At 69.5% G+C, this 113,861-nt stretch carries 104 protein-coding genes, 2 tRNA genes and 1 pseudogene (1 of these 107 running past the window's edge); 62 read left to right on the forward strand and 45 right to left on the reverse strand.

Annotation, left to right across the window (positions count from 1 at the left end; translation table 11 throughout):
• Positions 1-1,064 precede the first annotated feature (1,064 nt).
• From P7A99_RS17675 to P7A99_RS17695, 5 genes are all read left to right on the forward strand, one after another.
• A complete protein-coding gene (locus P7A99_RS17675; protein WP_116568347.1) occupies positions 1,065-1,388 on the forward strand; it encodes an ArsR/SmtB family transcription factor in 324 nt (107 codons plus the stop codon).
• Positions 1,385-1,804, forward strand: coding sequence for an SRPBCC family protein (locus tag P7A99_RS17680; RefSeq protein WP_277795084.1), 420 nt, complete (start codon positions 1,385-1,387; stop codon positions 1,802-1,804). The genes P7A99_RS17675 and P7A99_RS17680 overlap by 4 nt, the downstream gene beginning before the upstream one ends.
• Positions 1,805-1,972: 168 nt before the next feature.
• On the forward strand, positions 1,973-2,179 hold the full coding sequence (locus P7A99_RS17685) for a hypothetical protein (RefSeq protein WP_277795085.1): 207 nt from the start codon (positions 1,973-1,975) through the stop codon (positions 2,177-2,179).
• A 3-nt stretch (positions 2,180-2,182) separates the two neighbouring features.
• A complete protein-coding gene (locus P7A99_RS17690; RefSeq protein WP_277795086.1) occupies positions 2,183-2,605 on the forward strand; it encodes a DUF1801 domain-containing protein in 423 nt (140 codons plus the stop codon).
• 12 nt (positions 2,606-2,617) lie between these two features.
• On the forward strand, positions 2,618-3,028 hold the full coding sequence (locus P7A99_RS17695) for a DUF1801 domain-containing protein (protein ID WP_277795087.1): 411 nt from the start codon (positions 2,618-2,620) through the stop codon (positions 3,026-3,028).
• 392 nt (positions 3,029-3,420) lie between these two features.
• On the opposite strand, the gene P7A99_RS17700 is transcribed toward P7A99_RS17695, so the two are convergent.
• Positions 3,421-6,567 carry a TonB-dependent receptor gene (locus P7A99_RS17700; protein ID WP_277795088.1) on the reverse strand — a complete coding sequence of 1,049 codons (3,147 nt, stop codon included), beginning with the start codon at positions 6,565-6,567 and terminating at the stop codon, positions 3,421-3,423.
• 1,362 nt (positions 6,568-7,929) lie between these two features.
• Positions 7,930-8,079 carry a hypothetical protein gene (locus P7A99_RS17705; RefSeq protein WP_277795089.1) on the reverse strand — a complete coding sequence of 50 codons (150 nt, stop codon included), beginning with the start codon at positions 8,077-8,079 and terminating at the stop codon, positions 7,930-7,932.
• A gap of 146 nt (positions 8,080-8,225) precedes the next feature.
• On the opposite strand from P7A99_RS17705, the gene P7A99_RS17710 reads away from it, so the two are divergent.
• Complete coding sequence (locus P7A99_RS17710) at positions 8,226-8,999, forward strand: methyltransferase domain-containing protein (protein WP_277795090.1); 774 nt, start codon at positions 8,226-8,228, stop codon at positions 8,997-8,999.
• 232 nt (positions 9,000-9,231) lie between these two features.
• Here the strand turns inward: P7A99_RS17710 and P7A99_RS17715 are convergent, their stop codons facing one another.
• Complete coding sequence (locus P7A99_RS17715; protein WP_277795181.1) at positions 9,232-10,965, reverse strand: patatin-like phospholipase family protein; 1,734 nt, start codon at positions 10,963-10,965, stop codon at positions 9,232-9,234.
• 113 nt (positions 10,966-11,078) lie between these two features.
• Between P7A99_RS17715 and P7A99_RS17720 the strand changes: the two genes are divergently transcribed.
• From P7A99_RS17720 to map, 17 genes are all read left to right on the forward strand, one after another.
• Positions 11,079-12,671, forward strand: coding sequence for a carboxyl transferase domain-containing protein (locus tag P7A99_RS17720; protein ID WP_277795091.1), 1,593 nt, complete (start codon positions 11,079-11,081; stop codon positions 12,669-12,671).
• A 63-nt stretch (positions 12,672-12,734) separates the two neighbouring features.
• Positions 12,735-13,571: an enoyl-CoA hydratase-related protein gene (locus tag P7A99_RS17725; RefSeq protein WP_277795092.1), complete on the forward strand. Its 837-nt coding sequence runs from the start codon at positions 12,735-12,737 to the stop codon at positions 13,569-13,571.
• 225 nt (positions 13,572-13,796) lie between these two features.
• Positions 13,797-15,083 (forward strand): histidinol dehydrogenase, encoded by a 1,287-nt coding sequence (hisD, locus tag P7A99_RS17730; RefSeq protein ID WP_277795093.1) that lies wholly within the window; start codon positions 13,797-13,799, stop codon positions 15,081-15,083.
• A gap of 20 nt (positions 15,084-15,103) precedes the next feature.
• Positions 15,104-15,577, forward strand: coding sequence for a UPF0262 family protein (locus tag P7A99_RS17735; protein ID WP_277795094.1), 474 nt, complete (start codon positions 15,104-15,106; stop codon positions 15,575-15,577).
• Positions 15,577-16,038, forward strand: coding sequence for a low molecular weight phosphatase family protein (locus P7A99_RS17740; protein WP_101719481.1), 462 nt, complete (start codon positions 15,577-15,579; stop codon positions 16,036-16,038). The genes P7A99_RS17735 and P7A99_RS17740 overlap by 1 nt, the downstream gene beginning before the upstream one ends.
• Positions 16,039-16,136: 98 nt before the next feature.
• A complete protein-coding gene (gene infA / locus P7A99_RS17745) occupies positions 16,137-16,355 on the forward strand; it encodes a translation initiation factor IF-1 (protein WP_004617696.1) in 219 nt (72 codons plus the stop codon).
• Between the two features lie 13 nt (positions 16,356-16,368).
• Positions 16,369-16,968: a Maf family nucleotide pyrophosphatase gene (locus P7A99_RS17750; protein ID WP_277795095.1), complete on the forward strand. Its 600-nt coding sequence runs from the start codon at positions 16,369-16,371 to the stop codon at positions 16,966-16,968.
• Complete coding sequence (locus P7A99_RS17755) at positions 16,965-18,005, forward strand: ribonuclease E/G (RefSeq protein WP_277795096.1); 1,041 nt, start codon at positions 16,965-16,967, stop codon at positions 18,003-18,005. The genes P7A99_RS17750 and P7A99_RS17755 overlap by 4 nt, the downstream gene beginning before the upstream one ends.
• On the forward strand, positions 18,002-18,172 hold the full coding sequence (gene yacG / locus P7A99_RS17760) for a DNA gyrase inhibitor YacG (protein ID WP_277795097.1): 171 nt from the start codon (positions 18,002-18,004) through the stop codon (positions 18,170-18,172). Before P7A99_RS17755 ends, yacG begins: the two co-directional genes overlap by 4 nt.
• A 101-nt stretch (positions 18,173-18,273) precedes the next feature.
• Positions 18,274-18,349, forward strand: a tRNA-Phe gene (locus tag P7A99_RS17765).
• A gap of 655 nt (positions 18,350-19,004) precedes the next feature.
• The gene (locus tag P7A99_RS17770) at positions 19,005-19,919 is read left to right on the forward strand and encodes a MotA/TolQ/ExbB proton channel family protein (RefSeq protein ID WP_116489922.1); all 915 of its coding nucleotides are present in this window, start codon (positions 19,005-19,007) and stop codon (positions 19,917-19,919) included.
• Positions 19,920-19,924: 5 nt separating this feature from the next.
• Entirely contained in the window at positions 19,925-20,359 is a 435-nt protein-coding gene (locus P7A99_RS17775) for a biopolymer transporter ExbD (RefSeq protein WP_058347885.1), read from the forward strand.
• 10 nt (positions 20,360-20,369) lie between these two features.
• Positions 20,370-21,110, forward strand: a complete 741-nt coding sequence (locus P7A99_RS17780) for an energy transducer TonB (protein WP_101719485.1) — start codon at positions 20,370-20,372, stop codon at positions 21,108-21,110.
• Between the two features lie 190 nt (positions 21,111-21,300).
• Positions 21,301-21,377, forward strand: a tRNA-His gene (locus P7A99_RS17785).
• 293 nt (positions 21,378-21,670) lie between these two features.
• Entirely contained in the window at positions 21,671-21,910 is a 240-nt protein-coding gene (locus P7A99_RS17790; protein ID WP_277795098.1) for a hypothetical protein, read from the forward strand.
• Between the two features lie 153 nt (positions 21,911-22,063).
• Positions 22,064-22,276 carry a ParD-like family protein gene (locus tag P7A99_RS17795; protein WP_277795099.1) on the forward strand — a complete coding sequence of 71 codons (213 nt, stop codon included), beginning with the start codon at positions 22,064-22,066 and terminating at the stop codon, positions 22,274-22,276.
• Entirely contained in the window at positions 22,273-23,040 is a 768-nt protein-coding gene (map, locus tag P7A99_RS17800) for a type I methionyl aminopeptidase (RefSeq protein WP_277795100.1), read from the forward strand. The genes P7A99_RS17795 and map overlap by 4 nt, the downstream gene beginning before the upstream one ends.
• A 27-nt stretch (positions 23,041-23,067) precedes the next feature.
• On the opposite strand, the gene P7A99_RS17805 is transcribed toward map, so the two are convergent.
• The 3 genes from P7A99_RS17805 to P7A99_RS17815 are packed head-to-tail and all read right to left on the reverse strand — an operon-like array spanning position 23,068 to position 27,283.
• Positions 23,068-24,450 carry an efflux transporter outer membrane subunit gene (locus P7A99_RS17805; protein ID WP_277795101.1) on the reverse strand — a complete coding sequence of 461 codons (1,383 nt, stop codon included), beginning with the start codon at positions 24,448-24,450 and terminating at the stop codon, positions 23,068-23,070.
• A complete protein-coding gene (locus P7A99_RS17810) occupies positions 24,450-25,610 on the reverse strand; it encodes an HlyD family secretion protein (RefSeq protein WP_277795102.1) in 1,161 nt (386 codons plus the stop codon). Before P7A99_RS17810 ends, P7A99_RS17805 begins: the two co-directional genes overlap by 1 nt.
• On the reverse strand, positions 25,607-27,283 hold the full coding sequence (locus P7A99_RS17815) for an MFS transporter (RefSeq protein ID WP_277795103.1): 1,677 nt from the start codon (positions 27,281-27,283) through the stop codon (positions 25,607-25,609). The genes P7A99_RS17810 and P7A99_RS17815 overlap by 4 nt, the downstream gene beginning before the upstream one ends.
• 191 nt (positions 27,284-27,474) lie before the next feature.
• On the opposite strand from P7A99_RS17815, the gene P7A99_RS17820 reads away from it, so the two are divergent.
• The 3 genes from P7A99_RS17820 to P7A99_RS17830 all read left to right on the forward strand — a co-directional run bounded on the left by P7A99_RS17820 (position 27,475) and on the right by P7A99_RS17830 (position 29,616).
• Positions 27,475-28,143 (forward strand): TetR/AcrR family transcriptional regulator, encoded by a 669-nt coding sequence (locus tag P7A99_RS17820; RefSeq protein WP_116568394.1) that lies wholly within the window; start codon positions 27,475-27,477, stop codon positions 28,141-28,143.
• 378 nt (positions 28,144-28,521) lie between these two features.
• On the forward strand, positions 28,522-29,400 hold the full coding sequence (locus tag P7A99_RS17825; protein ID WP_277795104.1) for a transglutaminase family protein: 879 nt from the start codon (positions 28,522-28,524) through the stop codon (positions 29,398-29,400).
• A gap of 63 nt (positions 29,401-29,463) precedes the next feature.
• Positions 29,464-29,616 carry a hypothetical protein gene (locus tag P7A99_RS17830; protein ID WP_277795105.1) on the forward strand — a complete coding sequence of 51 codons (153 nt, stop codon included), beginning with the start codon at positions 29,464-29,466 and terminating at the stop codon, positions 29,614-29,616.
• Between the two features lie 201 nt (positions 29,617-29,817).
• Here P7A99_RS17830 and P7A99_RS17835 read toward each other — a convergent pair whose 3' ends face one another.
• Complete coding sequence (locus P7A99_RS17835; RefSeq protein ID WP_277795106.1) at positions 29,818-30,330, reverse strand: GNAT family N-acetyltransferase; 513 nt, start codon at positions 30,328-30,330, stop codon at positions 29,818-29,820.
• Positions 30,331-30,541: 211 nt separating this feature from the next.
• Here P7A99_RS17835 and zwf point away from each other — a divergent pair, with 211 nt between their 5' ends.
• From zwf to pyk, 11 genes are all read left to right on the forward strand, one after another.
• Positions 30,542-32,008 (forward strand): glucose-6-phosphate dehydrogenase, encoded by a 1,467-nt coding sequence (gene zwf / locus P7A99_RS17840; RefSeq protein WP_277795107.1) that lies wholly within the window; start codon positions 30,542-30,544, stop codon positions 32,006-32,008.
• A gap of 15 nt (positions 32,009-32,023) precedes the next feature.
• On the forward strand, positions 32,024-32,710 hold the full coding sequence (pgl, locus tag P7A99_RS17845; RefSeq protein WP_277795108.1) for a 6-phosphogluconolactonase: 687 nt from the start codon (positions 32,024-32,026) through the stop codon (positions 32,708-32,710).
• 5 nt (positions 32,711-32,715) lie between these two features.
• Positions 32,716-34,527, forward strand: a complete 1,812-nt coding sequence (gene edd, locus P7A99_RS17850) for a phosphogluconate dehydratase (RefSeq protein WP_277795109.1) — start codon at positions 32,716-32,718, stop codon at positions 34,525-34,527.
• Positions 34,528-34,542: 15 nt separating this feature from the next.
• Positions 34,543-35,532 (forward strand): glucokinase, encoded by a 990-nt coding sequence (gene glk, locus P7A99_RS17855; RefSeq protein ID WP_277795110.1) that lies wholly within the window; start codon positions 34,543-34,545, stop codon positions 35,530-35,532.
• Between the two features lie 21 nt (positions 35,533-35,553).
• Positions 35,554-36,042 carry a hypothetical protein gene (locus tag P7A99_RS17860; protein WP_277795111.1) on the forward strand — a complete coding sequence of 163 codons (489 nt, stop codon included), beginning with the start codon at positions 35,554-35,556 and terminating at the stop codon, positions 36,040-36,042.
• 85 nt (positions 36,043-36,127) lie between these two features.
• Positions 36,128-37,147: a LacI family DNA-binding transcriptional regulator gene (locus tag P7A99_RS17865; RefSeq protein WP_277795112.1), complete on the forward strand. Its 1,020-nt coding sequence runs from the start codon at positions 36,128-36,130 to the stop codon at positions 37,145-37,147.
• A 246-nt stretch (positions 37,148-37,393) separates the two neighbouring features.
• A complete protein-coding gene (locus P7A99_RS17870) occupies positions 37,394-37,549 on the forward strand; it encodes a hypothetical protein (protein ID WP_277795113.1) in 156 nt (51 codons plus the stop codon).
• 341 nt (positions 37,550-37,890) lie between these two features.
• Positions 37,891-40,818 (forward strand): TonB-dependent receptor, encoded by a 2,928-nt coding sequence (locus P7A99_RS17875; RefSeq protein ID WP_277795114.1) that lies wholly within the window; start codon positions 37,891-37,893, stop codon positions 40,816-40,818.
• Positions 40,819-40,914: 96 nt separating this feature from the next.
• Positions 40,915-42,420: a tryptophan halogenase family protein gene (locus P7A99_RS17880; protein WP_277795115.1), complete on the forward strand. Its 1,506-nt coding sequence runs from the start codon at positions 40,915-40,917 to the stop codon at positions 42,418-42,420.
• A gap of 385 nt (positions 42,421-42,805) precedes the next feature.
• Positions 42,806-45,289, forward strand: a complete 2,484-nt coding sequence (locus P7A99_RS17885; RefSeq protein WP_277795116.1) for a glycoside hydrolase family 3 protein — start codon at positions 42,806-42,808, stop codon at positions 45,287-45,289.
• A 28-nt stretch (positions 45,290-45,317) separates the two neighbouring features.
• Positions 45,318-46,748 (forward strand): pyruvate kinase, encoded by a 1,431-nt coding sequence (gene pyk / locus P7A99_RS17890; RefSeq protein ID WP_277795117.1) that lies wholly within the window; start codon positions 45,318-45,320, stop codon positions 46,746-46,748.
• Between the two features lie 172 nt (positions 46,749-46,920).
• Here the strand turns inward: pyk and P7A99_RS17895 are convergent, their stop codons facing one another.
• From P7A99_RS17895 to P7A99_RS17915, 5 genes are all read right to left on the reverse strand, one after another.
• The gene (locus P7A99_RS17895) at positions 46,921-47,619 is read right to left on the reverse strand and encodes a Crp/Fnr family transcriptional regulator (protein WP_277795118.1); all 699 of its coding nucleotides are present in this window, start codon (positions 47,617-47,619) and stop codon (positions 46,921-46,923) included.
• 319 nt (positions 47,620-47,938) lie between these two features.
• Positions 47,939-48,442 carry a pyridoxamine 5'-phosphate oxidase family protein gene (locus P7A99_RS17900; RefSeq protein ID WP_277795119.1) on the reverse strand — a complete coding sequence of 168 codons (504 nt, stop codon included), beginning with the start codon at positions 48,440-48,442 and terminating at the stop codon, positions 47,939-47,941.
• An 83-nt stretch (positions 48,443-48,525) separates the two neighbouring features.
• Entirely contained in the window at positions 48,526-49,659 is a 1,134-nt protein-coding gene (locus tag P7A99_RS17905) for an acyl-CoA dehydrogenase family protein (protein WP_277795120.1), read from the reverse strand.
• A gap of 1 nt (position 49,660) precedes the next feature.
• Positions 49,661-50,272: a 2-hydroxychromene-2-carboxylate isomerase gene (locus tag P7A99_RS17910; protein ID WP_277795121.1), complete on the reverse strand. Its 612-nt coding sequence runs from the start codon at positions 50,270-50,272 to the stop codon at positions 49,661-49,663.
• Positions 50,273-50,302: 30 nt separating this feature from the next.
• Positions 50,303-51,511: an acyl-CoA dehydrogenase family protein gene (locus tag P7A99_RS17915; RefSeq protein ID WP_277795122.1), complete on the reverse strand. Its 1,209-nt coding sequence runs from the start codon at positions 51,509-51,511 to the stop codon at positions 50,303-50,305.
• Between the two features lie 190 nt (positions 51,512-51,701).
• Between P7A99_RS17915 and P7A99_RS17920 the strand changes: the two genes are divergently transcribed.
• Positions 51,702-53,360, forward strand: a complete 1,659-nt coding sequence (locus P7A99_RS17920) for a bifunctional lysylphosphatidylglycerol flippase/synthetase MprF (RefSeq protein ID WP_277795123.1) — start codon at positions 51,702-51,704, stop codon at positions 53,358-53,360.
• Here the strand turns inward: P7A99_RS17920 and P7A99_RS17925 are convergent.
• Positions 53,335-53,547 carry a hypothetical protein gene (locus P7A99_RS17925; protein ID WP_277795124.1) on the reverse strand — a complete coding sequence of 71 codons (213 nt, stop codon included), beginning with the start codon at positions 53,545-53,547 and terminating at the stop codon, positions 53,335-53,337. The genes P7A99_RS17920 and P7A99_RS17925 overlap by 26 nt on opposite strands.
• A gap of 202 nt (positions 53,548-53,749) precedes the next feature.
• On the opposite strand from P7A99_RS17925, the gene P7A99_RS17930 reads away from it, so the two are divergent.
• Positions 53,750-56,758 carry an SEL1-like repeat protein gene (locus P7A99_RS17930; RefSeq protein ID WP_277795125.1) on the forward strand — a complete coding sequence of 1,003 codons (3,009 nt, stop codon included), beginning with the start codon at positions 53,750-53,752 and terminating at the stop codon, positions 56,756-56,758.
• Positions 56,759-57,000: 242 nt separating this feature from the next.
• Entirely contained in the window at positions 57,001-57,459 is a 459-nt protein-coding gene (locus P7A99_RS17935; protein ID WP_277795126.1) for a DUF3429 domain-containing protein, read from the forward strand.
• Here P7A99_RS17935 and P7A99_RS17940 read toward each other — a convergent pair.
• The 3 genes from P7A99_RS17940 to P7A99_RS17950 form a co-directional block, all read right to left on the reverse strand.
• A complete protein-coding gene (locus P7A99_RS17940; protein ID WP_277795127.1) occupies positions 57,456-57,797 on the reverse strand; it encodes a hypothetical protein in 342 nt (113 codons plus the stop codon). The genes P7A99_RS17935 and P7A99_RS17940 overlap by 4 nt on opposite strands.
• A gap of 76 nt (positions 57,798-57,873) precedes the next feature.
• Positions 57,874-58,581 (reverse strand): ligase-associated DNA damage response endonuclease PdeM, encoded by a 708-nt coding sequence (gene pdeM / locus P7A99_RS17945; protein ID WP_277795128.1) that lies wholly within the window; start codon positions 58,579-58,581, stop codon positions 57,874-57,876.
• Between the two features lie 10 nt (positions 58,582-58,591).
• Entirely contained in the window at positions 58,592-61,159 is a 2,568-nt protein-coding gene (locus P7A99_RS17950; RefSeq protein WP_277795129.1) for a ligase-associated DNA damage response DEXH box helicase, read from the reverse strand.
• 130 nt (positions 61,160-61,289) lie between these two features.
• On the opposite strand from P7A99_RS17950, the gene P7A99_RS17955 reads away from it, so the two are divergent.
• The 7 genes and pseudogenes from P7A99_RS17955 (at position 61,290) to P7A99_RS17980 (ending at position 68,612) form a co-directional block, all read left to right on the forward strand.
• The gene (locus P7A99_RS17955; protein WP_277795130.1) at positions 61,290-62,969 is read left to right on the forward strand and encodes a M20/M25/M40 family metallo-hydrolase; all 1,680 of its coding nucleotides are present in this window, start codon (positions 61,290-61,292) and stop codon (positions 62,967-62,969) included.
• Positions 62,956-63,179 (forward strand): annotated as a pseudogene (locus P7A99_RS25250) (hypothetical protein). The gene P7A99_RS17955 and the pseudogene P7A99_RS25250 overlap by 14 nt, the downstream one beginning before the upstream one ends.
• Before the next feature lie 9 nt (positions 63,180-63,188).
• Positions 63,189-66,002: an ATP-dependent DNA helicase gene (locus P7A99_RS17960; RefSeq protein ID WP_277795131.1), complete on the forward strand. Its 2,814-nt coding sequence runs from the start codon at positions 63,189-63,191 to the stop codon at positions 66,000-66,002.
• A gap of 47 nt (positions 66,003-66,049) precedes the next feature.
• Complete coding sequence (locus P7A99_RS17965; RefSeq protein WP_277795132.1) at positions 66,050-66,511, forward strand: hypothetical protein; 462 nt, start codon at positions 66,050-66,052, stop codon at positions 66,509-66,511.
• Between the two features lie 116 nt (positions 66,512-66,627).
• The gene (locus P7A99_RS17970) at positions 66,628-66,903 is read left to right on the forward strand and encodes a helix-turn-helix domain-containing protein (RefSeq protein ID WP_277795133.1); all 276 of its coding nucleotides are present in this window, start codon (positions 66,628-66,630) and stop codon (positions 66,901-66,903) included.
• Positions 66,904-66,973: 70 nt separating this feature from the next.
• The gene (locus P7A99_RS17975; RefSeq protein ID WP_277795134.1) at positions 66,974-67,492 is read left to right on the forward strand and encodes a MarR family winged helix-turn-helix transcriptional regulator; all 519 of its coding nucleotides are present in this window, start codon (positions 66,974-66,976) and stop codon (positions 67,490-67,492) included.
• 28 nt (positions 67,493-67,520) lie between these two features.
• Positions 67,521-68,612, forward strand: a complete 1,092-nt coding sequence (locus tag P7A99_RS17980) for a dipeptidase (protein ID WP_277795135.1) — start codon at positions 67,521-67,523, stop codon at positions 68,610-68,612.
• Here the strand turns inward: P7A99_RS17980 and P7A99_RS17985 are convergent.
• Positions 68,609-69,466 carry a dienelactone hydrolase family protein gene (locus P7A99_RS17985; protein ID WP_277795136.1) on the reverse strand — a complete coding sequence of 286 codons (858 nt, stop codon included), beginning with the start codon at positions 69,464-69,466 and terminating at the stop codon, positions 68,609-68,611. The genes P7A99_RS17980 and P7A99_RS17985 overlap by 4 nt on opposite strands.
• Before the next feature lie 113 nt (positions 69,467-69,579).
• On the opposite strand from P7A99_RS17985, the gene P7A99_RS17990 reads away from it, so the two are divergent.
• On the forward strand, positions 69,580-69,864 hold the full coding sequence (locus P7A99_RS17990; RefSeq protein ID WP_277795137.1) for a hypothetical protein: 285 nt from the start codon (positions 69,580-69,582) through the stop codon (positions 69,862-69,864).
• 6 nt (positions 69,865-69,870) lie between these two features.
• Here the strand turns inward: P7A99_RS17990 and P7A99_RS17995 are convergent, their stop codons facing one another.
• From P7A99_RS17995 to P7A99_RS18020, 6 genes are all read right to left on the reverse strand, one after another.
• Positions 69,871-70,389, reverse strand: coding sequence for a VanZ family protein (locus P7A99_RS17995; RefSeq protein ID WP_277795138.1), 519 nt, complete (start codon positions 70,387-70,389; stop codon positions 69,871-69,873).
• An 81-nt stretch (positions 70,390-70,470) separates the two neighbouring features.
• Positions 70,471-72,219 carry a M1 family metallopeptidase gene (locus P7A99_RS18000; RefSeq protein WP_277795139.1) on the reverse strand — a complete coding sequence of 583 codons (1,749 nt, stop codon included), beginning with the start codon at positions 72,217-72,219 and terminating at the stop codon, positions 70,471-70,473.
• An 80-nt stretch (positions 72,220-72,299) separates the two neighbouring features.
• Complete coding sequence (locus P7A99_RS18005) at positions 72,300-72,872, reverse strand: demethoxyubiquinone hydroxylase family protein (RefSeq protein WP_277795140.1); 573 nt, start codon at positions 72,870-72,872, stop codon at positions 72,300-72,302.
• A 2-nt stretch (positions 72,873-72,874) separates the two neighbouring features.
• Positions 72,875-73,432 (reverse strand): disulfide bond formation protein B, encoded by a 558-nt coding sequence (locus P7A99_RS18010; protein WP_277795141.1) that lies wholly within the window; start codon positions 73,430-73,432, stop codon positions 72,875-72,877.
• The gene (locus tag P7A99_RS18015; protein ID WP_116568453.1) at positions 73,429-74,034 is read right to left on the reverse strand and encodes a YqaA family protein; all 606 of its coding nucleotides are present in this window, start codon (positions 74,032-74,034) and stop codon (positions 73,429-73,431) included. The genes P7A99_RS18010 and P7A99_RS18015 overlap by 4 nt, the downstream gene beginning before the upstream one ends.
• A gap of 237 nt (positions 74,035-74,271) precedes the next feature.
• A complete protein-coding gene (locus tag P7A99_RS18020) occupies positions 74,272-76,506 on the reverse strand; it encodes a TonB-dependent hemoglobin/transferrin/lactoferrin family receptor (RefSeq protein WP_277795142.1) in 2,235 nt (744 codons plus the stop codon).
• 165 nt (positions 76,507-76,671) lie between these two features.
• On the opposite strand from P7A99_RS18020, the gene P7A99_RS18025 reads away from it, so the two are divergent.
• The 4 genes from P7A99_RS18025 to P7A99_RS18040 all read left to right on the forward strand — a co-directional run bounded on the left by P7A99_RS18025 (position 76,672) and on the right by P7A99_RS18040 (position 81,170).
• Positions 76,672-77,454, forward strand: coding sequence for a DUF4198 domain-containing protein (locus P7A99_RS18025; protein WP_277795143.1), 783 nt, complete (start codon positions 76,672-76,674; stop codon positions 77,452-77,454).
• 8 nt (positions 77,455-77,462) lie between these two features.
• Positions 77,463-77,924 carry an EF-hand domain-containing protein gene (locus tag P7A99_RS18030; protein WP_277795144.1) on the forward strand — a complete coding sequence of 154 codons (462 nt, stop codon included), beginning with the start codon at positions 77,463-77,465 and terminating at the stop codon, positions 77,922-77,924.
• A 158-nt stretch (positions 77,925-78,082) separates the two neighbouring features.
• Positions 78,083-79,792 carry a methionine--tRNA ligase gene (gene metG / locus P7A99_RS18035; protein ID WP_277795145.1) on the forward strand — a complete coding sequence of 570 codons (1,710 nt, stop codon included), beginning with the start codon at positions 78,083-78,085 and terminating at the stop codon, positions 79,790-79,792.
• Between the two features lie 211 nt (positions 79,793-80,003).
• A complete protein-coding gene (locus P7A99_RS18040; RefSeq protein ID WP_277795146.1) occupies positions 80,004-81,170 on the forward strand; it encodes an MFS transporter in 1,167 nt (388 codons plus the stop codon).
• Between the two features lie 133 nt (positions 81,171-81,303).
• Here P7A99_RS18040 and cysN read toward each other — a convergent pair whose 3' ends face one another.
• Both cysN and cysD read right to left on the reverse strand, forming a co-directional pair.
• Positions 81,304-83,211, reverse strand: a complete 1,908-nt coding sequence (gene cysN, locus P7A99_RS18045) for a sulfate adenylyltransferase subunit CysN (RefSeq protein WP_277795147.1) — start codon at positions 83,209-83,211, stop codon at positions 81,304-81,306.
• A complete protein-coding gene (gene cysD, locus P7A99_RS18050) occupies positions 83,211-84,182 on the reverse strand; it encodes a sulfate adenylyltransferase subunit CysD (protein WP_431307687.1) in 972 nt (323 codons plus the stop codon). The genes cysN and cysD overlap by 1 nt, the downstream gene beginning before the upstream one ends.
• A 234-nt stretch (positions 84,183-84,416) precedes the next feature.
• On the opposite strand from cysD, the gene P7A99_RS18055 reads away from it, so the two are divergent.
• From P7A99_RS18055 to P7A99_RS18070, 4 genes are all read left to right on the forward strand, one after another.
• The gene (locus P7A99_RS18055; protein WP_277795149.1) at positions 84,417-84,614 is read left to right on the forward strand and encodes a hypothetical protein; all 198 of its coding nucleotides are present in this window, start codon (positions 84,417-84,419) and stop codon (positions 84,612-84,614) included.
• 198 nt (positions 84,615-84,812) lie between these two features.
• A complete protein-coding gene (locus P7A99_RS18060) occupies positions 84,813-87,848 on the forward strand; it encodes a polar localization protein TipN (protein ID WP_277795150.1) in 3,036 nt (1,011 codons plus the stop codon).
• A 7-nt stretch (positions 87,849-87,855) separates the two neighbouring features.
• Positions 87,856-88,416, forward strand: a complete 561-nt coding sequence (locus P7A99_RS18065; RefSeq protein WP_277795182.1) for a sugar transferase — start codon at positions 87,856-87,858, stop codon at positions 88,414-88,416.
• 58 nt (positions 88,417-88,474) lie between these two features.
• Entirely contained in the window at positions 88,475-88,843 is a 369-nt protein-coding gene (locus tag P7A99_RS18070; protein ID WP_277795151.1) for a PRC-barrel domain-containing protein, read from the forward strand.
• Between the two features lie 115 nt (positions 88,844-88,958).
• Here P7A99_RS18070 and P7A99_RS18075 read toward each other — a convergent pair whose 3' ends face one another.
• Positions 88,959-90,407: a mannitol dehydrogenase family protein gene (locus P7A99_RS18075; RefSeq protein WP_277795152.1), complete on the reverse strand. Its 1,449-nt coding sequence runs from the start codon at positions 90,405-90,407 to the stop codon at positions 88,959-88,961.
• A 199-nt stretch (positions 90,408-90,606) separates the two neighbouring features.
• Here P7A99_RS18075 and P7A99_RS18080 point away from each other — a divergent pair, with 199 nt between their 5' ends.
• Entirely contained in the window at positions 90,607-90,957 is a 351-nt protein-coding gene (locus P7A99_RS18080; protein ID WP_277795153.1) for a hypothetical protein, read from the forward strand.
• A 33-nt stretch (positions 90,958-90,990) separates the two neighbouring features.
• On the forward strand, positions 90,991-92,592 hold the full coding sequence (locus tag P7A99_RS18085) for an FAD-binding oxidoreductase (RefSeq protein ID WP_277795154.1): 1,602 nt from the start codon (positions 90,991-90,993) through the stop codon (positions 92,590-92,592).
• Positions 92,593-92,604: 12 nt separating this feature from the next.
• Here P7A99_RS18085 and nadC read toward each other — a convergent pair whose 3' ends face one another.
• The 5 genes from nadC to P7A99_RS18110 all read right to left on the reverse strand — a co-directional run bounded on the left by nadC (position 92,605) and on the right by P7A99_RS18110 (position 99,439).
• Complete coding sequence (gene nadC / locus P7A99_RS18090; RefSeq protein WP_277795183.1) at positions 92,605-93,447, reverse strand: carboxylating nicotinate-nucleotide diphosphorylase; 843 nt, start codon at positions 93,445-93,447, stop codon at positions 92,605-92,607.
• A gap of 14 nt (positions 93,448-93,461) precedes the next feature.
• Positions 93,462-94,055 carry a Uma2 family endonuclease gene (locus P7A99_RS18095; RefSeq protein ID WP_277795155.1) on the reverse strand — a complete coding sequence of 198 codons (594 nt, stop codon included), beginning with the start codon at positions 94,053-94,055 and terminating at the stop codon, positions 93,462-93,464.
• Positions 94,056-94,084: 29 nt separating this feature from the next.
• A complete protein-coding gene (locus P7A99_RS18100) occupies positions 94,085-95,617 on the reverse strand; it encodes an L-aspartate oxidase (protein WP_277795156.1) in 1,533 nt (510 codons plus the stop codon).
• Positions 95,618-95,752: 135 nt separating this feature from the next.
• Positions 95,753-96,838, reverse strand: a complete 1,086-nt coding sequence (nadA, locus tag P7A99_RS18105; protein WP_277795157.1) for a quinolinate synthase NadA — start codon at positions 96,836-96,838, stop codon at positions 95,753-95,755.
• 207 nt (positions 96,839-97,045) lie between these two features.
• A complete protein-coding gene (locus tag P7A99_RS18110; protein ID WP_277795158.1) occupies positions 97,046-99,439 on the reverse strand; it encodes a PAS domain-containing protein in 2,394 nt (797 codons plus the stop codon).
• 78 nt (positions 99,440-99,517) lie between these two features.
• On the opposite strand from P7A99_RS18110, the gene P7A99_RS18115 reads away from it, so the two are divergent.
• Both P7A99_RS18115 and P7A99_RS18120 read left to right on the forward strand, forming a co-directional pair.
• Positions 99,518-99,994, forward strand: a complete 477-nt coding sequence (locus P7A99_RS18115) for a Dps family protein (protein ID WP_116488582.1) — start codon at positions 99,518-99,520, stop codon at positions 99,992-99,994.
• A gap of 14 nt (positions 99,995-100,008) precedes the next feature.
• On the forward strand, positions 100,009-101,232 hold the full coding sequence (locus P7A99_RS18120; RefSeq protein ID WP_277795159.1) for a cell wall hydrolase: 1,224 nt from the start codon (positions 100,009-100,011) through the stop codon (positions 101,230-101,232).
• 280 nt (positions 101,233-101,512) lie between these two features.
• Here P7A99_RS18120 and trxB read toward each other — a convergent pair whose 3' ends face one another.
• The gene (gene trxB, locus P7A99_RS18125) at positions 101,513-102,520 is read right to left on the reverse strand and encodes a thioredoxin-disulfide reductase (protein ID WP_277795160.1); all 1,008 of its coding nucleotides are present in this window, start codon (positions 102,518-102,520) and stop codon (positions 101,513-101,515) included.
• A 64-nt stretch (positions 102,521-102,584) separates the two neighbouring features.
• Between trxB and P7A99_RS18130 the strand changes: the two genes are divergently transcribed.
• Positions 102,585-102,872 carry a hypothetical protein gene (locus P7A99_RS18130; RefSeq protein WP_277795161.1) on the forward strand — a complete coding sequence of 96 codons (288 nt, stop codon included), beginning with the start codon at positions 102,585-102,587 and terminating at the stop codon, positions 102,870-102,872.
• A 56-nt stretch (positions 102,873-102,928) separates the two neighbouring features.
• The gene (gene pseI, locus P7A99_RS18135) at positions 102,929-103,987 is read left to right on the forward strand and encodes a pseudaminic acid synthase (protein ID WP_277795162.1); all 1,059 of its coding nucleotides are present in this window, start codon (positions 102,929-102,931) and stop codon (positions 103,985-103,987) included.
• On the opposite strand, the gene P7A99_RS18140 is transcribed toward pseI, so the two are convergent.
• The 13 genes from P7A99_RS18140 to P7A99_RS18200 all read right to left on the reverse strand — a co-directional run.
• A complete protein-coding gene (locus P7A99_RS18140; protein ID WP_277795163.1) occupies positions 103,984-104,691 on the reverse strand; it encodes a WbqC family protein in 708 nt (235 codons plus the stop codon). The genes pseI and P7A99_RS18140 overlap by 4 nt on opposite strands.
• The gene (locus P7A99_RS18145) at positions 104,688-105,944 is read right to left on the reverse strand and encodes a flagellin modification protein FlmF (protein ID WP_277795164.1); all 1,257 of its coding nucleotides are present in this window, start codon (positions 105,942-105,944) and stop codon (positions 104,688-104,690) included. Before P7A99_RS18145 ends, P7A99_RS18140 begins: the two co-directional genes overlap by 4 nt.
• Positions 105,941-106,588: a class I SAM-dependent methyltransferase gene (locus P7A99_RS18150; RefSeq protein ID WP_277795165.1), complete on the reverse strand. Its 648-nt coding sequence runs from the start codon at positions 106,586-106,588 to the stop codon at positions 105,941-105,943. The genes P7A99_RS18145 and P7A99_RS18150 overlap by 4 nt, the downstream gene beginning before the upstream one ends.
• A 141-nt stretch (positions 106,589-106,729) precedes the next feature.
• Positions 106,730-107,446, reverse strand: a complete 717-nt coding sequence (locus tag P7A99_RS18155) for a cytidylyltransferase domain-containing protein (protein WP_277795166.1) — start codon at positions 107,444-107,446, stop codon at positions 106,730-106,732.
• 9 nt (positions 107,447-107,455) lie between these two features.
• Positions 107,456-108,457, reverse strand: coding sequence for a mitochondrial fission ELM1 family protein (locus P7A99_RS18160; protein ID WP_277795167.1), 1,002 nt, complete (start codon positions 108,455-108,457; stop codon positions 107,456-107,458).
• Positions 108,458-108,554: 97 nt separating this feature from the next.
• Positions 108,555-109,028: a transcription elongation factor GreA gene (greA, locus tag P7A99_RS18165; protein ID WP_058349843.1), complete on the reverse strand. Its 474-nt coding sequence runs from the start codon at positions 109,026-109,028 to the stop codon at positions 108,555-108,557.
• A gap of 153 nt (positions 109,029-109,181) precedes the next feature.
• Positions 109,182-110,795 (reverse strand): methyl-accepting chemotaxis protein, encoded by a 1,614-nt coding sequence (locus P7A99_RS18170; protein WP_277795168.1) that lies wholly within the window; start codon positions 110,793-110,795, stop codon positions 109,182-109,184.
• Positions 110,792-111,091 carry a hypothetical protein gene (locus tag P7A99_RS18175; protein ID WP_277795169.1) on the reverse strand — a complete coding sequence of 100 codons (300 nt, stop codon included), beginning with the start codon at positions 111,089-111,091 and terminating at the stop codon, positions 110,792-110,794. The genes P7A99_RS18170 and P7A99_RS18175 overlap by 4 nt, the downstream gene beginning before the upstream one ends.
• A 202-nt stretch (positions 111,092-111,293) precedes the next feature.
• Entirely contained in the window at positions 111,294-111,959 is a 666-nt protein-coding gene (locus P7A99_RS18180) for a glutathione S-transferase family protein (protein ID WP_277795170.1), read from the reverse strand.
• A 62-nt stretch (positions 111,960-112,021) separates the two neighbouring features.
• Entirely contained in the window at positions 112,022-113,113 is a 1,092-nt protein-coding gene (locus P7A99_RS18185; protein WP_277795171.1) for an HPP family protein, read from the reverse strand.
• Entirely contained in the window at positions 113,110-113,391 is a 282-nt protein-coding gene (locus P7A99_RS18190; RefSeq protein WP_277795172.1) for a DUF1294 domain-containing protein, read from the reverse strand. Before P7A99_RS18190 ends, P7A99_RS18185 begins: the two co-directional genes overlap by 4 nt.
• A complete protein-coding gene (locus tag P7A99_RS18195) occupies positions 113,388-113,837 on the reverse strand; it encodes a hypothetical protein (RefSeq protein ID WP_277795173.1) in 450 nt (149 codons plus the stop codon). The genes P7A99_RS18190 and P7A99_RS18195 overlap by 4 nt, the downstream gene beginning before the upstream one ends.
• A gap of 2 nt (positions 113,838-113,839) precedes the next feature.
• Positions 113,840-113,861 carry the 3' end of a DUF2269 family protein gene (locus tag P7A99_RS18200; protein ID WP_277795174.1) on the reverse strand. 449 nt of this gene lie beyond the right edge of the window, so 22 of the gene's 471 nt are visible here — the last part of the coding sequence; its start codon lies off the right edge, out of view; its stop codon occupies positions 113,840-113,842.

Raw genomic sequence — 113,861 nt, forward strand, 5'->3', positions numbered from 1 at the left:
TCTACCCGCGCCCGCGGCGGTGGCCTCACCGCCCCCGCCGCCCCGGTTCGGGGGGGGGGGGGCCCCCCGCGGGGGGGGGGGGGCCGAGACTGGGCGCCGCGCCGGCGGTCGCCCCCTCCGTCACGCTGCGTATCCGCAGCGCGCCACCTCCCCCGTTTCTCGGGTGAGGAGAGAGACCCGACGGGGATAGAGCAGCGTGGATCCCCGGCGTATCGCCGACAGAATTCAACGATCTCAACCCCTTGAAACTTTCTCAGCCTCGCCGATCAGACGCGCTGAAACCCGCCGTACACTCAAACAGTCCCGTCGCGGGGAGAGGGCGCAAGGATCCGGCCCGAAGCGGCGACGTGGATGCGATCGAGCGGGGCTGAGGGAGCGGCGTGAGCCGGGCCCGAAGGCTTAAATGAGGATGGGGGACGTAAATCCATCCATCGGGAGCTTGCCCAAATAGGCTCCCGCCCGTCCAAGGGTTCGCGCCGCCATGCACGCCTGGCCGCCAAGAAACGGGGCGCATTGCATGGGGAAGGGGCACAGGGCTGAAGACGCCCGCGCGCCCCGGCCTGAGGAACAACGATCGCGCGGGGCGTTTAAGCTTCGTCGAAACGGTACTTAGAACTCACACATCCGGGCGAAGCCCGGACGCCCCGCGCCCTCTCCATCAACTTCCGTGGTTTCCACGAGAGGCTGAGAAGCCACGCCCGCCCCCAAGGAACCTCCCCCTCTGGGGGAGGCGGCCGAAGGCCGGTGGGGGGGGGGCCGTTTTCAGCTGTCGAGGCGCTGGCCGATCACCCACCAACTCCCCACCGATCGCTGACGCGATCGCCTCCCCCACAGGGGGAGGTCCGCCGACCAAGACCCTCCCCCTGAGGGGGGGGAGGTGGCCCGGAGGGCCGGAGGGGGAAGTATCTGATGAGCCAGCGGCGGCCGCAGACGCCGCAATCCCTTCCCCCTCAGTCGGCTTCGCCGACAGCTCCCCCTTCAGGGGGAGCATCTGCTCCCCATTGACTCACTCATAACTCACCGGTTATAGAAATCACATAACCCACGAGTTATCGATTTCACCCATGGAAACCCAGACCGACCTTCTGTTTCGCGCCCTGGCCGACCCGACCCGTCGGGCCCTGTTCGAGCGGCTGTGTCGCGAGGGCGAGCAGACGGTGGGGGCGCTCACCGCCACGGCGGGGGTGTCGCAGCCGGCGGTGTCCAAGCACCTGGCGGCGCTGAAGGCGGCCGGGCTGGTCGCCGACCGGCACGAGGGCCGGCAGACCCACTACAGCCCGCGCACGGCGGCTCTCGGGCCGCTGGCGGACTGGACGAAAGAGATGGCGCGGTTCTGGGAGGGGCGGTTCGACGCCCTCGAGGATCTGCTGAGCAGGATGGACCAATGACCGATACGCGCACCGCCGTCGTCGAGCGGGAATTCTCGCATCCCCCGGAAAAGCTGTGGCGGGCCCTGACCCAGCCGCACCTGATCGAGGAATGGCTGATGAAGAACGATTTTGCTCCCCAGGTCGGCCACCGCTTCCAGCTGAAGGGCGAGTGGGGCGGGACGCTGGACTGCGAGGTGCTGACGCTCGAGCCGGGCCGGGTGCTGGCCTATCGCTGGGACTTCGAGCACGAGGATCCGGCCTATGGCCTGAAAAGCATCGTCACCCTGACGCTGACGCCCACCGCCGGCGGTACGCACCTGCGCATGGAGCAGGCGGGCTTCCGCCCCGACCAGAAGCAGGCCTATGGCGGCGCCCACGCCGGCTGGAAGACCTTCTTCGACAAGCTGGACGGGCTGCTGGCGAAGGAAGGGTAGGGGGGACGTTTCAAGATCCGTACTTCCCCGCGAAGGCGGGGACCCAAGCTGACTTTCATGGGGAGGCGCGGCCGTGCGCCAGATCCCGGCTCGGCTTGGATCCCCGCGTTCGCGGGGAAGCTCGGTGGAAAGTTGGGGGAGACCCCCTAGAAACAAAGGGAGAAAACCATGAGCGGCTTCATCCGCCAGAGCCATCGCTGGCTTTCCATCGCCTTCACCCTGGGTGTGCTGACCTACATCGTCGTGATGAGTATGCTCGGCCAGCCGGCGGCCTGGGTGGGCCTGCTGGCCCTGATCCCGTTGATCCTGCTGCTGGTCTCGGGACTTTATCTGTTCGCGCTGCCCTATGTGCTGCGCTTGCGGAGGAAGGGCTGAGCCATGACGGACGACACGGCGCCGGTGAAGCTGCTATCGGGCGGCAATCCGCAGATCCCCAAGGGCGACGGCGACGGGCCGGTCCAGGCCTATATCGCCGCCATGCCGGGCTGGAAGCGCCAGGTCGGCGAGCGGATCGACGCCGTGGTCGCCCGCGAGGTTCCCGGCGTGCGCAAGGCGGTGAGGTGGAACTCGCCGTTCTACGGCGCGCCTGACGGCGAGGGCTGGTTCCTCAGCCTGCACTGCATGACGAAGTACGTGAAGGTCGCCTTCTTCAAGGGCGCGGCCCTGGAGCCGCCGCCGCCGGGGCCGTCCAAGCAGGCGAACGTACGCTATCTCGATATCTACGAAGATAGGGGCTGGGACGAGGCCCGTTTCGCCGACTGGGTGCGCCAGGCCGCGGCCCTGCCCGGCGAGAAACTGTGAGGGAGTGAACGGATGAAGGCGGGAGCGACGGGCGAGGCCCTGAGCGGCGTGGAAGCCGGCAAGCTGATCGACGAGCGCATCGCCTCGCTGGGCGACTGGCGCGGAGAGACCCTGGCCAGGGTCCGGGCCCTGATCCACGAGGCCGACCCCGACGTGCTGGAGGAGTGGAAGTGGCGCGGCACGCCGGTGTGGTCGCACGCCGGCATCGTCTGCACCGGCGAGACCTACAAGGCCTACGTCAAGCTGACCTTCGCCAAGGGGGCGTCGCTGCCCGATCCGGCGGGGCTGTTCAATTCCAGCCTGGAGGGAAACACCCGCCGGGCCATCGATATCCCGCAAGGCGCGACGATCGACGAGGCGGCGCTGAAGGCGCTGTTCCGGGCGGGCGTGGAGCTGAACCTGAGCAAGAAGGGGAAGCGCTGAAACCCTCTCTCTTGGAGAGAGGGAGGGGCCCGCCGCGAAGCGGTGGGAGGGTGAGAGGTTTCAAAGTTGGCCGGTTTCACCTTCACCTCACGGCCGTCATCCCGGGCGGAGCGAAGCGCAGACCCGGGACCCAGGGGCCGGCGCAATGCGTGGGGCGTCCACCGAGTGTTCGAGCCAAGCTTCGAGCCCGGTCCCCTGGGTCCCGGATAAGCCCTGCGGGCTTTCCGGGATGACGATCTTTGGGGGTCCTTGCTGCTAATAGCGTACCCACTCACCCTCCCACGCCTGCGGCGCGGGCCCCTCCCTCTCTCCATGAGAGAGGGACTAAAACACCAAAGAAAAAGCCGCCCCGGTCGCCCGGGACGGCTTTCTCGTTTCGCTCTCGCGACGCCTTAGAACTTGTAGGTGGCGCCCATGAAGAAGCGGCGGCCCGAGTAGCCGGTGTTGATCAGGCGGATGTCGCCGGCCCAGCTGGTTTCGTCTTCCTTCGTGAGGTTCTTGCCCTCGGCGAAGAACGACAGGCCCTCGACGGGCGTGCGCCAGGTGATCTTGCCGTCCAGGTAGCCGGTCGGGTCGCGGAAGATCGGGTTGCCCGACTGGTCCGCGGCGGTGACCAGGTATTCCGAACGGTAGTTGTAGGCCAGGCGGGCGTTGATCGGGCCCTTATCGTACCAGAGCGTGGCGTTGTAGCTGTGCTCCGACAGACCCGGATAGGGCAAGGACGAGCCGTCCAGCGAGCTGAACACGCCGACGTCCTTGGCCTTCTGGTAGGTGTAGTTCAGGTCAACGCCGAAGCCCGACAGCAGGCCCGGCAGCCAGGTGAAGGCGGTCTTGGCGGTCAGCTCCAGGCCCGAGATCTTGGCGCCGTCGCCGTTGATGTAGGTGTTGTAGTAGTACAGCACGCCGTCGCCGAAGATGTCCTGCTGGCCCAGGTTGGTGCGCTGCGACAGGTAGAACGACTTGATGTCCTTGTAGAAGAAGCCGGCCGACAGCTGGGTGTCGGTGTTGGGGTACCACTCGAACGACAGGTCGTACTGGTCGGCGCGATACGGCTTCAGGGCCGGGTTGCCGGCCGAGCAGCTGTCGGGACCATCCTCGGACGTACCATCGTTGGTGTAGTTGATGGTGCAGGTGACGTTCGGGATGATGAAGTTGCCCAGCGGGCGGGCCATCAGCTGGGCGTAACCGGCGCGCGCGCTCAGGCGGTTGTCGATCAGCCAGGTCTGGATGTTGAAGCTGGGCAGCCAGATCGTGTAGTCGCGCTTGAACGTGACCTGGTTGTTGGACACCGTGTTGGTCGAGGCGACGCCGTTGACCAGGCGGGTTTCGTTGCGGGTCACCTGACCGGTCGACGACGTCTCGGTGTAGACGCGGCGCAGGCCGAAGTTGCCCAGCACCTCACGGCCGCCGAGGTCGAAACCGTAGTCCAGTCGCAGGTACTGGGCGTTGGTCTTCTCGTCGATGCTGTAGGGGATCTGGTCGTAGGTCTTACCGTCGTTGCCGACGCCCTGATACAGGTTGTTCAGGTTGAAGTGGCTGGTGTCCAGGTACTGGGAGATGCCGGCGAAGGTCGGATACTTCCAGGTCGAGGGCAGGCCGTTGCCGGCATAGTAGAAGTTCGACGGCAGGTCGGTCATCGCCGCGGCGAAGACCTGGTTGGAGAAGGCGCGCGACCAGTTCTCGGTCGAGTTCCAGTAGCTGGTCTGGTAGGCGTTGCCGAGCACCGGGTTGGTCTGGTCGGCGGCCTGGCCGTTGACCACGGTGGCGGTCGAGTTGACCGAGTTGGCGTAGATGACGATGTCGTCCAGCGCGCTGGTCGGGTTGGCGCCGCCGTCGATGACGCGACCGCCGTAGCCGTAGCCCGAGATCGACGCGTTGGAGTAGCGGCCGCCGAACTTGATCGACTTGATGATCGGCAGTTCGGTCCGGTACTCGAAGTCGATCTTGTACTGGTCTTCGGCGTTGGCCGACTGCGAGGGGCGGTACTGGATCTGATACTGGTTCACCGCCGCGGCGTCCGACGGGCTGAAGCCCGGGGCGAAGGTGAAGATCGGCGCCGAGGTGCCGTCGGCCAGGGTGACCTTCAGGCCCGGCGTGTTGAACGACACCGAGGCGTTGTTGGTCTCGCTGACGGTCTCGGTCGAGGCGTTCGAACCGACGAAGTCGATCTTCCAGCGCTCGTTTTGGTAGTTGAAGCCGTAGGTGACGTACTCGGAGTCCGTCTCGTAGGTGAAGTCGCGCGACGAGATGCTGAAGGCGTTGTTGCCGCCGCGGTTGGCGGTGCCCAGGCAGTCGCCGATGACGAATTCGGTGACGTTGTGGTTGGCGTCGACCTTCACGCCCGGGACGTTCTGGGCGGTGGCCGGCGTCACGCGGGCGCAGCCGGGACCGTAGTTGAGGGCGTCGAGCGCCGTCAGGCCGGTGCCGTAGTTGATGTCGTTCATCACGTCTTCGCGCTTGTTGCGCTGATAGGTGACGTACGCCGTCAGATTGTCGGTGAACTTGTACTGGGCGGTCAGCTCGGCCGAGGAGCGCTTGGAGTCGCGGTCCCAGACGCGGTAGCGCGGCACGCGCGGGCTATAGTCGTACCACTGGCTTTCGCAGGCGGTGCGGGCCTGCGAGGTCGACAGCACCGACGAGTCCGGGGTGACGACGCTGGCGCAGCTGGCTTCGGTGTTGAAGCCGCGCAGGTAGTCGTTGACCGTCTGGTTGTAGGCCGGATTGTAGTACTCGACGGTCTTTTCGGCGGTGTTGTCGAAGTCGGCCAGGCGGGCCCACGAGTTGCCGTCGTAGTAGTCGCCGCGGGTGATGACGCGGTCGTAGGTCAGGTTGCCCATAAGGCCCAGGCGGCCTTCGAACAGCTGGGTGGCGCCGAACAGGTTGCCGCGCGGCTTCCAGCCGCCCTGGGTGTCGAGCTTCTGGCCCGAGGCGGTCATCGAGAAGGTCGGCTTCTTGAAGTCCAGCGGCTTGTTGGTGGTCACCGAGACCGTGCCGCCGACGCCGCCTTCGGTCATGTCGGAGGTGAAGCCCTTGAACACGTCGATCGACTTGACCAGTTCGGAGGGCAGCTCGCGGAAGTCGTTCGAGCGGCCGCCGCCGCCGTAGACGCTGAGGTTGCCGGCGGTCGACAGGGCGCCCACGCCGTTGATCTCGACGCGGTTCAGGTCGGGCTCGACGCCGCGGATCGACACCGCGTTGCCTTCGCCGAAGTCACGCGCCAGCTGCACGCCGGTGATGCGGCCCAGGGCCTCGCCGACGTTCTTGTCGGGGAACTGGCCGATGTCTTCGGCGACGATCGAGTCCGAGACGGTGTTCGCGCGCTTCTTGCGGCCCATGGCCGACTGGAGGCTGGCGCGGGTGCCGACGACGATGACTTCCTCGACGGCGGTCTCGGTGGAGACGCCGGCGTCCTGGGCGGGGGCAGGGGCGGGGGCCGTCTGGGCGAGGGCCGAGCCGCCGCCGATCAGCAGCAGGATGGCCGCCATGCCCGAAGTACGCATCAGCCCGTTGTCGCGCCGGGCCTTGGTGTTGACCTTCATAGTATTCCTCCAAGTCGTGGACGGCGAAACCGTCCGGGCCAGCGGCGTCTCTCGAGGCGGCCGACCCAATGTCGTGAGATGAGAAAACCTGAGCGGCGGGGCGTCCGACGAAGACCGGCAGTCGAATCGGAAGTCCCTGGGCCCGGGCCGTTGCGATGCGCGAGGATCAAGGACGGAACTGGCCCGGCGGCGCTGTGCGCTCTGAAGGGCAAGTCCTGACGGCGGGCCTGGGGTAAGGAGCGGACGCCTCTACGGACGGCGGCGAAACGCTGCGCGGTCCGTATCTCGATCTTCTGCGATCGTGCGCGTGATGCGGCCACGCGACACTGGTCTAGGCGGTCTGCGTCCGCCGCGGACCTTTGGTCTCTGCGTACGGTGCGTATCCATCCATTTCCAAACGGAAGCGCGGAGTCAACGGTCGGGAGACAAAATTACGCCCGTGAGGCCCGCAGCCTCATTCATGTGACAATTAAAGCACTTTGTTCCCACATAATGGAATGCTTTTGCAACAATCGGGATTAGTGCTTGATTTTGGCGCTCATCCTGCCCAGTGTGGCGACATTCGGCGCGTCCGCGCGCCCGGCCGGCGACAAGATCGGGATCGAGAGGAAGCGACAGGAGATGGCCCAATGGCCCTTCCCAAGCTCCGACCGACCCGCCGAAACCGCCAGCCGTCTGGGGTAGTCAGCAGGGAGGGACAGTCATCCCGCCGGTCGCTTCGGCGGCGCGCCCGGAGCCATCGGAAGGCGGCTCAGGCGCGACGAAGAAACCGGTGTCTATAGCGGTCTTAAGTTACCAGGAATTGGTCGCGTTTCTCGGCGTTGTGTGTGCGTGCCGTGGTCTACGCTTCCGGAAGGCGGGTTTCGCAAGGGGTTGCGGGACGCGCTTGAAGCACTGACCGTCCCGTCCTGCAGAGGGCGGGGCGAATTCCGTATTCTGGGGGGCTCGGCCGGGCGTCAATGCGCCTGGCGAGTCTGATCGCCGCGGGTCTCGTTCCCGCGTGCAGGGCGCGTCGCCGCGCCGAGATTTTCTATTCACAGAACGTCGTTCAAAACGAAAGAAGCCCCGGACGAGGTCCGAGGCTTCCGATCCGTTCACGGCCAGCGCTCGGGCGCGCGGCCGAAGGACGGCATTTGTCCGCAAAGGGCGCTGGAGGTCAGATTTGACCCATGGTCTTCACGGAGCGTTCCAGCGCGTTCGCGATCGACAAATGAGACACTGGATCACCTCCTTTCGGCTGCGCGTCACAACCTGACGCACAACTAAGGTTGGGTGCGGGCGGCGCCTTGGCAAGAGGGGGCAGCCCCGGTTCGCGCAAAGGGGGGACCGTGCGCGATCCGGGGCCGCGCTCCTGGTGACTGGCTAGAGGGCGCGCCAGGCCAGGAGGATCATCGTCCAGAGACCAAGGTTGAGGGCCAGGACCGCCACGCGGGGGCCGTTCACGCGCGCGGCCAGGGCCACGGCGCGCGAGCGCTGGGCGTGGGGGGCGGCGGTAGCGGCGGTACGGGTCACGGCGATGGCTCCTCGGGATGACTGGGCGGCGCGGCTCGCGTCGCTCTTACCCACTTAAGATAGGAAGCCGGTCGATGGTTTCATATGCGACAAAACCGACGCGGGCCCCCATGGTCGTGCGCGAATTGTCGCAGAGAGTCGCCGCCATGCCTGCCTGGGATCCGGACGTCTATTCCCGCTATCGCGCCTATCGCGACCGGCCGGCGCTGGACCTGATGCTGAAGATCCCGCGCGACCTGGATCCGAAGGAGATCTGGGACCTGGGCTGCGGTCCGGGCGAGCACGCCGCCCTGCTGGCCGCGCGGCATCCGGACGCCGTGGTCCATGGCCTGGATTCGAGCCCGCAGATGCTGGACCGCGCCAGGGGGCAGGGGGCGGATGTCGACTGGGTGCTGGGCGACATCGACGCCTGGCGGCCGCAGGTCGCGCCGGACCTGATTTTCACCAACGCCGCGCTGCAATGGCTCGACGGGCACGAGACGCTGTTCCCGCGCCTGCTGGAAAGCCTGGCGCCCGGCGGGGTGCTGGCCTGCCAGATTCCGCAGGTCGAGGACGCCGGCTGGCGGCGCAGCCTGCGCGAGGTCGCCGGGCAGGGGTCGTGGGCCGGCAAGCTGGCGGCGCTGGACGGCGTGCGCCAGGGCCACGATCCGCGCGCCTATCACGACTGGCTCTCGCCCCTGGCGTCCGACCTGGATGTCTGGGTGACGACCTATGTCCACGCCCTGGAGGGCGAGGACCCGATCGTCGACTGGACCTCCGGCACGAGCCTGCGGCCCTATCTGGAGCGGCTGGATCCCGGCGAGGAGACAGCGGCGTTCCTGGCGGCGTGGCGGGCGCGACTGGCGGTGGATTATCCCCGGCGGGCCGACGGGATCACGCTGCTGCCGTTCACGCGGCTGTTCGTGGTGGCGCGGAGGTAGGGGTGCTGACCCTCTCTCTTTGAGAGAGGGAGGGGCCCATGGCGCAGCCATGGGAGGGTGAGAGGTTACACTCTCTCCGAATGGAGCGCGGCTGGTTGGGTGTTTTGCAGTAGTCGCGGGATTTCGCCCGTAGTTGAAGGGATCGAGATTTTCCGGCTGACGGTGAAACCTCTCACCCTCCCACCGCTTCGCGGCGGGCCCCTCCCTCTCTCGAAGAGAGAGGGATCAATAACTACCCCATCTCCGCCAGGCTACTTCTGCGTCGAAGCTGCGTCACTGGAACCTCCAGGCTGTCCAAAGCCAGGGCGGCGGCTTCGAAGCCTGCGGCCACGGCTGGTTCAAAGGCCCTCCAGTCGCGGATGTCGACGCCTTCGAGCCTTGGCGTGATCAGTACGTCGCTGGCTTCGCGGCTGGCGGCGAGGTCGCGGCCGGTGGAGACCGTGGCCGCGCGCATCAGCAGGGCGACGATCGGCGGGCCCTTGCGCCATTCGCCCGAGATCAGCCAGCGCCAGAACGAGGGCGGGGTGACGATGTCGTCGGCTGTGATGCTGCGGCCGCGGGTGACGTCGACGCCGATGATCGGCCCCAGCTGGAAGGCGCGCATGACGTCGGCGGGGAAGTTTTTCATCACCGCCCCGTCGACCAGCACCATCTCGCCATCGGCCACGGGCGGCAGCACGCCGGGCAGCGAGATCGAGGCCCGCAGCGCCTGGTGCAGCGGTCCGGTGCGGTGCAGGTGATAGGCCCCCGAGGTCAGGTTCGACGACACGCAGAAGAACGGCAGCCACAGGTCGGCGATGTCGATGTCGCCGAAGTGCTCGTGCAGGCGCTCCTTGACCTTCTCGCCCCGGGTCATGGCGATCAGGGGAAAGGCGATGTCGTCGAGCGGGCTGGACTCCACGAAGGCCTTGCGGATGCGGGTCTCCATCTCGCCGTCGTCCCAGCCCATGGCCAGGCCCGCCGCGACGATGGCGCCCATCGAGGCGCCGCCGACGAAGTCGATCGGCACGCCGCGCTCGCGCAGGGCCTGCACGGCGCCGACATGGGCGTAGGCCCGCGCGCCACCGCCGGAGAGAACGAGGCCCACCGATTGGCCGGTGAGCACCCTGGCCAGGCGCTCGACGTCGGCCAGGCCGTTTTCGCGCAGGTGGAACAGGCGGGCGGCGTCGGTGGCCTCCAGCCAGGCCTGCGAGCCCTGCGGCCGCCTGGCGCCGGGCGGCTGGATCAGGATCAGGTCGATCAGTCGCTGGGCCTGCAGCGGGCGCGAGGCGTAGGTCGGCAGTTCCCCCGGCGGGGCGCGATCGCCGCGCCCGACCCGGAACAATCGGTCGACCTGGCGGCCGACCACGTGCTTCCAGGCCGTCTCGCCCGTCTCGGCGACATACAGCACGAAGTCGTGGGTGCGCTCGACGCGGCTGAACCACTCGGTGGGGGCCAGCAGGTTCTCGCCGCCCTCGACGGTGACGGCGTAGCCCAGCGAGGCGATGCAGCGGGCGATGCGCTCGACGATCGGGCGGATCGGCGGGCCGTCGCTGGCGGCGATGAAGCCGTAGACCGAAGGATCGCCGATCGAGGCGTGGGCGCCGGCCTGGCGGGCGCGACGGATCATCAGGCGCGACAGCTCGATCATCACGTCGGGGTCCTGCTCCACCGCCTCGAAAAAGGCCGTGCGGGGCAGGGCCAGGACCTCGGAATCGCGCAGGGCCACCATGTGGGCCGAGTGCGGGGCGCCGGCGATCATCGCCATCTCGCCGGCCGGCTCGCCTGGACGGATCACGCCCAGGAACTGCGGCTCCTGGCCTTCTTCGCGCCTGAAGGCTCCTAGGCGGCCGGTGCGCAGGAAGTAGAGGTGGTCGGAGGCCTCGCCGGGCGCATAGAGTAGGGAGCCGCCGGGCAGGGAGAACCAGGCGGCGTCGCCCTCGCGCCCTTCGCGCGCGAACAGCCGGGCCAGGGCCGTGTCGGCCATGAAGTAGGGTAGGGTGACCACGGGACGGACGCTAAACGGAACCGGCGAGCTTTGCCAATGAGGGTGAAATATCGCCGCTTTCGAATGGAAACGGAAAAGGCTATGCCTCGCTTATGCCGAAGCTGAACACGCTTATTGACAAGAACAGCGCTTCGTTCGCGAAAAACGCTGCCCACAACACGGCCCTGGTGGAGGAACTGCGCGAAAGGGTCGCGACCGCGGCCCTGGGCGGCTCGGAGAGCGCCCGCAGCAAGCACGCCGCCCGTGGCAAGCTGCTGCCCCGCGAACGGGTGGAGCGCCTGCTCGATCCGGGCTCGCCGTTCCTGGAGATCGGCCAGCTGGCCGCCTTCGACCTGTACAAGGGCGAGGCGCCCGGCGCGGGGATCATCGCCGGCATCGGCCGGGTGTCGGGCCGCGAGGTGATGATCGTGGCCAACGACGCCACGGTGAAGGGCGGCGCCTATTTCCCGATGACGGTGAAGAAGCACCTGCGCGCCCAGGAGATCGCCGAGCAGAACCGCCTGCCGTGCGTCTATCTGGTCGACAGCGGCGGCGCGAACCTACCCCACCAGGCCGAGGTGTTCCCCGACCGCGACCACTTCGGCCGCATCTTCTTCAACCAGGCGCGAATGAGCGCCCGGGGCATCGCCCAGATCGCCTGCGTCATGGGCTCGTGCACGGCCGGCGGCGCCTATGTGCCGGCGATGAGCGACGAGACCGTCATCGTGCGCGAGCAGGGCACCATCTTCCTGGCCGGCCCGCCGCTGGTGAAGGCCGCGACCGGCGAGGTCATCTCGGCCGAGGAACTGGGCGGCGCCGACACCCACGGCCGCCGCTCGGGCGTCGTGGACCACGTGGCCGACGACGACGAGCACGCGCTGGAGATCGTCCGCTCGATCGTCGCCAACCTGAACGCCGAGAAACGGCACGAGGCGGTGATCGCCGACGCCGAGCCGCCGCTCTACGATCCCGAAGACATCTACGGCGTCGTGCCGACCGACGTGCGCGCGCCCTACGACGTGCGCGAGGTGATCGCCCGCATCGTCGACGGCTCCAAGTTCGACGAGTTCAAGGCGCTGTACGGCACGACCCTGGTCTGCGGCTTCGCCCGCATCTGGGGCCAGCCGGTGGCGATCCTGGCCAACAACGGCGTGCTGTTCTCGGAAAGCGCGCTGAAGGGCGCGCACTTCATCGAGCTGGCCTGCAAGCGCAAGATCCCGCTGGTGTTCCTGCAGAACATCTCGGGCTTCATGGTCGGCGGCAAGTACGAGGCCGGCGGCATCGCCAAGGACGGCGCCAAGCTGGTGACGGCCGTGGCCAGCGCGGAGGTGCCGAAGTTCACGGTGCTGATCGGCGGCAGCTTCGGGGCCGGCAACTACGGCATGTGCGGCCGGGCCTACAGCCCGCGCTTCCTCTTCACCTGGCCCAATTCGCGGATCTCGGTGATGGGCGGCGAGCAGGCCGCCAGCGTGCTGGCCACCGTCCACCGCGACGCCGCCACCTGGACCGACGAAGAGGCCGAGGCCTTCAAGGCCCCGATCCGCCAGCGCTACGAGGACGAGGGCAATCCGTACCACGCCACCTCGCGGCTGTGGGACGACGGGATCATTGATCCGGCTCAAACCCGAGACGTGCTGGGCCTGGCCATATCGGCCAGCCTGAACGCGCCGATTCCGGAGACGACCTTCGGCGTCTTCAGGATGTGACCGTGCAAGCGGAACCTCTGCTTTGGGCGTACCATTAGACTTCCGATTAGAAGGAGCGTGCTCATGACCAACCCCATCGCCGACCCGATCGTCGAGGTGCCGGACACCGACGCCATGAGCCCGCTGGTCCACATGGACTCCACGCCCGAAGGGGCGGTGACGGTGTGGATCAACCGGCCTGAGAAGAAGAACGCCTTCGACGGCGAGACCATCGCCGCTCTGGCTCAGGCGTTCGAGACCCTGCACGGGGCCGAGGGCGTGCGGATCGTGTTCCTGCGCGGCGTGGGCGGCACGTTCTGCGCCGGCGCGGATCTGGAATGGATGGCCGCCGCGGCCGAGTGGGACGAGGACGACAACCGCGCCGACGCCCTGGAGCTGGCGCGGATGCTTAAGGCCCTGCACGACATTCCGGCCCTGACCGTGGCCCTGGTCGAGGGCGCGGCCTTCGGCGGCGGCGCCGGCCTGGTGGCCGCCTGCGACCACGCGCTGGCCACGGCGGATGCGAAGTTCGCCTTCTCGGAGGTGAAGCTGGGCCTGACCCCGGCCACCATCAGCCCGTACGTGATCGCCGCCCTGGGTCCGCGCACCTCCAAGCTTTTGTTCGCCACCGGCCGGGTGTTCGACGCCGACGCGGCCTGGAGCTACGGCCTGGTCGACGAGGTGTTCGACGACGTCGAGGGCCTGGTCGCGGCGCAGGACGCTCTGATCGAGGAAGTGGTCGTCTGCGCCCCGGGCGCGATCGGCGACGCCAAGGCGCTGGTCAACGACTTCGCCTTCGAGAAGATCGATCGCGGCCTGATCGACGACAGCGCCCGCCGCATCGCCCGCCGCCGGGTCTCTGACGAGGGTCAGGAAGGCGTGCGAGCGTTCCTGGCCAAGCGCAAGCCGGGCTGGATCTGAAGCTTTCTTGATCCCTCTCCCCTTGCGGGAGAGGGTGGCCTCGCGGAGCGAGGTCGGGTGAGGGGTCGATGATCGGCGCCGCTGCGGCGGCGGTGCGACTGGTCGCGGCGACTGGTTTTGAGAGACCCCTCATCCGTCGCCTTTCGGCGACACCTTCTCCCGCAAGGGGAGAAGGGGACGTCAAATGTCCCTTGCCCCCGCCGTAAAAACGCGCATCTAGGCGCCATGCGCCGGTTTGACTTTTCCAGCCCCGACTTCGCCCAGGCCTTCAAGGCCTTCCTCGACGAGCGCCGCGGTTCGCCCGCCGACGTCGACGCCGCGGCCGCCGATGTGCTGGAGGCCGTGCGACACGGCGGTCTCGACGCCGTGCTCGACTACACCCGCCGCTTCGACAAGGTTGAGCTGACGCCCGACACCGTGCGCGTCACCGCCGAAGAGATCGAGGCGGGCGCCGCCGAGTGCTCGCAGGATGTTCGCGAGGCCATCGCCTTCGCCGCCAAACGCATCCGCGCCTATCACAGCCGCCAGCGTCCGGCCGACCAGGCCTGGACCGACGAGGCCGGCGTCGAGCTGGGCTGGCGCTGGACGCCGCTGGAGGCCGTGGGCGTCTACGTGCCCGGCGGCCGCGCGGCCTATCCCTCGACCGTGCTGATGAACGCCGTGCCGGCCCAGGTGGCGGGCGTCGACCGCATCGCCATGGTCACCCCGCCCGGCAAGCTGCAGCCGGCGGTGCTGGCGGCGGCCAAGGAAGCCGGCGTCACCGAGATCTGGCGCGTGGGCGGGGCCCAGGCCGTGGCCGCCCTGGCCTATGGGGCCGGCCCCATCCTGTCGGTCGACAAGATCGTCGGTCCCGGCAACGCCTATGTCACCGCCGCCAAGCGCCGCCTGTACGGCGTGGTCGGCATCGACGCCCTGGCCGGTCCGTCGGAGATCGTCGTGGTCGCCGACGCCCAGAACAATCCCGACTGGATCGCCGCCGACCTGCTCAGCCAGGCCGAGCACGACCCGGCCGCCCAGTCGATCCTGATCACCGACGATGAAGCCTTCGCCGCCGCCGTCGAGGCCGCAGTGGCCGAGCGCCTGAAGACCCTGTCGACCGGGCAGGACGCCGCCGCCTCGTGGCGCGACCACGGCGCGGTGATCATCGCCCCGCTGGACGAGAGCCCGGCCCTGGTGGACGCCATCGCCCCCGAGCACGTCGAGTTCGCCATGGAGAACCCGGAGGCCCTGTCGGACCGGGTGCGCCACGCCGGCGCGATCTTCCTGGGCCGCCTGACGCCGGAAGCCATCGGCGACTACGTGGCCGGCTCCAACCACGTGCTGCCCACCAGCCGCGCGGCGCGCTTCCAGTCGGGCCTGTCGATCTACGACTTCATCAAGCGCACCTCGATCGTGAAGTGCGACGCGGCCTCGTTCGGCATCCTGGGTCCGCACACCGCGGCGCTGGCGGAGGCCGAAGGCCTGCCGGCCCACGCCTTGTCGGCATCCATTCGGTTGCCTTCGAAGGGCTGACAGGCAAATCTCGCCGTACGATGTCAGACGCGCCCAAGCACTTCCTGAAGACGATCGCCATCGACGAGGATTCGCTGGCCGCGGCCTCGCGCGACCAGGAGCAGGAGCGCCAGGTCGCGATCTTCGACCTGCTGGACGAGAACTATTTCGAGCCGGCCGAGGCGCAGGGCGGTCCCTATGACCTGAAGCTGTCGCTGATCGAGAACCGCCTGGCGCTCGACATCGCCGGCGGCGGCTACGAGAAGCGGCACCTGCTGTCGCTGTCGCCGTTCCGCGGGGTGATCCGCGACTACTTCATGATCTGCGACAGCTACTACCAGGCGATCCGCAACTCGACGCCCCAGCAGATCGAGGCCTTGGACATGGGCAGGCGCGGCCTGCACAACGAAGGCTCGGCCCTGCTGCGCGAGCGGCTGGACGGCAAGGTGAAGACCGATCTCGACACGGCCCGGCGCCTTTTCACCCTGATCTGCGCGCTGCACTGGCGGGGCTGATCGTGGTCGATCTGCCCGATGCGGTGCTGTTCACCTGCAACTACAACCGCGTGCGCTCGCCGATGGCCGAGGCGCTGTTCAAGCGCTTCTACGGCACCCGGGCCTATGTCGACTCGTGCGGCCTCAAGCCGGATCCGGCGGGGGAGGGGATCGACCCCTTCGTGGTGGCGGTGATGGACGAGATGGGCGTCGACGTGGCCGCCCATCAGCCCAAGACCTTCGACGAGCTGGAGGACGACAGCTTCGACGTCGTCGTCTCGCTGACGCCCGAGGCCCAGCACCGGGCGGTGGAGCTGTCGCGCGATCGCGCCGTCGAGATCGAGTACTGGCCCACCCACGATCCGACCCTGGTGAACGACGGTTCGCGCGACGCCATGCTGGCGGCCTATCGCGAGGTTCGCGACACGCTTTCGGCCGCGATTCGCGCACGGTTCGGGACACCATCGACGTTCGGGGGGTGAATGCGCTATAAGCCCCGCCTCGCAGCCGCGGCTCGCGTCACGACTCGTTTTCGGGTCGCGCGGGCCGCGTTGCTATTGAACCCCTGTTGAGAGGCCTGATGGCTAAGGAAGAACTGCTCGAGTTTCCCGGCACGGTCAGCGAACTGCTGCCCAACGCCACCTTCCGCGTGAAGCTCGAGAACGATCACGAGATCATCGCCCACACCGCCGGCAAGATGCGCAAGAACCGCATCCGCGTGCTGGCCGGCGACAAGGTGCTCGTTGAAATGACGCCCTACGACCTGACCAAGGGCCGTATCACCTACCGCTTCAAGTAAGCCGGGCGCGCACATGACGGTCGCCCAGCCTTCGCTGGTCCTGGCCAGTGCGAGCCCCCGGCGCTTGGACCTGTTGGCCCAGGTCGGCGTAACCCCCGACCGGGTCGATCCCGCCGACATCGACGAGTCGCCCCTGCGCGACGAGACCCCGCGCCGCCATGCCCTGCGCCTGGCGCAGGAGAAGGCGCGCGCCGTCGCCGCCCGCTCGCCGGGCGACTTCGTGCTGGCCGCCGACACCGTGGTGGCCGTCGGCCGCCGCATCCTGCCCAAGGCCGAGACCGAGGCCGATGTCCGTTATTGCCTGAAGCTGCTGACCGGCCGCGCTCACAAGGTGCTGACCGGCGTTGCGCTGATCGGTCCGGACGGGACGCTGAGCTCGCGGGTGATCGAGACGCGGGTGGTGTTCAAGCGCCTGTCCGACAGTGAATTCGAATCCTATGTCGCGAGCGGGCAGTGGCGCGGCAAGGCCGGCGGCTACGGCGTGCAGGGCGTGGCGGGCGGCTTCATCGTCGACCTTCAGGGCTCCTATCCCAGCGTGGTCGGCCTGCCGCTTTACGAGACGCTGTGCATGCTGGAAGGCAAGGGCTGGACCCGCCGCGAGGCCGCCGCATGAGCGAGCGCCGCGCATACCTCTACAGGGGCGTCGGCGAGACCGTCGGCGTCGTCACCCTGGACGGCCGGCCCGAGCGGCTGATCGTGCAGTGGCCGGGCGATGATCCGCTGGACGCCGAGGGCGTGCGCGGCGTGGCCCGGGTGAAATCCGTCGAGCGCGCCTTCGGGGCCGCCTTCGTGGCCCTGCCGGGCGGCGCCGACGTGCTACTGCCGATCAAGCCCGACATGCCCAAGCTGGTGCAGGGCGGCCTGGTCGAGATCGAGATCCGCACCGCCTCGCGCGCCGACAAGTCGGCCGTGGCCCGTTTCATCGGTGAAGGGGAGGGGGAGCCGCGCGTGCTGGCCGCCGCCCCGACGCTCGAGGAGCATCTGCGCCATTATGTGAAGGCCGGATCGCCGTCCACGGGCGAGCGCGCCCTGGAGGCGGTGGAAGCCGCCGAGGCCGATATTCTGGAGACCGTCTTCGCCCTGCCGGGCGGCGGCGACGTCGCCATCGAGACCACCCGGGCCTTGACCTCGGTCGACGTCGACCTGGGCGGCCGGGAGGGCGACGCCAAGCGCGCCGCCCGCCAGGCCAACATGGCGGCGATCGGGGTCTCGGCCCGGGTGCTGCGCCTGAAGGGGCTCGGTGGGCTGGTGGTGTTCGACCTGGTGGGGCGCGGCCATGACGGCCAGGCCCTGACCACGGCGGCCCGCAACGCTTTTGCGCCCGACAATCCCGGCGTGGCGATCGGGGCGATCAGCAAGTTCGGCGCGCTGGAGATGGCCCTGCCGCGTCGTTCGCGGCCGGTGATGGAGCGCCTGGCCGACGCCAGGGGCGCCTGGACCGCGCCCTACGCCGCGCGCCGCCTGGCGCGGGCCCTGGAGCGGGAAGGGCGGGCCGATCCTGGCGGTCGCCTGGCCGCTCGCTGCGCGCCCGCCGTGCTGGAGGCCTTCGCCGAGCTCGACGCGGGCCTGGCCGAGCGCCTGGGCCGCCGTTTCACCGTCTCGGCCGAGCCCGGCTGGAGCAACGATCGCATCGAGGTGTCTCCGGCATGAGCAGCGCCTGTCCCATCTGCGGCAAGCCCGCCCAGGACGCCACGCGTCCGTTCTGTTCCAAGCGCTGCGCGGACGTCGACCTGCAGCGCTGGCTGTCGGATCGCTACGTCGTGCCGGGCGGCCAGGACGACGAGGAAAACCCTCCATCCACAGACTTCGACAATTAGTCGAAAAGGCCGCTGGACAAGCCCAGCGGCCTCTCTTATAGACCCCCTCCTCGCCGCAGGGCGAGGCCTGAAGCGGCCTTCACCGCTTCGAAGGCCCAAGGGCCTGGGTAGCTCAGTTGGTAGAGCAGCGGATTGAAAATCCGCGTGTCGCTGGTTCGATTCCGGCCCCAGGCACCACTTTCCTCTCAAGCTGTTTGATGCCAGCCCACCATCGGTGGTCGACGCCTCCTGCCGTCGTATCGGCCGGAGAGGGGGCGTCGCCGCCTTGCCGCCCAAGCTTTTCGCTAAGTCTGCGGGACGACGGATTCTGTCCTGCGAGGACAATTGGGAGCGGTAGCAGGGATTCTGCGGCGCCTCGTTTCGAGGACATCTGACCACCTCGCGCGCACTCGGCGGAAGATCGCTGTTTTGTCGCTATGCTGCGCTGCGGCGCCAATATTCCCTTTGATAGGGAAAAACCGCTCCGAAATCCTGATTTGCCATTTGTGCAATGCAGCAAAGGGCGTCCATCGGGGGTGACTGTCGTAAATTTATGCCCAAGCGGCCCCCTTGACGGTGCGAAAAGGGGTTGCCAAAGGACCCATGCCGCAATTCTAACATTGCGGTAAGGCCTGGGCTTCGAGAGGAGCTCCGGTCACTCGCGCTTCGAAACGATCCTTCACGGCGGGCATGAGCCTTCCGCGGCGGGCGTAACGGGTCGAGCGCAGCGAAGCGGGTTCGCCCACTATCCGAGAGATCGGATGGAAAGCGGGCTTTTCAAGTTAGGGTGGAGACGCTCTCGCGCGACGACCCTCGGTCCAAACGTGCTAGACCAATCAGGAACTGGCGACAGATGCTCGACATTAAACGGAAGACCCCCCTCATCGCTCTCGTCGGCGCCATGGCGCTGATGGCGAGCGCCCCGGCCTTCGCTCAGGACGCCGCCGCTCCCGCGCCGGCCACCACCGAAGCCGCCGCTCCGGCCGCCACCCCGGCTGCTGAAACCCCGGCCCCGGCCGCTGACGCCGCTCCCGCCGAAGGCGCGGACGCCGGTGAAGCCGCCACCGAAAAGATGAAGTCGCACTCGCTGACCCCGGTCGGCATGTTCCTGGCCGCCGGCATCGTCGTTAAGGTCGTGATGATCGGCCTGATCCTGGCCTCGATCTTCTCGTGGGTGCTGCTGATCACCAAGCTCCTCGAGTTCGCCAGCCTGAACAAGCAGACCGACCAGTTCCTGGAAGCCTTCCGCGGCGCCCGTTCGATCTCGGACATCGCCCGCATCGGCTCGTCGGAAGAATTCGAAGGCAACCCGCTGGCCGACATGGCCGCCGCGGCCGCCCAAGAAGTCGAACTGTCGCGTCAAGCCGGCCTGCAAGTCGGCGGCGAACACCGCGACTCGACCCTGGCCCGCGCCACCTACGCCATCAACGCCGTGCAAGCCTCGCTCGCCAAGCGTCTGTCGGGCGGCATGGTGTTCCTCGCCTCGGTCGGTTCGGGTGGTCCGTTCATCGGTCTGTTCGGTACCGTTTACGGCATCATGACCTCGTTCATCAGCATCGCGAACACCAACACGACCAACCTCGCCGTCGTGGCCCCGGGTATCGCTGAAGCCCTGCTCGCCACCGGTATCGGTCTGTTCGCCGCTATCCCGGCCGTTATCTTCTACAACTACTTCCAAACCCGCATCTCGGCCTACGGCACCCGCTCGGAAGGCTTCGTTGCTGAACTGATGAACGCTATCTCGCGTCAGCTCGACAAGGGGGCGTAAGACCGATGGCCGCCAAACTTTCGGGCGGCGGCGGCGACAGGTTCAACGTCGAACAGAACAGCGAGATCAACGTTACGCCCTTCGTGGACGTCATGCTGGTCCTCCTGATCATCTTCATGGTGGCGGCCCCGCTGGCCTCCGTGTCGATCGAAGTGAACCTGCCGCCGGCGGTAGCGAAAGCATCGCCTAACCCGCCGAAACCGGTCTACATCTCCATCAAGTCAAACGGTCAGCTGTACATCGGCGACGATCGCACTTCGATTGACACGATGGGTGAAGACCTGACGAAGAACATCGGCAGACGCGACCCTTCGAAGGAGCGCATCTTCATCCGTGCTGACGAAAAGACGCGCTATGGCTCGTTCATGGAGGTTATGAACACCCTCCAGGACAACGGGTTCTACAGCGTGGCTCTCGTGGGCCGCGATGAGAACAGCTGAGGGGTGATGCATGGCTGAACAACAAACGCCCGAGCATCGCCACTACGATCCGCTGACTTCGGAAGGCCCGCGCCGGAAGAAGGGCATCGGCACCTTCGGCGTCGCGACGATCATCGTGATCGGCCTGCACGCGGCTCTCTTCGCTTACCTGGCGAAGCAGAAGTTCGAAGCAGTGCTGAAGGAGTACAGCGACGAAGCCGTGGATGTGGAGCTGCCTCCGCCTCCGCCGCCTCCGCCGCCGCCTCCGCCGCCGCCGCCGCCGCCGCCGACCAACGCTCCGCCTCCGCCTCCCGCGGTGGTGCAGCCGAGGCCGCCGATCGCGCCGCCGCCGGACGTGACGCCGCCGCCGCCGCTCCCGATCCCGCCCGTCAAGGAGCGGGTCGAGCAGACGGCGCCGCCGATCATCTCGTCGGCTCCGCCGGCGCCGGTGACGGCTCCGCCGGCCCGCGCTTCGGTCGTGACGCGTCCCGACTGGGCGCGTAAGCCGAACGCGGACGACATGGCCCGGTACTATCCGGACCGTGCGCAGCGGATGGAAGTCGGTGGTCGTGCGACGATCCGTTGCACGGTGAACGCCAAGGGTTCGCTCGAGAACTGCTCGGTCGTGTCGGAATCTCCGGCCGACTACGGTTTCGGCGACGCGGCCCTGAAGCTGTCGCGCCTCTTCCGCATGAAGCCGAAGACCCTCGACGGGGCTCCGGTGGACGGCGGCGAGATCACGGTGCCGATCACCTTCCAGGTCCCGCAATAGCGCCAGGCCTGGGACGATCCCAAGAAGACGCCTCGGAACTCCGGTTCCGGGGCGTTTTTCTTTGCCTGCAACGCCGGGCGAAGGCGCGGCGGCATCAAGGCCTGTTCGGGGCGTGAAAATTTCCCCGCAAGACGCCTTTTCGCCGCTTGATCCCGGGGGCGGGTCCGACTAAGAACACGCCTCTCGCGGAGCCGCCTTAGCTCAGTTGGTTAGAGCGCTAGATTGTGGATCTAGAGGTCCTCGGTTCGAGCCCGAGAGGTGGTACCACGAGACGATGAAGAGGCCCGGCGGCGACGCCGGGCCTTTTTCGTTTCGCGCCGGCTGGCGAGGCTGGCCCAGGTGGGCCGCGCCGAACGGTCGCGGCGGCGAACGGCCACATGGCCCGGCGGGTGCGCACGTGGGAGGGTCCCTGGGCGCGGCGTCCGGCGCTCTGGGACGGATCGTCGCGCACTTGCACGAACCATAGCCAAGTCGCGTGGAACGGGCGTACGGTAGGGCTCACGACACCGCCGCTTGAGCGGGCCCGCGTCGTGGCGCGGAGCGAGATCGGGGAGGGAGCAATGGCTGACGGCGCTATGGGAATCGTTCCGACCGAAGAGCAATTGGCGGCCGCCGCCCTGGACGTGGCCGGCCTGCTGGGATTCGCCGATCTGCTGCCCGCCTACGCCGCGGCGGAAGGCGGCGAGAAGCTGGACGTGCTGAGCGCGATCGTGCGCGTCATCGCCGCCGAGGCGTTGGGCGTCGAGCCGGGCGGCGACCGAATCGGCCCCGAGGCGGCGCTGCTGCTGGGCCTGGACTGAGACGTCTCCACTTCGGCTGGCGCGCTCTGGAGCCGGCCGACCTTCTTCCGATGGAGTGGCTTGTCGCAGCCGCCCGCGCCTGGCGAGGGCGCCCTTGCCGCCTCGATGCTTTGATATATAAAGCATATACGAAACGTATATGTGAGGGGGCCGGTGGGCATCGTCAACATCGAGGACGAGGTGCACGAACAGCTGCGCCGGGCCAGCAAGGCGTCCTATCGCTCGATCAACGCCCAGGCGGCGTTCTGGATCAGGATCGGCATGCTGTGCGAGCTGAACCCGGGCCTGACCTTCCAGGAACTTGTAGCGCGCGAACTGAAGGCGGCCGGCGTCGACGCCCCCGATCCGGCGGCCGTGGCCCCATGACCAAGACACCGGCCGAGATCGAATTGATGGCCCAGGCCGGGCGCCTGCTGGCCTCGGTGTTCACGCAACTGGACGGCCTGTCGCTGGCGGGCATGAGCACGCTGGAGGTCAACGACCTGGTCGAGGCGTTCATCGTCGAGCGGCTGGGCGCACGTCCGGCCAGCAAGGGTCAATACGGCTACGGCTTCGTGCTGAACAGCTCACGCAACGCCGTCGTCTGCCACGGCGTGCCTTCGGCGCAGGAGGTGCTGGCCGACGGCGACATCGTCAATTTCGACATCACGCTGGAGAAGGGCGGCTACATCGCCGACTCCAGCAAGACCTATCTGGTGGGCGAGGTCGCCGCGCCGGCCAGGCGGCTGGTGCGCACTACCTATGAGGCGATGTGGAAGGGCATCCGCGCCGTGCGGCCGGGGGCGAGGCTGGGCGACGTGGGCCACGCCATCGAGCGGCACGCCAAGCGCGGGGGCTATTCCATCGTGCGGGACTATTGCGGCCATGGCATCGGCCGCGAGATGCACGAGGCGCCCCAGGTGCTGCACTACGGCCGCCCCGGAACCGGTCTGGCGCTGCGCGAGGGCATGGTGTTCACGATCGAGCCCATGCTGAACGAGGGACGCAGGGGCGTGCAGACCGAGGACGACGGCTGGACCGTCACCACGATGGACGGCAGGCTCTCGGCCCAGTTCGAGCACACGGTGGCGGTCACCCGCGACGGCGTGCGGGTGCTGACCCTGCGGCCGGACGAGGTCCGGGCGGCGTAGGATCAGGTACGCCGCCGATTTGGATCCCTACTCCTGCGGTGACGTCGTCCAGCCGCCGCCCAGGGCCTGATAGAGGGCCACGGCGTTGAGCAGGCGAGCCTCGCGGACCTGAGAAAGAGCCAGCTCGGTGGCCAGCAGGCCGCGCTGGGCGTCCAGTTCCTCCAGATAGGCGACATAGCCGGCCTGGTAGCGCTTGCGGGCGTGGTCCAGCGTGCGGGCGGCGGCGGCGCGTTGCAGGCGGGCATGGTCCTCCTGCTCGGTCAGCCGCCCCTGGCCCTCAAGCGCGCTCTCGACCTCGTTGAAGGCGGTCAGGGCCACCTTGCGATAGGCGAAGGCGGCCTGGTCGCGGCGGGCGGCGGCGGCGTCGGAGGCCCCGCGCAGGCGTCCGCCGTCGAAGATCGGGGCCAGCACGCTGCCGCCCAGGCTCCAGGTGGTCAGGGGATCGATGTGCAGCACCTTCAGCCCGCCGGCGGCGGCCGACAATCTCACCTGCGGCAGGAAAGCGGCGCGAGCGGCCGCCAGGCTGGCGTCGGCGCCGACGAGCGTCGCCTCGGCCTGGGCGATGTCGGGGCGGCGCTCCAGCAAGGCCGAGGGCAGGGGCGCGGACGGCTGCGGCACGGCCAGGGCGTCGAGCCCGCCACGGACGATCGGCCCGGCGCCGTCCTCGCCGGCCAGGAGGGAGAGCCCCGCCTCCTGTCGACGGACGGCCAGCTCCAGGGCCGGCACGCGCTGGGCGGCGGCTTCCAGCTCGCCCTCGGCCTGACGCAGTTCCAGGTTGGAGGTCACGCCTCGCTGGGCGCGTCGTCGGGCGCGATCGGCGGCTTCCTGGCGCGAGACCAGGGTGGCGCGAGCGGTCGCCAGCTGGGCGTCCAGCGAGGTCAGCGAGACATAGGCGCGGGCGACGGCGGCGGCGACCGACAGACGCGCGGCGTCGCGGCCGTAGCGGCTGGATTGCAGGCTGGCGCGGGCGGCGGCGTCGCCGGCCCGCAGGCGGCCCCACAGGTCGACCTCGTAGGCGGCCTGAAGCTGGCTCTGGGCGGCCAGAGGTTCGGCCGGCGTGCCGAAGGCCGACAGCTCGCGCTGCTTCTGCACCCCGCCCGCCGCGTTCAGCGTCGGAAGCAGCGCGGCGCGCGACTGGGCGGCCAGACCCTCGGCCTCGCGCACCCGGGCCTCGGCGATCCCGAGGTCGGCGTTGCGCACGAGCGCGGCGGCGACGAGTTCGGAGAGGCGGGGATCGCCGAAGGCCTTCCACCAGTCGGCGGCGACGGCGTCCTGGCCGGCGGGCGACTCTGCGCGCCAGCCGGCGGGCGGGCTCACGGCGGCCTCGCCGGGCGGGGCGGTCCTAGGGCCGGGCGTGGCGCAGGCGGCCAGCAGCAGCGTCGTCAGCAGCGCGGGTAGGGGCGGGCGCATCAGCGGCGCTCCGTCTCGCGCGGCGCCTTGGCCAGGTCGACCTGGGCCTCGACCGACATGCCGGGGCGCAGGCGGGAAAGGTCGGCCTGGCCGGCGTCGAGCACGATGCGCACCGGCAGGCGCTGGGCGATCTTGGTGAAGTTGCCGGTGGCGTTCTGGGCCGGGAGGATGCTGAACTCCGAGCCGGTAGCCGGCGAGATCTGCTCGATGCGGCCGTGGAAACGCCGGTCGCCCAGGGCGTCGACCGTGACGCTGGCGGCCTGACCCGGGCGCATGCGGCCGGCCTGGCGCTCCTTGAAGTTGGCGATGATCCAGCGCTGCGGCGGCACCAGCGAGACGAGCTGGGCGCCGGCGGTGACGAACTGGCCCTGGCGCACGCCGATCTGGCCCAGCTGCCCGTCGGCGGGGGCCAGAACCAAGGTGTTGTCCATGTCGATTTCGGCGAGGCGCAAGGCGGCGCGGGCGGCGGCCACGGCGGCCTCCAGGCCCTGGCGCGAGACGCCGACCGAGCGGACGTCCTGGCGGGCGATGTCGCGGCCGGCCTGGGCGGCCACGACCTGGGCCTCCGCGGCGCGCAGGGCCGCGCGGGCCTGGTCGCGTTCACGCAAGGAAACCGAACCGTCGGTGGCGAGGTCGGCGACGCGGGCCATGTCGGCGCGGGCGCGCTCCATCTGAGCCTGGGCCGAACCGATGTCGGCGTGGCGGGCGGCGAGAGCCGCCTCGCGGGAGGCCTGGGCCTGGGTCGAGTTGGCCAGATCCGCCTCGCGGGCGGCCAGGGTGGCGCGGGCCTGATCGAGGCGCTGGCCGTAGATGCGGCGGTCGATCTCGACCAGCGGCTGGCCGGCGCGCACGGTCTGGAAGTCCTGCACCAGCACCTTGGTGACGTAGCCGCTGAGCTGAGGCGCGATAACGGTGACCTGGCCGCGCACATAGGCGTTGTCGGTGCGCTGCACCGAGCCGGCGAAGGGCGGCAGCTTCCAAAGGAACAGGATCAGCAGCACCACGGCCAGGGTGATGACCGCCGTCAGCACGATGGCGCGCACGCCCGGCGGCTTGGGCCGGGCCGGCGGCGGGGCGGCCGCGGCGGCGCGGTCTTCCGGCTGAGGGGGCGGCTGGGCCGAAGGCTTGGCGGGCGGGGGCGGGGCGGCGGCGTCGGTCATGCGGGTTCCGAGGCGGGCTTGGAAGGTGTCGGGGAGACGGCGGCTTGGCGCTTGGCGCGCACGGCCAGCAGCACGAACAGCAGGGCGGCGTAGAAGAACTGGGCGACGGCGATGATCCCGATCACCCGGAAGACGTCGTTGAAGGCCAGGATATTGGCCTGCTGCACCAGTTGCTGGGTCAGCAGGGCCACGCCGTCGGCGGCGCGGAAGGCTGGATCGCCCTGGGTGGCGGCATAGGCGCCGCCATAGGCCTGCAAGGTGGCGGCGACGGCGGGATCCGACCCGGTGAGGTGCTCGGCAAGATAGACGGCGTGGTGCTGGGCCCGCACCGTCTGCAGCGTGCCCAGCAGCGAGGCGCCGAACAGGCCGCCCAGGTTCTGGGCGACGCCGAACATGACCGAGAAGGTGATGATCGAGCCCAGGCCCCGGGTCAGCAGCTGGCCGATGCCGAACATGAAGGCCGGCCCCAGGAACATGGCGGCGGCGAAGGCCAGCAGGGCCTGGCTGAGATAGAGGTTGGCCGGCCCGGTCAGCACCGTGGCGCGGGCGTCGAGGAAGGCGCCCCCGGCGATCAACAGGATCGAGCCGAGGAACTGCGGAGCCAGGGTCTTCTGGTTCAGGGTCGTGGCGCTGACCACGACGCCGGCGATGGTGGCCAGCAGGACGACGCCATACAGCAGCCGCTGCTGCTCGGCGGCCAGGCCCAGGGCGTTCATCAGGCCGGCGGCGCCGACGCTCTGCTCGGAGAGGATCAGCCGCACCAGGGCGATGTTCAGGCAAAAGCGCAGGAAGGCGCCGGTGGCCACCCAGCGGGTGTCGATCAGCGGATGGACGCGGCCGTGCTCGACCAGCGAGGCGACGGCGATCATCACGACGGCCGCGGCGAGACACCAGCCGAGCCAAGGGGCCTCGAACCACCAGACGACGCGGCCAAGGCCCAGGACGGCGACAACCAGGCCAAGGCCGCCGCCCAGCAGGGCGAAGGTCAGGAGGTCGGTCTTCTCGAAGACGTGGATGCGCACCCCGTGCGGCAGGCGAAACAGCAGCACGGCGGCCAGGCAGGCTGCGGCCAGGCACGCCTCAAGGGCGTAGAGGCCGTGCCAATAGGCCGCATCCAGCAGGCCGGTGGAGATCACCCGGGCCAGCGGCGCGCCCAACTGCGAGACGCCGACCCCCAGCACCAGCGCCCCCATGCGGAACGAGGCGGGAAAGGCCTGCAGCATGTAGAACATGGCCAGGGCGCTGAGCGCGGCGGCGCCGACGCCGCTGATCGCCCGCAGGGCCAGGGCCATCGGATAGTTGTCGAGGAACAGGTGCGCGAAGGCCGCCACCGTGTAGAGGCTGAGGAACACCAGGGTGAACCGGCGGATGCCGAACTGCTGGCGGTACTTCACCAGCAAGAGGTTCATCGAGATGTTGGTCATGATGTAGATCGTGGTCAGCCAGGCCCCCTGCGTGGGGGTGAGGCCCAGCGAGCCCTGGATGGCCGGCAGGTTGACCGAGATCAGCGCCGTGCCCAGCGAGCCGGTGACCCCGATCAGCAGGCTGATCAGGCCGTGGATGATCCGGAAGGGCAGGGGAAAGTCCGGCGTCGAGGGCGAGCCGGGCATCATCGGCCGCTCGTGCGGCAGCCAATCCGGGGTCTGGCCGATCGTCTCGCCGTGCCGGGGCATCGCGCCTCTTGGTGCTGACGGCGTCACTGTGGGGCGCGCCGCGCCGCCGGTCAAACGCCCTCTGGTCGCAGGCTGGAGGGCGTGGCCGCGCTGCGTCTTGAACGAAATTCCTCAGACCTCGGCGCATCTTGACGCTTGCGCCAAATTCGAACGCTTGTAAGGGTTCCCTAGGGGTAAAGGGGATTGAAGTCTTGAGTTCGACCACCGAGATCGCCGCCGGCCAGGACGCTGAGGCGCAGGAAACCGAAGCCGTCACCAAGAACCTGGTGTTCACCGCGGCCGAGCGGCTGTTCGCCCTGCACGGCTTCCAGAACGTGTCGGTGCGCGACATCACCGCCGCGGCGGGCGTGAACCTGGCGTCGGTGAACTATCACTTCGGCTCCAAGGACGCCCTGCTGTTCGAGATCTTCAAGCGGCGCACGGCCGAGCTCAATCGCGAGCGGGCCCGCATGCTGCACGAGGCCAACGATCGAAACGCGGGCGCCCCGCCGGTGCGCGAGATCCTGGCCGCCCTGCTGACCCCGCCGCTGCGCTGGCTGGCCCCGGACCACGAACGCCGCATCTCGCTGCAGTTCCTGATCCGCGCCCGCAGCGAGGGCACCGACGAGATCCGCCAGGTGCTGAAGACCGACGTCTCGCATCTGCGCCGCTTCTCCGACGCCCTGCTGAAGGCTCGCCCCGACCTGTCGCCGGAGGACGTCTACTGGCGGCTGCACTTCACCCTGGGGATGCTGCACAACAACCGCTTCGCCGAGTTCGACCGCCTGAACGTGCTGTCGGAAGGCCAGACCAGCGAGGCCGACGTCGTGTCGCTGCTTGAGCGGATGCTGGCCTTCGCCGAAGCCGGCTTCGCGGCCTGAGGCTAAACCCCTCTCTCTGAGAGAGGGAGGGTGAGAGGTAACAAGCTCGCCGGACGAAGCACCTCCCACTATCGTCATCCCGGAAAGCCCGAAGGGCTTATCCGGGACCCAGGAGACTGGGCTCGGCGGATCGATCAAGCGCCCAATCGGTCGCTGACGCATAGCGGCGGCCCCTGGGTCCCGGCTCTCCGCTTCGCTGCGGCCGGGATGACGGCTTAAAGCGAGAATTGGGATCTACCGGCCAAGGGTGAAACCTCTCACCCTCCCACCGCTTCGCGGCGGGCCCCTCCCTCTCTCAAAGAGAGAGGGTTCAGCGCATCTGCACGAATCACCGGCATGTGAGGAACGTTCGCGAAAGTCGGGGGTTAGAGTGGCCCCATGGCTCGGCTCGGCATCACTCATGAGACCCGCTACGCTTACGAGCGCCCGGTGGCGTTCGGGCCGCACCGGCTGCTGATCCGGCCGCGCGACAGCCACGCCATCCGTATCGTCGAGGCCAGGCTGGCCACCTCGCTGCCCGGCCAGACGCGCTGGAGCTACGACGCCAGCGGCAACTGCGTCTGCACCTTTCAGCCGGAGGGGCAGGCCGATTTCCTGACCATCACCAGCAGCCTGGTCATCGACCGCTTTCCAGCGCCGCTGAGCGACCAGGCGATCGACGACCCGCACACGGTCTCGCCGATCGTCTACGGACGCGAGGACCGGGCGGTGCTGGACCCGTTCATCCGCCCGGCCACCGAGGACGCCGACCGGGTGATGCTGCGCTGGCTGCGCGAGCAGATGGAGCGGCCCGACGAGCCGGCGCTCGATTTCCTGCTGCGCCTGAACGCCACGATCCACGATCAGTTCGAGTATCAGGCGCGGTCGGCCGAGGGCACCCAGAGCCCGGCCCTGACGGTGGCGCGCGGGGCGGGCACCTGCCGCGACTTCGCCTGGCTGATGGTCGAGGCGCTGCGGCGGCTGGGCTACGCGGCGATGTTCGCCACGGGCTACATCTACAGCCCCTCGCACGGCGGGATCCGGGGCGCGAGCGCGACCCACGCCTGGTGCGAGGTGTTCCTGCCGGATCTGGGCTGGACCGAGTTCGACCCGACCAACGGCCTGGCCGAGTCCGAAGACCTGATCCGGGTGGCCGCCACCCGCACGCCAGCCGAGGCCCTGCCGGTCTCGGGCACGGTGATCGGCGATCCAGGGCTTTCGGAGCTCAGCGTGGTCGTCGACGTGCAGCAGTTGGATGCGCTGTGCGAGGCGGCTTGAGACGGATCAACGAGAAGCGCCGCAAAGGCGCGCAAGAGTGATGTTCAGACGGGAGGCGCCGCCATGATGACCAAGATGTTCCAGCACCAGAAGCCGATGACCAACTCCGCGTTCTCCAAGTCGGAGCCCAAGGCCCAGCACGGCCAAAAGCCCGACAAGGACTGCGTCGAGCTGAAGGACGAGAAGCGCTCGTTCGAGCCGCGTCCGGGGCATTGAGGGGCGGGGCGTGGCCTTCCGCTACGCTTCCATAGCCCCCTGGATCGCTTCCCTCGCCCTTGTGGCGAGGGTCCATGGCGGCGGTGTCTCAGACAGCGGAACCCCGCGAAAGGTCTGAGCAGGCTGAAGCATGGGTCCTCGCCACAAGGGCGAGGAAAGCGGACTTTATAGTGAGGCGGCCAGCTTGGAGCGCCCGCAACCTCACCCCCGCCGCAGGATGAACTCCAGGTCCTGGATCTCGCCCACGGGGAAGAAGTACTCGCCGGCCTTCTCGAAACCCATGCGGCCGTAGAGGCGCTGGGCGCCGTGGTTCTCGGACCAGACGCCGATCCAGAGGGGACGCGGGCCGTCTTTCTCCAGCCAGTCCAGGGCGGTGTTCAGCAGCAGAGAGCCGCGGCCGCCGCCCTGGTGGTCCTTCAGCACGTAGATTCGCTTCAGCTCGCCGTCGCCGTCTCGCACCTCGGGGTGGGGCAGGTCGCATGGACCGGCCAGGGCGTAGCCGATCGCCTGTCCGTCCAGCTCCAGGATCCAGGTCGCCTTGTCCGGATGAGCCAGGTCGGCGCGGGTGCGCTCCAGGCCGTAGGCATAGGCCAGGAAGGTCGCCAGGTCCTTGGGCGGATAGAGGTGCGCGAAGGTCTCGGTGAAGGTGCGCGCCCCGAGGGCGGACAGGGTCTCGGCGTCTTCGGCGACGGCGCGGCGCAGGGTCGTGCTCATGGGCAGGTGATGCCTCGAAAAAGACGGCCCGGACAAGCTTTGTCACGCGTTTTGGAAAAGCGATTGGTCTTATGGCGACCGGCCGACAAAGGGCCTAGGTAGGGGCCGCGCCGTAGGGCGGGTTTTGGGGGCGCGACGGGCCTGGGTCGACCGCGTGCTTGCCAAGCACGAACGAGCGTGTCATGACAACGTTGTCATAGGGTGGACGAAATTGACCAAGAAAAAAGCCGATAACGGTGAGACGGGCCGCGACGTCCTGGTGCTCCTCGGAGGCGCCGGCGACCTGGCCCTGCGGATGCTTCTGCCGTCGCTGTATTTCCTGGAAGTCGACCGGCTGCTGCCGCGCGACCTGCGCATCTTCGGCGTCGCGCGTGGCGACCTGGACGGCGCGGGCTACCGCAAGCTGGTGCGCGAGCACCTGGGCAAGCGCGCCAATGTCGAAGAAGCCGCCTGGGAGCGCCTGGCCGCCCGCCTCGACTACCTCTCGGTCGACATCACCAAGGAAGAGGGGGCCAAGGCCCTGGCCGGCAAGATCGGCGCCCACGACTCGCTGACGGTGTTCTTCGCGGTTTCGCCCAGCCTCTATCCGTCCGCCTGCCAGGCCCTGCAGGCCGCCGGCCTGACCGGTCCGTCGACGCGCCTGGTGCTGGAAAAGCCGATCGGCCGCGACCTCGAAAGCTCCAAGGCCACCAACGCCGCCGTCGGCGCCGTGGTCGACGAGAGCCAGATCTTCCGCATCGACCACTATCTGGGCAAGGAGACGGTCCAGAACCTCACCGCCCTGCGGTTCGCCAACGTGCTGTTCGAGCCGCTGTGGGACAACAAGTCGATCGACCACGTCCAGATCACCATCGCCGAGACCGAGAAGGTCGGCGACCGCTGGCCCTATTACGACGAGTACGGCGCCCTGCGCGACATGCTGCAGAACCACCTGCTGCAACTGCTGTGCCTGGTGGCCATGGAGGCCCCGTCGGGCTTCGATCCCGACGCCGTCCGCGACGAGAAGGTCAAGGTGCTGCGCTCCCTGCGGCCCTTCACCAAGGACAACGTGGCGCATGACACGGTCCGCGGCCAGTACGTGGCGGGAGTGGTCGAGGGCACCGCGCGCGCGGGCTATCTGGAAGAGGTCGGCCAGCCGTCCAAGACCGAGACCTTCGTGGCCATGAAGGTGGCCATCGACAACTGGCGCTGGGCCGGCGTGCCGTTCTTCCTGCGCACCGGCAAGAACCTGCCCGACCGCCGCACCCAGATCGTCGTGCAGTTCAAGCCCGTGCCGCACAACATCTTCGGCCAGGTGACGCAGGGCGAGATGCAGGCCAACCGCCTGGTCATCGACCTGCAGCCGGAAGAAGACATCTCGCTGAGCGTGATGACCAAGCGTCCGGGCCTGTCGGAAGAGGGCATGCGCCTGCAGTCGCTGCCGCTGTCGCTGAACATGGCCGCGCCGGGCGCCCGTCGCCGGATCGCCTACGAAAAGCTGCTGCTGGACGCGTTCCGCGGCGACCGCACCCTGTTCGTCCGTCGCGACGAGGTCGAGGCCGCGTGGCGGTTCGTCGACGGCGTGGCCAAGGCCTGGGCCGATGCGGGCATCGAGCCGGCGACCTACGCCGCCGGCACCTGGGGGCCGCCCAGCGCCGCCTCGCTGATCGCGCCGCAAGGCCGCGGCTGGAAGTCGTAAAAGGGTACCCGCAACATGCCCAAGCTTGAAGTTTTCCCGACCCGCGAGGCGCTCTACGACGCGGCCGCCTCGACCATCGCCGGCGCCTTGACCACGGCCGTGGCTACGCACGGCAAGGCCGGCTTCGCCGCCACCGGCGGCACCACCCCGGCCCCGGTCTATGACCGCCTGGCGACCCTGACCGTTCCCTGGGACAAGGTCACCGTCACCCTCAGCGACGACCGGTTCGTGCCGCCGGACCACCCGGGCAGCAATGAGGGCCTGGTGCGTCGCCACCTGCTGGTGGCCGAGGCCGCCAAGGCCGGTTTCGCGCCGCTCTATTTCGACGGCGTCGACCAGCAGGCCTCGGCCGACAAGGCGCAGGAAGGCGTGGCCCAGGCCCTGCCGTTCGGCGTGGTGCTGCTGGGCGTGGGCGCCGACGGCCACTTCGCCTCGCTGTTCCCGGGCAACCCGGCCCTGGCCGTGGGCCTGGATCCGGAGACCGACCGTCTGGTCGTGGCCGCGCCGAAGGGCGAGCCGGCCCCCGACCTGCCGCGGATCAGCTTGACCTTCCAGGCGTTGATTCAGTCGTCGCTGATCGTGCTGCTGGTCACCGGCCAGGCCAAGCGCGAGCTCCTGGAAGGGCCGGTCGATCCCGACCTGCCGATCGCCAGGATCCTGAAGCAGGACCGCGCCCCGGTCCGTATCCTCTGGGCGGAGTAGTTCTGATGGCCCTCAATCCCGTCATCGCCGCGATCACCCAGCGGATCATCGAGCGCAGCCGTCCCACGCGCGAGGCCTACCTCGCCCAGATGGAAGCCGCGTCCCTGGCCCAGCCGGGCCGCGCCAAGCTGTCGTGCGCCAACTGGGCCCACGCCTTCGCCGCCTCGCCGGCGGCCGACAAGGTGCGGGCGCTGGACCCCAATGCGCCGAACCTGGGCATCGTCTCGGCCTATAACGACATGCTGTCGGCTCACCAGCCGCTGGAAGAGTATCCGGCCCTGATCAAGGCGGCCGCCCGCGAGGCCGGGGCCACGGCCCAGTTCGCCGGCGGCGTGCCGGCCATGTGCGACGGCGTCACCCAAGGCCGTCCGGGCATGGAGCTGTCGCTGTTCTCGCGCGACGTCATCGCCATGGCCACGGCCGTCGCCCTGACCCACGACGCCTTCGACGCGGCCATGTACCTGGGCGTCTGCGACAAGATCGTGCCGGGCCTGGTGATCGGCGCCCTGACCTTCAGCCACCTGCCGGCGGTGTTCGTGCCGGCCGGCCCGATGACCTCGGGCCTGCCGAACTCGGAAAAGGCCCGCATCCGCGCCCTCTATGCCGAGGGCAAGGTCGGCCGTGACGAGCTGCTGGCCGCCGAAAGCGCCAGCTATCACGGCCCGGGCACCTGCACCTTCTACGGTACGGCCAACACCAACCAGATGCTGATGGAGCTGATGGGCCTGCACCTGCCGGGCTCGGCCTTCGTGCATCCCAACACCCCGCTGCGCAGCGCTCTGGTCAAGGAAGCCGCCCGCCGCGTCGCCGCCGTCACCCACAAGGGCAACGAGTGGATCCCGGTCGGCCGCGTCATCGACGAGAAGGCCGTGGTCAACGGCGTGGTGGGCCTGATGGCCACCGGCGGCTCGACCAATCTGGCCCTGCACATCGTCGCCATGGCCCGTGCGGCCGGGATCATCCTGACCCTGGAAGACCTGGACGACATCTCCAAGGCCGTGCCGCTGCTGGCCAAGGTCTATCCGAACGGCTCGGCCGACGTGAACCACTTCCAGGCCGCCGGCGGCATGGCCTTCGTGGTGCGCGAGCTGCTGAAGGCCGGCATGGCCCACGAGGACGTGCTGACGATCGCCGGCCCCGGCCTGTCGAACTACCACCAGGAGCCCTACCTGGACGGCGATGAGCTGAAGTGGCGCGAAGGCCCGGAAGCCTCGCTGGACGAGGCCATCCTGCGCCCGGTCGAGAACCCCTTCAGCAAGGAGGGCGGCCTCAAGCTGCTGGCCGGCAACCTGGGCCGCGGCGTGATCAAGATCTCGGCCGTGAAGCCCGAGCACCACGTGATCACCGCGCCCGCCGCCGTGTTCCAGGAGCAGGAAGACTTCATCGCCGCCTTCAAGCGCGGCGAGCTCGACCGTGATGTGGTGGTGGTGGTGCGCTTCCAGGGCCCGTCGGCCAACGGCATGCCCGAACTGCACAACCTGTCGCCGTCGATCTCGGTGCTGCTGGACCGCGGCCACAAGGTGGCGCTGGTCACCGACGGCCGCATGTCGGGCGCCTCGGGCAAGACCCCGGCCGCCATCCACGTGACGCCGGAAGCCGCCAAGGGCGGCCCGCTGGCCTATGTGCAGGACGGCGACGTGATCACCATGAACGCCGACACCGGCGAACTCTTCATCCATGTGGACGAGGCGGAACTCCTCGCCCGCACGCCTGCACCAGTCCCGGCGTCCAAGCCGGGCTTCGGGCGCGAACTGTTCAGCTGGATGCGACACGGGGTCGGCGCCGCCGACGCCGGCGCGTCCGTGCTGTTTGCTTAAAGGGAACGGAAACCCATGAACGGCGCCAACGCACACGGGCTGGGTCTGGTCGGCGATATCGGCGGCACCAACGCCCGCTTCGCCCTGGTCGACTTCGACGGTCCGGATCCCCGGCTGATCGAGCCCACCGCCTACAAGGGCGAGGACTACGACACGGCCGAGGACGCTATCGAGGACTATCTGGCCAAGGTGGGGGTCAAGCACCCCGACCAGGCCGTGGTCGCGGTGGCGGGCCCGATCGAGCATGGCGCCGTTCACTTCACCAATATCGACTGGCGCCTGTCGGAAGACAGTCTGCGCCGCACGGGCGGCTTCCGTAACGCCCGGCTGATCAACGACTTCACCGCCCAGGCCCTGGCCGCGCCGCGCCTGTCGCCGAAGGACCTGCGCCAGATCGGCCCGCTGCCGACCTCGGGCGAGGGCGACCTGGCCATCATCGGCCCGGGCACCGGCTTCGGCGCCGCCGGCATGGTTCGCCGCAACGGCTGCGACACCCCGCTGACCACCGAGGGCGGCCACATCTCGTTCGCCCCGGTCGACGAGACCGAGATCGAGATCCTGCGCGGCCTGCAGGCCAAGTACGGCCGCGTGTCGGTCGAGCGGATCCTGGCCGGCCAGGGCATGGAGGACCTGCACGTCCTGCTGGCCAAGATCGAAGGCCGTCCGGTCGAGGAACTGGAAGCCAAGGCCATCACCGAAGGCGCGATCGCCGGCCGCGAATGCTGCAAGACCACGGTCGAGCGCTTCTGCGCCATCCTCGGCTCGACGGCGGGCGACCTGGCCCTGGCGCTGGGCGCGCGCGGCGGCGTGTTCATCGCCGGCGGCATCGCGCCCCGGATCATCGACCTGCTGGAGGCCAGCGCCTTCCGCGAGCGCTTCGAGGCCAAGGGCCGTCTTTCCGACTACGTGAAGGACATTCCGACCCACGTGATCCTGCACCCGCATACGGCGCTGATCGGGGCCGCAGTGGCGATGACGCCGGACGGCCAGGCGTCGATTTCGTAGCCGAACTCCCGGGAGGCGCGGATGCGACGCCGCTGGTTCGTTGCCGCGTGGATTTCCGCCATGGTCGCCGGCGGCCCGGCCTTTGCTTGCCGGGCGCCCTTGGCGATACGGCTTGAGGACGTTGCTCGGGCCGATCTGGTCGTGGTCGGCCGCGTCACGCAGTACGAGGTTGTCCGCAAGCCGTCGCTCCTGCCTGGGGAGCGGCCAGGGACCCTGTCGGATCATGCAACGTTCCTGGTCCGGACGGAGGAAGTGCTTGCCGGCCAGGCCCCGGCGCGGCTGGCGGTGAGGTGGGACAACTCGACCTTCGCAGAGCCGGACGCCTTGCCCGAGGGGCCGTTCCTTATCGCCTTGAGCCGGCCGACCGGCGCTGCCTCGAACCCCGAGGCCTACACGCTGTTTCAGGCGGCATGTTCGGATCCATTCCTGTTCGAGGCGGCCAGCGATCGCGCTCGGGCCGTCCGCGAAATCCTCGCGCGAAACCACAAGACGGACGGCGAGAAACGCTGATCCGTCAAAAAGGGGTCGCCTTGACAAGGTTGTCATGGCTTGTTGTCTCGCTTGAAGGCTGAATCAACGCCGCGCGAGGCTATTCTTGAACGCCAAGGTTACGATCCACGACGTCGCCCGCATGTCGGGCGTTTCGATCAAGACCGTGTCGCGGGTGCTGAACCGCGAGCCGAACGTCAAGGCCGACACCCGTGACCGGGTGCAGGAGGCCGTGGCGGCGCTGAACTACCGGCCCAATATCTCGGCCCGCAGCCTGGCGGGCTCGAAGGCCTATCTGATCGGGGTGTTCTTCGATAACCCCAGCCCCGCCTACGTCACCGACGTGCAGCTGGGCGCGATCGGCCGCTGCCGTACCGAGGGCTATCACCTGATCGTCGAGCCGCTCGATTCCGAGGGCGACGTCGAGGAGCAGGTGGCGCCGATGCTGGCCACCCTGCGCATGGACGGGGTGATCCTCACCCCGCCCGTCTGCGACGACGCCCGGGTGCTGGCGGTGCTCGACGCCGAGGGTGTGCCCTATGTGCGGCTGTCGCCCGACAAGGACCTCGACCGTTCGGCCTATGTACGGATGGACGACATGGCCGCCGCCTACGAGATGACCGCCCACCTGATCAAGCTGGGCCACAAGGACATCGCGTTCATCAAGGGCCACCCCGATCACGGCGCCGCCCACCTGCGCTACGACGGCTACGCCAAGGCGATGGCCGATCACGGCCTGGTCGTGCGCGAGGATCGGGTGGCCCAGGGGTGGTTCTCGTTCCGCTCGGGCTTCGAGGCGGCCGAAACCCTGCTGGCGGGCGAGGATCGGCCCACCGCCATCTTCGCCTCCAATGACGACATGGCTCTGGGCGTCATGGCCGTGGCCAACCGCCTGCGCCTGAACGTGCCCGACACCCTGTCGGTGGCCGGTTTCGACGACACGCCCGGCGCCAAGGTCGTCTGGCCGCAGCTGACCACCGTGCGCCAGCCGATCCAGGCCATGGCGGCGGCAGCCGCCGACCTGCTGCTCAGTGGCGCGCTGAAGGACGAGGAGGGCGTCGCCCCTTCGCGTCTGCTGGACTTCGAACTGGTGGTTCGCGAGAGCACCGGACCGGCGGCCGGGTAGGGGCGGACGAGCGCCTCCCTGCGTCTGTAGCGAAGAAATCTGCTCGTCTCTGGCGGCGGCGGGGTTGATTACCGCCGTCGACCCACCATGTAGAAGCAAGCGCTGATCGCCCATGGCCCTCGAGCCAGGCGTCGCCTGCGCTTCACCGCCCATTCTCGCGTGCGTTTCGAACGCCGCCCCCTGGGCTTTTCTCCCACGACCATCGTTTGGGCCTGGCATTTCGCTCGGCCCGCTATCTGGAACTACATGAAGACCAACACCCTCCGCGCGGCCGCCGTTCAACGGAAGCCCCGCACCCAACCGCAATCGCGCGCCGTGACGGCGCCGGCCCGCACCGAGTGGGCGTGGCCGGGACTCACCCGCGCCGAACTGCGGGAACACATCATCGAACAGATCGGCTGATAACGGCCCGCGCGGCCGGCGATCAGCCGGTCGCGTGCCTGGTTTCGCGAAGCCTTGCGCAGCAAGGCTTCGCGCTTTCAGCAGATAAATCACACAAATAGCGAAAGCGAATTTTGTTACGCGATTGACAGCGTTGTCCATTGACAGCGCTGTCGCCTTACTCCTAGGTTGCATCCGCCGACCCCCGAGAAGGGCCGGAGACCAAGGGAGGATGCGCAAGGCATCCCGAAAAACTGGCGAACTTACTCACGTCGACCCTGTCGGCGGAGATCGGCTCTCTGCGGCCGTAACCTAGGGGAATGCTCATGATTTCGAAGACTTATGCGACCCGGAGCGCGCTGATGGCGGCGGCGTCCGCGGTCGTCCTGCTGGGGGCGGGTCAGGCCCTGGCCCAGACCGCCGCGACGGACGCGGCGACGCCCGCCTCGACGCAGGAACCATCCTCGGTTGAGGAGGTGATCGTCACCGGCTTCCGCGCCTCGCTGCAGAGCGCGCTGTCGGCCAAGAAGAACTCGAACCTGATCATCGAGTCGGTCACCGCCGAGGACATGGGCAAGTTCCCCGACCAGAACATCGCCGAGTCGCTGCAGCGCCTGCCGGGCGTGCAGATCGACCGCGAGAACGGCCAGGGCACCCGGGTGCGCATCCGCGGCCTCGACCAGAACGTCACCGTCCTGAACAACGACATCTTCGTATCGGGCATGGAGCTGTTCCGCCTGGGCGAAGGCAAGATCAACCAGACCAACTCGCTGGAAGGCATCCCGTCCGAACTGATCGGCGGGGTCGACGTCTACAAGTCGCCCGACGCCTCGCTGCTGGAAGGCGGCCTGGGCGGCATCATCAACCTGAAGACCCGCAACGCCCGGTCCCTGCGCGACGACGTCACGATCGCCGGCGACCTGCGCGGCAACAAGGCCGGCGACACCGACTGGAACCCGACCGGTTCGCTGGTGCTGGGCTACAAGTTCAGCGACCGCTTCGCCGTGCTGGGCACGCTGTCCTACGACAAGACCGAGATCCACACCGACGTGCTGGGCGGCGAGAACCGCGGCGGCTGGGCGTTCAACGACCGGCCGGTGGTCGGGGGCGGAACCCTCGACGTGTGGTCGCCGGAGTATCGCTACGCCACCTATCGCGACCAGGAGCGCAAGCGCCTCGGCGCCTCGCTGAACCTCGACTTCGCCCTGACCGAGTCGCTGCAACTGACCGGCGACTGGTTCCACTCGGACCTGAAGATCAAGACCAGCGAAGCCTCGATCAAGTTCCCCTTCGCCAACGAGAACGCCACCTACGCGGCCGGCGCCAGCGTCGACGGCAACGGCGTGCTGCAGAGTGGGACGGTCACGGCCAACTCGGCCGAGGGCACCTCGTACCTGCAGGACTCGCAGGCCAAGACCGACAACTTCCAGGTCGCGCTGAACTGGGACAACGGCGGGCGGGTGACCGGCAGCGTGCGCGCAGCCTATTCGACGGCCGACTATGAAAGCGCCAGCGCCAACAACGACGTGCGCTACACCCAGTACACCGTGCGTAACGGCACGGCCGCGGGCCTGGTGCCCAACGCCACCGCGCCGGCGACCTTCACCTACAGCTACGCCAACGGCGACAATCCGCGCTTCACTCCGGCCAACGCCGCCCAGTTCACCACGCCGTCCAGCGTGTTCGCCAAGTCGCACTGGGTGTTCGGCGAGGACACCCAGATCGACAACACCTCGATCCGCGGCGACCTGAAGTTCCGTCCCGAGTTCGGCGAAAGCGGCGACCTGGTGATCAGCGCCGGTGTCCGCTACGCCGAGCGCAAGATCGACTCCGAGTTCTGGCAGCTGCTGGCCGACTATTCCGGCAAGGGCGAGCTGAACGGCCGGACCTACGGCCAGGACTGGACCCCCTACGGCTACTTCCAGGACGGCGCCATCGGCTTCAAGTCGTGCGGTTTGCCGGCCGGAACGCCGGGTCGCCCGAACTGCGGCCAGACCGCCACCGACGACGGCCGCTTCGGCGCCTCGCCGGCCCTGATCACGCCCTACCAGACGGCGGCCTCGAACCCCGAGCGGTTCGAGACCCTGACGGTCGGCGGCATCACGGCGCTGTTCCAGAACCGCAGCCAGATGGAAAATCCGGTCGCCTGGCTGTCGAACCTCTATTCCTCGACGCCGTTCAAGAAGTTCGCCGACCCGATCCAGTCGTTCCGGATCAAGGAAAAGACCACCACCGGCTACGGCATGGTCGACCTGGGCGGCTCCGACGACCGCTACCACGTCAATGCCGGCGTCCGCGTGGTTCGCACCGAGCTGACCATCGACTCCAGCGGCACGCCGACCACGCCCTGGTATTGGGGCACCGACAGCTGGAACGGCGTGATCGGCAATCCGGACGCCATCAAGACCACCCGCGAATATACCGACGTCCTGCCCAGCGCGAGCGCGGTGTTCGACGTCAACGACAGCGACAAGGTGCGCGTGTCGGCGGCCCGGGTCGTGTCGCGTCAGGACCTGTTCCAGCTGGGCCAGGGCTCGGCCTTCAACTTCACCCGCAGCTCGACGCCGGGTCCGAACCTCAACCGCTTCCTCTACACCAACGGCAGCGGCGGCAACCCGGACCTCGACCCGTACCGCGCCTCGCAGTTCGACATCGCCTACGAGCGCTACTTCGGGCGTAGCGGCATCGTCTCGGGGGCGTTCTTCTACAAGAGCGTCGACTCGTTCATCCAGACCGACACCGTGCCGCGCACCGTGGCCGACGGCTCGGTCGAGGGGGCGACCCTGGGCGTCTACACCGCGCCGGTGAACGGCGACGGCGGCAGCATCAAGGGCGTCGAACTGGCGGCGCAGTACGCCTTCGAGAACGGGTTCGGCTTCAACGCCAACTACACCTTCTCGGACTCCGAGACCTCGAAGTCGAACGACTATGACGACAACCTGCCGATCCCGGGCGTGGCCAAGCACGCCTTCAACCTGCAGGGCTTCTACGAGGGGCACGGCTTCGAGGCCCGCGTCTCCTACGCCTGGCGCGACAAGAGCTACCAGGGCGATTTCTCGTTCGGCTCAGGGGCTGACCGCCACAGCCTGGGCACGTGGGAGCGGGCCTATGGCCAGCTCGACGCCCAGGTCGGCTACCAGGTGACCCCGGCGATCAAGATCGTGCTGGAGGGCATCAACCTGACCGAAGAGCCGACCGGTCGCTACCTGCAGTGGGAGAACCTGCCGTTCCGCTACGCCACCGCCGATCGCCGGATCGTGCTGGGCGCGCGGTTCAAGCTGGGGATGTAAGTCCTCTCATGCCGGCGGCGGACAGACTGCGAGCCCGTCGCCGGCTCTTTTCCTGACACGTGCTCCGCCAGAGAGCGCGAACGGGGAGGAAACGCCATGGATCGCGCCATAGGCTCGATCGCCATCCTCGGCGGCGGCACCGCCGGCTGGATGGCCGCCGCCGTGCTGGCCCAGGTGCTGCGCGGCACCAAGACGACCATCACCCTGGTCGAAAGCGCCGAGATCCCCACCGTCGGCGTGGGCGAGGCGACCATCCCGCCGATCATCGACTTCCTGCGGCTGCTCGAGATCGACCAGGGCCAGTTCATGGCCGCCACCGAGGCCAGCTTCAAGCTGGGCATCCGCTTCGACGACTGGCGGGTCGTGGGCGAGCGTTACTGGCATCCGTTCGGAACCTTCGGGCCGTCGGTCGACCGCCGGCCCTTCCATCACATCTGGCACCGGCTGCGGGCGGCCGGCGATGATCCCCGCGTCGAGGCCTACAGCCTGGCCACGGCCCTGGGCGACGCCGGCCGCATGGCCTTCGCGGACGGGACGGGGCAGGGGCCCTTGGGCGGCATGCGCCACGCCCTGCATTTTGACGCCGGCCTGGTGGCGAAGTTCCTGCGAACCTATTCCGAGCAGCGCGGCGTGCGCCGGCTGGAGCGTCGCGTCGAGGGCGCGACCCTGAAGGATGACGGCTTCGTCGAGGCCCTGGTCCTGGACGGCGGCGATCGCCTGGCGGCCGACCTCTTCATCGACTGTTCGGGCTTCCGGGGCGTGCTGATCGAGGGCGCGCTGAAGACCGGCTACGAGGACTGGGGCGCCTTCCTGCCGTGCGACCGGGCGGTGGCCGGCCTGACCGTGCGCGACGCCAATCCGCCGCCCTTCACCCAGGCCGCGGCGCGGCCGGCCGGCTGGCGCTGGCGGATCCCGCTGCGCCATCGCACCGGCAACGGCTACGTCTATTCCAGCGCCCATGTCAGCGACGACGAGGCCCTGGCCGACCTGGAGCGCGAGGCCGGCAAGCTGCTGACCGAGCCACGGGTGCTGAAGTTCACCGGTGGCCGCCGCAAAGCCTTCTGGAACCGCAACGTCGTGGCGCTGGGCCTGGCCTCGGGCTTCATCGAGCCGCTGGAGTCGACCAGCATCCACTTCGTGACCAGCGGCCTGATGAAGCTGCTCGATCACTTCCCGGACAAGGATTTCGACGGCGCCAACATCGCCGACTACAACAAGGCCCTGATCGCCGAGTACGAGGCCGCGCGCGACTTCATCGTGCTGCACTACCAGCCCACCCGACGGGACGAGCTGTTCTGGCGTGAGCGGGCGGCGGCGGCCTTGCCCCATGATCTGGCCGAGCGGCTGGCGCTTTATCGCGGCACAGGGCGCATCCCGCATCGGCCCACCGAGCTCTTCACCGAGCTGTCGTGGTTCTACGTGCTGGAAGGGATGGGCGTGCGGCCCGACGCCTACGATCCGCTGGTGGACCTCTCCAATCTTTCGCAGGTTCGCGACGGCCTCGCCGGCTGGCGACGAAGCGTGGCCGAGGTCGCGCAGGCCGCGCCCTCGCACGACGCCGCGCTGGACCTGATCGCGGGACGGGCGCGTTCGGCGGCTTGAGCGTGCAGGCCGTCCGGGGAAACGAAACGATACAAAAAGAAGATAGACAGCGCTGTCAAGAAATGGTGTCTGATCGATGTGACCGCTATCGCGACGCGCCCGCAGGGGCCGCGAGCGTGGTGATCACGAAACGAAACAAGGGAAGGAAACCGCTGGGCCGGCAGGCGCGCGACCGCGCCGCGACCCTCGTTGCTCGTCGTCATTCATCCCGCTCCAGCGTCGGCGCTTCCCGCGTCGATGGGATGCCGTCTTCCGGTCGTCGGCCCCCCTCCGGCCGCGTGGACGAGGTGCTGGAGGCCCCTCCTGCAAGGGGTTGCTCCCACTGCGGCGCGGCGGGCTCGCCGCGCCGATCTTTTCAGGTTCTCTCGCTTTCAAGGGCTCCGTCATGAAGCTTCGCCGTCCGCTCCTTCGCGCCTCGTCGCTGGCCCTGACCGTGGGCCTGGCCCTGCCGGCCCTGGCCGCCGAGCCGAGCCTGATCGCGACGACCCCGCAGACCACGGCCCATCCCGAGCTGTGGCCGGCGGCCAAGAGCCCGGCCAGCATCACCGACGCCAAGACAGAGGCCTTCATCACCGACCTGATGAAGAAGATGACGATCGAGGAGAAGGTCGGGCAGACGATCCAGGGCGACATCGCCTCGATGACCCCGGCGGACCTGGCGACCTATCCGCTGGGTTCGATCCTGGCCGGCGGCAACTCGGCCCCCGACGGCAACGACCGCGCCACGCCCAAGGCCTGGACCGACCTGGTCGACGCCTATCGCAAGGAAGCCCTGGCCAAGCGTCCGGGCCGCACGCCGATCCCGCTGATGTTCGGCATCGACGCCGTGCACGGCCACAACAACATCGTCGGCGCGACCATCTTCCCGCACAATGTGGGCCTGGGCGCGATGCGCGACCCGGCCCTGATCGAGCGCATCGGCCAGGCCACCGGCGAAGAGGTGGCGGTGGTCGGCGGCGACTGGACCTTTGGTCCGACGGTGGCTGTGCCGCGCGACGACCGCTGGGGCCGCGCTTACGAGGGCTATGGCGAGGATCCCGAGATCGTCGCCAGCTATTCCGGCCCCATGACCCTGGGCCTGCAAGGCAAGCTGGAGAACGGCAAGCCGATCGCGCCGGGCCGCATCGCCGGCAGCGCCAAGCACTTCCTCGCTGACGGCGGCACCCAGGACGGCCGCGACCAGGGCAATGCGGTGATCTCCGAGCAGGAGCTGGTGGCGGTCCATGCCCAGGGCTATCCGCCCAGCATCGACGCCGGCATCCTGACCGTCATGGCCTCGTTCTCCAGCTGGAACGGCCAGAAGATCACCGGCAACAAGACCCTGATCACCGACGTCCTGAAGGGCCGCCTGGGCTTCGAGGGCTTCGTGGTCAGCGACTGGAACGCCCACGGCCAGCTCCAGGGCTGCTCGAACGTCTCGTGCCCGCAGGCGATGAACGCGGGCCTCGACATGTACATGGCCCCCGACAGCTGGAAGGGCCTCTACGAGAACACCGTCAAGCAGGTGAAGTCGGGCGAGATCCCGATGGCGCGGCTGGACGACGCCGTGCGCCGGATCCTGCGGGTCAAGGTCAAGTCGGGCCTGTTCGACCGCGTGGCGCCGCAGGTGCAGGGCAGGTTCGATCGCCTGGGTTCGGCCGATCACCGCGCCATCGCCCGCGAGGCGGTCTCCAAGTCGCTAGTGCTGCTGAAGAACGACGGCGTGCTGCCGATCAAGGCCGGGGCCAATGTGCTGGTGGCCGGCGACGCCGACGACATCGGCAAGGCCTCGGGCGGCTGGACCCTGACCTGGCAGGGCACGGGCAACAAGAACAGCGACTTCCCCAACGGCCAGTCGATCTGGGGCGGCCTGAAGGAGGCGGTGGAAGCGGCCGGCGGCAAGGCGACCCTGGCCAAGGACGGCAAGTTCGCCGGCGCCAAGCCCGACGTCGCCATCGTGGTGTTCGGCGAAGATCCTTACGCCGAGTTCCAGGGCGACGTGGCCAATCTGGCCTACCAGCCGAATGGCAAGACCGATCTGGAGCTGCTGAAGAAGCTCAAGGCGCAGGGGATCCCGGTGGTGGCGGTGTTCCTGTCGGGCCGTCCGCTGTGGGTGAACCCCGAGATCAACGCCTCGGACGCCTTCGTCGCGGCCTGGCTGCCGGGCTCGGAAGGCGGCGGCGTGGCCGACGTTCTGGTTGCCGGCAAGGACGGCAAGTCCAAGCGCGACTTCACCGGCAAGCTGTCGTTCAGCTGGCCCAAGCGCGCTGACCAGGGCCCGCTGAACCGCGGCCAGCCGGGCTATGATCCGCAGTTCGCCTATGGCTACGGCCTGTCCTACGCCAAGTCGGCCAAGGTCGCGCAGCTGTCGGAAAGCGCCGGCGACCTTGGAACCGCCGCCAGCGTCGACCGCTATTTCGTCGCCGGACGCGTGCCGGCCCCGTGGATGCTGAGCTTTTCGGGCGCAGGGGCGGTCAAGACGATCGACGCCGGCGCCCAGGAGAACGGCCGCCAGGCGACCTGGAGCGGGCAGGGCGAAGGCCTGCTGGCCGTTCAGGGCCCGCCGGTCGACCTGTCGCGCCAGACGACCGGCGACATGGCGGTGCTCGTGAGGTGGCGAGTCGACAAGGCGCCGGTTGCGCCGGTTTATCTGACTGTCGGTTGTGGCGAATCCTGCGGTGGGAGGCTAGACGTAACGTCAACGTTGTCAGGCTCGAAAATCGGCGAATGGCGTTCAGCCAAGATCAAACTTTCCTGTTTCCAGGCGGCGGGCGCCCAAATGGCGCACGTTTCGTCTCCATTCGGCCTGAGCACCTCGGGGCCGCTGACGATTTCGCTTACCGAAATCCAGTTGGCGTCCAACGAGGGCGACGCTTTCTGTCCCAAATAATCCCCCAAACTGACAAAGGAGCGGCCGCATGATCCGCGCGCGTCGTTCCCGCATCGTCGCCACCATCGGCCCGGCCTCGAGCTCGCCGGAAATGATCGTCAAGCTGGCCAACGCCGGCGCCGACGTCTTCCGTCTGAACTTCAGCCACGGGGCTCACGAGACCCACGCCGCCGTCTACGCCGCCATCCGCGCGGCGGAGGCGGTGGTCGGGCGTCCGCTGGGCATCCTGGCCGACCTGCAAGGGCCCAAGCTGCGCGTCGGCAAGTTCGCCGACGGTCCGGTTCAGCTGAAGCCCGGCCAGGCCTTCCGGTTCGATTCCGATCCGACCCCGGGCGACGAAACGCGGGTTCATCTTCCCCATCCCGAGATCCTGACCGCGATGAAGCCGGGCGCGACCCTGCTGCTCGACGACGGCAAGCTGCGGATGACCGTGACCGAAGCCGGCCCCGGCTACGCCGACACCAAGGTCGTCAACGGCGGCAAGCTGTCGGAGCGCAAGGGCGTGGCGGTGCCCGACGTCATCATCCCGATGTCGCCCCTGACGCCGAAGGACCGCGAAGACCTGGCCTTCGCGCTGCGCCTGGGCGTCGACTGGATCGCCCTGTCGTTCGTGCAGGCCCCGGAAGACATGGCCGAGCTGCGTCGCATCGTCGAAGGCCGCGCCGCCGTGCTGGCCAAGATCGAGAAGCCGCAGGCCCTGCAGACCCTGGGTCCGATCCTGGATCTCTGCGACGGCGTGATGGTGGCCCGCGGCGACCTCGGCGTCGAAATGGCGCCCGAAGAAGTGCCGGTGGCGCAGAAGGAAATCCTGCGCGCCGCCCGTGAGCGCGGCATTCCGGTGATCGTCGCCACCCAGATGCTGGAGTCGATGACCAGCTCGCCGACCCCGACGCGCGCCGAGGCCTCCGACGTGGCCAACGCCGTGTACGAGGGCGCGGACGCGGTCATGCTATCGGCCGAAAGCGCCGCCGGCGACTATCCGGAAGAAGCCGTCTCGATGATGAACCGCATCATCGAGCGCGTCGAACGCGACCCGCGCTGGCCCGAGCTGATGCAGGCCGAGCAGCCGCATGTCGACGAAGACGCCGACGTGCTGGTGGTCGCCGCCGCCGGCGCGGCCAAGTCGGGCTCGACCAAGTGCCTGGTGGCCTTCACCACCACGGGCGCCACGGCTCGCCGCCTGGCCCGCGAACGGCCGCTGCAGCCGGTGCTGGCGCTGTCGCCGCGTATCGAGGCCGTGCGCCGCATGGCCCTGGTCTGGGGCGTCGAGCCGCGGGTCAGCGCCCAGCCCGACAGCCTGGAGGTCGTCACCACCGACGCCGCCGCCCGGGCCCTGGAGCTGGATCTCGCCAAGCCCGGCGAGCGCATCCTGATCGTCGCCGGCACGCCCTTCGGCGCCCCCGGCGCGGCCAACCTGCTGCGCCTGGCGCACGCGCCGTTCCCGGTGCGCAAGCGCTGATCCTGATCCCTCTCCCCTTGCGGGAGAGGGTGGCCTCGCGGAGCGAGGTCGGGTGAGGGGTCTCTCAAAGCAAGACGCCGCGACAGCCGATCAGCTGTCGCGGCGTTTTTCGTGGGTGCGACCCCTCATCCGTCGGCTTTCGCCGACACCTTCTCCCGCAAGGGGAGAAGGATCAGGAGCCGAACGGCTCGGGCAGCAGGCGCTCGTAGCCTTTCCTCACCGCGCCGTAGCATTCGCAGGCGATGGCCTCGAGGCCCGCTCGGTCGAGGATGTCGACGACGCCGCGGCGATAGCGGATCAGGCCCTTGGCCTGCAGGGCGCCGGCCACGGCGGTGACCGTGGTGCGCTGGACGCCCAGCATGTCGGCCAGGAACTCCTGGGTCAGGCTGATGGTGTCGACGTCTATGCGGTCGCGGAATCCCAGCAGCCAGCGGCAGAAGCGGGCCTCCACCGCGTGCAGGGCGTTGCAGGCTACCGACTGGATGGCGTGGCCGAACAGCGCGTCGTTGTGGCGCTCGATCAGGTCGCGCAGCACCGCGCTGCGTTCGGCGCCTTCGCGGAGGGCCGCGGCGCTGATGCGCGAAGCCCCGCCCGGCGCCTGGACGATGGCGCGCGACAGCGACTGGCGCGGCGAGATCGCCGCCATCAATCCCAGGCCGCCTTCGCGCCCGATGGTGGCCGACTCGATGGCCGCGCCGTTCTCCATAAGGGTCATCAGCGAGATGACGCAGTCGTGCGGGAAGTAGACCGTGTCGATCTGGTCGCCAGGATCGTACAGCAGCTTCCCCTTCTCCAGGTCCTGATGGGACAGCTGGGCGGCGATGTAGCCGAAATCCTCGGGGGGCAGGGAAGCGAGCAGACGGTTCTTCAAGGGATGTAGAGGCCCTGTCATGGCGAATCGAACGCCGGCTTGCGGCAAGGGTTGCAAGCTATAGGCAGGACTGAGGTGCGGCGCTGTCAGGTAGCCGACGCAATGCAGGCGCTGTCGGGCCTAAATCGAGATGGGGCTATATTGTGGCCATATGGGCTGCAATAGCTCAGACTATCTCTGCTATGTCGGGTTCCCGACAAAGAGTGTTGATAGGGCCTGAAACTACAGAGAAATCAACGGACCGTCTGTGCGCGGCGCAAGGAAAAGGCCGCACCGCCGACGGTGCGGCCCTTGTCGGCCGTTAAGTCCGTGAACGGACTCAGGCGATGCCGATATGGGCCCGATCGCCGAGGTCGGGCTTGCTGTCGGTAAGGTTGGCCTTGGCGATTTCCCAGGCGAAGCGGATCGCGCCGCCCTTGGAGATCCACAGTTCGGCGTCGCGGGCGTCCAGGCGCAATAAGGTCAGGTGCGGGTCGTCCTTGCCGTCCGGGTACCATGCCGCGACGATCGGCGACCACCAGCGCTGGATGCGGGCGGTGTCGTGGTCGCGGCTCAGGCGGCCGCCGATGCAGGCCTGGAAGTCGCCGTCCTTGGCCTGGACCACGAACATGGCGTCGCCCCCGTTGGCCGCTACGGCCTGGGCCAGGTCGGTGTCATCGCGGGTGAAGAACCAGATCTGGCCGGTCTCGGGCTCGGCGAAGGCGGTCATCGGCTGGTAGTGCTGGTGGGACTGGACCAGGCCCAGCATGCCGAAGCGGGCGTCTTCGACCTCTTTCCAGAGGCGCTTTTCCACATCGGCCTTGTCGTGGGGATCGGTGCTCATGGCGTTCTCCTGCCTTCAGGGATGAGGGCAGGAGAACCGGTCGCGGGGAGGGCGGTTCCCAGGGTGGAGCTCCGCCCCGCTGGCTAGAACCCCATCAGCCGCGCGTAGCGGTCGCGGTGGAACGTGGCCCCGCCGAACAGGGCCTCGGCCACGCGGGCGCGCTTCATGTAGAGGCCGGAGTCGTGCTCGTCGGTCATGCCGATGCCGCCGTGCATCTGGACCATCTCGTTGGAGGCCAGGTGCAGCACCTCGCTGGCCTTGGCCTTGGCGAGGGAGGCCAGGGCGCGGGCGTCGGCGCCGGCGTCCAGGGCCTCCAGGGCGGCCTCGACGCACGAGCGGGTGGTCTCCAGATCCGTGAACCACTTGGCGGCGCGGTGCTGGAGAGCCTGGAACGTGCCGATCACCTGGCCGAACTGGGTGCGGGTCTTCAGGTAGTCGAGCGTGATCTCGAAGGCGGCGCTGGCCGTGCCCAGCATCTCGGCCGCCAGGCCCGCATAGGCGCGATCGAGCACGGGCTCGAGGATGGCCCAGCCCTTGCCGGCCTCGCCCAGCACCGCCTCGGCGCCGACCTCGACGCCGTCGAAGGCGATCTGGGCGGCGCCGCGGCTGTCGGCCAGCGACAGGTGGGTGCGGACGACGCCGGGGGCGTCGCCGGGCACGAGCAGCAGGGTGATCCCGTCAGTGTCGCCGCTCTGGCCCGAGGTGCGGGCGGCGACGATCAGCAGGTCGGCGGCCTCGCCGTCCAGCACGAAGGTCTTGGTCCCGTTCAGCGCCCAGCCGTCGCCGCTCTTGGTGGCGGTGAGGCCGATCCGCGTCGGATTGTGGTGGGCGTGCTCGTCGACCGCCAGGGTGGCGACCGCTTCGCCGGTGGCGATCCTGGGCAGCCAGGCGGCCTTCTGGGCGTCGGAACCGCCCAGTTCCAGCGCAGATGCGGCGATCAGGGCCGTGGAGAGGAGGGGAGAGGCGGCCAGGGTCTTGCCGGTCTCTTCCAGGATCAGCCCCAGGCCCAGATAGCCGAAGCCCGAGCCTTCATAGGCCTCGGGCACGACCACGCCCGCCCAGCCCATCTGGCCCATCTCGCTCCAGGCGGCGGGGTCGAAGGTCGCCTTCGAGCCCTCGTTGCGCAGCTTGCGCAGGGCCGAGACCGGGGCGCTTTCCTGCGACCAGGCCTTGGCGGCGTCGCGCAGCATCGTCTGTTCTTCGGTCAGGACGGCCATGTCAGGCGCTCTCCATGTCTTGATGGCGGACGGCCCAGTCGAGGGCCTGTTCGAGACGGTCGTTGCCCCAGAAGAGCTCGCCGTCGGCGGTGACGAAGGAAGGGGCGCCGAACAGCCCGCGCTCGCGGGCCTGGCGCACGTGATCTTTCAGCTGGTCCTTGACTGGCGCCGAGGCGGCGGCCGCCAGCACGTGCTCGGGTCCTGCGCCGACGCTGGCGATCAGCGGAGCCAGGACCTCGGGGCTGCCGATGTCGAGGTCGTCGACGAAGTTGGCCTGGTAGACGGCGCGGCTGAAGGCCGGCGTCCAGCCGTCCTCCAGTCCGCAGATCGCCACGCGCGCGGCCAGGAGGCTGTTGCGCGGAAACTGGCTGGGATGGTGCAGCGGCAGGCCTTCGCGGTCGCAGACCCGTTGCAGGTCGCGCCACATGTAGTCTCCCTTCACCGGGAAGGCGTTGAACGGGCTGTCGGTCAGGCCCTGCTGCTCGTTGAACAGCGGGCCGACGATGAACGGCCGCCAATGCACCACCACCCCGGCCTGGGCGGCCAGGTGCTCCACCCGCATGGCGGCGGGATAGGAGTAGGTGGAGGCGAACTCGTACCAGAACTCGATCATGCGGATCCTCCCAGCGTCAGCGGGAGCGTCTCACTGGTGATCCAGCAGGCCAAGCACGCGCTTGGCGACGACGTTCAGATTGACCTCGCTGGTGCCGCCTTCGATCGAATTGCCCTTGGCGCGCAGCATGGCGCGCAGGGCGGCGATCTCGTCGGGAGCGAAGGCTTCGCCTTCCCAGCCAAGGCCTTGGAGACCGAGCGCCTCGACCAAAAGCTCGGTGCGCTCCTGGTTCATCTTGGCGGCGGCGTACTTGATGATCGAGACGGCGGCGCTGGGGCCCGAGCCGGTCTTGGACTCCGCCTCGGCGCGGCGGACGGTCAGCAGGAAAGCGTGGGCGTCCATCTTGTGGGCGGCGATGCGGGCGCGCAGGTCGCCGTCGGCGATGCGGCCTTCGCTGTCGACGCCGACGTGGGTCTTGGCCGCCTCGGCCACGTCCAGGCCCGCGCCCCCGCCGAAGCCCTGGGCCGAGATGTTCTGGCGCTCATATTGGAGGAGCCGCTTGGCGATCTCCCAGCCGCCGTTGACCTTGCCGACCAGCTGCTCCTTGGGAACCTTCACATTGTCGAAGAAGGTCTCGCAGAACGGCGAGGAGCCGCTGATCAGCTTGATCGGCCGGGCCTCGACGCCGGGCGAGGTCATGTCGAACAGCACGAACGAGATGCCCTCGTGCTTCTTGCTGGTGTCGGTGCGCACCAGGCAGAAGATCCAGTCGGCCTGGTCGGCGTAGCTGGTCCACACCTTCTGGCCGTTGATCAGCCAGTGGTCGCCCTTGTCCTCGCATTTCGTCTGGAGGCTGGCGAGGTCGGAGCCGGCGCCCGGCTCGCTGTAGCCCTGGCACCAGCGGGTCTCGCCGCGCACGATCCCGGGCAGGAAGCGCTGCTTCTGCTCCTCGGTGGCGTATTCCAGCAGCACGGGGCCCAGCATCCAGACGCCGAAGCTCATCAGGGCGGGACGGGCCTTGATGCGGCGCAGCTCCTGCTCCAGCACCTTGTTCTGGGCCTTGGAGAGGCCGCCGCCGCCGTACTGGGCGGGCCACATCGGCGCGGTCCAGCCCTTGTCGGCCATGCGATCGAGCCAGAGCTTGGCGTCGGGGTTCTTCCACTGCGCCTTGGCGCCGCCCCAGGGGGCCTCCTTCTCGTCCGTCATCGGCGTGCGCATCGACGGCGGGCAGTTGGCCTCCAGCCAGGCGCGCGTCTCGGCGCGGAAGGTGTCGAGTTCGGTGGCGCCGAAGTCGGCCATGGCGGGCTCTCCCTGGATCGTATCGGGCGCTTGGCGGCCCGCTTCGGAGGGCAGACTACGCCACGGAACGCTGGGAGCAAGTCGATTCAAACAATCGTTCGCATCGCCGTGCGCGACGAGATCGTCGCGGACGCGTTATAGAAGCACCGATGACGTGTCCCGGTCCGGGATTCGCCGTTCAGGGGTCTTGATGTCCGCGCCAGAACTGAGACCCGCCGCCCTGGCGGTCGCTCCGACGCTCGCCGCCGTGCTGGCCGCCTCGGCCGGGGTGCTGCTGCTGGCCTCGGGGGCGACGCCGTCGGAACCGACGCGTTTTGCGATCCTGCTGGCGTTTGCGCCCTCGGCCCTGATCGAGATCAGCCACTTCGTCTCGTCGATCATCGGCCTCGTTTTGGTGCTGCTGGCCTTCGGCCTGCGCGCGCGTCTCGACGCGGCCTGGTGGGCCAGCCTGGTGATGCTGGCCGCCGGCGCGGTGCTGGCGATCTTCAAGGGCCTGAACTGGGAGGAGACGGCGACCCTGACCGCCTTCTTCTTGGCCATCCTGCCGTTCCATGAGGCCTTCCCTCGCAAGGCGGCCCTGTCGCGGATGGAGATCACGCCCGGCTGGCTGCTGTCGGCGGCCGCGGCCATCGGCGGGGCGGCGTTCCTGGGCTGGTGGATGTTCAACCACGTCGAATACGCCGACCGCTCGTGGATGCGGATCATGGGCGACCGCGAGGCCGCCCGCGCCATCCGCTCGTCGATCGCCGCGGCGGTGGTGCTGATGGGCATCGGCGTCTGGCGGCTGATCGCCACCCCGGCCACCCCGCCGGTCGTCGACGACACCGACCCCGACTTCGACCGCGTGCGCGCCATCCTGGCCAAGGCCCAGGCCGCCGAGCCGTCTTCGAACCTGGCTTTGCTGGGCGACAAGCGCTTCCTGTTCTCGGCTTCGGGCGAGAGCTTCCTGATGTTCGGCGTGCGCCGCCGCTCGTGGATCGCCCTGGGTCCGCCCATCGGCCGCCACGACGAGCGCATGGAGCTGTTCTGGCGCTTCCGCGAACTGGCCGACGCCCATGCCGCACGCGCGGGTTTCTACGCCCTGGGCCCTGAGGACCTGCCCGACACCGTCGACCTGGGCTTGGCCATCCAGAAGACCGGCGAGAGCGCCATCGTGCCGCTGGAAGGCTTCTCCCTGGCCGGGCGCCGCCGCGAGGTGCTGCGCCGCAACTGGCGCAAGGCGGGCGAGGGCGGGGCGGCGTTCGAGGTGCTGCCGGCCGGTTCGGCCATGACCGTGATGACTGAACTGCGGGTGATCTCGGACGCCTGGCTGGGCCACCACGCCGGCGGCGAGAAGAGCTTCTCGATGGGCGGCTTCGATCCGCGCTACGTGGCCGAGTTCCCCGTCGCCCTGGTGCGTTCCGAAGGCCGCATCGTCGCCTTCGCCACCCTGTGGACCACGGCCCACAAGGCCTCGTTCTCGATGGACCTGATGCGCTATTCCGACGAAGCGCCCAAGAACATCATGGACTATCTGTTCGTCGAGCTCCTGCAGTGGGGCAAGGCGCAGGGCTATACGGCGTTCGAATTCGGCATGGCCCCGCTGGCGGGCCTGGAAGACCGGCCCCTGGCCCCGATCATGTCGCGCGTGGGCCGTCTGCTCTACGAGCGCGGCGAGGGCATCTACAATTTCCAGGGCGTGCGCCGCTACAAGGATAAGTACGATCCCGTCTGGCAGCCGCGCTACATTGCCGCGCCTCGCCGCTGGGCCATCCCTTTCCTGCTCGCCGACATCGGCCTGCTGTCGTCCGGCGGCATGTCCGGCCTGACGAAAAGGCCGCGGCCTAATAGCGCGGGTCGCCCGTCTTAAAGCCCATCAGATTGAGCGCGTGAGCGGCCAGAAGCAGGGTCGCCACCGCCGTCGCCATCATCAGCGGGCGCCACGGCGCCATGCGCGGACCCCTTGCCGGGTTGGAAGGGCGCGCGCCCAGCCAGCCGAACAGCACGGTCAGGGCGATCGTTGTCGCGCCCGCGATCAGGGTGGAGGTCATGTCCATGGGGCGCAGATGGCCTGCGACAATCGGCCTGGCAACTGGTTAATGCGTATTAACACATGGGAACCAAATCATCTGTACATACCTTGGTAACTGTGTCTGTTAACCTGTCCACAGGAACGCTAAATCTAGCGTTTCTCGTCGCGTTTACACGCTAGGAATCGGTGACTAGCGTGGGTCCCCAGGTGCGGGGAGAGCGATTCGCATGACTGCTGCAGCGCCATGGAGCGTAAAGGGAATCGACCCGAAGGCACGGGAGGTCGCCAAGGACCTGGCCCGGCGTTCGGGCATGACCCTTGGCGAGTGGTTGAACCGGATGATCATCGAGGGTGATTCCGCCGGTTTCGACGCGCCTCCCGCCGATCCTGTTAACGATACTGGTCGTTCGAACGGCCGATCCGTTTACCTTGAAGCCGACCGCGCCGAGGCGCCGCCGCGCATCGAGGCGCCCGAGCATCCCGCCGACGAGGTGGGCCGCATGGCGTCGGCGCTCGACCGCCTGACCCAGCGCATCGAAGCCGCCGAGGCGCGCTCGGCCCAAGCCATCACCGGCATCGACCAATCGGTGCGCGGCGCGCTGCAGCGCCTGTCGCACTCCGAACGCGAGCAGATCGCGGTGGCCGCCCGCTTCGAGGGCCTGGCCGACGAGATCAAGACCGAGCAGACCCGCAACGCCGAGCGCCTGCGCCGCATCGAGAACGAAGCCGCCGGTCCGCGCTCGGCCGAAGCCCTGCGCGCGCTGGAAAGCGCCGTCGGCCGCGTGGCCAACCATCTTTACGAAGGCGAGGGCCGCACTCGCGAAACCCTGGCCGCCCTGGAAGCCAAGGTCGCGGCGCAAGCCGCCGCGCCCGCCGCCGGTCTGGTCGACGAGGTCGTCGCCCGCCTGCAAGAACGTCTGGAAGCCGCCGAGGCCCGCACCGCGCAGGCGCTGCAACAGCTGGGCGGTTCGTTCCAGGCGCTGGACACTCGCCTGTCAGCCGTCGAGGGCGAGGGCGGCAGCGCCCAGAAGCGCCTTGAGGAACTGGCCGGCGGCCTTACCGCCCGCATGGAGGCCGCTCGCGCCGAGATGGCCGCCAAGCTGCGCGAGACGGCCGACGGCCGCTTCGACCGCATGGAGCGCAAGCTGGGCGAGATGACCGCCCACATCCAGGCCGCCGAGGCGCGTTCGGCCCAGGCGATCGAGCGCATGGGCCGCGAGGTCGTGGGCCTGGCCGACGCCTTCAATCGCCGCATCCAGACTTCGGAAGCCCGCCAGGCCAACGCCATCGAGCAGGTCGGCGGCGAGGTGGCCCGCATCGCCTCGAGCGTCGAGCACAAGCTGAACCGCGCCGACAGCGTCCAGGCCCAGGCCCTGGAGAAGCTGGGCGTCGAGATCGCCCGCATCACCGAAAAGCTGGCCGAGCGCATCAGCGCCTCGGAGCGCCGCAACGCCCTGGCCATCGACGACGTCGGCGATCAGGTGGTTAGGGTTACCGACCGCCTGAACCAGCGCGCCGAGCGCAGCTCGCAGGAACTGATCGACCGTATCCGCCAGTCGGAGGAGCGCACTGCGCGCCTGCTCGACGAGGCCCGCGAGAAGATCGACACCCGCCTGGCCGACGCCCAGCGTCGCCTGGCCGAGACGCCGGCGCCCGCGCCTGCCCGCCAGGCCGCGCCGGCCCCGTCGCCGTTCGACACCGACCGCTTCTCGTTCGGCGGCGAGGCCGTGTCCGAGGACGTGTTCGACCAGCCCGCCTTCCCGCAGCCCAGCTTCACGGCGCCCGCCGCCGCAGCGCCGGCGCCCGCCGCCCCGCAACCGGCGCCGACGGTCGACACCGGCTGGTCGGCCTCGGGCGGTTTCGACGCCGATTTCCCGATCGAGGAGCCCGAAGCGCCCGGCTTCGCCGACGAAGACTTCGAAGCCGCCGACGGCTTCGCCGCGACCCCGCAGGTCGAGGCGCCGTCGTTCGAGGCCGACGCCTTCGACCCCGAGCCGGAACTGCCGATGGCGCCGCCGCGCGCCATGTCGACCCGCGAGGTCATCGAACAGGCCCGCGCCGCCGCCCGCGCCGCCGCGGCCGGCGCCGAAACCAAGGCCAAGGCGAAGACCAAGGCCGACAAGGCCGCCGCCAAGTCGCTGTTCGCCGGCCTGGGCAAGGCGTTGCAGAAGAAGGACAAGCGCGGCGCGTCCTCGACCCTCGTCACCGCCCTGCTGGTCTCGGCCGGCGCAGCGGCGCTGGGCGTCGGCACGGCCGGCATCACCCTTCTGTCCGATCGCGAAAACGGCGCGCTCAACGATCGTGTGGCCCGGGCGATTGCAGGCCGCGCCGCCGACGTCGAGATCAAGGGCCGCGAGGCCGACACCACCCCCTCGCAGCCGCGGGTTTCGATGGCGGTGCTGGCCCCGACCGCCCAGGCCGCGAACGCCCAGGCCCCGATCCCGCCCGCCGAGGCCGACACGCCTGCGCCTGCGGCCGTGGACGAAGGTTCGGCCCTGTTCGCCGAGGCGGTCGCCCGCCTGGAGGCCAAGGACCGCGCCGGCATCGCCCTGTTGCGCAAGGCCGCCAATCTCGGCCAGCCCAAGGCTCAGTTCCTGCTCGCCAAGATGGCCGAGATGGGCGAGGGCGGGGTCAAGAAGGACCTGGCTGAAGCCCGTCGCTGGTACGAACGCTCGGCCCAGGGCGGCGACCCCAGCGCCATGCACAACATCGCCCTGTTCGCCTATCGCGGCGACGGCGGCGCCAAGAACCTGACCACGGCGGCCAACTGGTTCCGCAAGGCCGCCGAGACCGGCCTGGTCGACAGCCAGTTCAACCTGGCCCAGCTGTACGAGAACGGCCGCGGCGTCTCCCAGAACCCGGCCGAGGCCTATCGCTGGTACCTGATCGCGGCTCGCGCCGGAGACGCTGACGCCCGCGCCCGCGCCACGGCCCTGCGCGGCCAGTTGACGCCGGAAAGCCAGCGCATCGCCGAGCGCTCGGCCGAGGCCTTCCGCTCGCGCCTGGCCGCCGCGCCGCGTACGACCCAGGTGGCGACCGCCGCCGCGCCGTCGGCCGGCACGGCCACCGCCCAGCGCGCACTGTCCAGCCTCGGCTACTACCAGGGCCCCAAGGACGGTGTTTCCTCGCCGGCCCTGCGCATGGCCGTCCAGGCCTATCAGCGCGACCAGAACCTGCCGGTTTCCGGCGCCCTGGACGGCGAAACCCTGAACCGTCTTTCGGCCTTCGCGCGCTGATCCGCGCCGCCGTTTCGACCCTGCGACGCCCCCGGAGCCAGCTCCGGGGGCGTTTTGCCGTCCACTTCCAGCGTGGACCTGGCCGCCGACCTCGGTAATAGTCACCGTTTCGACGCAAATCGGGCCGGGTGAAACAATCCTCGGCCCGGCTTGGACTAGGGTTTGCACGGTCGACCGGGACGCTGGCGATCGTGAACGGGGCGGGGGAAGGCCTTCGGGCCTGCCGGAGGAGTGACGAGCTGATGACGGATCACGTCGAACGCGTGCCGGTTCCGCGCGCCGTATGGGTGTTCGGCCTGTGCACCCTGGCGCCTTTCGTCATCGCCTCGGGGCTGTTCTGCTACGGCCCCCAGGGTCAGCGCGGTCCGGCGCTGGTGGCGCTTCTGGCCTATTCGACGGCGATGCTTTCGTATCTGGGCGGCGTGCGCTGCGGGCTCGAGATCGACCACGTTCGGCCGCGCTGGATGACGCTGGGCCTGTCGCTGCTGCCGCCCCTGGCGGGCGTCGCCCTGATGCTGGGGGCCGACCGGTTCGGCGCCGCCTGGCAGCTTTCGGGTTTCCTGTTCGTGTTCCTGCTGCAATGGCTGTGGGATGTCACCAGCCATGAAGGGCCGGCCTGGCGCCCGCGCCTGCGCACCCTGCTGACCACGGGCGCGGCCCTGTCGCTGGCCTTCTCGCTCGAGCAGGCGCTGGCGCTCTAGCGGGTCGCCACGGCCTTCCGCGCCAGCGGATCGTCCAGGCAGGCCCTGGCCACCTGATGGTTCAGCTTGGCCTTCTTCTTTTCCAGCCGGTGGGTCAGCGCGCCGCCGGCCGCGGCCCCCGCGAAGGGCATGACCACATTGCCGCCGACGCCGACCACGGCGCGGACGATGCGGTGTTCGTTGTACTGCTCGGCCTCTGCTCTCGCTTTGCGGCACTTGGCGCTGTCGTAACGCGGGTGGCTCTTGTCGAGCTTGGCGATGGTGTCGCGCGGCGCGGGATTGGTGGCGCAGGCCGACAGCACCAGAAGGGCGGCAAGGCTCGGGATCAGCGGGCGCATGAGGCGGGGTCTCACGGATGGATGTTTCCGGGCAAACGCCGCCGGGCGCTTCGACGATCCTAGGGCCTAGCTTGCCTCAGTCCGGCCGCAGCGACTTCGGCCCCACCGCGTGCACCCGCTTGCCGCCCAGCGCGCCGGCCAGGAGCGGGGTCGCGAAAAGGTTGGAGAAGGCCTGGTCCAGAATGTTGAGGCCGCCGGTATAGGCCCCGAAGGCCGGCAGGATCAGGCGCTGGCCGTCGGTGACGAAGCAGCGCTTGCGCACGCTGCCGCGGCCGCTGGAGACCCGCGCCGCCGGGTGCAGGTGGCCGGCCACTTCGCCGGGCTGCGGGCCGGCCTCGGGCTCATGGCGCAGGATCAGGCCGCCGATGGAAAGCTCGTCGATCACCTGGCCGGGCAGGGCGCGCGGACCGTCGGCGTCGTGGTTGCCTACCGCCCAGATCAGGTCGCGGCCGACCGACAGCGCCCGCAGGCGCATCGCGTCGTCCGGCGCCAGGCGGTCTTCGGCCGCGCCGTCGTGGAAGCTGTCCCCTAAGAAGATCAGGGTCGCCGGCGTCAGCGCCGCGACCTCGGCCTCCAGGCGCGTCAGCGTCTCGCGGGTGTCGTAGGGCGGCAGCATCTGGCCGAAGCGCGCGGCGTAGGACGAGCCTTTCTCGAAGTGCAGGTCGGCGACCACCAGGGCGCGCTCGGCCTCCAGCCACAGAGCGCCGGAGCCGCGCAGCAGCACCGTGCGCTGGGCCACCAGCACCGCCAGGCCGCCGCAGTCGCTGGATTGAAACCTCGTCAAGCCACACCCATCAGGAAAGCGCCTCCGCGATCAGGTCTTCCTCCGCCTCGGCCAGGATCATGTCGCTGGCCGCGTCGCCCGGCGCGCGTTCGCGGCCGATCTCCAGCATGATCGGCACGGCGAAGGGCGAAACCTTGTCCAGCGCCGCATGCCGGATGCGGCCCTTGATGCGGGCCAGCAGGTCGCCCAGCCGCGCCACGTCCAGCTGGCCGGTCGCCGCGTCGGCGCGGGCGCAGCGCAGCAGGAGGTGGTCGGGCTGGTGCTTGCGCAGCACGTCGTAGATCAGGTCGGTCGAGAAGGTCACCTGGCGGCCGGACTTCTCCTCGCCGGGATAGCGCCGCTCGATCAGCCCGCCGACCAGGGCGCAGGCCTTGAAGGCCCGCTTCATCAGGAAGCTCTCGTTCAGCCAGTCCTCAAGGTCGTCGCCCAGCATGTCCTGGTCGAACAGGTCGTCGAGGTCCAGCTCGTCCATCGGCTTCAGCGACCAGATGTTCAGGGCGTAGTCGTTGCAGACGAAGCCCAGCGGCCCGACGCCCAGGCGGTCGAGCCGGCGGGTCAGCAGCATGGCCAGGGTGGTGTGGGCCAGGCGGCCCTCGAACGGGTACATGACCATGTGGAACCGCTTCCCGCGCGGGAAGGTCTCCAGCAGCATCTCGTCCTCGTCGGGGATCAGCGAGCGGGCCTTCTGGTAGGCCATCCACTCCTGCACGTCGCGGGGCAGGGCGCTCCACTCGGCCTCGTCATGCATCATCTTGCGCACGCGGCCGGCCAGATAGGTCGAGAGCGGGAACTTCGAGCCGCCCCAGCTGGGCATCTTCGGGTCCTTGGCCGGGGCGGGGCTGACATAGGCGTCGGCGCCCACGAGGCTGTTGAACTGCCAGACCTGGCCGGCGAACACGAAGGTGTCGCCCGGCGTCAACTGCTCGAAATAGCCTTCCTCGGCCTCGCCGATCTTGCGGCCGCCCATGGGACGGCGCCCGCCGCCGATCCTGACATTGACCACGGCCGGCGAGACGATGGCGCCGACGTTCATGCGGTGGCGCTGGATGACCTGGGCGTTGCGGGCCTTCCAGAAGCCGTCGGCGTCTTCGACGATCCGGCGGAAACGGTCGTAGGTCTTCAGGGCGTAGCCGCCGGTCGAGACGAAATCGACGACGGTCTCGAAATCTTCCCACGACAGGTCGGCATAGGGACCGGCGGTGCGGACCTCGTCATAGAGATCGACCAGCTGGAAGGGCTCGGAGCAGGCGCAGCCCATCACGTGCTGAGCCAGCACGTCGAGGGCGCCGACACGGGCGGGCTCGCCGTCGAGGTGGTTCTCCAGGATGGCGTCGGCGGCGGCGCGGCACTCCAGCATCTCGAAGCGGCTGGCGGGCACGAACAGGGCGCGGCTGGGCTCGTCCAGCCGGTGATTGGCGCGGCCGATCCGCTGGACCATCCTGGAGGCCCCTTTGGGCGCGGCCAGTTGGATGACCAGATCGACGTCGCCCCAGTCTATGCCCATGTCCAGCGTCGAGGTGCAGACCACGGCCCTGAGATCCCCGCGCGCCATCGCCGCCTCGACCTTGCGCCGCTGCTCGGCCGACAGGCTGCCGTGGTGCAGGGCGATCGGCAGGCCCTCGTCGTTGAGCTTCCACAGCTCCTGGAATGCGAACTCGGCCTGGAAGCGCGTGTTGACGAACACCAGCGCCGTGCGGGACTGGCGGATGATGTCATAGACCTCGGCCATGGCGTGTTGGGCGGTGTGCCCGGCCCACGGCACGCGGCCGCCGGAGACGAGGACCTCCACCACGGGCTGGGCGCCGCCGGAGCCGAGGACGAGGTCGACGCCGCCGGAGCCCCTCCCCCTTGCGGGGAGGGGTTGGGGTGGGGGTGTCGGCTCGGTGGTCTGGAGGGAGGCTTCGGCAAGCTCGGTGCTGGCTTCCCCACCCCCTCCCCCCTCCCCGCAAGGGGGAGGGGAGCGCCCCAGCCACCGCCGCACCAGATCCGGATCGTCCACGGTCGCCGACAGCCCCACCCGGCGCATCCGCGGCGCGAAGGTCTGCAAGCGCGCGATATCCAGAGCCAGCAAGTCGCCGCGCTTTGACGGCCACATGGCGTGGGCCTCGTCGATGATCACGCACGACAGGTCGGCGAAATACTCCCGCGCGCCTTCCCAGGCGCAGAACAGCGCCAGCTGTTCGGGCGTGGTCAGCAGGATGTCGGGCGGGCGGATGCGCTGGCGGGCCTTGCGGCTCTCGCCGGTGTCGCCGGTGCGGCTCTCGGCGACGATGGAGAGGCCCATCTCGCGGATGGGCGTCATCAGATTGCGCTCGACGTCGACGGCCAGGGCCTTGAGCGGCGAGATATAGAGGGTGTGGATCCCGGCCGGGGTGTTGCGCGGCGCTCGCTGCGCCAGCTCGATCAGGCTGGGCAGGAAGCCCGCCAGGGTCTTGCCGCCGCCGGTAGGGGCGATCAGCAGGGCGTCGCGGCCGGCCCTGGCCTTTTCGACCATCGCCAGCTGGTGGGCGCGCGGCGCCCAGCCGCGGGCGGCGAACCACTCGGAAAAACGCGGGGGAAGCAGGTCGGCCGGAACCATCGCGGTGGCTATAGCATGTTCCTGTTCTGTTTCTGGCGGGGAATCGACAGTTCAGATCGAACAGCGTGCGAAGTTTGCTCTCGGCCGCCAAGCTTCCTAGGGTCGCCCCCGAAAGTTTTCGGAGTTCGCCATGTCCCGCCGCGCCGCCCTTCTGCTGACCGCCGCCCTGGCCTTGCCCGTCGTGGCCCATGCGCAGGACGCCAAGGTCGACAGCGGCCCGATCGATCCGGCCAAGCTGTCGGAGATCACCCGCGTGCTGGCGTCCGACGAGTTCCTGGGCCGCGCGCCCGGCGGTCCGGCTGAGCAGAAGACCACCGACTACATCGCCGGCCAGTTCAAGGCGCTTGGCCTGGAGCCCGCCGGCGACGTCGGCAGCTACACCCAGAAGGTGCCGCTGGTGCACACCCGCATCGACGGCCCGGTGGCCATGAGCTTCGCCACCGCCGGCGGCGCCCTGACCCTGGCCCAGGGCGAGCAGGCCCAGGTCATGACCCTGCTGCCGGTCGACAAGGTCGCGATCAAGGACGCCCCGCTGGTCTTCGTCGGCTATGGCGTTTCCGCGCCCGAGCGTGGCTGGGACGACTTCAAGGGTGCTGACCTCAAGGGCAAGGTCGCCGTCTTCCTGATCAGCGACCCCGACCTGGAGGCTGAGGCCGGCGAGCCCGCCTACGGCAAGTTCGGCGGCAAGGCGGCCACCTACTACGCCCGCTGGACCTACAAGTACGAGGAGGCCGTGCGGCGCGGGGCGGTCGGCGCCCTGATCGTCCACGAGACCCTCGGCGCGGGCTACGGCTGGAGCACGGTGAAGGCCTCGAACGGCGAGGGCTACGACATCGTCCGTCCCGACCCGGCCAAGGAGAAGCTGCAACTGCAAGGCTGGATCCAGCGCGACGTGGCCGTCGACCTCTTCAAGCGCTCGGGCCTCGACTTCGAAGCCCTGAAGAAGGCTGCCCGCGATCCGTCGTTCAAGCCGGTGGCGCTGAAGGGCGCGGCGTTCTCGGCGGCCTACAAGGTGGCTCATGAGCCGATGGTCAGCCACAACGTGGTCGCCAAGCTGCCGGGCACGACCCACGCCGACGAAAGCATCATGTACGCCGCCCACTGGGACGCTTACGGCGTGGGCGCGCCGGATGCGCAGGGCAAGACCATCCGTCCCGGCGCGGCCGACGATGCGATCGGCGTGGCCGGTGTGATCGAGGTGGCGCGGGCGTTCAAGCAGGGCCCGGCGCCGCAGCGCTCGATCGTCTTCGCCGCCTGGACGGGCGAGGAGCGGGGCCTGCTGGGCTCGGAATACTACGCCGTGAAGGCCGGCGATGCGGCCCTGGGCAAGATGGCCGCGAACTACACCCTCGACGTGCTGCAGACGGCCGGCCCCGCCAAGGACATCGTGCTGGTCGGCGCCGGCCAGAACGAACTGGAGCAGGGCCTGGCCAAGGCCGCGGCCGCGCAAGGCCGCACCGTGACGCCGGACGCCAAGCCCGAGCGGGCCCTCTTCTATCGCGCCGACCACTTCTCGCTGGCCAAGCGCGGGGTGCCGGTGCTGCTGGTCATGGGCCTTGGCGGCGGCGCCGACCTCCTGAACGGCGGCCGCGCGGCCGGCGACGCCTGGGTCGCCGACTACACCGCCCGCTGCTACCACCAGCCCTGCGACGCCTGGAGCGCCGACTGGGACCTGCGCGGCGCGGCCCAGGACGTGGCTCTGGTCTTTGAGGCCGGCAAGGCGATCGCCAACTCGCGCGGCTGGCCCGACTGGAACGCCGGTTCGGAGTTCAAGCCGGTGCGGGCGGCGAGCGCGGGTGCGCGGAAGTAGCGATATCTCCCACCGTCATCCCGGAAGCCGCGCAGCGGCTATCCGGGACCCAGGGGACCGGGCGCGGCGGACCGATTGAACGTCCAGGCGGTCGCCGACGCTTTGCGGCGGCCCCTGGGTCCCGGCTCTGCGCTTCGCTCCGGCCGGGATGACGAGCTTTTGGATGGGGGAAGGGAGTTCCCCGTTCGTTTCCCCGCGCCGAAGTGTTAATCCACGTCCGTGAGCGCGCTTCCCCCGAATCTCGATCTGGCCCCCGCCCTGGTGGTGCAGCCCGGCCCGCGCGCCGGGCTGGCCGACGGCTCGGGCGAGGGCAGGGAGATCCGGCCGCCGGATGCGCGCGACCTGTTCGAGCACGGTCCGGTGCTGGTGGCCCACGCGGCCATGACCGCCAAGCGCCTGAACCTGCACGCGCCGCTGCGCTATCCCGGCATCTTCGACGTGCTGGAGCTCTACGCCTTCACCCGGCCGGCGACCTTCTGCGCGCCGTCGGCGGTGGGCCTAGCCATGGCGCTGGGACTGCCGGAGCCGCGAGGTCCCGCCGCCCAGGCCCAGACCTTGCGCGAGGCCGCCGATTTCCTGCTGCGCGAGCTGGCCCTGACGCCCCGACCTTCGCGGGAAGAGGCCCTGGCCGTGGCCGAGACCCTGGCCCGGGCCGGCTGGGCCTGGGGCCCGGCGGTGGTCGGCGCGCTGCGCTCGGTTCCGGTCGGCAACCAGTTCCGCAGCTCCGGCCTCGACGTCTGGAGCCGCCTCGTCGAGTGGGAGGACCAGGCGCCGCTGGGCGAGCCGCTGTCGCGCCCGATCGATCCCGAGGTCGCTTCCGAACGCCTGAAGTCGCTGCTGACCCGCGCCGGCCTCGACGAGGTGCGCGAGGCCCAGGACACCTACGCCCGCGAGGCCTCGTTCGCCTTCCAGCCCCGTGAGCGCGAGGGCGAGCCGCGGATGATGCTGGCCGAGGCGGGCACGGGCGTCGGCAAGACCCTGGGCTATCTGGCGCCCGCCAGCGTCTGGGCCGAGGCCAACGGGCCGTCGGTGTGGATCAGCACCTATACGCGGGCCTTGCAGCGCCAGATCGAGCGCGAGAGCGCCGCCATCTATCCTGACCCACAGGTGCGGGCCCGCAAGGCGGTGGTGCGCAAGGGGCGTGAGAACTACCTGTGCCTGCTGAACCTGCAAGAGCAGGTCAACAGCGCCCAACTGGGCAATGGCGATCTGGTGGGTCTGGCCCTGGCCGCGCGCTGGGCGCGGGTCAGTCGCGACGGCGACATGACCGGCGGCGACTATCCGGCCTGGCTGCCGACCTTGTTCGCCGTGCCTCCGTCGGCCCAGGCCAGCGCCGCCAATCTGGTCGACCGCCGGGGCGAGTGCATCCACGCCGGCTGCCAGCACTATCGGGTGTGCTTCATCGAGAAGGCCGTTCGGGCCTCCAAGCGCGCCGACATCGTCATCGCTAACCACGCCCTGGTCATGACGCAGGCGGCCTTCGACGGCGCGCGCACGGCGCGGGGCCTGAAGGGCGACAACGAGACCACGGCGGTCAAGCGGGTGGTGTTCGACGAGGGCCACCACCTGTTCGACGCCGCCGACAGCGCCTTTTCGGCCGCCCTGTCGGGCGCCGAGGCCGCCGAGTTGCGTCGCTGGATCCGCGGTCCGGAAGGACGCGGGCGGCGGGGCAGGGGGCTGGAGAACCGTCTGCTCGACATTCTGGGCGACAAGGAAAGCGCCCGCCAGGCGTTGAGCGCCGTGATCCAGGCGGCCGCGGCCCTGCCGGGCGAGGGGTGGTCGGGCCGGATCGCGCCGCCGGACGGTCAGGTCAATCCGATCGGGCCGATCGAGAACTACCTCGTCGCCGTCATCGAACAGCTGCGCGCCCGCACCAGCGAGCGCGGCGGACCGGAACTGGGCCTGCAATGCGCCGCCCGCCCGGCCGTCGACCTAGTGCGCGAGCGGGCCGGCGAGGCCGCCCGGGCCCTGGCCGGGGTCGAGGCCCCGTTGCTGGCCCTGGCCCGCCAGCTTGAGGACGTGCTCGACGAGGACGCCGAGCACCTGGGACCCTCGGAACGCGCCCGCATCGAGGGGGCGCTGCGGGGCCTGGACCGCCGGGCGCGCATGACCCTGCCGGCCTGGCGCTCGATCCTGAAGGCGATCGATGAAGACGCCGAGGACGATCCCGACTTCGTCGACTGGTTCGAGGCCACCTTCCTTTACGGCCGCGTCGTCGATGCGGCCTGCCGCCGCCACTGGGTTGATCCGACCGAGCCGCTGCGCGCGGCGGTGCTCTCGCCCGCCCACGGCGTGCTGGTGACCAGCGCCACCCTGGTGGATCCGGCGCTGGAGGATCCCTTCGCCCTGGCCGAGATGCGCACGGGCGCGGCCCGCCTGCCGCAGCCGCCCAAGGTGCTGCGCCTTGTCTCGCCCTTCGACTACGAGAAGAACGCCCGGGCGTTCGTCGTCACCGACGTCAACAAGGAGGACGCGCGCCAGGTCGCTGCGGCCATGCGCGAGCTGTTCCTGGCGGCCAATGGCGGGGCGCTGGGCCTGTTCACCGCCATTCGTCGGCTGAAAGCCGTGCACGAGCGCATCGCAGCCCCCCTGGCCGACAAGGGCCTGCCGCTTTACGCCCAGCACGTCGACCCGCTGGAGGCCGGCGCCCTGGTCGACATCTTCCGGGCCGAAGAGGACGCGTGCCTGCTGGGCACCGACGCCATCCGTGACGGGGTCGACGTGCCGGGCCGCTCCTTGCGCCTGCTGGTCTTCGACCGCGTGCCCTGGCCGCGTCCGGACATCCTGCACAAGGCGCGTCGCAGCAAGTTCGGCGGCAAGGGCTATGACGACTCGATCGCCCGGGCCCGCATCAGCCAGGCCTTCGGCCGCCTGATCCGGCGGGCCGAGGATCGGGGCGTCTTCGTCATGCTGGATGCAGCAGCGCCCACGAGGCTCTTTTCAAGCCTGCCCGAAGGGGTGACCATCGAGCGACTCACGCTCGTGGAAGTCATTGAAGCGACGGCCGCATTTCTGTCCGAAGCGCGCGATTAAACGAGCCGTGAGCATCCTCCGTGGGGGGAGGATTCCAGGAGGAAGACTTGGCGTTTCGTTTGGGGGCGACGGCCCTGCTGCTTGCCGGCCTGATGGCCGGTTCTGCGTCCGCGCAGGAGTTCGTGCGCGGCGACTGCCTGAACGTGGTCCAGCCCACGCGGGCGCTGCGCTTCGAGGACGACACCCACGCCCGTTGGTACAAGCGGTTCTGGACCGGCAACTGTCAGGACCTGTCGCTGTGTTTCCCCGGTTCGCCCAACTGGAACGACATCGTCACCAAGCTGCTGGTCAAGGGCGGGTCGGCCGAGAAGCCGACCCTGCTGCCCAAGGCCTGCAAGCTGGGCCAGCTGATCGGCATGGAGTGGGCGCGTGATCGCCGCATCAAGCGGATCTCGACCCAGGACCTCAAGCGCTTCTCCGGCATCCTCGACGATGCCGGCGACCCGCTGAAGGGGGTCGAGGCGGTCGAGGTCAAGGCGCGCGCGCTGCTGGCCAAGCCCAAGGGCTGAGGTCCGGCCAAGCCGCCGCCGAACCGTCGTATTGGCGACGTCGCGCCGTCGAATTTGTGCAATCGAACGCGTATAGAGGAGCGGTCGGGGAGAAGAGCAGCGAAGGGAGCGATCCTATGGCCGCAGCGCGCCTGACCACCACCGACATCGCCATCGACGACAAGGTCGCGCCCAGCGAGGTCCGTTCGTCCCGCGCCCTCGTGCAGGCGGTGCGCTGGCGAAGCGGCCTGTCCCAGGCGGAATTCTCGCGGGCCTTCGCCATTCCCTTGCCTGTGCTGAGCGGGCTAGAGCACGGCGAGGCGCGGCCCGACGCGGCCATGCTGGCCTATCTGCGGGTCATCGACCACGCGCCCGACGTGGTGCGCGAGGCCCTGACGCGCGCGGGGCTGTAGGGCGGACACTAGGCGCTCGGGCGCGGATGGCCCAGAAGGAGGATCAGTTCCTCCGCCAGCGGATTCCGTCATGTCCGATTCCGAAGACTACAGCCGCGGCTTCGGCGGCGAGGCCCTGGCGGCTCGGCTGCGACGCGCCTCCGAGCGCATGGATCGCGATGGCGCCCGGGTCTATGCGGCTCGGGGGATCCGGTTCGAGCAGCGCTGGTACGGCGTCCTGCGCCAATTGGTGGAGCACGATCGCCCAATGGGCGTGGGCGAGATCGCCACGATCCTGCGCATCACCCACGTTTCGGTCAGCGAGGCCAGCCGTTCGATGGAGAAGGCCGGTCTGGTCGTCTCACGGGCCTCCGCCGAGGACGGGCGGCGCAGGCTGATGGAGCTGACCGAGGAGGGGCGGGCGATGGTCGCCCGTCTGGCGCCGCTCTGGGAGGCGTTCAACGCCACGGCGCGCGAGCTCGACGCCGAGGCCGGTGAGATCGTCCGGCTGCTCGACCGGCTCGACGACGCCCTCGACCGCAAGTCGATGTTCGAGCGGATCATGGCGCGAATTTCATTGGACGAGCCTGAGATCGACGCCAATATGTAGGCGCCTACATATCTGCATCGAGGGGACCATGAGCACCACGCGTCGCATCTTCCTGGGAACGGCGGCCTCGGCGCTGGCGGCCAGCGCATCCGGGGCGGCGATGGCCGCCGACCGGGGCCAAGCCGTCGCCATCAACGGCAACCTGATGCTGCCCATCGATCCGGAAAAGCCGCTGGACCCGGCGATGCGCGACATGGTCAGGGCCTCGGGCCTGGCGGCGGCCAAGCAGACCATCGGCGGGCCGGGCACGGAGACGCGGGCCGAGACCGCGCAGTCCATCGCCGACATCGACAAGGCCGTGGCGCTCAATCCCGACCTCTATCTCAAGGTCGCCTCGGTCGCCGACTTCGCCCGCGCCAAGGCCAGCGGGCGCCTTGGGATCATCTACTCGTTCGAGGCGTCGGAGATGCTGGAGGGCGACCTTGGCGCCATCGACCAGTTCCGCGCCGCCGGCGTGCTGGTCATGGGGCTGAGCTACAACCGAACCACGCCGTTCGCCTCGGGCACGATGTCGTCGCCGTCCACGGGGCTGACCGAGCTGGGGCGGCGCGCGGTGGAGCGCATGAACGCTGTGGGCGTGACGATCGACGTCAGCCACAGCGACGAGCCGTCCAGCCTGGGCGCCGTGGCGGCGTCGAAGAAGCCGATGCTGATCACCCATGCCGGGGCGAACGCGGTCCATGCCCATCCGCGCAACAAGTCCGACCGTCTGATGCGCGCCTTGGCGCAGCGCGGCGGCGTGATGGGGATCTACGAGCTGGCCTATCTGACGGCGCCGCCGGCCCAGCCCTCGCTGGAGGTCTACTTCGCCCACCTGACCCACGCCCTGAAGGTGTGCGGCGAGGATCACGTCGGCATCGGCAGCGACGCCCTGCTGTGGCCGTTCGACACCTCGCCCGAGAGCATGGCCCAGTGGAACAAGAGCCTGGAAGAGCGCAGGGCCGCCGGCGTGGCCGCGCCTGGCGAGGGGCCGCCGCCATTCGTCGTCGGCTTGAACCGGGCTGACCGCTTCGGCGTCATCGCCGAGGAACTGCGCAAGCGGGGCTATGGCGCGCGTGTTGTCGACAAGGTGCTGGGCGGCAACTTCCAGCGGGTCTTCGCCGAGACCTGGAGGACCTAGTCCTTCTTGCGCTTCTGCGAGAACAGCCAGGCGCGCCAGGCGTCATCGTGCATCATGTCGGGCGGCACCACGTGGGCCATGCCCGAATAGGAGACGAAGCGCACGTCGCCGCCGGCGTCGGCCAGGGCCCCGGCCCAGGCCAGATCGGGGGCGTAGGGGTTCTCGCGGTCCTTGTCGCCGTGGACGATCATCACCGGGGTCGGGGCGACCTTGCCGGCCAGGGCGCGCTCGGGCGGCACGCCCGAGAAGGCGGCGACGGCGGCGAACTTGCCCGGCTCCAGGGCGGCGGCGTTCATCGCCGCCGAGCCGCCCATCGAAAAGCCGACGAGGTAGATGCGGTCGGTGTCGATCGGCAGGCGGGCCGACAGGTCGTCGATCAGGGCCATGATGGCCGGCAGCCCGGCGCCGGGGCGCGAAGCCAGCAGCCGGTCGGCGCCCTTGGCGTAGTTGGCCGTGCGGGCCGGGGCCTGCGGGGCCAGGACGAAGGCCGGGAAACTCCTGACCGTTTCGGGTCGGGCCCAGCTGCGCACGAACGGGCCCATCTGAGCCTTGTTGTCGCGGCCCACCGCGCCAGAGCCGTGCAGCACCACCACCAGCGGCAGCTTCTCCGTCGTGGCCGGCGACAGCAGGCGGTAGGGCAAGCGCGCGCCGTTCGGCGCGACAAAGCTGGCGGCGGCGAAGGCGTCGAGCGTCGGCAGGTCGGACGGCGTCGGGGTCAGCGGCGTGGTCGCGTAGCTGCGCGTCTCGACCGCCAGCTTGGGCGCGGGCGCGCGATCCGGCGCGGGTCCGCGCGCGGGCGTCGAGGCGCAGGCGCCCAGCAAAAGGCAGGCGAGCAACGTAAGCGGCTTTTGCATGTGGTTTGCATAGCCTGCTTCGCGTCGCTTGTCTGGAGGCGGAGCAACCCCGGCCATGACCTGGGGGTTTATCTCCCGACGCCCTTGCGGGCGAAGCACGGGAGAAACCGGTCATGATCGGTCACAGGCATCATCAGGAAGACGGTCGCCACTTCACGCACGGCACCTCGGCCACCACGGCCGATTGCGCGGCCGAGGGCAAGCTGCGGCCGGAGGATCGCCACATCGAGGCGCCCCACGCCAAGCCGGCGGAAAGGGCGCTGGCGCACAATGAAAAGCACGATCAGCTGGCCGAGAAGGTCGAGTGCTCGGAGAGCCGTCAGGAAGCCCTGCTGGACGAAGGCCTGGAAGAAAGCTTCCCGGGCAGCGACCCGGTCAGCGTCAAGCGGATCACCTGACGGAAATCAGGCCTCGCGCGGGAACCGCGAAGCGGCGCGGGAGGCGAAGCTGCCGCGGGCGGCTTCGCTTTCCGTCGCGCCGGTGGTCGGCATGACCACGCTGCTGCGACGCCGACGGCGACGCTGGCGTTGGGCCGAGATGTCCGAGAACCGCATGGCGCCGCGCTCCCGAGCGTCGCGGCGGACGGATTCGATATGGCTGGCCAGGTAAACGACGGCGATGCCGGCGACGTCGGCGGCGAAATCGGTGAAGCTGGCGCTGCGATGGGCGAAGAGCTGGGCGATCTCGGCGCTGGCCCCCAGCAGGATCGCGGCGATGGCCAGGTCGTTGCGGCGCATCTTCGGGAAGGCGAGGAAAGCCACCGACGTCAGGCCCCCGAAGGCCAGGGCGTGGGCGGCCTTGTCGTTGAGCCCGAAGGCCTCTTCCAGACCCTGGAACGGACCCAGCATCAGGGTCATGGCCGTGGCCGCTCCCAGGAAAAGCACGGCCTTGGCGGCGGTAACGACATGGTTGGGCGTCAGCATGGGCTCGGCTCGCGGTGGAGCCTCGACTCCTAAGCCCGCATGCCTCGCAAACCGTGAAAGAACACGGTCAACGGAAGATGACTATTTCTTCGGCTTGGCCGGGGGCGCCTTGGCGGCCGCGTCCTTGGCCGTCTTCCAGGCGTGGTAGGCCTCCAGGTAAGGTTGCCGGCGCAGGATCTTGGAGCCCGGATCGACGATCACCGGCACGGTGTCGCCGACCCGCACGCGGCCCGTCCCGTCGGCCATCGGCAGGGTGACGATCTTGCCGCCGACCTTCACCTCGACCGGCATGGGGAAGCGGCCCGCGGGGGTCTTCCACGCCAGGGTCAGGTCCTCGCCCTCGCGGTTCTCGATCAGCTCCGGCAGGGCGGCGTGGCGCAGATAGGCGTCGAAGAACCAGCCGTAATCGCCGCCGGCGGCCTCGTTCACCGCCTTGATGAAGTCTTCTGTCACGGCGTAGCGTGGAGCGAAGTTGCCGGGCTTGGGGTCGGGGCGGCCATAGACCAGCACCCGTGTGGCCTTGAAGAACGCCTCGTCGCCGATCAGGGCGCGCAAGCTGTGCAGCATGTTGGCGCCCTTGTAGTAGATGTCGGTCCCCGGGCCGACCTTGGCGTCGTAGACGGCCTCTTCCTCCATCGGCTTGCCCGACACGATGGGATGCTTGTTGAAGCTCTTCACCCGCATCTCGTTGAGGCGGACCATGTATTCCATGTCGCCGTGCAGCCACTGGGAATAGAGCGGCTGCATGTAGGTGCCGAAGGCCTCGTGCAGCCACATGTCGTCCCAGTCGACATTGGTCATCTGGTTGCCGAACCACTCGTGGGCCAGTTCGTGGTTCAGCAGCCAGTCGAAGCCGTAGATCTCCTGGGCGTAGCCGGCGCCGTAGGCGTTCAGCGTCTGGTGCTCCATGCCCAGGTGCGGGGTCTCGACCGCGCCCATCTTCTCGGCGCGGAACGGGTAGGGGCCGATCATCGCCTCGTAGAAATCGAGCATCGGCTTGAACTGGCCCAGCAGGTTGCGGCCCTTGGCCTCGTTGCCCTCGATGGCCCAGAACTCGATCGGGAAGCTGTCGCCGAAGCGGCTGCGGTAGAGCGCGGTCAGGTGGACGTATGGGCCGATGTTGAGCGCCACGGCGTAGGTGTTGGGCGTCTTCATCCGCCAGTGGAAGGTGCGTCGCCCGCCCCCGGCCTCGGTGACGTCGATCAGGATCCCGCCCGACGGCGCCGACAGGCCCGCCGGGACAGTGACGCGCAGGTCGACGAGGTCGGGCTCGCCGGTCGGGTGGTCGATGCACGGCCAGAACAGGTCACAGCCCTCGCCCTGGACGGCAGTGGCGATCCAGGGGCGTCCGTCAGCGGTCTTGGTCCACACGAAGCCGCCGTCCCAGGGCGCGTGCTTTGCCTCCACGGGCGCGCCGGCGTAGCGGACGCGCACGGCGGTGGTATGGCCTGCCGGGATCGGCGCGGGCGGGGTGATCGAGAGGCGGCCGTCGGGATTGCGCCAGGCCGTCGGCGGCAGGTCGCGACCGTCCAGCGACACCGCCGACACCGGCAGCTCGCGGTCGAGGTCCAGCACGATCACGGGCAGCGCACGGTCGGCGCGCAGGGCCAGCACGGCCTCGGCGGTGATGGTCTTGCGTTGCGGGAACACCTCGATCGACAGGTCGACATGCTCGATCCGCACGCCGGCCTGGTCGGGCTTCAGCGCCCCGCCGGTGGCCAGGGTCTGGGCGGTGGGGGCGGCGCGGGGCGGCTTGCGCGCGGGCGCGGCGGCGATCAGCAGCGGCAGGGCGGCGGCGAGAGCCAGGGCTCGGGCGAACGATGCAGGCACGGCGATTCCCCGCGATGATCAGGCGTCATCGGTAGGGGAGGCGGCGGCGCTTTTAAACCCTCTCTCAGAGAGAGGGACTGCTACAGCTTCTCGCTGATCTTGATGGCCACCTTGCAGCCGGTCTGGATGACGGCGCTGAGCAGGGGGTAGGCCGCGGCCTCGTGGGCGCCTTCCTCGACGGCGAGGTCGCGGTGCATCAGCTCGTCGTCGCGGAACTTGGAAAGCTCGGCCGCCAGGGCCGGGTCGCGGTCCTTCAGCTCTTCGATCTGGCCGGCGTAGTGCTTCTCGATCACCGACTCGACCGCCTCGGTGCAGGCATGGGCGGCCTTGTCGCCGATCAGGGCGGTGCCGGCGCCCAGGGTGAAGGCGGCCAGCCGCCACAGGGGCGACATCAGGGTGGGGCGCACCTTGCGCTCGGACAGCAGCTCGTCGAAGCGCGACAGGTGGACCTGCTCGTGGCCCTCCATTTCCTTCAGCTGCTCGGCGATGCGCTCGCGGCCGCGGGCGTGCTTCATCACCGCCTGCTGGCCGCGATAGATGTGCACGGCGGCCAGCTCGCCGGCCTGGTCGACGCGCAGGATCTCGGCCAGGCGGGCGGCCTGGGCGCCGCGGCCGGGGCGGGGCGGAACGGCTTTCTGCTGGGCGGCGCTCATCGTCAGGCTTCCTTGGAGCGAAGGCCGGCGAAGGCGGACACGACGGCCAGGCCCAGCGAGACCAGAGCGTTCCAGCCGGCCATCGACAGGCCCAGGAACACCCAGGCGGCCTTGTCGCACATCGGAGGTTGGATCTTGGCGCCCTTCAGCATGGCCACCAGGTCGTCGGAGGTGGCGAGACCACCGCCGGTGCAGGTGCTGGGGCCGGGCCACCACTTCCATTCGACGCCGGCGTGGAAGGCCGCCAGGCCCGCGCCGTAGAGGAAGATCGCGCCCAGCAGCCACAGGGCCGGCGCGCGCAGGCGGGTCCACAGCGGCGTGCGCTGCAGGATGGTGGCGATCAGGCCGACGGTTCCGGCGACCCAGTAGACCTCGCGCTGCTTCAGGCAAAGATGGCAGGGCGCCAGGCCCCCGAAGCTCTCGAACGCATGGGCCGCGCCCAGCATGATGGCGCTGGCGGCGAAGGCCAGGACCGGCCAGTGCCGGGGGACCCATTCCAGGGGCGGACGCTTGGGAACGAGAGGGCCGGTGGTCGTCACGGCCGGGGTGTCGGTGGTCATACGGCGCACGCGCCTCCGCTGCTTCCCCCCAGGAAATGGCTCGCGGCGAGGCCGATGACAAGGAGCAGGATCAAACCGCCGGCCACCAGGGCCAGGCGCCGTTCGATCACCGGCAGCAGGGCCGGGCCGAACTTCTTGACCACGAAGGCGACGAGGAAGAAGCGCGCGCCCCGGGTGACGACCGAAGCGAAGATGAACATCGGGAAGCTGAAGGCCGCCAGGCCCGAAGCGATGGTCACCAGCTTGTAGGGGATGGGGGTCAGGCCCTTGGCCAGGATCACCCAGACGCCGTACTTGTCGTACCAGCACTTGAACTCGGCCAGGCCGCCGGCGTGGCCGGTGGCGGCCATCATCCACTGGCCCACGGGGGTCAGGAAGTAGCCGATGGCGTAGCCTAGGATGCCGCCCAGCACCGAGGCCAGGGTGCAGATGGCGGCGTAGCGCCAGGCGCGGTCGGGGCGCGCCAGCACCATCGGGGCCAGCATCACGTCGGGCGGGACGGGAAAGAACGAGCTCTCGGCGAAGGAGACCGCGAACAGGCTCTTGGGAGCGTGACGCGAGGCGGCCAGGCCCATGACCCAGTCGTAGAGGCGGCGCAGCATGCGAACTCCCGTTTGCGGATGCGCCGTTGCTAGCAGGGGTCGGCGCGCTTGTCCCGGGCGATGCGACGACGATTTCCCGTTCTTTTTGCGACGCCGCGAAGGCGGGCGCTGGAGCATGCTCCAGACAATAAAACGCCCCGTCCTCCAGGCGCCGGGCCGACATGGCGCGGAGGAGGACGGGGCCACGCGGTCGCCGCAACATTACGACCGCGTGTCTCGGTTAGGACCTTGCGGGTCCTAGAACTTGACCGCCAGCGAGACGCTGTAGTTGCGCCCCGGAGCGGTGTAGCCGTCGACGATCACCGCCGGCACGGTGGCCGAGGCGGCGGCCGACTGGCCGCGCACGTCCGACCACCACCAGTACTTCTCGTCGGTCAGGTTGAAGACGCCGCCGCGCAGGGTGACGGCCTCGGTGACGTTCCAGTAGGCGGTGATGTCGGCGGTGGTGAAGGCCGGCGGGGCGAAGCAGCCGCCCGTGCAGGTGACGCCCAGGCTGTCGAAGGACTTCTTCTGCACGTGCATCACGCTGGCCTGGCCGCCGAAGCGACCGGCCGGGTCGCGATAGGACAGGCCGGCCGTGAACTTGGCCGGATCGACCGACTGCAGCGGGGTGCTGACGCCGGCGGTGTTGGTCGAGAAGCCGCGGGCGTAGGAGGCCGCGCCGATCAGGCGCCAGCTGTCGCCGATCAGCACCTCGCCGCGGGCCTCGGCGCCGCTGATCTCGGCCTCGGCCAGGTTGACGAACTGGAACACTGCCGGGTCGGTCGGGCGGAACGAGCCGCTGACCTGCACCTGTTCGATGAAGTCGTCGTACTTGCCGGTGAAGCCGGTGACGCTGATGTTCCAGGTCGGCTGGCGCAGGCGGAAGCCCAGTTCGAAGGTCTCGCTGGTCTCGGGCTTCAGGTCCGGATTGGCGATCGCGGTGTAGAAGCTGGTCGGGTTCGAGAAACCGTTGTTGACCTGCGACGGGGCCGGGGCCTTGAAGCCGGTGGCGGCGTTGGCGAACACGCTGATCAGGTCAGTGGCCTGCCACACGGCCGACAGCTTGGGCGAGAAGCGCGAGTCGCTCTGGCCGGCCGCGGTGTTGGCGGTGAACAGCGGATCGTTCTTCGGATCCAGCTTGTAATAGTCGTAGCGCAGGGCCGGATAGAAGGTGACCGGACCGACCGAGAACTCGTCCTGCACGTAGCCGCCGAACAGGGTGTAGTCGGTGGTCGGGAAGGCGCGGTTGGGGAAGGTCTCGCCGGCCGGCGGCACGGTGCCGTCGCGCAGGCCTTGCTGGCGGGTCAGCGAGGCGTCGGCGCCCCAGACGATGCTGTGGTCCACGCCGCCGAAGCTGGCCTTGCTGGTCAGCTCGACCGCGCCGCCGAACACCTCGTTGTCGAACTTGGCGTCGCGGGTGCGGTCGGCGGCGGTGTAGCGGTCCTCGGCCGAGAACTGCCGGGTGGTGCTGTCCTGGTAGTAGAGGGTGGTGCGGGCGCTCTGGATCAGGCCCTGGCCGCCGGTGAAGGCGTGGGCCAGGCTGACGCGGTCGCGGCGCATCTTGTCGAAGGCGGTCAGGCCGACCACGGCGGTTGAGGCCGGGGTGGCGCCCGGCGCCACATAGGTGATCGCCGACAGCACGTTCCAGTCGATGTCGCGATCCAGGTGGTCGACGGTCAGCGAGAACTTGTTGCGGTCGTCGAGATTGAACACCAGCTTGCCGAGCACGGCGTTGGAGCTGTTGTCCTCGGGATTGGCCACCGTGCGGCGCACGTCGCGCAGGGCGGCCGTGCCTTGGGTCTCGGTCTCGTGACCGTCGCGGCGGGTGTAGGCCAGCAGGCCTTCCCAACGGCCGCTGGCGCCGGCCACGAGAGCGCTTTCGCTCCAGCTTTCGTCGGCCGAGCTGTACCCGACGCGGCCGCGGGCGGCGATCGACTTGCCTTGCAGGATGTCGGACGGATTCTTGGTGAAGAAGCTGACCGAGCCGGCCAGGCCGTCGCTGCCGTAGAGGGCCGAGGCGGGACCGCGCACGATCTCGACCGACTTCAGCACGTCGACGTCGACATAGTCGCCGCGACCGGCGGCCTGGGCGCCGAAGGCGTAGCCGTCGGGCACGCGCACGCCGTCGACCATGATCAGGACGCGGTTACCCTCAAGGCCGCGGATGGCGAAGCCGGCGTTGCCGTCGCGGCCCGTCGAGGCGCCGGCGGCGGTGAAGCGGGAAGGGGCGCTGCGCACCGAGACGCCCGGTTCGAAGCGAACCAAGTCCTTCACGTCGTTGACCAGGGCGTCCTCGATCTCCTGGCTCGTCGTCACGGTGACGGTCGCCGGAACGTCCAGGACGGACTTCTCGCTGCGCGTGGCGGTGACGGTCACCTTGTCGACCTCGGCCACGTCGGCCGAGGGCGCGTCAGCGGCGAAGGCCGCCGTGGCGGAGAGCAGGGCGCCGGCCGAGACGGCGGCGAGATAGGCGAGTCTGTTGCGCGACAAAGTTAGAGATCCCCAGTTTTCGGCCTCAGATGCGAATTGTTCGCATTCGTTGGATGGGGAGCTACGACCGTCTGGCGGCTTGGTCAAGTTATTTGCGATTGATTCTTAGATTCATCCGCAATAGGAGCCTTCCCAACGCACCGATCGTCCTTGAGGGGGATTCCGATGAAGACCATGCTTGCTTCGGCGGCGCTGCTGGCGGGCCTTGGCCTGTCCGGCCTGGCGCACGCCCACTCGCCCTACATGCTGCCCAGCACCTTCGACGTCTCCGACCGCAAGATCGTGACCGTCCAGGGCTCGTTCACCGAAAGCTTCTTCACCCCCGAAGTGGTGATGAAGTCCGACACCTACGCGGTGGTGGGACCCGACGGCGTGAAAAAGCCGCTGACCCCGACCTATCTGCGCGAGATGGCGCTGGTCGAGGCCCCGGTCGAGACGGCCGGCACCTATCGCATCACCACCGGCCAGCGCGCCGGGCGCGTCGGCAAGGCCACGCTGGTCAACGGCGAGTGGGAGTTCCTGGAACCGGGCAAGGCCCCGGCGGGCGCCGAGGTGGTCGACATGCAGAGCATCACCACCGCCGACGTCTACGTGACCCGCGGCGCGCCCAGCAACGGCGCCCTGGCTCCGGTCGGCAAGGGCCTGGAGTTCCAGGCCATCACCCACCCCAGCGACATCACCACCGGCCAGGCGGCCAAGTTCGTGGTGCTGTACGACGGCAAGCCGGTGGCCGGCCAGGAGATCACCCTGAGCGCCGGCGGCGACCGCTATGCCGACGTCAAGGCCGCCCCGGTCACCGTCAAGAGCGACGCCCAGGGCCGCTTCGAGCTGAAGCCCGAGCGCTCGGGCGTCTACCAGGTGCAGGCCCGCTACCGCGTCGCCCCGGCCGCCGCCGGCCAGCCCGGCCAGAGCCACACCTACTCCCTGACCTTCGAATCCCTGCGCTGAGAGCCGACATGATCCGCAACACCCTGATCCTGGCCGCCGTCCTGGCCGCCGTCTCCGCCCCGGCCCTGGCCGCCTCGCACGCCCGCGACACCTTCATCAAGGAGCAGGACGTCAACGGCGACGGCGTCGTCACCAAGGAAGAGTTCGTCATCACCCGCGACCGGCTGTTCAAGGCCATCGACACCGACGGGAACGGCGTGCTGTCCAAGGAAGAGTACGTCGGCGAGTTCAAGGTCCGTCTCGAGAAGCGCCTGGCCGCCTCGACCGAGACCGCCGAGAAGAAGGAAGAAGAGCGCGTTCGCCAGATGCGTCAGGCCGACGTGCGCTTCGGCGTCCTCGACAGCGACAAGAGCGGCGGCATCACCCCGGCCGAGTTCGCCTATTCGGGCTGGCGGATGTTCGTGACCCACGACACCAACAAGGACGGCACGGTCTCGGCCGCCGATCCAGTGGCCGCGGACACGAACTGATCCGTCGGGGGGCGCCCTCGGTTCCTTGATCCCCTTCTGGAGCCGAGGGCTGCCGCCAAACGCGACGGGCCGCGCGTGATGCTTTCCCTTCGGCGCGGGGGCTTCTATATGCGAACGCCTCCCTGTTCTCGTTCGCCCCCGGAAAGACGCCCCGTCCCATGGCCCGCATCCTGATCACCTCGGCCCTGCCGTACATCAACGGCATCAAGCACCTGGGCAACCTCGCGGGCTCGATGCTGCCGGCCGACGTCTATGCGCGCTTCCAGCGGGCGCGGGGCCACGACACCCTCTACATCTGCGCCACCGACGAGCATGGGACCCCCGCTGAGCTCGCAGCGGCCGCCGCCGGCCAGGACGTCCAGACCTACTGCGAAGAGCAGCACGTGCTGCAGCACGACGTGGGCCGCGCGTTCGGCCTGTCGTGGGATCACTTCGGCCGCTCGTCCTCGCCGCAGAACCATCGCCTGACCCAGCACTTCGCCGAGGTGCTGGAAGCGCAAGGGCTGATCGAGGAGCGGGTCGACCAGATGGTCTACTCGATCGACGACCGCCGTTTCCTGCCCGACCGCTACATCGAGGGGACCTGCCCGCACTGCGGCTTCGAAAAGGCCCGCGGCGACCAGTGCGACAACTGCGGCAACCTGCTGGATCCGACCGACCTGAAGGACCCGTACTCGGTGATCTCGGGCTCGCGGAACCTCGAGGTGCGCGACACCAAGCACCTCTACCTGCTCCAGACCAAGATGGCCGACCGCATCCGCGCCTGGGTCGACAGCCATCCTGACTGGCCGACCCTGGCCAAGTCGATCGCCTACAAGCACCTGGACGAGGGCCTGATCGATCGCGGCATCACCCGCGACCTGGCCTGGGGCGTGCCGGTGACCAAGGACGGCCTGCCGCGTCCGGGCATGGAAGAGAAGGTCTTCTACGTCTGGTTCGACGCCCCGATCGAATACATCGCCGCCACCCAGGAATGGGCCGAAGCCGGCGAGGGCCGTGACTGGCGCTCGTGGTGGCGCACCGACGCCGGCGCCGACGATGTCCGCTACGTCCAGTTCATGGGCAAGGACAACGTGGCGTTCCACACCGTCAGCTTCCCCGCGACCATCCTCGGCTCGGAAGAGCCGTGGAAGAGCGTCGACATGCTGAAAGCCTTCAACTGGCTGAACTGGTACGGCGGCAAGTTCTCGACCAGCAGCAAGCGCGGCGTGTTCATGGATGCGGCGCTCGACATCCTGCCGCCGGACCTGTGGCGCTGGTACCTGACCTCGAACTCGCCGGAAGGCAGCGATACGGCCTTCACCTGGGAGCAGTTCGCCAGCGCCGTGAACCGCGACCTGGCCGACGTGCTGGGCAATTTCGTCAACCGCATCCTGAAGTTCACCGAGAGCAAGTTCGACGGCGTCGTGCCCGAGGGCGGGCAAATCGGTCCGCTGGAGGAAAAGCTCTACGCCGACGTCGCCGAGCGCCTGGCCGACCTCGCCGAGCAGATGGACGCCATCGAGATCCGCAAGAGCGCCCAGGCGCTGCGGGCCCTGTGGGTGGTCGGCAACGAGTACCTGCAGGAAGCCGCCCCCTGGACGGCGATCAAGACCGACCGCGACCGCGCCGCGGTGATCGTGCGCACGGCCCTGAATCTCGCCGCGCTCTACGCCCGCATCTCCGCGCCGTTCATCCCGTTCGCCGCCGAGAAGATCGGCGAAGCCTTCGGCCAGGCCTGGCCGCCCGCGTGGCCGTCGTCCGACGTCGCCGCCGAGCTGTCGACCGTCCCGGCCGGCCAGACCGTGCGTGCGCCGGAGGTCCTCTTCAAGAAGATCGACGACGACATGCTCGCCGAATGGGCCGCGCGCTTCGGGGGCGCGGAATGACCTGATCCCTCTCCCCTTGTGGGAGAGGGTGGCCTCGCGGAGCGAGGTCGGGTGAGGGGTCTCTCAGACGTTCGACGCCGCGACAGCCGATCAGCTGCCGCGGCGTTTTCGTGGGTGTGACCCCTCATCCGTCGGCTTTCGCCGACACCTTCTCCCGCAGGGGGAGAAGGATTTCCTTCCCCTTCACCGCACAGCGCTCTACGAGCGGGCCATGCCGCTCGTCGCCCGTCTCAGCCTGTTCTATGTGGCCATCTATCTGGTCATCGGGGTGAGCCTGCCATACGTGGCCACCTTCCTGCGAGCGAGGGGGCTTTCCGGGGCCGAGATCGGGGCCGTGCTGGCCGCGCCGCTGCTGCTCAAGCCGTTCACCGGGGCCGCGCTGGCCGTCTGGGCCGACGGTTTCAGGCTGCGCCGCTCGCCGATGATCCTGCTGGCGGTCGCCGCGGCCTGCGCCTACCTCGCCATGCTGGTCGCGCCGGGCTTCTGGGGCCTGCTGGTCTGCTGGCTGTTGGGCGCGACGCTGTTCTCGACCATCTCGCCGCTGATCGACGTGGTGACCCTGCGCCGCGCGCGGCTGGAGGGCTTCAACTATGGCCTGCCGCGCGGATCGGGTTCCAGCGCCTTCATCGCCGCCAACCTGGCCATGGGCGTGGTGTTGACCTTCATCGGCGCCGAGGTCATCGTCGTCTGGATTACCGTGGCCGCCCTGCTGACGGCCTTCGCCGCCTTCGCCCTGGTGCCGCCCGAGCGGGTGCACGACGAGGGCGAGGCTCCGGCCAGGCGCGACCGCTGGAAGGGCCTGGGCAGCCTGCTGACCGATCGGGTGTTCGTGCTGGCGGTGGTCACCGCCGGCCTGATCCAGGGCGCGCATGGCTTCTACTACAGTTTCTCGACCATCCTCTGGCGCAAGCAGGAGATCCCCGAGCCGATGATCGGCGTCCTGTGGGGCGTCGGCGTCGCGGCCGAGGTCGGCTTCATGTGGTTCCTGGAGCCGTGGCGTCGCCGCGTGGGTCCGGGACGTCTGCTGGCCATGGGCGCGGGGGCTGCGGTGATCCGCTGGACCGCCTACGCCTTCGCTCCGCCGCTGTGGGCGCTGTTCCCGCTGCAGATGCTGCACGCCTTCACCTTCGCCGCCAGCTTCCTGGCCTCGCTGCAGCTGATCGAGCGCCTGACCCCTCCCAAGAGCGCCTCGGCCGCCCAGGCGCTGAACTCGGCGGTGTCGCAGGGCTTCACGCTTGGCCTGGCGACCCTGGCCTCGGGCCCGCTGTTCGACGCCCTGGGCGTCAAGGGCTACTGGGCGATGGCGGCGCTGGGCGCGGCCGGGCTTTGCGGCGCGCTGGTGCTGGGGCGCAGCGCGCGGGTGAAGGCGGGGGCTTAATAGCTCTCCCTCCCCCTCGATGGGGGAGGGGCAGGGGTGGGGGTGATGCTGCGTTCGACGTTGCACCGCCGCCAATTCAGCAGTTCACCCCCATCCCCGACCCTTCCCCCATCAAGGGGGAAGGGCGAAGGGGTCAAATCTCGTACGAGATCTCGTCGCCTTCCAGCCACGCGACGATCTGCTCGGCGGCGGCAACCGGATCGACCTTGGTGGTGTCGATGACCAGTTCGGCCGCCTCGGGCGCCTCGTAGGGGCTGTCGATGCCGGTGAAGTTCTTCAGCTGGCCCGAGCGCGCCTTCTTGTAGAGACCCTTGACGTCGCGGCTTTCGGCCACGGCCAGCGGAGTGTCGACGAACACCTCGACGAACTCGCCCTCGTTCAGGATCTCGCGCGCCAGCTGGCGCTCGGCCCGGAACGGCGAGATGAAGGCGGTCAGCACGATCAGGCCGGCGTCGACCATCAGCTTGGCCACCTCGGCCACCCGGCGGATGTTCTCGACGCGGTCCTCCTCGGTGAAGCCGAGATCCTTGTTGAGGCCGTGGCGGACATTGTCGCCGTCCAGCAGGTAGGTGTGCCGGCCCAGCGCGTGCAGGCGCTTTTCCACCAGGTTGGCGATGGTCGACTTGCCCGCGCCCGACAGGCCCGTCAGCCAGATCACCCGGCCGCGCTGGCTCTTCAGGGCCGCGCGCGAGGCCTTGGAGACGTCGGTGTGCTGCCAGTGGATGTTGTCGGCCCGGCGCAGGGCGAAGTTCAGCAGGCCCGCGCCGACGGTGCGGTTGCTGATCCGGTCGATCAGGATGAAGCCGCCCAGGTCGCGGTTGTCGGCATAGGCCTCGAACGGGATGGCCTGGTCGAGCGAGATGTTGACGTGGGCGATCTCGTTGAGCTCCAGCCGCTTGGCGGCCGTGTGCTCCAGCGTGTTGACGTTCACCCGGTGCTTGATCTCGGTGACGCTGGCGCCCACGAGGCGCGCGCCGATCTTCAAGAGATAGGAGCGGCCCGGGGGCAGGGGCTCGTCGTCCATCCAGACCAGCGTCGCCTCGAACTGGCCGGCGACGGCCGAGGGGCTGTCGGCGGCGACCAGCACGTCGCCGCGCGAAACGTCGACCTCATCGGCCAGGGTGATGGTGACCGACTGGCCGGCGACGGCGCGGTCCAGGTCGCCCGGCAGGGTGACGATGCGCGCCACCCGGCTCTCGCGGCCGGACGGCAGCACCTTGACCCGGTCGCCCGGCTTGACCACGCCCGAGGCCAACTGGCCCGAGAAGCCGCGGAAGTCGAGATTGGGGCGGTTGACCCACTGCACCGGCATGCGGAAGGGCTGGGCCTGCAGGCTGTCCTCGACCTCGACGCTTTCCAGCCAGTCCATCAGGATCGGGCCGTCGAACCATGGGGTGTGCTCGCTGCGCACGGCGATGTTGTCGCCGCCCAGGCCCGAGATCGGGATCGGGGTGAAGACCGAAAGGCCGATCTTCTCGGCGAAGGCGCGATAGTCGGCGACGATGGCGTCGAAGGTCGCCTGATCCCAGCCGACCAGGTCCATCTTGTTGACCGCCAGCACCACGTTGCGGATACCCAGCAGCGAGACGAGGTAGGAGTGGCGGCGCGTCTGGGTCAGCACGCCCTTGCGCGCGTCGATCAGGATCACGGCCGCATCGGCGGTCGAGGCGCCGGTGACCATGTTGCGCGTGTACTGCTCGTGGCCGGGGGTGTCGGCGACGATGAACTTGCGCTTGTCGGTCGAGAAGAACCGGTAGGCGACGTCGATGGTGATGCCTTGTTCGCGCTCGGCGGCCAGGCCGTCGACCAGCAGGGCGAAGTCGATCGCCCCGCCTTGCGTGCCCACGCGCTTGGAGTCGGCCTCGAGGGCGGCCATCTGGTCCTCGAAGATCATCTTGCTGTCATAGAGCAGCCGGCCGATCAGGGTGGACTTGCCGTCGTCGACGCTGCCGCAGGTGATGAAGCGCAGCAGCGACTTGTTCTGGTGAGCCTCGAGATAGGCTTCGATGTCTTCGGCGATGAGGGCGGACTGGTGAGCCATCAGAAGTAGCCCTCCTGCTTCTTCTTCTCCATCGAGGCGGACTGGTCGTGGTCGATGACCCGCCCCTGGCGCTCGCTGGTGGTGGTCAGGAGCATCTCCTGGATGATCTCGGGCAGGGTCGAGGCGGTGCTCTCGACGGCGCCGGTCAGCGGGTAGCAGCCCAGGGTGCGGAAGCGCACGCTCTTGATCTGCGGCTCCTCGCCTTCACGCAGGCGGAAGCGCTCGTCGTCGACCATGATCAGCGCGCCGTCGCGCTCGACCACCGGCCGCGGGGCCGAGAAGTAGAGCGGCACGATGGGGATGTTCTCCAGGTGGATGTATTGCCAGACGTCCAGCTCGGTCCAGTTGGAGATCGGGAAGACGCGCAAGGACTCTCCCGGGTGCTTGCGGGTGTTGTAGAGCTTCCAGAGCTCAGGGCGCTGGTTCTTCGGGTCCCAGCGCTGCTCGGCCGAGCGGAAGCTGAACACGCGCTCCTTGGCGCGGCTCTTCTCCTCGTCGCGGCGGGCGCCGCCGAAGGCCGCGTCGAAGCCGTACTTGGCCAGGGCCTGCTTGAGGCCTTCGGTCTTCCAGAGGTCGGTGTGCAGGGCGCTGCCGTGATCGAACGGGTTGATGCCGCGCGCCTCGGCCTCGGGGTTCTTGTGGACCAGCAGGTCGAAGCCCAGCTGCTGGGCGATCTTGTCGCGCAGCTCGTACATCGCCTTGAATTTCCAGGTCGTATCGACGTGCAGCAGCGGGAAGGGCGGCTTGCTGGGATAGAAGGCCTTGGCGGCCAGGTGCAGCATCACCGCGCTGTCCTTGCCGATCGAGTACAGCATGACCGGGTTTTCGCACTCGGCCGCGACCTCGCGCATGATGTGGATGCTCTCGGCTTCCAGGCGCTGGAGGTGGGTCAGGCGGGCGGGCGTGATCGCGGGCATGGTCGGCTCGGAAGCGACGGCGGGCGCCTGGGGTGCAAGCTGGGTAAGGGCCAAGACGGTCGTCCGCAAACAGAAAGACCTCGCCTCTCGCCCGGCGGCGGGAGACGAAGAACCGGGGGAGCCTGCGACCTAGGTCTCCGCAGCCTGTGGAGCAAGGCGCAGAAATCTAGGGGCGCTGTCAGCTTGTGTGGGCGCCGTTGCGCCAACATGACCAAAAGTTCATTCGAGCCTGACCATGGATTACGGCATAACGGCGCTATCGGACCGACGGGTGAACCGATGACGCTCTTGTCAGAACTTTTCGCGGCTGTCGTGCTGTGGCTCTCGGCCACGGCCCTTTGCCAATTCGGCGTCGTGATCGAGGAAACGATCATCAAGCCGAAGGTCGAGCGCACCGTGGCGCGCTCGCCGCGCGAGGCCGCGCGCATCGAAACCGCCCCCAAGATCGTCTGCCCCGAGCAGGCCGCGCGCCTCGTCCGCGCCTGATCCGTCCGCCCCGTGATCATCGGGGCGGCAGCCTCCAGAATCGCGCAACACTCGGCCGCCTTTGGGGAAAACCGAGTCAACCGGCTATGCGCGGGCGCCTTTCGCGGCTAGGTTTATTCGCCTGCGCGGAGAAGGGGCTTGCGCGCTGTGTCGCTGTAAAAGGCCCCCTCGTCGTTCGCCTTGGGACAGTGGCTGCGTATGAAGCCTAAGAAGCGCCGACCGCTCGACTTTTCCACCCTGCCGGTGGAGACGCCCCGCGACGATGCGGCGCCTGCTTTCGGCCTGCCCGAGTCGGAGCCTTTCGCCGCCGCCGAGCCGGATCCGGACGCCCCCGTCAGCGAGCCGGACAACGACCTCGACATCGCCGACCTGCCGGAGGCCGGTTTCCTGGCCGCCCCGCCGCGTGGCGCCCGTCCGCCGTCCTACCAGCCGCCCGAGCCGCAGGCTGAAGCCGCGCCCGAGCCGCTGACCTCGACGATCGCGCCCGAGCCTGAACCTGCGCCCGAGGTCGAACCAGAGCCGGTGGTCGAGCCGACGCCCGAGCCGTTCGAGCCGCCGCTGCGCGAAGACCGTTCGACCGCGCGCCGCTCGTTCTTCCGCGGTTCGGCCCCGCTGGAACCGATCCAGCCCGAGCCCGAGCCGGTCGCGGAGGCGCCGCCTTCGCCGCCCGAACCCATGCCCGAGTTCGCGCCGCCGCCCGAGCCGCGCAGCCGCCGCACGCGCACGGTCGAGCGGTCGCCGGCCGACGACCTGTCGCCGCTGCCCACCTTCCTGACCGCGCCGGCCGCGGCCCAGCCGCCAGCGCCGCGTATCGAGCCCGAGCCGCCGGCCAAGTCCGAGCCGGCCCCGCGCCCGCCCGCCCAGGAGCGCCCGGTGCAGACCCTGTCCGAAAAGGCCGATCGCAAGCCGATGCCCGGCGGGCTCTACTGGAGCCTGGCGGTCTGCGTCGCCGCCCTGTGGGCCGTGGCGCCTGTGCTGTTCGCCCTGGGCTACGGGCCGAGTCTGCCGCTGCCGATCACCATGGCGGTGTTCGCGGCGCTGGCCGCTGGTCCGGCCGCCTTCATCCTGCTGGCCGCCTACATGCTGCGCCAGGCCATGGGCGTCTCGGCCGAGCTGCGCCGCACGCGCCAGCTGACCGACCAGCTTCTGACCCCCGCCACCCTGGCCGCCGCCGGCGCGACCGGCGTGGTCGACGCCCTCAGCGGCCAGATCGACGCGGCCACCAGCGCCGCCGACGCTGCGCGCGAGCGGATCGTCACCCTTCGCCAGGCCCTGGCCGAAGAGACCGCCCGTCTGGTCGAGGCCGCCGACTCGTCCAGCCGCATGGCCAAGCAGCTGGCCGAGGGCCTGGGCCATGAGCGCAGCGCCATGCAGGCCCTGTCGGCCACCCTCGACACCCAGTCCACCGCCGTGGTCGACGCCATCGGCAGCCAGGCGCGCATGGTCGCCGAGGCCTCCGACCTGGCCGAGACCCAGCTGCGCGAGGCCGAGGCCGCCCTGGCCGCCCGCGCCGCCGACCTGGCCGCCGCCGCCGCCGAAGCCTCGGACGCCGCCCGCGTCGGGGCCGAGGACCTGTCGCGCCAGATCGCCCGCCTGGAAACCGCCGGCCAGGGCGTCGGCGACCAGATCGGCAGCGTCGAACGCAGCCTGGCCTCGCAGCGCGCCGCCCTGGTGGCCGCTGCCCAGGCCCTGCGCGCCGACCAGGAGGACTTCTCCTCCGAGACCGAGACCCGCACCGCCCAGCTCACCGAGTTCGTGGCCTATACCCGCGTCGGCGCGTCCGAGCTGGGCGACATCGCCGCCATGGGCGCCGAGGTGCTGCGCGGCCTGATCGTCTCGTCCGGCGACCAGCTGCGCGAGATGGCCGAGGCCGCCCGCGCCGAGCGCGAGGCCCTGGCCGCCGAGACGCAAGCCGCCCTGGCCCGTCTCGAAGCCGCCGCCGCCGACCGTCGCGGCGACCTCGAGGGCGAGCTGACCCGGGCCATGAACGCCATCATCGACGCCGCCCAGCGGGCCGGGGAGGGCGTCGAGCTGCGCGTCGAGACCGCCCGCGGCCGCGTCGACCAGCTGAACGAGATCGCCTTCTCGGCCGGCCAGAAGGCCGACGCCGTGTTCGAGTCGCGCATGCAGGAAGCCCGCGACCTGATCGAGAACGCCGCCCAGGTGGTCGAGCAGGCCGGCGCCCGCACCGCTCAGAAGCTTGCCGAAAGCGTCGAGACCGCTCGCACCGCCATCGCCGAGATGGAGCGCCTGCTGGTCGAGGCCGGCCAGAGCAGCGCGGCCCTGCCGGGCGAGGCCCTGGCCCGCGCCGCCGAGGTCCGCGCCCAGATCGAGAAGGGCATCGACGACCTGCGCGCCGCCGCCCGCCGCACCGCCGAGGAGACGGCGGCCATCGATCAGGCCTTCCAGGACCGCGTACGCCGCAACTACGAGATGCTGAGCGAGGCGGTCACCCAGATGAACGCCGCCGCCGCCCAGACGCCGAGCTTCGCCGCGCCGCCGCAGAGCCGCGGCGCCTCGGCCCTGGTGCGTCCGCCGCAACCGGCGGCCCAGCCGGCGCCTCAGCCCGCCCCGCAGGCTCCGCCGCCTCAGCAGCGCCAGGCGCCGCCGCCTGCGCCCGTGCAGCCCGCGCCGCAGCCGCCGCGAGCCCAGACCCCGCCGCCGGTCTATCCCAACGACGACTTCGCGCCGCTGGAGCCGCCGCCGCGCCAGCGCCTGAAGCTGACCCCGACGGCCACCGACGACGAGTTCCGCACCATGTTCGACGCCGCCGGCGGTCGCGGCGCGGCTCCGGCGCCGCCCGAGCCCGCGCAGGACGAAGGCGGCTGGAGCTGGAAAAACCTGCTGGGCGACATGCAGGGCAGCTCGCCCGGCGACGCGGCCCTGGGCGAGAAGCTGGCCGGCGAGATCCTGGCCATGGGCATCGACCCGTCGGCCCTGCTGCCGCGCGGCCGCATCGACGAGATCGCCGCCGCCATCCAGACCCACGACGAGGCCGGCGCCCGCGAGGTGGTCAAGAAGCTGGCCCCCGCCGCGATCCGCCGCCTGGTGCGCCGCCTATTCTCGGACGCCACGCTGAAGGCCAACGCCGAACGCTTCGTGCGCCGTTACGCCGGCATGGTCAGCGAGGCCGCCCAGCAGGACCGCGAGGGCTTCCTCGTGGCCGCCCTGCTGGCCTCCGAGGCCGGCCGCGCCTACCTGCTGCTCGACGCGGCGGCCAGCGACCTGGCCTGATCCCGTGCTGAAGCGCGCCTTCGACTTCGCCGCCGCCGCGGCGGGCCTTTCCGTGCTGGCTCTGCCGCTGCTGGTGGTGGCCGTGCTGGTGCGCGCCACCTCGCCGGGGCCGGCGGTCTACTGGTCGCAGCGGGTGGGGCGGGGCAATCGCCTCTTTCCGATGCCCAAGTTCCGCACCATGCGGATCGACACCCCCGAGGTCGCCACCCACCTGCTGGACGATCCGCACCGCTGGCTCACCCCGGTCGGGCCGTTCCTGCGCAAGACCAGCCTGGACGAGCTGCCGCAGCTGTGGAGCGTGCTGGTGGGCCATATGAGCCTGGTCGGCCCGCGCCCGGCGCTGTTCAATCAGGACGACCTGGTGGCTGCTCGCACGGCCGCAGGCGTCGACGCCCTACGTCCCGGCGTCACCGGCTGGGCCCAGATCAACGGCCGCGACGAGCTGGCCATTCCCGAGAAGGTCGCGCTGGACGCCGAGTACCTGGCCCGCGCCTCGTTCCTGTTCGACCTGAAGATCCTGCTGGGCACGGTCGCGCCCGTGGTGCTGGGCAAGGGCGTGCGCGCCTAGCCTCGGAACGTCGCCGTGTACGGAGCGTTGGCTCGGTGCATCAACACGGAGACACGCCATGAAGCGGATCGCCCTGACCGCCGTCGCCTTCGCCCTGGTGGGCGGCGCGGCCTTCGCCCAATCGACCATCGCCCGCGACGAGACGCTCAGCGCCAAGGGCAGTTTCACCGTCGGCCAGATCGAGGACGCCGACGTCATCGACTCGGCCAACAAGAAGGCCGGCGAGGTCGAGCACGTGCTGCTGGACGCCGCCGGCAAGCCCACCGCCGTGGTCATCGAGATCGACCGCGTCGGTCCCGACAAGAAGGTGGTGGTGGCCCTGGCCGACGTCTCGGTCGCGCCCGAGCCGGGTGACCCGAACGACTACCTGGTGCGCACCAAGCTGACCAAGGACCAGCTGGCCAACCTGCCGGACTGGAAACCGTAGGGGCTTCTCAACCGTAAAATCCCCGCGAAAGCGGGGACCCGGGCTTTTTCTGAAACGCGGGGCGCTCGACGATAAAACGCCTGGGCCCCCGCTTTCGGGGGGTACGGGTGAGGGATCAGCCTAGCTCGCTGTAAGCCTTCTCGACCGCCGCCACGAACCGCGCGTCGCCCGCCAGTCGGGCCGGGAACACCGCATCGACCGCGAGGAACGCGGCGACATCGCCCTTCACGTCGCCCGGCAGGGCCTGAACGACGGCCAGCAGCTGGCCCGCCAGCGGGTCGGTGACGGCCACGCCCTCGGCGGCGCGCAGTTTCAGGAACTGGAACCAGGCGGCGATCGGCACGGCCAGGCGCTCGACGCTGCGGCCGGCCTCCAGGGCGTCCTTCACCGTGCCGAGAATGCGGAAGGGCAGTTTCTGCGAACCGTCCCAGGCGATCTGGCTCAGCAGGTGGCGGATCTCGGGATTGCGGAAGCGGTCGAGGATCGCCTCGGCATAGGCGGCCAGGTCCAGGCCGCGCGGCGCGGTCAGGGTGGGGATGATATCCTTGGCCATCAGGTCGCGGGCCAAGGCCTCCAGGGCCGGATCGCCGACCGCCTCGAACACCGTCTCGTGGCCCTTCAGCAGGCCGGCATAGGCCAGGGTCGAGTGCACGCCGTTCAGCAGGCGCAGCTTGGCCCGCTCGAACCCGCGCACATCGTCGGTCAGAGTCACGCCGACGCTGGCCAGATCCGGCGCGCCGTCTCCCAGCACGTCCTCGACCACCCACTGGGTGAAGGCTTCGCGCTGGATCGGCCATGCGTCGGCCAGGCCCGTGGCGGCCTGCACGCGGGCGCGCAGAGCGTCGTCGGTGGCGGGCGTGATGCTGTCGACCATGGTGCGCGGGAATGCGCCGTTCTGCTCGATCCACGCGGCCAGGGCCGGATCGACGGCCTGGGCGAAGGCCACCGTGGCCGCCTTCAGCCGCCAGCCGTTGTCGGCAAGGTTGTCGCAGGCCACCACGGCGTAGGGCGCAAGGCCGGCGGCGAAGCGACGGCGCAGGCCCTCGACGATGTAGCCCACGGCGCTGACCGGGCAGCCGGGCTGCGCCAGGTCGTGGACGATGTCGGGGTGGCCGGTGTCGAGCTTGCCTTCGCCGGTCAGGGTGTAGCCCTTCTCGGTGACCGTCAGGGTGACCATGCGGGTCTGTGGGGCCGCCAGGCGCGCGAACACCGCCTCGGGGTCTTCGGGCGCGACCAGCACCTCGCGGATCGAGCCGATGACGCGGAAGCTGGTCTCGTGGTCCAGCTGGGCCAAGGTGTAGAGGCCGTCCTGCGGCGACAGCGCGTCGCGCACGCCGGGGCTCTTCAGCGAGACGGCGCAGATGCCCCAGCGTGGGTCCTGGGCCAGCAGCCGGTCGAAATAGAAGGCCTGGTGAGCCCGGTGGAAGGCCCCGGGACCGAAGTGGACGACGCCGATCTGCACCTTGTCGCGGTCATAGGCCGGCAGGGCCACGCCGGGCAGGGCGGCAGCGGCGCTGGTGGCGGAGAGGCGCAGGGCCTGGCTGGCGGCGGTGTCGGTGGTCACGGGGGCGCCTCGATAATGATCCGGCGGGTCTTCAGAGCCCGCCCGGACGCCTAGATGAGCCAGGAAGACACCGGTGGCAATGGCGGTTTCGCAAAGACTTCCGCTGCGGCGCCCAGACCGGCGAGAAACCTGCGAGGCGTTATAATTTTCACATAAAACCGAGCCGTGCGCCGCCACCCTGGCTGGGTAGGGGAAGATCATGCGTGCGATTCTGACGATTTTGGCGCTGCTGGCTTTGAGCGGCTGCAGCCGGGTGGAGGCCGATACGCCCGCAGCCCAGCGCGAGGCGGTGACCAGGGCCTGTCTTGAGGGAAAGCTGGTGCCCTTCGGCCTGAAGCTCGATCGGGTGGGCTGCGCCTGCGCGTCCAACGTCCTGCAAGCGCAGCTTTCGCCCAAGGCGATGACCGCGCTGGAGGATTATGCCCGCGGCCGCAAGGACGGCTTCGAGTCCGCGCGCGCCGGACTGGGCGGCGATGAGAAGCTGATGCTGGATCCCGAGCGTTCGTCCGGCTCGCCCGACCTGCGCAAGGTGGCGGCCGACTGCCTCTGAGTTAGGGGGCGAGAACAACAAGTGGGGGAAACGATGCAGACCAAGCGCTACTTCGCCAGCCGGCGGGACTTCCTGGCCGCGGGCGGCTTCCTGGCGGCCAGCGCCGCACTCGCGCCCGTGGCGGCCTATGCCAGGGACCCGCGCCTGGGCGCCCTCCCGCCGACGCCCAAGCCGGGCGGTCCGCCGGAAACCCGCTGGGCCCAGCTTTCAAAGGCGCTGTCGGGTCGCCTGCTGCGCCTGGGCGACGCCGACTACCAGGTGATCGCCCTGCCCAACAACCTGCGCTACGCCCACACCCTGCCGCAGGGCGTGGCTCGCTGCGCCTCGGCCGACGAGGTCGGCTTCGCTGTCCGCTGGGCCCGCGAGAACGACATCCGGCCGATCATCCGCGGCGGCGGCCACTCCTATGCCGGCTATTCTGTGACGGACGGCCTGCTGATCGAGACCAGCCTGATCAATCACGCCCACTACGAAAAGACGACCGGCGTAGTCCGCTTCGGGGCGGGGGCGCGCAATCGCGATCTCTATCGCCGGCTACGCGCCGAGGATCGGGCTGTGACCCACGGTCGCTGCCCGTCGGTGGGCGCTGCCGGCTTTCTGTTAGGCGGCGGCATCGGCTTCAACATGCGCGCCCATGGGGTGGCCTGCGACCAGCTGGTCGACAGCAAGATCGTGCTGGCCGACGGCTCGCAGCGCAGCCTCTCGAAGACCGCCCCGGACGCGCGCGACAGGGATCTTTTCTGGGCCTGCCAGGGCGGCGGCGGCGGCAATTTCGGGGTCAGCACCGAGTTCGCCCTCCAGACCTTCGACGTGAAGGGCAAGGTGGTCACCGTCTTCGATCTTTCCTGGAGCCGCACGCCCGAGATCCGTCCCGCGGTTTCTGTCGAGGCTCTGGGCGCCATGTTGATGGAGGCGCTCAACGCTGCGCCGGGCAAGCTGGGCTCGCGGGTGTCGTTCGGGGCGATCACGCCGTTGCAGTACAAGGCCGGCTACGACGTGCCGATCAGCGTGCTGGGCCAGTACGCCGGCCCGCGCGAGGAACTGCTGAAGATCCTCAAGCCCGTGCTGGACGCGGCCGCGCCCACCGGCGGGGCGGGGATCAACGAGCTGCCTTACTGGGCGGCGCAGGACTTCCTGCACGAGGACGGCTTCGCGACCTTCTACCAGGAGCGTTCAGGCTTCGTCAGGAACCCGAAGTTCGGCCTCGAGGATCTGGCGCTGGGCTTCAAGCACCTGCGCCAGTGGCCCGGCGTCAACGGCTACTGCGACCTGCGCTTCTTCCAGACCGGCGGGGCGATCAATGTGCCCAAGCCGGGCGACACCGCCTTCGTGCACCGCGACAGCCACTGGCTGATGGTGGTGGGCCTCTACTGGAGCGAGGGCGACAGCCACAACAAGATCCTGCTCGACGCTAACCGCGTCTGGCAGGACGAGTTCTACGCCGCCATGTGGCCGCGCGCCGGCGGCGGGGCCTACCAGAACTTCGCCGACCCCTCGCTGTCGCACGACCCGTCCAAGTCGGACTATTTCGCCACCGCCTATTACGGCGAGAACCTCGATAGGCTGAAGGCCATCAAGGCCAAGGCCGACCCCGATCGGGTGTTCAACTTCAGCCAGGCGATCCCGCGGCCCTAGGGGGCGGCGGGGTCAGGCCGCGTCCAGCCCGATGTCGAGCACGGGCGCGGAGTGGGTGAGGGCGCCGACGCTGATCACGTCGACGCCGGTCTCCGCGATCGCGCGGACGGTGGTGAGGTTCACCCCGCCCGAGGCCTCCAGCACCGCTCGGCCCTTGGCCAGCGAGACGGCGGTCTCCAGGTCGTCCAGGCTGAAGTTGTCGAGCATGACGACGTCGGGGCCGTGCTTGAGAGCGTCTTCCAGCTGGTCCAGGCCGTCGACCTCGACCTCGACCTTCACGAGGTGGCCGGCGAAGGCGCGGGCCCGGCGGACAGCCTCGCCGACCCCGCCGCAGGCGGCGACGTGGTTGTCCTTGATCAGGATGGCGTCATCCAGGCCGAAGCGGTGATTGACCCCGCCGCCGCAACGTACGGCGTACTTCTCCAGCGCCCGCAGGCCCGGCGTGGTCTTGCGCGTGTCGACAATGGTGGCTCCCGTGCCCTCGACCAGGCGCACATAGGCCCGGGTCAGGGTGGCGATGCCCGACAGTCGGCCTAGCAGGTTCAGGCCCGTGCGTTCGGCGGCCAGCACGGCGCGGGCATTGCCCTCGGCGCGGGCCAGCACGGTTCCCGGCGTCGCGTCGGCGCCGTCGGGCGTGACCACCTCGAAGGTCGCGGTCGGATCGAGGGCGGCCAGCGACAGGCGCGCGCACGACAGGCCCGCGACCCGGCCGTCCTGGCGGCTGGCGAACACCACCGAAAGCCGCGCGTCGGCGTCGATGCAGGCCAGGCCCGTGATGTCGCCGGCCCGGCCCAGATCCTCGGCCAGGGACAGGTCGACAATGGGGCGGACGAGAAGGTCGGGCAGCGGCTCGATACGGGTAAGGACGGTCAAAACAGCTCCGACAGCGGAATGCGGACTTCGGGCGCGAACAGCGGCGACACGGCCGCGGCTTCGCCTTCGTGGACGGTGGTTTCGGCCCAGGTCCCGTCGGGACGCGGCTGGCTGAAGACGGTCAGGCGGCGGGCTTCCGGCTCCGCCACCCAGTACTCGGGCACGCCGGCCTTGGCGTAGAGCCGGATCTTCACGGTCAGGTCGTTGCCGAGCGACGAGATCGAGACCTCGACGACCAGGACGGCGGCTTCGGCATTCGCGTACTTTCCCTCGGGCGCCCTAGCGACGAGAACATCAGGATCCGGCGCGCTGTAACGCCCGAGCTTGAGTGTCGAACCGGCGAAGACCTTTAAGGCCGAGGGCGGTGAAAGCCCTCGTACCGCACTCTTCAGCGCCGCGCCCACGTTGACGGTGACTTCACCGTGGTCGAGAGAGGCCGGCGCCATGTGGATGATCTTCCCTTCGATCAGTTCTACGTGGCCGGAGACGTCGGCGAACACGCCGGCCTGGTCCATGCGCTCGTACTGGTCGAAGTCGAACAGGAACTCGGTGTCGCCCCGTTCCTCGAAACCCGCGTTGGTCGCCGTCATGGTCGCGTCTCCGTTCCCCTTACGTACCACTACTCGGCGGCGTGGCGCAAACCGGCCTGGACGGGGTCGAGGGTGACGAAGGTGCGGACGGGGGCGGTCTTTTCGGGGAAGTCGGCGCGGTAGTGACCACCCCGGCTTTCCTGGCGGGCCAGGGCGGCGTCGACGATCAGGCGGGCGGCGACCAGGGGCGGGCAGGGGCCGTGGGCGGCTTCCAGCGCGGCGATCTCGGCTTGCAGGCGGGCAAGGCCTGCCGCGTCGCGGATGACGCCGGCGTCGCGGCTCATGGCCTTGCGCAGGGCCTGGAAGGCTTCGTCCGGCAGGTCGGGCAGCGGCGCGAGCGAGACGGCTTCGCCGCCCGTCTCTCCCTCGGTCGCCGCCGCGCGGCCGGCGCGGGCGCCGAACACGGCTGCTTCCAGGAGGCTGTTGGAAGCCAGGCGATTGGCGCCCTGTACCCCGGTGGAGGCGCATTCGCCGGCGGCGTAGAGGCCAGGCAAGCTGGCGCGGCCGTCAAGGTCCGTGGCGACGCCGCCCATGTGGTAGTGCACGGCCGGCACGACCGGGATCATCTCGCGGCGCGGATCGACGCCGGCGCTCTGGCAGGCCTCGAACACGGCCGGAAACTCGTGCGGGAAGTGGCTGCCCACCGCCGTCGTGGCGTCGAGGAACGCGCCGCGGCCGGCGGCGCGTTCGGCGTGGATGGCGCGGGCCACCACGTCGCGGGGCGCAAGTTCCTTGGCCGGGTGGTAGTCGGCCATGAAGGCGCGGCCACCCTCGTCTTTGCTTAGGGGCGTGTTGCGCAGGATCGAGCCTTCGCCGCGCAGCGCTTCCGTCGCCAGGGGGGCGGGATCGCGGCCGATGTCGATGGCCGTCGGGTGGAACTGCACGAACTCCGGATCGGCGATCTCGGCGCCGGCCAGCGCGGCCAGGCCCAGGCCTTCGCCACGCACCTGGGTCGGCGTCGTGGTGACGGCGTAGAGGCCGCCGACGCCGCCGGTGGCCAGGATCACGGCATGGCTGCGAACCTCGACCAGGGCGCCGTCGATCTCTGCAATCAGCCCGACGATGCGACCCGTCGCATCTTGAAGCAGGCGGCGGGCGCGGGCGTTTTCGCGGACGTCGATGGAGGGCGCGGCGCGCACGGCGGCCACGACGGCGGCCATGATCGCCGCGCCTGCGCCGTCGCCGCCGACGCGGGCGACGCGGGCCTTGGAGTGGGCGGCTTCCAGGCTGAGCACGAAGTCGCCGTCGGCTTTGCGGTCGAACGGCGCGCCGATGGCGGCCAGGGCGCGGACGGCGGCTGGGCCCTCGCGGGTCAGCAGGGCCACGGCCTCGCCGTCGCACAGGCCGGCGCCGGCGGCGATGGTGTCGGCGGCATGCAGCGACGGGGTGTCGTCTCCGGCCAGGGCGGCCGCCAGGCCCCCTTGCGCCCAGGCGCTGGAGCAGCCGGTCGCCAGCGGCGTCGGCGACAGGACGAGCGCGGTCTTGGCCGCGAGCGCCGCGCTGAGGCCGGCGAGGCCGGCGCCCAGGATCACGGGGCCGTCGAAGGTGATGCGTTCGATCATCGTCTACTCCAGAGCCCCTCCCCCTTGCGGGGAGGGGGTGGGGTGGGGGTGTCGGACCGGACGTTCGACGTCGGCGCTTACACCCCCATCCGACCGCTTCGCGGCCACCTTCCCCGCAAGGGGGAAGGAGACCCGTTAAATCAGCTCCACGTCCACGTGGTGGCGCGCCTTGACCAGGTCGTAGCGGGCCGGGGCGGCGGGCGGGGGCAGGTCGATCATCCGCTGCACGGCCTGGCGGGCGCGGTCGAGGACGTCGGCATCGACCGTGACCTCGTACTGCTCGTGCACCAGGGCGTCGTAGATGTTCTGCAGCGTGATCCGCTTCATGTGCGGGCACATGTTGCAGGGGCCGATGAACTGGGTACCGGGGCTTTCGGCCTGGACGTTGCTGGCCATCGAGCACTCGGTGATCAGCACCACCTGCGCCGGCTTGCGGGCCGCCACATAGTCGTTCATCGCCGCGGTCGAGCCTGCGAAGTCCGAGGCCTCGAGGATCTCGGCCGGGCATTCGGGGTGGGCCAGCACCTCGGCGCCGGGCCAGGCCGCGCGCATGTCGGCGATGTCCTGGGCGGTGAAGCGCTTATGGACTTCGCAGTGACCGGCCCAGGCGATGATCTTGACGTTGGTCTGGCGGGCGACGTTGCGGGCCAGGAACTCGTCGGGGATCAGGATGACCTTGTCGGTTCCCCATTCCTTGGCGGCCCACTCGACCACCTGCACGGCGTTGGCGCTGGTGCAGCAGATGTCGGTCTCGGCCTTCACGTCGGCGGTGGTGTTGACGTAGGTGACCACCGGCACGCCCGGATGGCGCTCCTTGATCAGCCGCACGTCCGCGCCCGTGATCGACGAGGCCAGCGAGCAGCCGGCCAGAAGGTCGGGGATCAGGATCTTCTTATCGGGGCTGAGGACCTTGCTGGTCTCGGCCATGAAGTGCACGCCGGCCTGGACGATGATCTTGGCGTCCGACTTGGCGGCTTCCTTGGCGAGCGCGAGGCTGTCGCCCACGAAGTCGCCCACGCCGTGGAAGATGTCCGGCGTCATGTAGTTGTGGGCCAGGATGGCGGCGTTCTTCTCGCGCTTGATCCGGTTGATCTCCGAGATCAGCGGCGCATGCAGACGCCACTCCATCGGGGTGACGTGGTGCTTGACCTTGTCCCAGACGGCGGCGGTTTCCGCCTCGATGTCGGCGGTGAAGGCGAGGGGCGCGAAACCGTCGGCCATGTCGTCCTCTCTTATGCTCAAAGTGAGCATTTCCTGGGCCTCAAAAAACGCCGGACCGAGGTTGCGGCTCCGACCGGCGTCGCAGCTTATGCTGAAAGTGAGCATAAGGGGCCATCCACATATAGCCGCTCGTTCCGGGAATGCAAAGCATGCGGACGAAAAATCCCGCGCGGCCGCGCAAGGACGCCCGAAGGATCCAAAGGTCGATCAGTGCGGGCGGCGGGTCTCGAAGGCCTGGTCTATGGCCCGCACCAGGGCGTCCAGCGCATAGGGCTTGCGCAGAAGCGGCCAGGGGGCGGCGCGGGCTTCCGCCAGCTCCTGGCCGGTGTAGCCCGAGCTCAGCAGGATCGGCAGCTCCGGCCGTTCGGCCGAGAGGATGGAGGCTAGGTCCACGCCGCTCTTGTCGCCGGGCATCATCACGTCGGTAAGCAGCAGGCCAAGGCCCGGATTGGCGCGGGCCACCTGCAAGGCTTCGTCGGCGTCGCCGGCTCGCCGCACGTTGTGGCCCAGCTCGATCAGCATGGCCTCGACCAGATCGCCGACCTCGGCATCGTCCTCGGCCAGCAGCACCTCGACGCCGGGACGGGGGGCGGGCGGGGCGACAGGCGCCTCCTGCAGGATCGCCCCCTCGTGGCTGGCCGGCAGCAGTAGCGACACCGTCGCGCCTTCGCCGGGCTTGGAGACGATCTCCACCTCGCCGCCGCTCTGGCGCACGAAGCCGTAGACCTGCGACAGGCCAAGCCCCGTGCCCTTGCCCGAGGCCTTGGTGGTGAAGAACGGCTCGAAGGCGCGGGCGATGGTGGCCGCGTCCATGCCCTTGCCCTCGTCGCGCACCGAGACGCGCAGATAGGCCCCGGGCTGCAATTCGCCGCGCGGCTTGTCGAGGGTCTCGGGAGCGGAGGAGACGGTGATCGCTCCGCCGGGCGGGCTGGCGTCGCGGGCGTTGACCACCAGGTTCAGCAGGGCGGCCTCGAACTGGCCCGCGTCGATCCGCGCCGTGCGCGTGCCCGAGCCCAGGCTGAGCTTCAGCGGCAGCACCTCGCCGACGGCGCGGCGCAGCAGGGCCTCGCTTTCGGCGATCAGCCGGTCCACCCGGCAAATCTCGGGATTGAGCGGCTGGCGGCGGGCGAAGGCCAGCAGATGCTGGGTCAGCTTCTCGCCGCGGCGGGCGGCCGTCATCGCCGCGTCGACCATCTTGTCGCGCCGACGCGCGTCGTCGGGATGGCGCTGCACGGCGTCCAGGGCGCCGATGACCACGGTCAGCAGGTTGTTGAAGTCGTGGGCCACGCCGCCGGTCAGCTGGCCGATGGCCTCCAGCTTCTGCGCCTGGCTGAGCGCGGCCTGGGCCAGATCCCGCTCGGCCACGGCGGCGTCGACCTTGTCGGCCAGGAGTTCGTTCATGCCGGTCAGCTTGGCCTCGGCCTCCTTGGCGTCGGTGACGTCGAAGGCGATGCCGATGAAGCCGGCGAAACCGCCGCCGGGACCATAGCGCGGCTGCGAAAACGACTTCAGCCAGCGCCATTGGCCGTCGGGCCGGCGATAGCGGGCCTCCAGGCTGAACGGCCGGCGCGAGGCCTCGCCGGCGATCTGGGCCTTGAGGATGGACGGCAGGTCCTCGGGATGGATGCGGGTGCGCCAGTCCAGCGTCAGGGCGTCGCGATAGTCCGACCCGGCGAAGTCCACATAGGCGGCGTTGACGAACTCGCGCGAGCCGCCCATGCCGGTGATCCACATCAGGGCCGGGGCGCTGTCGGCCAGGGCGCGGAAGCGGGCCTCGCTCTCGCGCAGGCCCTCCTCGGCCTGGCGGCGCTTGGTGACCTCGAAATTGACGCCCAGCACGCGCACGGCCCGGCCCGCCGCATCGCGCTCGATCCGGCCCAGGCCATGGATCCAGCGTTCGCCGTCGGGCCCGTCGACCAGCCGGTATTCTACTTCGTAAAGGGGCCCGCTCTTGATCGCCCGCCGAATCTCCGCCTGCACGCGGGGGCGATCCTCGGGGTGGACGGCGGCGGCCACCTGCTCGAAATCAAGCGCTCCCTCCAGCGGCAGGCGCAGGTTGCGGCGCGCGGCCGGCGACAGGTGCAGGGCGCCGGTGGCGACGTCCCACTCCCAGGGGCCGACCCCGGCGGCGGCCTGGGTCACGTCCAGCCTCGTCTCGGCGTCCTGCTGGCGGCGGCGGGCCTCGGCCAGGCCTATCACCGCCTCACGCATGCCGTGGGCCACCGCCGTCGTCGCCGTGGCCGAGATCAGGTACAGCACCATCGAGGCGGTCTGCGGTTCGCTCATGGTGTCGGCGTAGCGGCCAGCCCACAGCCACCAGCCGAGCGTCGCCCCGCTGACGATCGGCACGAGGCCCCAGCGCCAGCCGGCGTACAGAGTCACCAGCACCATGGCGGGGAAGAAGGCCTGGGTCGCGCCCAGGGTCTGGTCGGGCCCGAGCAGGGCGAAGCGCATGCCCAGCGCCGCCAGCGTGGCCACGATCGCGGCCAGGGCCGCCCGCCAGAACGGCGGAGGAACCTCTGGTATAAGCCACGCGCTTAGCAGGGCGGACGCCGCACGGCGCGGCGCCGGCGTGGGGGCGAGCGGATCATTTTTGTTCATTCTTGCTCCGCGCTCATGAGCAGGCTTGCCAAGAGCATGGACACGCTTACCTAGGACACGCAACACGGGAGATCATGAATGGCGACCGCTCCGAACATCGGCATCTCGGCCAAGCAACGCGCTGACATCGCGCAGGGACTGAACAAGGTCCTGGCCGACAGCTATGCGCTCTACCTCAAGACGCACGGCTATCACTGGAATGTTCGCGGGCCCTACTTCCAGTCCCTGCACATCCTCCTGGAAGGCCAATACAACGAAGAATGGGCCGCTCTGGACCTGATCGCCGAGCGCATTCGCGCACTGGGCGAGTTGGCGCCGCAGGGCTACGCCGCCTTCGGCAACCTCTCCAGCATCAAGGACGGCGACGCCGAAAAGGACTGGGAGGGCATGATCAAGGAACTCCTGGCCGACAACGAGACGGTCATCGCCACCCTTCGCGGCGCCATCGAGGCCCCTGACGAGGCCGGCGACGAGGCCACGGTCGACCTCTACACCCAGCGCCTGGCGGCTCACGAAAAGCACGCCTGGATGCTGCGCTCGACCCTGAGCAAGTAATCCGACCACCCCGCGTGCCGTCCTCAAGGCGACATCCGGGCAAGAAGGCCGCCGCGGCGCTGATCGTCGTCGGCGGCCTTTCTGCGTGCGCCACCGCCTATCACCTGCCGCGCCAGCACGGGCGGGCGGCGGGGGTGGCCAGCCAGGCCGGCGCGCTCTCCGACGCGGGGCTGGCGCGCTACACCGCCGACATGGACCCGGCCATGCTGGCCCTGGCCCGTCGCCACGATCCGCGTCCGCGCAAGGACTACTGGGGTCGGGTACGGGGCTGGGAGGTGATCGACATCGCCACGATCCCGGTGCTCGGCGATGGTGCGCCTGGTTTCGAGGACGCACGGCTGATCAACGGCTATCGCCTGCCCGCACCCCTGCCGATCGAGGCGGCCAGGCCCTTCGTGCTGAAGGCCGCCGGCGAGGAGCGGGCGAGGGCGCTGCACTGCCTGACCCAGGCGGTCTATTTCGAGGCCGGCTACGAGGGGCCCGAAGGCCAGCAGGCCGTGGCCCAGACCGTGCTCAACCGCCTGCGCCATCCGGGTTATCCCAAGTCGATCTGCGGGGTGATCTACGAGGGCTCGCTGCGCAGCACCGGTTGCCAGTTCAGCTTCACCTGCGACGGCTCGCTGGAGAAGACGGTCGTTTCGACCGCGTGGGACCGAGCCCAGGCCGTGGCCCGGCGGGCGCTGTCGGGCTTCGTGATGAAGGACGTGGGCGTGGCCACCCACTATCACGCCGACTACGTGGCGCCCTATTGGGCGCCGACCCTCGTGAAGCTGCGCCAGGTGGGCACGCACATCTTCTATCGCTGGACGGGACCGTCGGGAACGTTGGCCGCCTTCAAGGGGCGGTACGCGGGCGGCGAGACTAGGATCTCGACCGCCACCCTGATGGGCGCCGACCCACGCACGCTCGAGGCCGCCCCGCCGGCCGTCCTGGCCCAGAACCTCGCCCAGACCCTGGGCGGTCCGGCCCCGACCGCGGCCCTGAAGGACGCCAGGCTGGTGATCATTCCCGACGCGGCCGCGCCGGGCGGCGAGCGCATCAAGGTCGAAGGCAGCGTCGCGGGCCGCCGCATCGCCACGCCCGAAGAGATCGCCCGCATCAACAAGGCCCTGGAAGTGCTTCCCGAGGTCCAGGCCGAAGCCGCGGCCAAGCCCGCGCCGCCGCCGGTCGTCGAGGCCGCGCCGCCTCCGCCGCCCAAGCCGAAGCCTCGGCCACCCAATCTTTTGAATCCCCTCTAGAGATCCTCCCCCTCTGGGGGAGGTGTCGCCGAAGGCGACGGAGGGGGGACGTTTTCAGCTGCCGCCGAATTGGCGGCCACATTCCCCCACCCGTAAAATCCCCGCGAAAGCGGGGACCCAGGCTTTTTCGCAATCCGCCGCGCTTGACGATAAAAACACCTGGGCCCCCGCTTTCGCGGGGGTTTTACGGAGATGTTGAGCCTCCAGCTTCAGGAAGACCATCAAAGAAAAAGGGCCGCCCCTTTCGGAGCGGCCCCTTCGTGACTTCACAAACCCAACCCTACCAGGCGCCGATCTCGTTGGCCTCGGCGTGGCTGATCGGGTGGTGAGCCTTCTTGTGGTCTTCCTCGGCGAGGAACCGCACGGCTTCCAGGGCGGCCATGCAGCCCATGCCGGCGGCGGTCACGGCCTGGCGGTAGACGTCGTCGGTGACGTCGCCGGCGGCGTAGACGCCCTCGATCGCCGTCGAGGCCGTGCCCGGCTTGACCTTCAGGTAGCCGCCCGGGCCGACTTCCAGCTGGCCGGCGAACAGCTCCGACGACGGGGCGTGGCCGATGGCGATGAACACGCCGTCGGTCTTCAGCTCGGTGAACTCGCCGGTCTTGATGTTCTTCAGGCGCACGCCGGTCACGCCCATCGGGTCGCTGTCGCCGACGACTTCGTCGATGACGCTGTCCCAGACCACCTCGACCTTCGGATGGGCCAGCAGGCGCTCCTGCAGGATCTTTTCGGCCCGCAGTTCGTCCTTGCGGTGCACCAGGGTGACCTTGCTGGCGAAGCTGGTCAGGAACAGGGCTTCCTCGACGGCCGTGTTGCCGCCGCCGACCACCACGACTTCCTTGTTGCGATAGAAGAAGCCGTCGCAGGTGGCGCAGGCCGAAACGCCAAAGCCCTGGAACTTGCTCTCGCTCTCCAGGCCCAGCCACTTGGCCTGGGCGCCGGTGGCGATGATGATCGTCTCGGCGATCCAGTGCTGGCCGCTGTCGGTCTTGACCACGAACGGACGCTTGCTGAGGTCGACGCTGGTGACGATGTCGCTGACGAACTCGGTGCCCACGTGCTCGGCCTGGGCGCGCATCTGGTCCATCAGCCAAGGGCCCTGGATGACATCGGCGAAGCCGGGATAGTTCTCGACATCGGTCGTGATGGTCAGCTGGCCGCCCGGCTGGATGCCGGCGATGAGCACGGGCTTGAGCAGCGCGCGGGCGGCGTAGATGGCGGCGGTGTAGCCGGCGGGGCCCGAACCGATGATCAGGCAGCGCGTCTGGCGGGGAGCGGTGGTGGACATGGGCGAACATATAGTGTCGATTCCGCGCCGTTGCGATGGTTTTGGGGTACCCATGAAGGGCGGATTGAACATCGGGATCGGCATCGGGACGATGATCGGCGTCGCGCTGGGGCTGGCGCTCGACAACCTGGCGATCGGCATCGGCGTGGGCATCGCCATCGGCGGCGGTCTGGGCACGGCGCTGCAGGTCGCCAAGCCGGCGCAGGCCAAGGCCGGCGGCAAGAGGGGCGACGGCGGCGACAGCGGCTCGACCCACTCTTCGGACAGCAGCTCCTCATCTTCCTCGTCCGACTGCGGCTCGTCCTCGGACGGCGGCTGCGGGGGAGACGGCGGCGGTGGCGGCGGGGATTGACGGCTCGTCCACGATTTCAGGGTTAATAGGGGGACAAACCGCGTGAGTTTCCGCCCATGACCGCTTCGCCCGAAATCGAGATCGCCGGCCGCAAGATCGGTGCGGACCATCCACCCTATGTGATCTGCGAGCTGTCGGGGAACCACAACGGCAGCCTCGACCGCTGCCTGGATATGGTCGACGCCGCCGCCGACACCGGCTGCGACGCCATCAAGATCCAGACCTACACCGCCGACACCATCACGCTCGACGTCGACCGGCCCGAGTTCAAGATCCACGGCGGTCTGTGGGACGGGCGCAGCCTGTACGAACTGTACGAGGAGGCTCACACCCCGTTCGAATGGCACGCGGCCATCTTCGAGCGGGCCCGCAAGCGCGGCGTGACCATCTTTTCCAGCCCGTTCGACGAAACGGCGGTCGACCTGCTCGCTGGCCTGGACGCCCCGGCCTACAAGATCGCGTCGTTCGAGGCCGTCGACCTGCCGCTGATCCGCTATGCGGCCGCGCAGGGCAAACCGCTGATCATCTCGACCGGCATGGCCAACCTGGCCGAGATCGAGACCGCTCGGAACACCGCCCTGGAAGCCGGTGCGCCGGGCGTGCTGCTGCTGCATTGCGTGTCGAGCTATCCGGCGACCTTCGCCGACGCCAACGTGCGGACCGTGGCCGACATGGCCGCCCGCTTCGGTTGCCCGATCGGCCTGTCGGACCACACGCCGGGCACGGCGGCCTCTGTGGCGGCGGTGTCGGTCGGCGCCTGCGCGGTCGAAAAGCATTTCACCCTGGCCCGAGCCGACGGCGGCCCCGACGCCGCCTTCAGCCTGGAGCCGGCCGAGTTCAAGGCCCTGGTCGACGATACGAAGAACGCCTGGGCCTCGCTGGGCCGCGCCCACTACGACGTGCTGGGCTCCGAGCAGGGTTCCTTGCTGTTCCGCCGCTCGCTTTACGTCACCGCCGACGTGCCGGCCGGCGCGGTTCTAACCCGCGACAATGTCCGCTCGGTGCGTCCTGGCAACGGCCTGCCGCCGGCCGATCTCGACAAGGTTCTGGGCCGTCCCGCCGCCCGCGCCCTGACCCGCGGCGAGCCCCTGGCCTGGGACATGGTGGCCGGCTAGGCGGCCACCAGCCCCTTCAGGCCGCTCCAGCCGACGTTCATCAGGGCGTCGACGAAGCTCATATAGGGCGCGAACTCGGGCCGGCCCTGCGGGTACTCCGGAAGGCGGCAGGGCTTGAAGCGGACCGGGAAGCCGGCGGCGGCGAAGACGCCGTCCTCTTCCATGTAGTCGGCCGAGCCGGTCGGCGAGACGTACTCGGTAGCCTCGACCGCGCGGCAGATGGCCAGCAGGTGTTCGGAGCGGGCGCCGGCCGCGTTCAGGCTCGAGGCGCGGACGAAACGTGTCTCGATACCGATCTGCTCGGCCGCGGCCTGGGCCAGGCCGCAGGTCAGGTCGGCCAGGGCGCCGTCTGGCTCGCGGGCCAGATGTTCGGACACGAAAGAAAAGCCTTCCGTGAAGAACGGCCGCTTACAGTAGGCGTGGCGGATGGCGGCCAGGTGCTTGTCGCGCCAGGGCTGGCCGTCGTCGATGCGGATGGCGTGGATCGGCGTGTCGCGGTCGTGCTTTTTGACCGGAACCGTCAGCATGAGTTCGCCCTGGGCGGTGAGGATCCGGTTGCGCGACTGCCAGGAGCGGCGGGCGAACTGGACGTCGTCGAGAAACACGAAGACGTCGCTGGCCGCCATCAGCTGGAAATAGCCGAGATAGGGCAGATAGGTCGGCTGCATGATCGCCGCCGTCTTCGGGGGCGAGGCGGCGCTCATCCGGTCAGGGCCAGGCCGCCGGCGGCGGGGGCGGTCCAGGCCTGGGCGAGGGCGGCGTCGACCTCGGCCAGCTTGGCGCTCTTGCCGTAGGGCTCCCAGGCCCCGCAGACGAAGGCGGCGCCGAAGCGCTCGGTCAGCTTCGTGCGCAGCTGGCCAAGACCGGTGATGGCGTCGCGCGAATGATAGATCCAGCGCGGCTGGGCGCCCGAATGCAGCAGGGCGCCGGTCTTCAGCGATCCGAAGCCCGAAAGCAGGCCGCGGATCTCGCCGGGCAGGGCGCGCAGATCGGCCTCGTGCACGCACTCGGCCACCACCAGGGTCTTGCCGCCGCTTTCGTACAGATAGGCCCGGAAGCAGTCGCCCTTGGCCGTGAAGTTCTGGACGTAGACCGGGCAGGGGCCGTCGAACTCGGCTTCGAAGACGTAGGTGAAGAAGCTCTTCTTCACCAGCGAGGGGGTCGAAAGGCCCATCGGCTTGAACAGCGGCGTCGGATTGGCGGCCCAGACGACGGTGTCGCCCGCCGCGTGCTCGGCCATCACCTGGCGGGGCGAGATCAGGCTCTCGAAGCGGATGTCGACGCCCAGGGCTTCCAGCGCGCGGCGGCAGGTCTCGAACAGGGCCGTGAAGCCGCCGCTCGGCAGGCTGGCGGTGACGTTGGCGGTGCGGCCCGACAGGCCGCGCGGCACGCCGTACAGCTCGTCGGCCCATTCATTCGAGGCCTTGAGGGCGACCAGGGCCGGGGTCTCGGCGCCGGCCGGATAGACGCGGTTGATGGCCAGTGGGATAGCCGCCTCGCCGTGCACGGCGGCAAGGTCCGCGCCCAGGTGCCAGCGGCAGTATTCGGCCAGGGTCTCGGCGATGGGCGAGGGGTAGGCGGCGATGCGGTCGGCCAGGCTGTCGCCGGCCGGGCGGGCGATGCGCAGGCTGGCGCAGTCGACGGCCGGACCGCCGAAGTCCCAGGTGAAGACCCGCTTGCCCGCGCCGTCGAGGCTGAGCGAGCCGAAGCGGTTGTCGAAGGTCTCGAACGCCGCGCCCTGCGCCTTCAGGCGCTCGACCAGGGCGTCGCCCTGGGGGCCGAAATAGACGCAGCCGTCGCGCATCTCCGCGCCGTTCACGACCTTGGGGCGGGCCACCCCGCCCAGGGCGTCGAAGCGTTCATGCAGCTCGATGTTGCGCCAGCCCAGGCGATGGGCCTCGAAGGCGGCCATGATCCCGGTCAGGCCGCCGCCGACGATGCGGATGCGACCGCTCACGAGGCGGTCCCCCAGACCACGAGGTCGCTGTTGCGCGGCACGCGGACGCCGGCTTGCAGGTTGTCGAAGCTGACGCGGAAGACGTCGGGCTCGCGCAGGCCCAGCTCGTCGCGCAGGCGGTTCACCAGGCCCGCCTCGGTGTAGAACAGGTTGAAGAGGCCCGCTTCGCCGGTCTCCGGCGTGGCCAGGCGGAAGCCGTCGGGCTCCTCGGCGACGCCGCGGCCGTAGCGATAGTCGTCGACCAGACGGGTGCGCACGAACACCTCGGCGTTCGGGGCCAGCTTCTCGCGCACGGCGGTCAGCACCCGGTGGGCCTGGGCGTTGGTCAGGTAGCAGAGCAGGTTGGGGATCAGCAGGACGTCGATCGGGCCCTCGATTCCGTCGGGCAGGCCCAGCGACAGGTCGGCCTGGATCAGGGTCGCGGCTTCGCCGAGGTTCCAGCGGGCGTCTTCCAGCGCGGCGGCCGAATAGTCGACATTGACCAGGGTCCAGCCATAGGCGGCGTAGAGCGACAGGTTGTTGCCCGTGCCGCCGCCCAGCTCCACCACCTTGCCGGCGCGCTGGTGCAGGCCGCGCTTGAAGAAGTGGCGGGCGATGAACTCGTCGGGGTACTTCAGACCCCGGATGTCCGGCAGGGCGCGCATGTCCGTCCGCCCCCGAACCGGAGGCCCCTCAAAAGCTGGCGCGAACCGGTGGAGCGGTCGCGCCTACAGCCTGGGGCCGCTTTGCCGAATACTTTGTTAACCCTGTCCTTAAGGGATGGCGCGGGATTGTCGCACCTGACCTCAGGCCCGCCGGTCGCCGCCGTAGTTCAGCAGGTCTTGCCGGCTTCTCACAAAGGCCCGCACGTCGTTAGAGGTGAAGGCGCGGTTCTGCGGATAGAGCGCGTCATAGACCGCCGCCACGAAGGCGTAGTCGTCGGGCCGGTCGACGGTCCAGCGCACTTCCCCTTGGCCGGGGGCGTCCGGCAGCCAGGCCAGGTTCCAGCGGTCGGGATTGTTCCAGACGTCCCAGGTGACGTGCTCGCGGGCCTCGGGGCTGTCGGCCTGCGCGGCCGCGCGGCGCAGGCCGGCGGCGGTGATCACCTCGACGTCGAGACCCTTGGGGTAGGCCGCGCCCTCGGGGCTGTTGCTGGTGTAGTCGGCGCCCGACGACAGGTGCAGGTCGATGGTCGCGTCGATGATGGTCGGATCGGCCAGCGGGCAGTCGGCGGTCAGGCGCACCACCTGCTCGGCCGGATAGGCGTCCAGCGCGCCGACAAAGCGTTCGAGCACGTTGTCGAGCGGCCCGCGATGCACGGCGATTCCGTCGCGGCGCACCGCCGCCTCGATGGCGTCGTCCAGGGGATCGGTGCTGGTGGCGACCACCAGCCGGTCGATGCGGCGCGAGCGGGCGACGCGCTCGATCTGGCGGATGATCATCGGCGCGCGCACGATCGGCATCAGCACCTTGCCCGGCAGGCGGGTGGAGCTCATGCGGGCCTGCAGGACGGCGAGGATCATCGCGCCAGGCTAGGCTCCGGCCTTGCGGGCGTCCATCCGCGCCAGCACCTCGGCGGCGGCGCGGCCGGTCTCGTCGACCGGCTCGTAGGTCCAGCCGTGAAACGCGCCGCCATAGGGGCGGGCCGCGCCCTGGCGCTCCAGCTCCTCGTGGAAGAGGCGGAACTTCACGCTGTGGCCCTCCATCTTGAGGATGAACACCGGCTTGCCGGTCGAGGCGGCCTCGGTGGCCATGTTGGTCGAGTCCTCGGTGACGAGGATGTAGTCGGCCGCGGCCAGGAAGGCGAAGTAGGGGTTGGGGCCTTCGCCGTCCCAGATGATGCCGGGCAGGTCGCGCAGGCGTGCGGCCAGCAGGGCGCGGGCCGGCTCGGGCGTGCGGCGCGAGAAGGTCATCAGCAGGCTGCCGCCCTCCTGCTCCAGCGGCAGCTGGATCTCGTGCGCCATCTGGGCCGCGCGCTCGACCGGCAGGTCGAAGGCCTTGGACTTGCCGCCCAGCAGCACCGCCACGCGCGGGCGGGGCAGGGCCTCGATGGCGTCCTTGAACTTCTCGTACTCGGCGTCGAGGCGGGCTTGGCTGACCCGATGCGGCGAGCCGGTGATCGGCACCACGTTGTCGCCGGTCAGGCGGTCGTGCTTGGGCGGGATCACCAGGTCGAACATGTGGGCCGGGACGCGCGGGTCCTGGATCTGCACGACATAGGTCTTGCCGCCCGACCATTTCTTCAGGCGGATCGACAGGGGCAGGGTGGCGCGGCCGGCGGCGACCCACAGGTCGGGCCAGGGCGCGGTGATCTCGCTCTCGGGCGTCAGCCAGCGGCGCGGCAGCCAGGTCAGCCACCAGGGCAGGCGGCCGGTGCGGCCCTTCCAGGAGACGCGCTTGACCACGATCCGGGCCGGACGCTTGCGGGCTATGGCCTCGGCCAGGCCCACGGCCTGGGCCTCGATGCCGGCGCGACCGTCCGAGACGGCCCAGATGGTCAACGGTTCGGGACCTGGCGTCTGATTGGCGCTCATCGCTCCAGCCCTCAAAACGGCGAACGCCGCGGAACCACCCTGAACAGGCGACTCCGCGGCGATTGGCCGGACTTTATGGCGGGGTTAGGGCTGAAGCCTAGACCCACTCGACCTTGAGGATCTCGTAGGCCTTCACGCCGCCGGGCGTGTTGACCTCGACCACTTCGCCGACTTCCTTGCCGATCATGGCGCGCGACAGCGGCGAGCTCAGCGAGATGCGGCCCGACTTCACGTCGGCCTCATGGTCGCCCACGATCTGGTAGCGGGCTTCTTCTTCGGTGTCCTCGTCGACCACGCTGACCGTGGCGCCGAACTTCACCTGCGAGCCGGAGAGCTTCGAGACGTCGATGACCTGGGCGCGGGCGATCTTGTCCTCGATCTCGGCGATCTGGCCTTCGATCCAGCCCTGGCGTTCCTTGGCGGCGTGATACTCGGCGTTTTCCGAGAGGTCGCCGTGCGAGCGCGCCTCGGCGATCGCGGCGATCACGGCGGGCCGTTCGATCGTCTTCAAACGCTTCAGTTCTTCGTCGAGGGTTTGATAACCCACGACGGTCATCGGCACTTTTTCCATTGTGGATTTTAGCTCGGTTCGCCCTAAGGGAGGAAGACTTCCAGTCGCTGGCGATCGCGACCGGGGGCTGAGAGGATAGGCGCCGCATTCCGGATAAGCAAGCCTCACGCGCCCTAAGGGTTGCGTGGCCAAGCTGACGACGGCGGGTGGTCCTCAGGCCCGTCGCGGACCGCGCGTCGCCGTCGCCGCCAGGCGATCTCCCGGCAGCTGGAACTGGCCGACCAGGCGGGCCAGCTCGCCGGCGTCGTCGTTCAGCGCATGGGTGGCGGCGGCGGTTTCCTCCACCAGGCCCGCGTTCTGCTGCAGCACCTGGTCCATCTGATTCACCGCCGTGTTGACCTGGGTCAGGCCCTGGGCCTGGTGCTGGGCGCTGGCGGCGATCTCGGAGACCAGGCCGTCGATCTCGGCGATCTGCGAGACGATACGCTCCAGCGCCTCGCCAGTGCGGCCGACCAGCTCGACGCCTTCGCCGACCTGGCGGGTCGAGGTGGTGATCAGGGTCTTGATCTCCTTGGCGGCCTCGGCGGAACGCTGGGCCAGGGCGCGAACCTCCGATGCGACCACGGCGAAGCCCTTGCCGGCCTCGCCCGCACGCGCGGCCTCGACCCCGGCGTTCAGGGCCAGGAGGTTGGTCTGGAAGGCGATCTCGTCGATCACCCCGATGATCCGCGAGATCTGGGTGGCCGAGGTCTCGATCGCGCCCATGGCGTCGACAGCCTCGCCGACCACCTCGCCGGAGCGACGGGCGTCGTCGCGGGCGCGGGCCACGACGGCGGCGGCCTTGCGGGCGCCGTCGGCCGTCTGCCCGACCGTGGCGGTGATCTCGTCCATGGCGCTGGCGGTCTCGGCCAGGTTGGCGGCCTGCTGCTCGGTGCGGCGCGAAAGGTTGGCGGCGGCGTCGGCGATCTGGTCCGAGCCGTGGCGCACGCCCGAGGCGCGTTCGTCGATGATGGCCAGAGCCCCGGCCAGCTTTCCGGCCGCCTGGTTGAAGTCGGCGCGCAGCTGTTCGTAGGCTTCCGAGAATTCTTCGACCAGGCGCACAGAGAGGTCGCCCTTGGCCAGGCGCGACAGGCTGGCGGCGAGGGCGTCGACCATGTCGGCGCGCTGGCGTTCGGAGGCGGCCTGGACGGCGGCGTGGGCGATGCGGCCTTCCTCTTCCGAGCGGCGGGCGCTGTCGGCGGCGGCGTCGGCCTCGCGGGCCTCCTGCATCGCCGCCTCTGCCTTGGCGCGGGCGCGCTCGGCCAGGCCGATGACCCGGTGGATGCTCAAGGTCGCGGCGATCAGGGCGCCGGCCTCGACGATCAGGATGACGGCGTGGACCAGCACCCGGCCAAGGCTCGCTGAGCCGGGGAACACGGCGCTGGGCAGCAGGTAGCTGAGCGACAGGTGGTGCACGGCGACCGTGGCGGCGGCGGCGGCGATGACGGTCCAGTCGCAATAGACCACCAGCAGGGCCAGGGCGGCGAAATAGGCCATGTGCATGTCGATCTGCCAGTCGTGGCCCCCCAGGGCGGCGACCAGCAGCGAGACCTGGGCCATCAGCGCCACGCCCGACAGGATGCGGCCCGTGGCCGTCTCGCCGCGATGCAGGACGGCGCCGGCCGCCAGGGCGGTGACCATGATCGTGGCGACGGCCATGCCCGGCACGGGTTCGCCGACCAGGAAGCGGGCGGCGATGACGATCGGGGCCATCAGGGCGGTCAGCAGCAGGATCAGCCTGCCGCCCGAGCGGCGCTGCGCGTCGAGGTTCGAGGGCTTCGTGCTCATGGACGGGGCTCCAGGACGGTCTTGGCGCAGACGCCGGCGGCGTCGGGGTCGAGCAGGGCTATGGCGCCGGCGGCGCGCAGGCGGCCGCCCAGCGTGGCCGGGTCGCCGCGCAGGATCAGGATGAAGGGAACCGCGCCGGCGCCGGATATGTCGCCGGCCGAGGTGGCGGCGCCGGCGGCGCGGGCGGGGGTCCACCAGGGGGGGAACAAGGCGGCCACGCGTCCGGGGTCGCGCGGCGAGGCGCTGGACAACGTTACGGCCAGTAGAGTGACGATGATCGCGGAGGTTGCGGCCAATGTCCGACCGAGAGCGTGAAGCAGATCACGCCAGGTTCGAACACGCGACAGGGACAACCTTGATCTCCGGGCAAGCTTAGCCATGGACTGGCGGCTTCTAGGGAGAGGTTTTGCGCATCCGTGGTGTGTGAAGTCTTAAGATCGCGGCCGAGCGTCGCCGTGTCGCAGGCGCAAGCTCGGCCGTGAGTTGCAGAACTTCCTGTCAGTCGGCGTAGGCGTACTCGCCGCCGCGCTGAAGGGCGGCGCGATAGGCCGGACGGGCATGGATGCGGTCGAGGAAGGCCTTCACCTTGGGGCGCGATCCGGCTCCGGCGCGCGACACGGCGGCTTCGAGCGGGAAGCTCATGATCACGTCGGCGGCGGTGAATTCCGGGCCGGCGAACCATTCGGACTTGGACAGCTCGCCGTTCCAGTAGTCGATGTGGCTCTTCAGCTGCGGATCGACGAAGCCCGACTGGGCCTTGGCGGCGATGGTCTTGACCAGGCCCTTCAGCAGTCCCGGGGCGCGGGCGGGCAGGGCGGTGAAGACCAGCTTCAGCAGCAGCGGCGTCATGGCCGAACCTTCGGCGTAGTGCAGCCAGTAGGTGAAGCGAAGGCGCTCGGGCGTGCCGGCCGGCGGAATCAGGCGGCCGTTCCCGTAGGTGTCGAGGATGTATTCGATGATGGCGCCGGTCTCGGCGATGGTCTTGTCGCCGTCGGTGATCACCGGCGACTTGCCCAGCGGGTGGATGGCCAGCAGTTCGGGCGGGGCCAGCATGGTCTTGGCGTCGCGCTCGTAGCGCTTGACCTCGTAGGGGACGCCCAGCTCCTCCAGCAGCCACAGCACGCGCTGGCTGCGCGAGTTGTTCAGGTGGTGGACGACGAGCATGGCGTTTCCCCTATGGATTTGCCTCAGCATGGCGCGGCGACGCGCGCGTCAGTCAAGCGTCGTCACAGCACGCTCTCGACGATGTGGGCGCGATAGAGCACGGCGATCAGGTCGGTCTGGGTGATCACGCCCACCAGCCGGCGGTCGCCGTCGACGACCATGGCCTCGTGGGTCTGGCCGCTGGAGAGGATCGGCAGCAGGGCGGCGATCGGCGTGCCCTCGCGCACCCGGTGAACGAACGGGTCAAGCGCGGCCTCGACCGTGCGGCGGCGGTTGGCCTGCAGTTCGGCGCGGCGGGCCATGCCGATGACGCGGCCGTCCTCGTCGACCACCGGGGCGGCGCGCAGGTCGTGGCTCTGCAGGAAGGCCAGGGCGCTTTCGGCCGACTGGGTGCGGTCGAGGCGGATGACGTCGCGCGACATCACCTCGCCGCAGCGGATCTGCGAATGCAGGCGCTGGTGGGCCTGGATCTCGACCTCGCGGAACAGGACGTCGAGGTCCTCGCGGCTGACGTCGAGCAACTCGCCGTAGCGGGCCAGGGCCTTGTCGAGGTCGCCGGCGTCATAGCCGATGCGCGAGGCGGGCAGGGGATCGGCCGTGCCGTGGGGACTCGGCGGCGGGGCGGGGGCCCTGTGCGGATAGGAGCGGCCGACCAGCCGGTTCCAGGCCATGCCGGCGCAGACCAGCAGCACCGAATCCACGGCCACCGGATTGAGCGCGAAGAGGTAGCCGGCCTTGGTCACGGCCGGTCCGCCGATGACGGTGATCAGCGCCACCGCGCCGCCAGGCGGATGCAGGCAGCCCAGCAGGATCATAGCGGCGATCGCCAGGCCCACGGCCAGGGGGGCTGCGACCAGCGGCTGGTTCGGCAGCAGCATGGCCACGGTTATGCCGATGAAGGCCGAGACGACGTTGCCGCCGATCACGCCGCGCGGCTGGGCCAGCGGACTGGCGGGAACGGCGAAGATCAGCACCGCCGAGGCCCCGATCGGCGCGACCAGCAGCGGATGCAGCCAGTCGCCGCCGCCGACCGCGAAGCGTCCCAGGAGGCCCGCGAACAGCAGGCCCAGCAGCGCGCCGCCGCCGCCCTTCAGGGCGTCCAGCGGGCGGATGGGGGTCTTGCCGCGGAGCAAGGTCAGAAGGCGCTGGGTCATGGGGCTCGATAGGCCAGAACGACGAGGCCGGCGACCGCGCAGGCCTGGGCGAAGACGATCAGGGTCAGCCAGGCGCCGAACGGCTGCTTGCGGGTCTTGTGGCGCAGCCAGCGCTGGGCCAGCAGCGCGCCGGGCGCGGCGCACATCGCCGCCGACAGCAGCAGCACGCGCTCGGGCACGCGCCGCTCGCCGTGCACGGCGGCGGCCTTGTCGTGGGCGAACAGCAGGAAGCAGAACAGGTTGGCCGCCAGCAGGGCCAGGGTGAGGATCAGGGTCACCGCGCGTGCTCCGGCGGGCCGTGGTCCAGCGGTGCGAGGTCGGGCTCCATCCAGCCGCGACGGGCCTCGACGCTGAACAGCCGTTCGCGCGACCAGAAGCCCAGCGGCCAGGCCTTGTCGCCCAGCGGCGTGGCCAGCAGGCGGGCGGCGGCTTCGCCGTCGTCGAGCTCTGCCGGCTGGGCGGTCACGAAGCCCCGGATGGCGGCCAGATAGGCCTGGGTGATGGTCTCGTGATAGCCGTTGGCGTCGTCGTTCACCCCGCCGACGGCCTCGTTGTAGGCGCGGATGATCCCCGGCAGGTCGCGCTCCAGCCCCGCGTTCCGAGTGCGCACCAGGCGCAGGGTGGCCGTCAGGTGGGCGGCGTGGGTCCATTCGGCCTTGGGCAGGCTGCGGTCCAGCAGCCGTTCGGCGAGGCGGGCAACTTCAGCGGTCGTGTAGGCGGTCATGGTCAGAAGCTCGGCTTGGCCAGC

The organism is Caulobacter endophyticus, assembly GCF_029543245.1.
GTDB classification, from domain to species: Bacteria; Pseudomonadota; Alphaproteobacteria; order Caulobacterales; family Caulobacteraceae; genus Caulobacter; species Caulobacter endophyticus_A.

Coding starts and splice junctions, on each gene's coding strand:
- P7A99_RS17675 (WP_116568347.1), top strand. CDS start 1,065: ATGGAAACCCAGACCGACCTTCTGTTTCGCGCCCTGGCCGACCCGACC.
- P7A99_RS17680 (WP_277795084.1), top strand. CDS start 1,385: ATGACCGATACGCGCACCGCCGTCGTCGAGCGGGAATTCTCGCATCCC.
- P7A99_RS17685 (WP_277795085.1), top strand. CDS start 1,973: ATGAGCGGCTTCATCCGCCAGAGCCATCGCTGGCTTTCCATCGCCTTC.
- P7A99_RS17690 (WP_277795086.1), top strand. CDS start 2,183: ATGACGGACGACACGGCGCCGGTGAAGCTGCTATCGGGCGGCAATCCG.
- P7A99_RS17695 (WP_277795087.1), top strand. CDS start 2,618: ATGAAGGCGGGAGCGACGGGCGAGGCCCTGAGCGGCGTGGAAGCCGGC.
- P7A99_RS17700 (WP_277795088.1), bottom strand. CDS start 6,567: ATGAAGGTCAACACCAAGGCCCGGCGCGACAACGGGCTGATGCGTACT.
- P7A99_RS17710 (WP_277795090.1), top strand. CDS start 8,226: ATGCCTGCCTGGGATCCGGACGTCTATTCCCGCTATCGCGCCTATCGC.
- P7A99_RS17715 (WP_277795181.1), bottom strand. CDS start 10,965: ATGGCCGACACGGCCCTGGCCCGGCTGTTCGCGCGCGAAGGGCGCGAG.
- P7A99_RS17720 (WP_277795091.1), top strand. CDS start 11,079: ATGCCGAAGCTGAACACGCTTATTGACAAGAACAGCGCTTCGTTCGCG.
- P7A99_RS17725 (WP_277795092.1), top strand. CDS start 12,735: ATGACCAACCCCATCGCCGACCCGATCGTCGAGGTGCCGGACACCGAC.
- hisD (WP_277795093.1), top strand. CDS start 13,797: ATGCGCCGGTTTGACTTTTCCAGCCCCGACTTCGCCCAGGCCTTCAAG.
- P7A99_RS17735 (WP_277795094.1), top strand. CDS start 15,104: ATGTCAGACGCGCCCAAGCACTTCCTGAAGACGATCGCCATCGACGAG.
- infA (WP_004617696.1), top strand. CDS start 16,137: ATGGCTAAGGAAGAACTGCTCGAGTTTCCCGGCACGGTCAGCGAACTG.
- P7A99_RS17750 (WP_277795095.1), top strand. CDS start 16,369: ATGACGGTCGCCCAGCCTTCGCTGGTCCTGGCCAGTGCGAGCCCCCGG.
- P7A99_RS17755 (WP_277795096.1), top strand. CDS start 16,965: ATGAGCGAGCGCCGCGCATACCTCTACAGGGGCGTCGGCGAGACCGTC.
- yacG (WP_277795097.1), top strand. CDS start 18,002: ATGAGCAGCGCCTGTCCCATCTGCGGCAAGCCCGCCCAGGACGCCACG.
- P7A99_RS17770 (WP_116489922.1), top strand. CDS start 19,005: ATGCTCGACATTAAACGGAAGACCCCCCTCATCGCTCTCGTCGGCGCC.
- P7A99_RS17775 (WP_058347885.1), top strand. CDS start 19,925: ATGGCCGCCAAACTTTCGGGCGGCGGCGGCGACAGGTTCAACGTCGAA.
- P7A99_RS17780 (WP_101719485.1), top strand. CDS start 20,370: ATGGCTGAACAACAAACGCCCGAGCATCGCCACTACGATCCGCTGACT.
- P7A99_RS17790 (WP_277795098.1), top strand. CDS start 21,671: ATGGCTGACGGCGCTATGGGAATCGTTCCGACCGAAGAGCAATTGGCG.
- map (WP_277795100.1), top strand. CDS start 22,273: ATGACCAAGACACCGGCCGAGATCGAATTGATGGCCCAGGCCGGGCGC.
- P7A99_RS17805 (WP_277795101.1), bottom strand. CDS start 24,450: ATGCGCCCGCCCCTACCCGCGCTGCTGACGACGCTGCTGCTGGCCGCC.
- P7A99_RS17810 (WP_277795102.1), bottom strand. CDS start 25,610: ATGACCGACGCCGCCGCCCCGCCCCCGCCCGCCAAGCCTTCGGCCCAG.
- P7A99_RS17815 (WP_277795103.1), bottom strand. CDS start 27,283: ATGCCCCGGCACGGCGAGACGATCGGCCAGACCCCGGATTGGCTGCCG.
- P7A99_RS17825 (WP_277795104.1), top strand. CDS start 28,522: ATGGCTCGGCTCGGCATCACTCATGAGACCCGCTACGCTTACGAGCGC.
- P7A99_RS17830 (WP_277795105.1), top strand. CDS start 29,464: ATGATGACCAAGATGTTCCAGCACCAGAAGCCGATGACCAACTCCGCG.
- P7A99_RS17835 (WP_277795106.1), bottom strand. CDS start 30,330: ATGAGCACGACCCTGCGCCGCGCCGTCGCCGAAGACGCCGAGACCCTG.
- pgl (WP_277795108.1), top strand. CDS start 32,024: ATGCCCAAGCTTGAAGTTTTCCCGACCCGCGAGGCGCTCTACGACGCG.
- edd (WP_277795109.1), top strand. CDS start 32,716: ATGGCCCTCAATCCCGTCATCGCCGCGATCACCCAGCGGATCATCGAG.
- glk (WP_277795110.1), top strand. CDS start 34,543: ATGAACGGCGCCAACGCACACGGGCTGGGTCTGGTCGGCGATATCGGC.
- P7A99_RS17860 (WP_277795111.1), top strand. CDS start 35,554: ATGCGACGCCGCTGGTTCGTTGCCGCGTGGATTTCCGCCATGGTCGCC.
- P7A99_RS17870 (WP_277795113.1), top strand. CDS start 37,394: ATGAAGACCAACACCCTCCGCGCGGCCGCCGTTCAACGGAAGCCCCGC.
- P7A99_RS17875 (WP_277795114.1), top strand. CDS start 37,891: ATGGCGGCGGCGTCCGCGGTCGTCCTGCTGGGGGCGGGTCAGGCCCTG.
- P7A99_RS17880 (WP_277795115.1), top strand. CDS start 40,915: ATGGATCGCGCCATAGGCTCGATCGCCATCCTCGGCGGCGGCACCGCC.
- P7A99_RS17885 (WP_277795116.1), top strand. CDS start 42,806: ATGAAGCTTCGCCGTCCGCTCCTTCGCGCCTCGTCGCTGGCCCTGACC.
- pyk (WP_277795117.1), top strand. CDS start 45,318: ATGATCCGCGCGCGTCGTTCCCGCATCGTCGCCACCATCGGCCCGGCC.
- P7A99_RS17900 (WP_277795119.1), bottom strand. CDS start 48,442: ATGAGCACCGATCCCCACGACAAGGCCGATGTGGAAAAGCGCCTCTGG.
- P7A99_RS17905 (WP_277795120.1), bottom strand. CDS start 49,659: ATGGCCGTCCTGACCGAAGAACAGACGATGCTGCGCGACGCCGCCAAG.
- P7A99_RS17910 (WP_277795121.1), bottom strand. CDS start 50,272: ATGATCGAGTTCTGGTACGAGTTCGCCTCCACCTACTCCTATCCCGCC.
- P7A99_RS17915 (WP_277795122.1), bottom strand. CDS start 51,511: ATGGCCGACTTCGGCGCCACCGAACTCGACACCTTCCGCGCCGAGACG.
- P7A99_RS17920 (WP_277795123.1), top strand. CDS start 51,702: ATGTCCGCGCCAGAACTGAGACCCGCCGCCCTGGCGGTCGCTCCGACG.
- P7A99_RS17925 (WP_277795124.1), bottom strand. CDS start 53,547: ATGGACATGACCTCCACCCTGATCGCGGGCGCGACAACGATCGCCCTG.
- P7A99_RS17930 (WP_277795125.1), top strand. CDS start 53,750: ATGACTGCTGCAGCGCCATGGAGCGTAAAGGGAATCGACCCGAAGGCA.
- P7A99_RS17935 (WP_277795126.1), top strand. CDS start 57,001: ATGACGGATCACGTCGAACGCGTGCCGGTTCCGCGCGCCGTATGGGTG.
- P7A99_RS17940 (WP_277795127.1), bottom strand. CDS start 57,797: ATGCGCCCGCTGATCCCGAGCCTTGCCGCCCTTCTGGTGCTGTCGGCC.
- P7A99_RS17950 (WP_277795129.1), bottom strand. CDS start 61,159: ATGGTTCCGGCCGACCTGCTTCCCCCGCGTTTTTCCGAGTGGTTCGCC.
- P7A99_RS17955 (WP_277795130.1), top strand. CDS start 61,290: ATGTCCCGCCGCGCCGCCCTTCTGCTGACCGCCGCCCTGGCCTTGCCC.
- P7A99_RS17970 (WP_277795133.1), top strand. CDS start 66,628: ATGGCCGCAGCGCGCCTGACCACCACCGACATCGCCATCGACGACAAG.
- P7A99_RS17975 (WP_277795134.1), top strand. CDS start 66,974: ATGTCCGATTCCGAAGACTACAGCCGCGGCTTCGGCGGCGAGGCCCTG.
- P7A99_RS17980 (WP_277795135.1), top strand. CDS start 67,521: ATGAGCACCACGCGTCGCATCTTCCTGGGAACGGCGGCCTCGGCGCTG.
- P7A99_RS17985 (WP_277795136.1), bottom strand. CDS start 69,466: ATGCAAAAGCCGCTTACGTTGCTCGCCTGCCTTTTGCTGGGCGCCTGC.
- P7A99_RS17990 (WP_277795137.1), top strand. CDS start 69,580: ATGATCGGTCACAGGCATCATCAGGAAGACGGTCGCCACTTCACGCAC.
- P7A99_RS17995 (WP_277795138.1), bottom strand. CDS start 70,389: ATGCTGACGCCCAACCATGTCGTTACCGCCGCCAAGGCCGTGCTTTTC.
- P7A99_RS18005 (WP_277795140.1), bottom strand. CDS start 72,872: ATGAGCGCCGCCCAGCAGAAAGCCGTTCCGCCCCGCCCCGGCCGCGGC.
- P7A99_RS18010 (WP_277795141.1), bottom strand. CDS start 73,432: ATGACCACCGACACCCCGGCCGTGACGACCACCGGCCCTCTCGTTCCC.
- P7A99_RS18015 (WP_116568453.1), bottom strand. CDS start 74,034: ATGCTGCGCCGCCTCTACGACTGGGTCATGGGCCTGGCCGCCTCGCGT.
- P7A99_RS18025 (WP_277795143.1), top strand. CDS start 76,672: ATGAAGACCATGCTTGCTTCGGCGGCGCTGCTGGCGGGCCTTGGCCTG.
- P7A99_RS18030 (WP_277795144.1), top strand. CDS start 77,463: ATGATCCGCAACACCCTGATCCTGGCCGCCGTCCTGGCCGCCGTCTCC.
- metG (WP_277795145.1), top strand. CDS start 78,083: ATGGCCCGCATCCTGATCACCTCGGCCCTGCCGTACATCAACGGCATC.
- P7A99_RS18040 (WP_277795146.1), top strand. CDS start 80,004: ATGCCGCTCGTCGCCCGTCTCAGCCTGTTCTATGTGGCCATCTATCTG.
- cysN (WP_277795147.1), bottom strand. CDS start 83,211: ATGGCTCACCAGTCCGCCCTCATCGCCGAAGACATCGAAGCCTATCTC.
- P7A99_RS18060 (WP_277795150.1), top strand. CDS start 84,813: ATGAAGCCTAAGAAGCGCCGACCGCTCGACTTTTCCACCCTGCCGGTG.
- P7A99_RS18070 (WP_277795151.1), top strand. CDS start 88,475: ATGAAGCGGATCGCCCTGACCGCCGTCGCCTTCGCCCTGGTGGGCGGC.
- P7A99_RS18080 (WP_277795153.1), top strand. CDS start 90,607: ATGCGTGCGATTCTGACGATTTTGGCGCTGCTGGCTTTGAGCGGCTGC.
- P7A99_RS18085 (WP_277795154.1), top strand. CDS start 90,991: ATGCAGACCAAGCGCTACTTCGCCAGCCGGCGGGACTTCCTGGCCGCG.
- P7A99_RS18095 (WP_277795155.1), bottom strand. CDS start 94,055: ATGACGGCGACCAACGCGGGTTTCGAGGAACGGGGCGACACCGAGTTC.
- P7A99_RS18100 (WP_277795156.1), bottom strand. CDS start 95,617: ATGATCGAACGCATCACCTTCGACGGCCCCGTGATCCTGGGCGCCGGC.
- nadA (WP_277795157.1), bottom strand. CDS start 96,838: ATGGCCGACGGTTTCGCGCCCCTCGCCTTCACCGCCGACATCGAGGCG.
- P7A99_RS18110 (WP_277795158.1), bottom strand. CDS start 99,439: ATGAACAAAAATGATCCGCTCGCCCCCACGCCGGCGCCGCGCCGTGCG.
- P7A99_RS18115 (WP_116488582.1), top strand. CDS start 99,518: ATGGCGACCGCTCCGAACATCGGCATCTCGGCCAAGCAACGCGCTGAC.
- trxB (WP_277795160.1), bottom strand. CDS start 102,520: ATGTCCACCACCGCTCCCCGCCAGACGCGCTGCCTGATCATCGGTTCG.
- pseI (WP_277795162.1), top strand. CDS start 102,929: ATGACCGCTTCGCCCGAAATCGAGATCGCCGGCCGCAAGATCGGTGCG.
- P7A99_RS18140 (WP_277795163.1), bottom strand. CDS start 104,691: ATGAGCGCCGCCTCGCCCCCGAAGACGGCGGCGATCATGCAGCCGACC.
- P7A99_RS18150 (WP_277795165.1), bottom strand. CDS start 106,588: ATGCGCGCCCTGCCGGACATCCGGGGTCTGAAGTACCCCGACGAGTTC.
- P7A99_RS18155 (WP_277795166.1), bottom strand. CDS start 107,446: ATGATCCTCGCCGTCCTGCAGGCCCGCATGAGCTCCACCCGCCTGCCG.
- P7A99_RS18160 (WP_277795167.1), bottom strand. CDS start 108,457: ATGAGCGCCAATCAGACGCCAGGTCCCGAACCGTTGACCATCTGGGCC.
- greA (WP_058349843.1), bottom strand. CDS start 109,028: ATGGAAAAAGTGCCGATGACCGTCGTGGGTTATCAAACCCTCGACGAA.
- P7A99_RS18170 (WP_277795168.1), bottom strand. CDS start 110,795: ATGAGCACGAAGCCCTCGAACCTCGACGCGCAGCGCCGCTCGGGCGGC.
- P7A99_RS18180 (WP_277795170.1), bottom strand. CDS start 111,959: ATGCTCGTCGTCCACCACCTGAACAACTCGCGCAGCCAGCGCGTGCTG.
- P7A99_RS18185 (WP_277795171.1), bottom strand. CDS start 113,113: ATGACCCAGCGCCTTCTGACCTTGCTCCGCGGCAAGACCCCCATCCGC.
- P7A99_RS18195 (WP_277795173.1), bottom strand. CDS start 113,837: ATGACCGCCTACACGACCGCTGAAGTTGCCCGCCTCGCCGAACGGCTG.